Here is a 111,955-nt window from a genome sequence, read left to right on the forward strand (position 1 = left end):
ACCGCCGTCATGGTGCCTCCCAGCAGATCGGCCACCGGCAGGTTCGACAGGGCCGGCCCCGCGGCGTTGCCGATCTGGTCGGCCACGCCGGCCAGCGCCGCGTAGTTCAGGTCGTGTCCCGGCGTGTCGCGCAACGGCCCGGTCTGGCCGAAGCCGCTGATGCTGCAGTAGACGATGCGCGGGTTGACGGCCGCCACCGCTTCGTAGCCCACTCCCAGCCGCTGCATCACGCCGGGCCGGAAGCCTTCCACCAGCACGTCGGCATCGCGGCACAGGCGCAGCAGCGTGGCCACGCCATCGGCGTGCTTGAGGTCGATGCGGATCGCGCGCTTGTTGCGGTTGACGAGCGCGCGCACGGCGGGGCTGGCGTAGTCGCCGGCGCCGGTGTCCTCGATCTTGACGACGTCGGCGCCGAGGTCGGCGAGGTGCATCGCGCCGAGCGGGCCCGGCAGCAGCCGGGTCAGGTCCAGCACGCGCACGCCTGCCAGCGGTGCGCCGCCGGGTGCGCGCGCCGGGGATTCAGGGGAAGAGCTCATGAGGTCTGCAATCTAAACGGCGCGCAACACCCCGGCAATGGCGGCACCGGTCGCGTCGATTGGCGAAAAGCGTCAGGAGCGGCTATCTCCTGGCAGGCTTCTTCGCGCCTCGGCGCACCGAGCGTTGCCGCACGGTTGAGCCCGAGCCGCGCAACGCACGTGCCGGGGCCACATCGTGCTGGCTGGCCCGCAGCTTGAAATCGCAGGTCTCGACGGCCAACTCGACAATGCGCGCCAGTGCAGGGCTGGCATCGTCGCTTCGATAGACCGCGCTGTAGACCAGCGGCGGCGGCATGGGGTCGCTCTTGACGACGCGCAGCAAGCCGCTCTTGATGTCCGGCCGCACATAGTCGAGCGCCTGTTGGCTGATGCCGAAGCCGCTGATGGTCAGTTCGCGCAAGACGGTCGTGCTGTTGGTCAGCAGAACCTTGCCGAAGCGGAAGCCGTGCTCCGCGCGCCAGGCCTCATAGAACTTGTTCTTCGAGGCGCCGGCGGGCTGCTCGATCACGGGGTAGTCGGCAAACTCGTGCGGCTTCAGGGCCCGGTTCGGGATGCCGAGTCGCGGACTCGCGATCCAGGCCTGGTCGACCTGCCCGACCTTGATCGTCTCGAAGGCCTGGCCCCAGAAGGTTCCGGGCATGATGGACAGATCGAGCTTGTTGGCTTCGAGGCGTTCGAACAGCGTCAGGCCCGCATCCACCACCGGCTCGAGCGTCACATGGGGATGCAGCTTCTGAAGAAGCTGGATCAGGCGCGTGAGCCATGTCATCGCGATCAGCTCCGTCACGCCCACGCGGAAGGTGCCGCGCAGCGTCTTGTCCACGCTGATGTCATGTTGAATGCGCTGCCACAGGCGCTGGGCTTCTTCCGCGAGCGGCAGCAACTCCCGGCCGGCCTGGGCCAGCTCCAGCCCGTGGGAGGTGCGGTGCAGCAAGGGCCCGCCCAGCGACGCCTCGAGTTCCGCCAACCTCTTGGAGATGGCCGACTGCGTGGTGTACAGCTTCACCGCCGCGGCGCTGAAGCTCTGAAGCTTGGCGCTGAAGAGAAAGGCCTCCAGCTGCTTGAAGGTGAAGTTCATTCCAGCGGAATGTACGCCCAAGGTCCATCGCAGGAATAAAAGGAATAGCCGGATCCTCCGATTTCTCGTTTGTCCTGCGGCGCAGGGCCTTTGATACTGCGTCCATGCTCCACATCGCGCCACGCCTGAATCGAATCAAGCCGTCTCCCAGTTCCATGGCCGGCCAGAGAGCGCGCGAGCTGCGCGCGATGGGCCGGGACATCCTGGGCTTGACTGCGGGCGAACCCGATTTCGAGACACCCCAGCACATCAAGGAGGCGGCCATCCGTGCCATGGCTGCCGGCCAGACCCGCTATACGGATGTGGGCGGCACCCCGGCGCTGAAGGAGGCGATCGCCGGCAAGTTCCGAAACGAGAACAGGCTGGCTTACGCGCCGAGCGAGATCATCGTCGGCAGCGGCGCCAAGCAGGTGATCTTCAACGCCCTCATGTGCACGGTGGCGGCGGGCGACGAGGTCATCGTGCCGGCGCCCTACTGGGTGTCGTACCCGGACATCGCGCTGCTGGCCGGTGGCGTTCCGGTGTTCGTCGACTGTTCGGCCGAAAACGGCTTCAAGCTCCGGCCCGCGGATCTCGAGCGTGCCATCACCGACCAGACACGGTGGCTGATGCTCAACTCGCCGAACAATCCGAGCGGAGCGACCTACACGCGCGCCGAGCTTCAGGCGCTGGCCGAGGTGCTCCGGCGCCATCCCCACGTCTGGATACTGACCGACGACATCTACGAGCACCTCATCTTTGGCGATGTCGAGTTCGCCACCATGGCCCAGGCGGCGCCCGATCTCAAGGACCGCACCCTCACGGTGAATGGCGTTTCCAAGGCCTATGCGATGACGGGTTGGCGCATCGGCTACGGCGCCGGGCCTTCGGAGCTGATCAAGGCGATGGTCAAGCTCCAGTCGCAGAGCACCTCCGGGCCGAACTCGATCGCCCAGGCTGCGGCCGTTGCAGCACTCACGGGACCGCAGGACATCGTGGCCGCGAATCGGCGCGAATATCAGAAGCGACGCGACACGGTGGTGGCGGCGCTCAACGCCATCGACGGCATCCATTGCGAAGTGCCCGGTGGCGCGTTCTACGTCTTCGCTTCATGCAGCGCGCTGTTCGGCCTTCGCACGCGCAAGGGGGCAGCGATCGACAGCAGCGACGACTGGGTGATGCACCTGCTCGATTCGCAGGATCTGGCGGCGCTGCAAGGCAGCGCCTACGGCGTGCCGACGCACTTCCGCCTCTCCTTTGCCGCCAGCACCGAACAGCTGCTGGAGGGTTGCCGGCGCATTGCACGGGCGCGCGACGAACTCTCGGGCTAAGCCATCACCTCATCCTTGCCTCCATGTCGATTTGAACCAGGAACCGCCATGAAACTCCGATCGCTTCTGAAGCTCTTGCCGGCCCTCGCCGCAAGCATCGCCTGGCTGGGCGCCACCCAGGCGTGGGCGACCGATCCTTTCCCGTCGAAGCCGGTGAAGATCCTGGTCGGCTTCTCGCCCGGCGGCTCCAACGACGTCGTCGCACGCCTGATCGCGCCGAAGCTGGCGGAAGGGCTCGGCGCGCAAGTCGTGGTCGACAACCGGCCCGGCGCCGGCGGCAACATCGCGGCATCGGCGATGCTCGCCGCACCCGCGGACGGACACACGCTGCTGATGTGCACCACGGGGACCTTGTCGATCCAGCCGCATGTGCTCAAGAGCATGCCCTTCGATCCAGAGAAGGACATCGTGCCGGTCACGCAGGTCACCAACGCGCCCTACATGCTGATGGTCAACGCGACCCTGCCCGTGAAGAGCGTCAAGGAACTCGTCGCCTACGCCAAGCAGAAGCCCGGCGAAATCAACTTCGCTTCTTCGGGAACGGCAACCGGGGGCCACTTGGCAGGCGAGATGCTGAAGACGCGCGCAGGCATCGACATCGTCCACGTGGCCTACAAAGGCACCGGCCAGGCGATGACGGATCTGCTGGCAGGCCAGGTCTCGATGATCTTCGACCAGCCCGTCAGCTCGATGCAGTACGCGCGCTCGGGCAAGCTCCGCGCCTTGGCGGTGGCCAGTGCGCGCCGGTTGACGGCCTTCCCTGACATTCCGACCGTGATGGAAGCCGGCGTTCCGGACTTCGAACCCGTGACGTGGGCAGGCATTTGCGCGGCCAGGAACACGCCGCCCGCCATCGTCGAGCGCATCCAGCGCGAAGTCGCCAAGGTGCTCGCGATGCCCGAGATCGCCAAGCGGCTCGCCGCCGACGGCCTGGAACCGGTTGGGAGCGCCCCCGAGCAGTTTCGTGCGTTCCTGGTTGCCGACAAGCGCAAATGGGGCCGCGTGGTGAAGGACGCCGACGTCAAGGCCGAGTGAGAACAAGACGATGAGCCATCTCCCCGATATCGTTCGCGACTTCCAGCGCGTTCCGCCTGATCTGGTCCAGCAGGCTTCGGCCTTCCAGCCCGCCATCCTGGCCGACGTTGCAGGCCGCCGAGGTGCCCTGCACGGCCGCATCCAGGCCTTGCGTCACCGGATGAAGCTGGCCGGCAGCGCGCTCACGGTGGAGGTGCGGCCGGGCGACAACCTGATGATCCACGCCGCCATCGCGCTGGCCAAGCCCGGCGACGTGCTGGTGATCGACGGCAAGGGCGACCAGAGCGCTGCCCTGATGGGCACCATCATGATGAACGCCTGCAGGCAGGTCGGCATCGCCGGCGTGGTGATCGACGGCGCGGTGCGCGACAGCGTCGAGATCGACGAGATGGACTTTCCCGTTTTCTCGGTCGGCACCAATCCCAATGGCCCGACGAAGCTGGCGTCGGGGCGGATCGGACATCCAGTGTCCGTCGGCGGCGTGGCCGTCCGTCCGGGTGATCTTGTTGTTGGCGATGCCGACGGCGTGGTCGTGGTCGAGCGGGAGAAGGTAGAGGCGCTTCTTCAGGCGGCAAGAAGGAAAGTTGCGGACGAAGCCGCGCGCATCGATGCCATCAAGAAAGGAGATACGGCTGCCAAGTGGCTGGACTCCGCGCTGCGCAACGCGGGTGTGCTCAAGGAAAACGAGAAGCTGTAGGTCGAGCGCCTGCAGTCTGTTCCGCATCCATCAACCAGGCGGCTTCGTGCAGCAGCCCGCGCAGCCAGACCACTCCCGGGTCGTGGGTGCGGTACTTGTGCCATTGCATCGCCTGCTCCATCCTGGGCATCGGTACGGGCAACGCATGCAGCTTCAAGGGCTGAGCGGACCGCGCCGGTCAGCTTCGGGACGATCGGCAGTTCCGTCTCGCGCGGCAGGATCGACTCGGGATGCACCTCCAGCACGCCTGCCTTGCGCAAGGCTTGCAAGAACCCGACGCATCGAGAAAACGACTGCTGACTCAGATCAGCCAGCTCGCTCGCGTTCAATTCGCACCGCGAAAGCAGGCTCGCCATCCGAACATTGCCGGAGTCGTTGCCCAGCAGCGCGGCTGGAGGCCAGCGGCGAAGCATGAAGCGGACCGAATCGGAGACTTCCATCTCCATTGCAGTCTGCTCATCCGTGGTCGGGAGCGCCGGTTGCGCTGCGAGCAGCTCACGTTCGGTGTTCTTCAACCATTGCCCGCCGCACCGCTGCGCTACAGCGGTTCAGCCCGCAGCATGCCGCCGGCACGCACGAAGTTGCCTCCGCCGAGGTGATGGATGGTCTGCAAGTCGGCGTTGTCCTCGCGAAACAACCAATGGCCGCCGGCGAAGATGCGCGCGTCGGCCGCCGCGGCGACCACCTCGCCGAAGCAGGTGTCGTAGGCATCTTCGGTATGCGGCTCGCGGATCAGCCGGCATTCCAGCCAGGCGGCGCAGCCCGCCTCGAGCAGGGGCATGCCCAGCACGGGCCCGCGGCTCGCCGCGATGCCGTGGCGCTCGAACTTGTCGAGCGTGCGGCCGCTCGTGTTGCCGAGCGCGTAGGTGAGGTCGACCAGCGCCGTGCCGGGCAGGCAGATGCCGAACGCGCCACTGGCGGCGACGAGCTCGCGCGTGTAGGTCCGCTTGTCGATCACCACCGCGATACGCGGCGGCGTGAACTCTACCGGCATCGACCAGGCGGCGGCCATGACGTTGCGGCGGGCGCCGTCGGCACTCGTCACCAGCACGGTCGGGCCATGGTTGACGAGGCGGCTCGCGTGTTCGAGCGCGACAGGCTGAAAATGATTCATGACAGGCATCCAGTTACTTGCGGGCCCCGGCGCTCGTCAGCGTGAACTCTTCCGCGGGCTTGTCGTTCGGGATCGCCCAGACAGCCTTCGTCGCCTCCGATGCCGGCAAGTTGACGATCGCGCCGGCAGGGGGAATGGGCTTCATGAACCACTTGTCGTAGAGCTGCGCGATCTCGCCGGACTTCATCATCCCCCGCAGCGTGTTGTCGATGCTTTGCTTGAAGGCAGGGTCGTCCTTGCGAAGCATGATGGCGATCGGCTCCACGCCAAGAACCTCGCCCACGATCTTGTAGTCCGCAGGATTGCGCGCCTTGGCGATATTGCCGGCCAGTACCTGGCTGTCCATCACAAAGGCGTCCGCCCGGCCCGAGTCGAGGTTGAGCATGCTGTCGGTGTGGTCCTTGCCGAAGATTTCCTGGAAGTCGACTCCCGCGGCCTTCTCATGCTTGCGCAGCAATTGCACACTCGTCGTTCCGGTCGTTGTTGCCACTCCGCGGCCACGCAGCTGGTTGATCGACTGGATGCCCGAGCTGGCCTTGACTGCCATGCGGACTTCTTCGACGAATGTCGTGAGGGCGAACGCCACCTGCTGCTGCCGCGCGGCATTGTTCGTCGTCGAGCCACACTCGATATCGATCGTGCCGTTCTGCAGCAGCGGGATGCGATTCGAAGACGACACCGGCGCGTACTTGATATCGAGCTGGGGCAGACCCAGCTGCTTCTGAATGTCGGCCAAGGCACGCTGGCACAGGTCGATATGGAAGCCGACGTACTTTCCGTAGCCGGTCGTGTACGACAGCGCACCCGACGACTCGCGAACGCCCATCCTGACAACCCCCGTCTCCCTGCTCTTCTGCAACGTATCGGCCTGGGCTGCGCAGGCGCATGCGGCGGCAACGATGGCGAGTATCGCTTTCTTCATTTGGCGAAGAGCATTTCGATGTTGGCGAAGGCCTTGAGCTCCAGCGCATTGCCGGAGGGATCGAGGAAGAACATCGTGGCCTGCTCGCCGGGCTCGCCCTTGAAGCGGATGTACGGCTCGATCACGAACTCGACGCCCTGCGCCCTCAGGCGAGCCGCCATCGCTTCCCATTCGGACATCGGCAGCACGATGCCGAAGTGGCGTACCGGCACGCCATGGCCGTCGACTGCGTTGCGCTGCGCCACACCCGTCTCGTCGGGCGCCAGGTGGGCGACGATCTGGTGGCCGTAGAAGTTGAAGTCGACCCAGTCGTCCGCGCTGCGGCCTTCGGGGCAGCCCAGCAGCTCGCCGTAGAACTTGCGGGCCAGCGCGATGTCGTGCACCGGAAAGGCCAGGTGGAAGGGGGACATCATGGCGGGGTTGGTGGTCGGAGTCAGCATGGTGTGGGGCTCGGTGTGGATGAGGATGCGTGATCCTAGGGTCGGATGAGAAAAAGAAAAATCAATATATATTTGACAGATGCATCAATGGAATTTGTGAATGATCCGCGAGCTGAAGACCTTCGTCGCCGTGGCCCGGGAAGGCACCTTCGCCGCTGCCGGCCAGAAGATCGGCCTGACGCAAGCGGCGGTCAGTGCGCAGATGCAGCGGCTGGAGGCCGAACTTGGTTTCGCGCTTTTCGACCGCACCGGCCGTTCGGCCCGCCTGAACGCCATGGGCCAGGAGACCCTGGAGCAGGCCACGGAGCTGATTCGCCTCTACGCCAATCTGGGTTCGCGCCATGCCGGCCCGCGCGCGACGGTGCCCGTCAGCATCGGCGCGATCGCGTCGGCGCAGCGCCTGCTGTTGGCCGAGGCGCTGACCAGCCTCCACAAGCAGTCGCCGGACTGCCGCACGCGCGTGATTCCCGGCCTGTCGATGGCGCTGCTGAACCTGGTCGATGCAGGCGAGATCGACATGGCCATCGTCATCCGTCCACCGTTCGCCCTGCAAAGCGACCTGCGCTGGACCACGCTGGCGCATGAACCATTCCGCCTGCTGGTGCCGCGACATGTCGAGGGGAGCGACTGGGCGGAACTGCTGTCCAGCCAGCCCTTCGTGCGCTACGACCGCGCTTCTTTCGGCGGTCGGCAGGTCGACCGCTTTCTGCGCGCCGCGCACTTGAGCGTGCAGGAGATCTGCGAGCTCGATGAGTTGGACGCGATCGTGCGGCTGGTGGCCAACGGCCTGGGGGTGGCCTTGGTGCCGCAGACCGCCACGCACCGGCGCTGGCCTGCCGCGGTACGCGCCATCGATCTCGGCCGCCACACATTCCACCGCGACATCGGGCTGGTGCATCGCTCGAGCCGCAATCTGACCGGGTCCGCGAGCCTGCTGGCGCAGTTGGTCTGCGCGGCCTACAGCGGCAGCCTGTAGCTCACCGCTAACCCGTTGCACCAAACGAAACGGCCCCCTCGGGGCCGTTGTCCGTGAGAGCCGCGGCGCCGCCGCGGGGCACTTACTTCTTGGTCTTCTTGGTAGGTGCAGCTTTCTTGGCGACCGGCTTCGCTGCAGCCTTGTCAGCCTTCCGTTTTGCTGCCTTGGGGTCGATGGCGGCTTTGAACGCGGAGCCGGGAACGAACTTCGGAAGCTTTGCCGCAGCAATCTTGATTTTTTCGCCGGTGCTGGGATTCAAGCCCGTGCGGGCTGCACGAGCGACTTGCTTGAACGTTCCAAAACCAACGAGTTGGACGGGATCACCCTTCTTGACAGCCGCGACGATGGAGCCAGTGACGGTCTCAAGAATGCGCGCAGCCTCGGCCTTGCTGACGGTGTGTGCGGTCGCGATTTTCTCGACCAGTTCAATACGATTCACAGATTTCCTTGGAGTAGTTCGCCTTGTTGCCAAAGGCGGCGCAGCCAACCAGACTGGCTGCAAGCGGCGCGGAGTGTAGCCGAGGTCTGCAAACCCTTGGTCAGCCGGCCTTCGATGCGCTCGTGGCAACCGATACGCCCCATAGGCGCGGCTTGCCTTCCCAGACCGAGAAGCCGCTGATGCGCTTGCGCACCGCCCAGGCGTCGAGGCCGTTGTACAGCATGATCAGCGGCACCTGCCGGATCATCTGCGCGTGGATCTGATCGAACAGCGCCTGGCGCTTCTTCGGGTCGGCTTCGGCAAAGCTCTCGTCGATCAGCTTCAGCGCCTGCGGATCTTCCCAGACCTTGCGCGACTGCTTGTCCTTGGGGCCCGCGAACTGCTCGTAGCTCAGCGCCGGATCGAGGCGCGACGAGTACGTGAACGAGCTGATCTGGTAGTTGCCACTGTTGTAGCGGTCGAGCTGCGTGGCCCACTCCAGCACCTCGATCTGCGCGTTGATGCCGACGGACTGCATCATGGCCTGCGCGAGCACTGCCACGGTGTAGCTCGGCACGTGAGCGCGCTTGTTGGTCTGGATGGTGATCTTCTCGCCCTTGTAGCCCGCTTCGCGCAGCAGCTTCGCCGCCAGCGCCGGGTCGTAGCGGTAGCCCTTCTTCTGCGCCGCGCCGTAAAAGGCCGACCCCTTGTGGATCGCCGAGTTGTTGACCGAGCCGAGGCCCTCGGAAGCCGCCGCCGCGATCTGCTCCATGTCGAAGGAGGCGGCGATGGCCTGGCGCAGTTTCTCGTTCTTCAGCAGCGGGTCGCGGGTCTGGATCAGCAGCACGTTCTTGGTGGCCTGGCCGGGCGTCTGCACGGCGAGCTTGCTGTCGGTCTTGAGTTCCTGCACGTCGCTCGCGGTGATCTGGCCCGCATCGATGGCGCCGGACTTCAAACCTGCGGTGGCAGTGGACCCATCGGGCACGACGAGGAAGCGCACCGTGTCCACCAGCGGCGCCTTCAGGCCCACGTAGCCGTCGGCCTTGCTGCCGGGAGGCGAGGTGTAGCCCTTGAAGGCCGTGACGGTGACGTACTCGCCGCGTTTCCATTCGCCGAACTTGAAGGGGCCGGTGCCCACCGGCTTGTCCCAGCTGCCGTCGGCCTTGACCGAGCTGCGATGAAGAATGGCCGTCATGCCGCAATCGGTGCGCGACAGCGTGTCGAGAAAGATCGCCGAGGGCTTGTTGATCTTCATGACGAAGGTGGCGGCGTCGGGTGTCGAGGTTTCGACCACTTTGAGGCCACCGCGGCCGTCGAACTCGCTGAGGCAGCGCCAGTCGGTCTTCGGGTCCATGTAGCGCTTCCAGCTCCAGTCCACGTCGGCCGAGGTGAGCGGCGCGTCGTTGTGGAACTTCACGCCCTTGCGCAGGCGAAAGGTGTAGGTCAGGCCGTCCTTCGACATCTCCACCGACTGCGCGAGCAGCGGGCCCACGCTGCCGTCCTGGCGGTAGCCCACCAGCCCCTCGACCATGTGCAGCACGATGCCGTCGGTGGTGTTGTCGCGGTTGACGCCGGGGTTGGTGGAGCGGATGTCGGCCGGCTGCGCGACCGTCACGGAGGTCTGGGCGAAGGCGGTGGCGCAGGCGATGGATGCGCCGCCGATGGCAGCGAGACGGATGAGAAGACGGGGCATGGTGGCGTACTCCTGCGAAGTCAGTATGGGAAAAAGGCTCTCAGGCCGCAACGGCGGCGCCGAAGCGCCAGCGCAGCCGCACGCCGCCGCTGTCGGTGGACTCGAGTGCCGGAATGGCCGAGAGCAGCTTGCGCGTGTAGTCCTGCTGCGGATGGTCGAACACCGCGTCGCGCGTGCCCTGCTCGACGATGCGTCCGTCCTGCATCACGATCACCCGGTCGGCCACCTGCTCCACCACGCCGAGGTCGTGGCTGATGAAGAGGCACGAGAAGCCGTGGCGCTTCTGCAGTTCGGCGAACAGTGCGAGCACCTGCGCGCGCACCGTCACGTCGAGCGCCGAGACCGGCTCGTCGGCGATCACGAATTCGGGCCGGCGCACGACCGCGCGCGCGATCGCCACGCGCTGCCGCTGGCCACCCGAGAGCTCGTGCGCGTGGCGCGGCGCGAAGCCCGATCCGAGGCCCACCTCGTCGAGCACTTCCTGCACGCGCCGCCCCTTGTCGGCGGCAGACATGTTCCGCAGCAACCGCAGGCCTTCGCCCACCAGTTGGCCGATCGTCATGCGCGGGTCGAGCGAGGCGTACGGGTCCTGGAAAACCATCTGGCACTGCAGCCGGTAGTCGAACCAGCCGGGGTCCGAGCGCGCGATCTGCCGGCCGCGGAACAGGATCTCGCCGCCGCTGGGCCGCAGCAGCCCGGCGATGGCGCGCCCCAGCGTGGTCTTGCCCGAGCCCGAGCCGCCGACGACCGCCACCACCTCGCGCGGGCGCACCGCCAGGTCGATGCCGTGCAGCGCGCGCTTGGGTACCGCCTTGGCGAAGAGCCGGCGATGACCGGGATAGTCGACGACGAGGTTGCGCACCTCGACCACCGGCGCTTCCTCCGCCACCGGCCGCGCGGGTAGGCGCCGCGGCATGGCCTCGAGCAGCTCGCGCGTGTAGGGGTGGTGCGGGCGCGCAAGCAGGTCGTCGGTGTTGCCGATCTCCTTCACCTCGCCGTGCCGCATCACGACCACGCGCTGGGTGAAGCGGGCCACCATCGGCAGGTCGTGGCTGATCATCAGCACGGCGGTGCGGTGCTCGCGCGTGAGGCCGACCATCAGCTCCAGCACGTCGCGCTGCACCACGGCGTCGAGCGCGGTGGTGGGCTCGTCGGCGATCAGCAGCGCGGGCTGCAGCAGCATCACCGAGGCCAGCATCATCCGCTGTCGCATGCCGCCCGAGAACTCGTGCGGCCACGCACCGAGCGCGGCCTGCGGATCGCGAATGCCGACGCGCGCGAGCATGTCGAGGATCAGCGCGCGGCGCGCATCCGGCGGCAGCTCGCGCCGGTGCAGCGCCAGCGCCTCGCCGAGCTGGCGGCCGATGGTCATCGACGGGTTGAGCGAGGTCATGGGCTCCTGGAACACCATGCCGACCCGCAGGCCGCGCAGCTCGCGCAACCGCTGCGGCCTTGCCTGCGCAAGGTCTTCGCCCTCGAAGAGGATGCGGCCTGCGGTGCGCACCAGCGGCGGCGGCGTGAGGCCCATGATGGCGCGCGCGGCCTGCGTCTTGCCGCTGCCGGATTCGCCGACGATGCCGACCATCTCGCCGGGCGCGATGTCGAACGAGACCTTGCGCACGATCTCGCGGCCGCCCGCGCCGACGGCGAGCGTGAGGCCCTCCACGCTGACCAGGGGTGTCGTCGTCATTGCACGCCTTTCATGCGCGGATCGAGCCAGTCGCGCACCGCATCGCCTAGCAGGTTGATGCCGAGCAGCGTCAGCGCGATGCACAGGCCCGGAAGAATCGAAAGATGGCCGGCCTGCGCCATGAAGGGCCGCGCCGAGGAGAGCATGTTGCCCCATGTGGGCGCCGGCGGCGGCACGCCGAGGCCCAGGAACGAGAGAGCGCTCTCGGCCAGGATCACCCAGCCGAACATCGAGGTGGCCAGCACCGTCAGCGGCGCGGTGCAGTTGGGCAGCACGTGCCGGAACATGGTGTAGAGCTCGGAGTTGCCGAGCACGCGCGAGGATTCGATGTACTCCTTCTCGCGCAGCGACAGCACCGTGCCGCGCACGATGCGGGTGACCGAGGGCGTGTAGGCCAGGCCCAGCGCGAGGATGATGCCGTACTGGTTGGCGCCGACCACCGCGAGCAGGCCCAGCGCCAGCAGCAGGCCGGGGAAGGCCAGCAGCGCATTGTTGAAGGCCATCACGATGCGGTCGGTCCAGCCGCGCAGGAAGCCGGTCAGCACGCCGACGATGCTGCCCGCGACGATGGAGAAGCTCACCGTCAGCAGGCTGATCCAGACGCTCGTCGAGGCGCCGGCCATGAGGCGCGAGAATTCGTCGCGGCCGAATTCGTCGGTGCCCAGCAGGTAGCTGCCGCCCGGCGGCCTGAGGCGGGAACCGAAGTTGATTCGCAGCGGATCGTGCGGCGTCCAGAACTGACTCAATACCGCCGCGAGTGCGACGGCGCCGACGATCAGGATGCCCACCAGGGCATTGAGGGGAATGCGTTGCTTGCGGAATTTCATTCGACAGCCACCCGTGGGTCGAAGATCGGATAGCAAAGGTCGATGACGAGGTTCACCGCCACGTAGACCGCGGCCACGAACAGCAGGCAGCCCTGGATCACCGGGTAGTCGCGCGCGAAGATCGCGTCCACCAGCAGCCGGCCGAGGCCGGGAATGGTGAACACCGTCTCGACCACCGCGATGCCGCCGAGCAGGTTGCCGAGCACGAGCCCGATCAGTGTCCAGGTCGGGCCGAATGCGTTCTTGAAGGCATGGCGCATCAGCACCGCACGCTCCGACAGGCCCTTGGCGCGCGCGTGGGTGATGTAGTCGAGGCGCAGCACCTCGAGCGTGCTGGCGCGCGCCATGCGCATCAGCACGCCGATCTCATGCAGGAAAAGCGTGAGCACTGGCAGCACCAGGTAAAGCAGGCCGGCCCTCCAGTCTTCGGCGAGCGACACGTAGCCGACCACCGGCAGCCAGCCCAGCTTGAGGCCGAACAGCAGCAACAGCAGCAGGCCGAGCCAGAACGTCGGGATCGACACCAGCAGCGTGGCCGAGCCCACGAGCAGCAGGTCGGGTGCGCGGTTCTGCTTCCAGGCGGCGATCATGCCGGCGGGCACCGCCACCAGCGCGGCCAGCGCCACCGCAGCCAGTACGATGCGGCCGCTGATGAGGAAGCGCTCGGCCACCAGCGGCAGCACGTCCTGGCCGCTGTTGATCGAGGTGCCGAGGTCGCCCTGCAGCACGCGGCCGAACCAGATGCCGAACTGGGCCGGCACCGAGCGGTCCAGACCCAGACGGGCGCGCAGGTCCGCAAGGCTGGCGGGCGTGGCCAGGTCGCCGAGCAGCAATTGCGCGGGGTCGCCGGGAATGAGCCGTATCAGGATGAAGACCGACACTGCCACGATGAGCAGTGTGGGAATCGCCATCGCGATGCGGGCCGCAGCGAAACGGAACATGGGCCTGTCTCCTTGCGCGTTCTCAGCCCGGGATCGACGATGGCGACGGGGACGGCGTGGCGCGAAGCTCGCGCAGCACGCGGGCGAGGAAGTCCTGCACCCGCCCGACGCAGGCCAGGCCGTTGTGCGGCACGTTGTCCAGCAGGTCGAAGACGACCTGCACGCCGGCCGCTTCGAAGGAGCGGCGCAGGGTTTGCAGCCGCTCGGGTCGCGTGGGGCCCGCGTCGTTGGCGCCCGGCATGAAGTGCTTTCCGCCGGGCCTGTGGGTGATCTCCCAGGTCTCGATGTCGGCCTTGCCGGCCACCATGTGGACCGGCACGCGGCGCAGCGCCTCGAGGTCGAGCGGCTTGCCGAAGCGGGTGTCGAAATCCTGCGTGCCGACCCACCAGCCCTGCTGCGGATCGATCTGCGTCACCGAACCGGGTGCGCCGATGGACACGGCCCACAGGCGCTCCGGGTGCAGCAGCGCGAAGCGGTTGGCGAACTGCCCGCCGCCCGAGTAGCCGAAGAGCGCGAAGCGGTTGAAGTCGCAATCGAACTTCTCGCCCACCTCGGCCACCATGTCGAGCAGGATCCGGTCGTAGCGGATGTCGGCCTCGATCAGCTGCTTGAAGCCGTCGCGGTTGCCGTCGCCGCGCACGCCGACCGGAAACAGCGGGCACAGCACGATGCAGTCGTTCCACTTGGCGAAGCCGCTGAAGGCCTCCCGGTAGTTGACGAAGGCGCGGCCGGTGCCGTGCATCACGACGATCAGTTGCATGGGCCGCGTGCCGGCGCTGCCGATGTGGTGCGGCACGTAGGTGCAGTACGAGAAGCGCGGATCTCTGCGCGAGGCGTAGATGGTGCTGGGACCCAGGTCGTAGATGGCGCGTGCGCGCTGTTCGGCCTGAACGGAAGAAGCCTCGGGGGTTTCGAGCATGGCGGTGTGTAGGTGCGTATGAAAGGGTATGCGCCGGCGGCGGGCTACAACGTGTATTCCTGGAAGTTGCGTGCCTCGTAGGGCTTGCGCGCGATCCACATCGTCTTGTTGCCGGCGTCGATCAGGGTGGTCGCCACGGTGGCGGAGATGCTGGCGAAGCTCGCGGGTTTGGGCGAGCGCAGCACGCCGTCGGGCTTGCCGAATTCATCGGCGAGGATCGCCTTCACATGGTCCCAGCCGATCGGGCCCGAGACGCGGCGCAGCGCGTTCTCGACCCGGTGCTGGCGGTAGAGGCTGTCGACCCGCTCGCCCATGTACGGGTCGCGCAGCTTGACGCGCGCGGCCGGGCAGAGCCAGTGGTTGGTATGCACCAGCAGGTCGTCCTCGGGCATGACCCAGAAGATCTCGCCCGGCGAGGTTTCGAGGCTCATGCCTGCGCCGTCGCCGGCACCGGCCTGCGCCAGGATCATGTTGTTGGCGCAATAGCGCCGCGAGTCCCAGATCGCCCGCATGGCCTGCGCCAGGTTGGCGGCTTCGAGCACGCGACGGCGCAGCAGCACCAGCGGCACGCCGGCGCCCTTGCGGAAGTCTTCGTCGCTGGAGAGGGAGTTGCCGGTCAGCGAGACGCCATTGGCATTGAAGCCATGGCGCGCAAGCGCGCCGGCCTCGGTGAAGCTCAGGATGTCGGGACCCTCTTCTCGGCGGATGCGCAACACGATGCCGGTGTCCACGCATTCTTCGCGCCAGTCCCAGTTATGGGCATGCATGAGGCGGCCGGTGTCTGAGCGGCCGGGCAGCACGAGCAGGCCGGTGCAGTCGCCGTCTTCCGACGACGGGGCCTTGGCCGGTGCTTCGAGCGACTGCTGGAGGTCGGCATGGCCGAACATCATCTCGGTGCGGCAGTTGATCGTGATGACGTCCTCCAGCGTCGCACCCGCGCCTTCGGCGATGCCGCGCAGTTCCTCGAGATAGGTGGCGTCATAGGCCTCGATGACCTGGGCCATCGATTGCGCGAGGCGCCGCAGCGTGGCCTCGTCGACGCCGCGTTTGCCGAGCTGCGACTTGTAGAGCGCGATGCTGCGCGCCACGCGCTCAGGCACGGCGCGGCCATGCTGCACGCCACGCGCATGCGGCGTGCCGGAAACATCGACAAGGGGAAAGTATCGGGGGGTTGTCATGTTGCTTGAGCCACTTTGTCATTCGCTTGTCGCCGCGAGCGGGTAGCGATGGGGTGGATTGTTTTGCAAGAACAGAAAAAGATAAATTTAAAAATCATTTAGCATCAATAAAGAAATTGTTTATCTTGAAGCTGTCTTCATCCGTGCCTCGGCCATGAGCACCATCCGCTTTCTTCGCACCTTCGTGGCCGCAGCGCGAGGCGGTTCCTTTGCCGCGGCAGCCGATCAGGTCGCGTTGACGCAGGCGGCCGTCGGCCAGCAGATGCGCGCGCTGGAGGCGGAGCTAAAGAAAACGCTCTTCGACAAGACCGGCCGCACCATGACGCTGAGCCCTGCGGGCCATCTGCTGCTGCCACGGGCCGAGGCACTGCTCGCGCACTACGAGGCGATGCGGCAGGACCTGCAGGACCAGCGGCAGATCGCCGGAACCATCAAGCTCGGCTCGCTGATCTCGGCCATGGGATTGCTCTCGAGCACGCTGGCAACGCTCAAATCGCTCCATCCCAACCTCGAGGTCGAGCTCAGAGTTCGGGAGCAGTCGCGACTGGCGGAGGACGTGATGAGTGGAGAACTCGATGCCGCGGTGGTCGTTGAGCGCCCATGGCCGGACAAGCCCGGCTTGCTGTGGACGCCCTGCTACGAAGAGACGCTCACTGTGATCGCGAATTCGAGCATCGCCGCGCTCGACACCCCCATTGCGGGCTTGTTCGCAAACCATCCCTTCATCCGCTTCGACCGGCGCACGCCGACGGGTGCACGCATCGACCGGATCCTGCGCCGGCTGCAGTTGGTTCCCAGGGAGTTCCTGGAGCTCAATTCGCTGCTCTCGATCGTCGAACTGGTGCGAAAGAACGTGGGCTTCACCATGGCGCCGCTGCTCAATAACTTCGATTGGGAAAGCGACCCCGGACTGCGCGTGCTGCAGCTGCCCGGCCGGCCGATTGCCCGTCGCCTAGGCATGCTGGAGAGCGGCCGGCGCAGCCACATCACGGGCGTGGTTCGCGAGGAGCTATTGGCGCACCTCCGCCGGGCGAAGCCCGGCGGCCGATCCATCGCCAGCGTCTCATCGTGAAAGCACCGTCAAGAACTTTCAAGCGCGGGGCAACACGAGCCGAAAGGCACTGCCGCGCCCCAGTGCGCTGTCGAGCAGCGCCTTGCCGCCGTGCCGCTGAGCCACGGTCTTGACAAAGGCCAACCCGAGCCCGGCCCCGTCGATGTTTGCTGTGGCGCTGCCTCGAACGAAGGGCTCGAACACCTGCGTCCGGAGTTCTTCGGCGATGCCGGGTCCTTCGTCCTTCACCAGCACGGCCCATGCACGCGGAAGCGATTCGACCGCGCAGGTGATCGACGAGCCCGCCGGCGAACAAGGCGAGATCGAACTCCTTCTGCGTCAGCGCAACAGGCCTGCCGTCGATCTCCAGTTGCCGGGTCGCAAGCACGAAGCGGTAGCGTCCCCAGACCTGCTCTTCGGGCTGCGTGTCCAGGTAGGCGCGCCGCAGCAGCGCGCGCACGCGAGCGGCCAGCTCGCCTACCCGCATGGGTTTGACCATGAAGTCGTCCGCCCCCGCTGCATCGTCCGCCCCCGCTGCATCGTCCGCCCCCGCTGCATCGTCCGCCCCCGCTGCATCGGCTTGAACCACAAAAAGCGGTGAGCCTAGGCCCGGTCAAAAGATCACTTGCGTGCTCCCCAAATCGTCCACGATCACGCTGAAATCGCGTCCACGATCAGCCTGAAACGCCGTCCACGATGCCCTCAAATACGCAGTCCCCGCGAGCCGCGCAGAACCATGGAGCCTTGAGCGGCCCGGCCTTGCCTTCGGGAGGCAGATCACTTCGCCTAGGTCCGCTAAGGGCGCTGAGGGCATCTTCGATCGGGGTCAGGGACTTGGTGGCACTGCACACTCAGGATCGAACGACTTAGGAAGCGCGGCGAGCTTTCCTTCCATCAAACGAAGGCGCCGGCTTACGGCAAGGGCAATGCACACGCCCAGCATTGCTTGCATGAGCCGCTTCCGCTTTCTTGTATCGATGGTTGAAGCACTCCGGTCTGGAGCGTTCGAATGGGTGCTGTTCGAATCCTTCGATGACGTGCCTGGCTTTGAGCCCTTGGCACGCTCAGATCTCAGCTTCCCAACATACAAGAGCGCCTGGGAAGCCGGGTGCGTGGCACTTCAATCCCGCATGGACGATCCAAAACTGGACCTACTCGACGACGAGGACTGAGCAGCGGCTGACCAGCTCAGTTGCCTTGGGACGAAGCGCCAGATTGCTGTTCTCGGATCAGGAACTCGTCGATCCAGGCGCGCGCCTTGGCCGCAAGCAGCTTCCTTGCTTTTGCCTCTTCGGATACGCCGCCAACTCCGATTCGGAACATCACTTTCCCGGCCCGCTTTACATCGGCAAAAAAATAATTGCCTTCGCCTACGGGCTCAGATCCAAACTCGATCGTCCAGTCTGGCGGAGCAGCAGGCGGATCGGCGTGGTCGCGCGCCGGGGAAATGTTCATCGGTGGTCAATGGTGAGACTTCTGCAGCCCAGTATGCGCCACTCCTGCTCGGACGCAACGGGGGCAATGTCATGGGTTTGACGGCTGATCCCGCAGCAGAAGACAGCCCCCCAGTCGGGCGCCTCCTCCCCCACTGGGGGCGCGGCGAGTTCAAACTAAGCTGCAAAAAATTCAGGGCTAAAGTTGAAACCGCCGACTGTTGAACGCCAGCCACTGGAGATTGAGCACCAAGACGGCTTAAGTCATTGATCCGAAAGGGCGCACCGGGGAACTGCGCCGTTGATCGTTCAGCTCATGCGCCGCTAGACATTCGATCCTGTGGTCTTCACGCCTCCGAACATTGAATTTTTCGCTCCGGCCCGGAGCCATAGGGGCAGAATTTAGCGGCTACGTGCTTGCCGACGAATCAGTTCTTCGGCGGCTTGAATGCACGTACCTGTCCCAATCTAGGAGAACCAAGATGGTCAGCAAGAACACGATTTGTCTCTGGTACGACGGCACCGCGTTGGACGCCGCGAAGTTCTACGCCGAGACGTTCCCGGACAGCGCGGTGGGAGCTGTCCATCGCGCGCCTGGCGACTATCCCGCGGGCAAGCAGGGCGATGTCTTGACGGTCGAGTTCACGGTGATGGGCATCCCTTGTCTCGGACTGAACGGGGGCCCGGCGTTCAAGCACAACGAGGCTTTCTCGTTCCAGGTTGCGACCGACAACCAGGCCGAAACGGACCGCTTGTGGAACGCGATTGTCGGAAACGGCGGCCAGGAAAGCGCATGCGGCTGGTGCAAGGACAAGTGGGGACTGTCGTGGCAGATCACGCCACGCGCCCTGACGGCCGCGATCGCCGATCCTGATCGAGCGGCGGCCAAGCGCACGTTCGAAGCCATGATGGGGATGAGAAAGATCGACATCGCTGCGATCGAAGCGGCTCGGCGCGGCTGACGCTCCCGATGCCTGCCCAGCCCCCGTCGCCGCGACAGCCACGCACGCGGAACGCCACGATTTTTTTTGCTAGAACTCCGCCGCATCAAGGGGCGGTGCGCCCTCCCCCCTCTCAGTGTTGGCCTAGGTTGGCCCTCGAAAGGTGTGCCGCCAGCGTGTGTGCAGTTCGCGCGAGCTGTCGACGTGCGACAAGGGCTGCACACGGCCGCCATACAAATCAACGCCTGGCGCGCAGATTCACCACTCTACGTTGAACCGGATGTTCAACATAGTTTGAATTTTCCGGTGGAGTTTTCACCATACATTGAATTTCCGCTCTGTTCCATCCCTGGCCCACCACTCCCGTCGACTCTGCCGATGGGCCCGCGAGGGGGTCGGGCGTCGTCCATGATCGGGCCGTGGACAGCCGTTCTGGGCCCAGTGCGGGCCTTCAGCATCAACAGAAGACCTTCGTCAAAGTTACTGAACGGCCAGTTCCTGCCGCTCGCCACGGGCAGCTGCCTGGCATCTCACCTGGCCGCCCTCGCATCGCTCGCGACAAGTCGAAGCACCGCATGCCGGCGAGGTACAACAACCAGACGTTCACCGAAGTGGGCGGCCTGATCGCCCATGGGCCGACACGCGACGAAATCTGACGGCTCGGCGCGACAAGATCCTCAAGGGCGCGGGGCCCGCCGACTTTCCATCGAGCGACCCGCCAGGTTCAAGTTCGAAGTGAACCTCAGGACGGCACGCGACACCGGTGTCGAAGTCCTCCAGTCGATCCTCTTGCGTGCCGAGCGGTTGATCAAATAATCGCGTCGCCGCCCCGGGTTCTTCAGCGCTCTCTGCCGCGATGCGAGCGCCAGATCGAGGCGATGATCCAGACGCTGTTGACGAACGCCATTAGAAAGCCGAACGATCCGAGCACCGTGAATATCGGGATGCCGAACAGTTGCGGGCCGGAGGTGACCGTCATAGCAATCGATGAGCCGATGACGACCGACGCGGTCATGATGCCGATGGTGATGCGATCGATCGTGCTATCGAGCTTACGGCCGAAGTTGTCGAGCCGCTTCAGATCGAGATCGATGCGCAGGCGGCCGCGGCGCGCGTCTTTCAGCAGCCGCGCGAGGTCGCGCGGCATCGAGCCGAGCAGGCCGATGAACCGGCCGAGGTTCGCGCCGCCACGGCGCCCCACCTCGGCAGGCGCGTAGCGCGCCGCGAGCGCACGGTCGACGAACGGCTTGAGCCGATCAACCAGGCGGAAGTCCGGATCGTATTTGCGCGCCGACCCTTCGAGGGTGATCAACGCCTTGAACATCAGCGTCAGGTCGGCCGGCAACACGATGCCGTGTTCGCGCACGATCGCCGTGAGGTGCGCGATGAGGCTGCCGACCTGAATGTCCTTCAGCGGCAGGTCGGCGAAATCGGTCACGAGTTCGTCGACATCAGCGGCCAGCAGCTCCTCGTCGATCGCGTCCTCGCCGGCCCAGTCGAGCAGCACTTCGAGGATGGGCTCGTGGTCGCGGTGTGCGATGCCTGACACCAGATCGATGACCTGGTTTCGACGTGTCGTCGACAGCCGTCCGACCATGCCCAAGTCGATCAACGCGAGCCGGTTGCCGGGCAGGTAGATGACGTTGCCCGGGTGCGGATCGGCTTGAAAGAATCCGTCTACCAGGATCATCTTGAGCACTGCTTCGGCGCCCCGATGCGCGAGCTGTTTCGCGTCGAGCCCCGCACGCTCGATCGCCGCATGGTCTTCGCCGCAGGTGCCGTCGATGTGCTCCTGGACGTTCATCAGGCTGCTCGTCCACAGCATGAAGACCTGCGGAATCAGGATGTGAGGCTCGTCCCGGAAGTTGCGCGCAAAACGCTCGATGTTGCGCGCCTCGAGCGCAAGATCGAGCTCGCGCATCAGCGAGCGGCGAAATTCTTCGACCACGCGGGTCGGCTGGTAACGGCGCGCCTCGGGGACTTCGCTTTCGATGACGCGCGCGAGGTGCGCAAGCAGGCGCACATCGGCCTCGATCTTGGCTTCGATGCCCGGACGGCGAACCTTCAGCACGACCTCGCGGCCGTCGCGCAGCCGCGCACGGTGCACCTGGGCGATCGATGCGGAACCCGAAGGTTCGCGTTCAAGGTCGACGAATACCTCGGAGGGCGGCCGGCCGAGCGCTCGTTCGATGACCGGCAGGATCTCTTCGAACGGCACGGGCGCGACGCTGGTGTGCAGGCGCGTTAGTTCTTCGGTCCACTCGGGTGGCAGCAGATCCTCGCGCGTCGCCAGCATCTGGCCGAGCTTGATGAAGGTGGGGCCGAGCTCCTCGAAGGCCAGTCGCAGGCGCTGCTGCGTCTCGAGCTGAGTGCCGCGGGCCACCTCACCCCAATGAAACATGGCGCCTGTGCGTTCGAGGAACGAGGCGATTCCGAGCCGGCGCACGAGGTCGCCGAGCCCGTGCCGGATGAACACCAGGGTGATCTCGTGTAGGCGCGGCAGATCTCGCACTACGCTCACCGGCGTCTCACGCACGGGTGGGCCTATTTCGCTTTCTTGGATTCCGCCTGCTGGCGCAACGCGTCGGCGAAACCGGCAAGCAGCCCGCTGGTGAATAGCGTCATGTTCGCGCCGTACTCGCGCACTGTCTCGAAGCCCGGGACCGTCCGCGCGCGATATGAGTCGCTCATGCGGTTGGCGAACTCGCTCATCATCTGCGCGATGCCAACGCTCGCGTCAGCGCCGACCCGCTGCGCGTGCAGCGCGAGATCGACGAGATCGCGTCGGATGTTCCCAGTGGTGGCATCGGCGATATGGTTGGCGGCGGCGACGAAGTCGCCCTGCAACTTCTGCAGGGCGGCGAAGGCGTTCTTCAGGTCGTTCTCGGAAAAGTCCTTGCCGCGTGAGGCGAGCGCCGCCAGCGCCTCGTGCGCCGCTTGCGAAGACGTCTGCAGCGCCTGGTCGAGGCCGCGCAGCGCCTCAGCGAAAGCCTCGCGCGCCTGCGTGCTGTCCAGTGGCGGCTTGATGGCGCCGCCGCTCATCGCGCGCACGATTTCCTTGACACCTTCTGTGTCGAGCTTCCCGCCTGCAAGCACCTGGGCGGTCAGTTCGCGCACCCGCTCCCGGATCGCCTGCTCTTCGGCCGGCATGGAGGAATCTGCATTCCCCACCGGCGGTGTCGGATCGGTCATCTCACGACTCCCGTGTGTCGATGTGGGGGCAGGATAACCCGATTCGTGGACCTACTGTGCTCGAGCGAGCCGCTCGGGGAACTCGATCACCGCGAGCACTGCCGGAAGCTCGCCGCGCCGGTGTGGCGTGAGCATCGTGGTGGTCACGGCCCCAGCGGTCCATCCTAGGAGGATGCGTTTGAGCCTCGCTCGAGGTGACCGCGAACGCCCTTGCACTGCGGCGCGACGCGCATGGTGATGTCGCCGCTGAGTTCATGCAGCGGCTGGCCGCGCTGTTGCCGCGGCGCCCGGGCCGCTCTGCCCACACGCTGTTCGCAAGTCGCTCGGGCGAACGACTGCTTCTATGGGCGACCAACTCAGGGCAGTGAATGTCGCTGAAGGGTCGAGAGCGGCGTCGAGCAGCTGCTTTTGGCATCCACAGTGAATGGCTGGTGATGGCCGAGGGCGGCCGGTCAAAGGCTACGGCTGGAATCTACCAAGCGCAGGCCCGCCCGCCGCCACTTCCGAGGCCGCTGTCGCTCTCACTCGACATGCCGCTCAGCTACATCCGTGCGGTCCTGCGGAACGCCCCTGAACCTTAGCGGTTAAAAAGGTCGATCGGTCGATCAGCATCCAGGACAGACTCCCGAGGTGTTGCGCATCAAGGCCATAGGGGAAGATCCACCAGGCTATGGCTCAGCTCCGAAGCCGACCTTCAGTTGGGGGTGCTGCGCACGTTGAAGGTCGGTGACATTGCGACAGCCGCCGGCATCGAGGAACCGACCATCACGGTCCGGGCGCCGAAGCATCCTCTACCAGCGCCGATCGACTGTCACCCCCAAGCATGAGGCTTCAGGGTTACGCCAGTATTAAGGGATCTAGAGAGGCGCTCCGCGGGTGGCTCGCTCTTGCACGCGCCAGGAAAACCCCTGCCCGATTGGCCGCGCGAGGATCGGCGGATTCGACCGCTTTGTCCGGTCGGCGCCCTCCAGGTCCTGAAGCTGGCTGACGACTTCCTTGCAGAGATCATCGTCCCGCCCGTATTTGGCCTGCAGCTTCGTGGCAAGGACTTCAAGGCTTTGCGAATAGCGGCTCATGCGTGCGACCTCCTCGGTTTCGCCAGCCTACAAGGTTTTGGAAGTCGACAGAGCGGCATCGGCAACCGACTGTAAGGCCAGCGCCAAGAGCGGTTCGCCCGGATCGGCGCCGCACTCGCAGCGCCATGAGCAGAACGATTGCTAACCAAATCTCATCGCCCGGCGCATTCTGCGTCCGATCGGCTCTGGATCTTCGTCTTCGTTCTCGCCGATCAGCCTCGGCCCGATGGTGCGATCGGCGACCAAGCTCTTCAGGGTTGCGACCCCACCGTCGAGCGCGTCCTCCCAACTGCCGAATATCTCCGCGCTGCCAAAGAGCACCGTGAAGCCGGTGGGATCGTCAATGCTCTCGATCAGGAGCCAGTGGAAGACGCCGCGCTCGGATTCCTCCACGGTCACGGCAATCGTTCTGAGATGGTCTGTCATGGCAAGGAACCCTGCGATCTAGCGCACCTGGCGTTCCGTGAGGTTAGATTGCGCACATGACAACTTCCACCGCGCACCCCCAGCGCTGCTGCGCCCCTCGCGGACATCCGCGTCAGGCCCCGGCCGGTGAGGCGGACAGGACCGGTAACACTCGGCGCGCCGGCACCCGGCTGTCGACCGGCGGCCGTAGCCACCACCGCAAGTCGCGTTCACGAAAGTCCAGTGTCGTCGTTCCGCAGCAGGTCCAGGGCCGCCGCCACCACCGCCGCGAGTTCCAACTAGCCTGCAAAAAATTCCAGGTAAGTTGAAAACCGACAGCATGGCTTCTGTCGACGTGCGACAAGGGCTGCACCCGGGTACCATACAAATCAACGACTTGCGCGCAGATTCACCACGCTACGTTGAACCGGATATTCAACATAGTTTGAATTTCCCGGAGGAGTTTTCACCATACATTGAATTTTCAGGTCTGTTCCGTCCATAACCCCCACTCCCGTCGACTCTGCCGATGGACCCGCGAGGGGGTCTGGCGTCGGTCGTGATCGGGCCGTGAACAGCCATTCTGGGCCCCAGGCGGCATAGCTGGTGCTCAGAAGCCGCTGCGTTTTCCTCACTTACCCGCACCGCTGTCAAGCATTGACCATTGCTGCCCCCGCAAGAGACATGATGGAAACCATGTCTTAAAGGCCTGCTTTACACCGCCCAATGCCCCGCTCAAGAATGCCGGGATGAAACATGCTGCAAGCGGTCGCTTCAATCGCGGCCCATCCGAGCGGCATCAACGAGGGCGCATGGTCTCCGTCATTCTCGCGATCGGCGCCGCGGCTTTGCTCGGCTGGCTGGCGGTGCAGCTCTACGTCAGCGTGGTGACGTTGGACTGAAGCGCCAATCAGTGCTCGTGCCGATGATGCGCATCCGGCACATGGGGATGCGCGTGGTCCAACGGTTGATGCACATGCCGGTGGCTGTGCGAGCCGCCCGGCATCGGATCGTGCGTGTGGTTGTGGTGGCCGTCGTCGTGCCGGTGCGGCATGCTCGTGCTCCAGCGCCTCTTTCACCCTACTTGGAATTCTTCCCTCGGTTCAGGCGCCTTCGGGCATTACTGAGAAGCGTCGATGCGTACGAACGAGCCCGTGCGCGCATCGAAGATGCCAACATTCAACACAACGCCGGGTCGCCGCTGGTCGTAAACCGTCACGTCCACATACTCCGGCTGTCGGTCCGGGCGCCGCATGAGCCATGCGCCGGCCGGTACGCTGCGGCTAAGCCTGCTGCATCTGCCAGGCGGAGGCTGGTGCCCTGCTGGCCGGCCCGGATACCAGATTCGACACTCTCCGGGCGGGGGTAGATGACCGTCAGGGATGCCAAGGTTGGAATAGCCGTGTTCATGAAACCAGGAGCCTCGGCGGCCATCGTGGCCTCTGCCTTGGTAGCCTCTGCCTTGGTATTCACCCCGGCCTTCTCGCCCGCCGCGCCTGTCCTCGTACTCGCCGCGGCGCTCCTTGTGCTCGTAGCGGCCCTCGTCCTTGTATTCGAACTTGCGGCCACCCTCCTTCCACTCGTACTTTCGCTCGCCGTCCTTGAACTCGCCCTTGTGTTCACCGCGCCCCTCGTATCCCCGACCCTCGCGGCGCTCCTTGCCCCTGGACTCGTCTTTGTCGGGGTCTGTATGGGCGAGCGAAGACCCACAGAGAAGGACCAGGGCGCTCGCGAAAGCTGTTACGACGGCTGGAATGTTCATGGCTGGCTCCCTGGGGTTCGGACTTCGTACGCCTGGAAGTTTCGCATGTCGGCCCAAACGGCATAGAAGGACAAGGTGCCAACCATGCGACGGAAGCGTTCCCTCTCTGTCCCTCGGTCCAAAAGCTAAGTGGCGCACGAAGGTTCAGTGTCGTGCCGCAACGGGCCGCCGCGCGTTCGCGGCCGCGAGAGTTCTTGCGGAGCGCCACGAATTTTTAGCGGCTAAAAATTTCCGCATGCATGTGCAGCGCCAACTTGCACGAGGTCGGCGCCGTGCTAGCTTCGCGCGACGCGCCACTGGAGCTTGAAAATTTCCGATATCTCGCCAGCGGAGATCCGGCATCCTGGCCTGATTGCCTTCAGGCCCTCGCCCCGAAAACCGCTCGGAAAACCGCGTCCCAGTGTTCGCGCGCTGAGCAGTCAAGATGCAGGTCCGGTTTAGCATCTGCTTCTCACAACGAGGAGCAGAGATGGAGCCGGCAGAGCTATACGCGCGGTTGAAGGCAGTGGTGAAGGATATGCCCGAACTGGAGGGGTTTCTTCCGATCACTCCAGAAGTCAATGCACGGCTCGGACGCGCTTATGCCTTGGTGAAGATCGCGAGCAACGGTGCGGACGAAATCTTGTTTGGCACTGCTGCGCAGCATCTAAATGGCGTCTTGCGCGACAGCCAGGCGCAGACGATCAAGGCAGTGCTATATCGGGCGCTCGCGCACGCGGAGCTCCAGTTGCCCGCGGATGAGCAGGGCGCGTTCGTGGCAGTGAAGAGCAAGTTCGAGATCATCGCTGTGCTCTCTGGGGTGCTTCGAGACGCGAAGCACAGCGTTTTGATCGTCGATCCCTATATTGATGCTGTAGCGGTCACAGACTTTGCCGGCCTAGTCCCGGAAGGCGTGCCTGTATTGCTGTTGGGTGATCAGCGAAACCTACAGCCCAATCTAGCTCCGGCCATCGCTCGGTGGAAGGCTGACTATCCAAAGCGCCCGATCGAAGCGCGGATGGCTCCAGAGCGTGCGCTTCATGACCGATTGGTCATAGTCGATCAGGTAGGAGTCTGGAACTTGTCGCAATCGATCAAAGACTTTGCCGGCCGATCCCCCGCGTCGATTGAGCACAGCAAGCCCGAAATCGCTGAACTCAAGGTCGCGGCGTACTGGGAACGGTGGGACCAAGCGACGCCCCTGGTGTGACTCTTTCTGCGCCGGACGAAAACTAGGAGACGCCGTGGGAACCATCAACTACCAATGCTGGTAGTACGCCTGAACCGCCCCTGGGAGTACAAGCTGGCAATGAAGCACCTGCCCTCTCCCTCTGTCAATCTCCCGATCTCATGTCATCGAAGCGATTCGGATCCGAATCGCGGTTGTGACGCGCTTCAACGAACCCGGGTACGGGCCTTGTTGTACGCGCTCCAGGTCATCGAGCCATCGATCAGGCCAGCTGCCGGGACTACGACAGCATCCCTCGCCGCTTCGACTGCCCGAGCGGCGAATGTGTTGCCAGAGGCGCGGTCGGCCTCGGCTACCAACGCTGCGTTGGTGTTCATCTCCATGACATAGCCTCGCATCATGCGGATCTCCTCCGGGGTCGCTGTCGAGTGGTCACCCAGCTGCGCAGGCGTGATGGCTTCGGGCTTACATGCCCCCTTCTTCCAGAGTGGCCCATAAGAGATCGTGTCGTAGCAGATCAGTGACAACCGCGACCGAGCAACGGTCAGCTTGAACTCGCTTTGGTCGGCAGCTCGCGGGCGATCGGCTTCTGCCTTGCGCTGCGCTTCCTCGGCTGTGGGAACCCCTATTCCGGTGGGCGGTGTCCAGCCGGGTTGGTTCCATAGGCTTCCAGACGCATTCGATGTGGACTGTTGTCCAAGATACCAGCCGCGTGCGTTCATGCATGCGCCAAATAGACCTGAGTTGGTTTCTACTGTGTCGATGGCGGCGCCGCCGAACCTATTCACCTGGGCACGCCCCTGACGCTGCTGAGACTCTTGCAGGCAGACATACTTGTCCTCTGCGAATTCGCTCTGCGTTCCGCCTGGCTTCGTCCACACCAAGGGAGCACAGCCAGCAAGGGCTGCTGCGAGCACCACGAGTGCGGCCGCCCCGCCCAAGTTGGCCGCAAAACTGTTTGGTTCGAACCCATAAAGCATCTTCGCCCCTCCATCTGGTACCGCCGCCAGCTGTTTCGATCGTAGCCAAATGTATCCAGAGCTGGCGCCTCTGCAAAATTCTGCTGGTGAAAAAACGGCGAATCGTGACGAAGGTCGGCCCTGCGTCGGCAGCACTGGCGTGCCGGTCGCGCAACGCCACCAAGCGCGGCAGCCCATCTGGGCAACCAGGGAGGACGCCCATCGAAAGATGCGGGTCGGCCAATAGCCGCGTAAGACCGGCCGTGGGGACCGGCAACACTCGGCGCGCGCCGACGCCCTGCTCGCCACCGGCCGTGGTCACAAACGCAAGTTCAGTGGCGCGTTCACGTGCGGAACGCCGCTGGTCTTTGCCCTGGCGCGCGCAGCCTCCCTCAGAAATCAGACGGGTGAGTAGCCGCACTTTGCCTCGGTGAGGCGCCGGACCTTGCCTTTTGCAGCTTTTTGAGTCGCGGAACGTTGCCTTTTGCAGCGCGCGACAACGGAGGGTCGAGCTGCGAGACTGGCGCCGCTGGGAGCTTCGCGCGCGCCGCGCACGTACGTCAGTTTTGGGCTTGATGCGAAGGTCTCTTGTGGGCCCGTAACCGACCTTCACCTCTTCAAGCTGAACGTCCGCTTCCCTAGCTGCACCGAACTTTCGGTTGAGCCAAAAAGTTGGCCTCGCCAATCGAGTGCAAAGGGAGGCGAGGCTGAACCCGCCGTACCGTCACTTGCCACCTATGCTGAAAAGCTGCATTCAGCCGATAGACAGTCCGGTGTTCAATGAGAGGCCGCCGCATTGAGACGCTCGGGCTGTTGATCAGGCTCGCCGTTCACCTGTTCGACTGGATGCCTGCGCCTCATAGCCATTCTCGAATGCTGTCGGCCATCGCGCTCGTGGAAATGCCATAGCGTTCGTGAAGCGTGGGCAGGGCGCCGGCGTCGAGGAAGGCATCGGGCAGCGCGACCTGGCGGAACGTTCGGGCCACCCCATTGCGCATGAGCAGGCTCGCCACCGCTTCGCCAAGGCCACCGATCACCGAATGGTTTTCCGCGACAACGACCAGGCGGTCGAGTCGCTTCACCTCTGCGAGGATGGTCGCGTCGTCCAGCGGCTTGATCGTCGGGACGTGCAGCACGGCGACATCCACATTGTCTGCGCGCAACTTGTCGGCCACCTCGAGGGAGCGCATGGTCATGAAGCCGCTCGAGATGACGAGCACGTCGCGCCCGTCGCGCAGGAGCTTGGCCTTGCCGAGTTCGAACTTGTAGTCGTACTCGTCCAGCACCAGAGGTACCTGGCCGCGCGGCAGCCGCATGTAGACCGGGCCCTGGTGCGCCGCGATCTGCGGCACCGCCTGCTCGATGTCGAGTGCATCGCAAGGGTCGACGATCGTCATGCCCGGAATGCCGCGCATCAGCGCCAGGTCCTCGGTCGCCTGATGGCTCGGTCCGTAGCCGGTGGTGAGCCCTGGCAATGCGCAGCACAGCTTCACGTTGAGGTTTTCTTCCGCGATCACCTGGTGCACGAAATCGAAGGCGCGGCGCGTGCCGAACACCGCGTAGGTGGTGGCAAAGGGCACGAAGCCTTCCTTGGCAAATCCGCCGGCCGCCGCCATGAGCAGTTGCTCTGCCATGCCCATCTGGAAGAAGCGTTCCGGGTAGGCTTGCGCGAAGAGATGCAGGTCGGTGTACTTGGCCAGGTCGGCCGTGAGGCCGACGATCTCGGGCCGGGACGCCGCCAGCTCGACCAGCGCCTTGCCGAACGGCGCCGCCTTCACGCGCTTCCCTTCGGATGCGATGGAGGCGATCATCGCCGAGGTCTTCAGGCGCGGCTTCTTCGCGGTGTCGGGGGTCGTGTGGACGGTGTTCATGCTGCGGCTCCTTGCACTTGGTCGAGGTGATCGATGGCCTGTTGCCATTCGGGCGGATCGACGCGTATGAAATGGTTCTTCTCGCGTTGCTCGAGGAAGGGAACGCCCTTGCCCATCAGCGTGTCGCAGAGGATCACGCGCGGCTTCGCTTCGGGCAGCGCTCGTGCCGTGTCGAAGGCGGCCTTGACGGCCTGCAGGTCGTTGCCGTCGACGCGCTGCACATGCCAGCCGAAGGCTACCCATTTGTCGGCGAGCGGCTCGAAGGCCATGACCTTGGACGACGGGCCGTCGGCCTGCTGGTTGTTGATGTCGACCAGGCAGATCAGGTTGGCAAGGCCATGGTGGCTGGCGGACATCACGGCTTCCCATGTCGAGCCTTCGTCCAGCTCGCCGTCGGACATCGAGTTGTAGACGAAGGCCGGGTTGCGCTTGAGCCGCAGGGCCAGCGCCATGCCGACCGCGATCGGCAAGCCCTGGCCCAGCGAGCCTCCGGACATCTCCATGCCGGGCGTGTAGGTCGCCATGCCAGACATCGGAAGCCGGCTGTCGTCGCTGCCGTAGGTTTCCAGTTCCTCTTCGGGGATGATGCCGGCCTCGATCAGCGCCGCGTAGAACGCGATGGCGTAGTGCCCGTGCGAAAGCAGGAAGCGATCGCGCGATTCCCACAGCGGGTCATCGGGCCGGTACGTCATCGCGTGGCCGTATGCGATGGCCAGAACGTCGGCATAGCCGAGTGCCTGGCCGACATAGCCTTGGCCTTGCACCTCGCCCATGCGCAGGGCGTAGCGCCGAATGCGATAGGCGCGCTCGGAAAGAGTGGTTTGATCAGACATGAGTGGTCCTTCTTGAGAGATGGAAGAGGGGGAGAGCGCTTCAGCGGATCGTGAGCCAGGGCAGGTACGCAAAGCCCAGCAGCAGTCCGATCGCCACGAGGTAGAACGGGATCAATTCCTTCACCACGTCCCCGATGCGCACCTTGGCGATCGTGCTGGTGATGAACAGCGTGGTGCCTATGGGGGGGTGATAAAGGCCGATCGACAGGTTGATGATCATCATGATCCCGAGCTGCACGGAATCCATGCCGACTGCTGCCGCGAGCGGCACGAACATGGGCGTGAGCAGCAGCACGGCGGCCGGCAGGTCGATGAACATGCCGACGGCCAGCATGATCAGGTTCATCGCCAGGATGATCAGCCAGGGTGACTGCAGCGTTTCCTTCGCGAAGCGGGTGAACTCGGCAGGCAACTGCTCGTAGGTCACGATCCAGCCGACGACGCTCGAGGCCATGATGATCAGGAGCACCACGCCGGTGGAGATGCCCGCTTCGATCGCGGCCGTCTTGACCTTCGCCAGTGTGAGGTCCTTGTAGACCAGGCCCGAGACGACCAGCGCGTACAGCGTGGACATCACGCTCACCTCCGTCGGCGTCGCGATGCCGAAACGCAGGAAGACGATGATCAGCACCGGCATCATCAGCGCGGGGGCCGCCTGTGCGAGCAGCCGCCAGAACGCAGGCCACTCGAACGGTGTCGTGTCGCGTGGGAAGTTCCTGCGACGGCCCTGCACGTAGCACACCGTCATGAAGCCTGCGCACATCAGCAGACCGGGCAGGATGCCCGCCACGAACAGCGCGCCGATCGACGCCCCCGAGACCAGGGCATACACGATCATCGGGATGGAGGGCGGAATCAGGATGTCGATCGTCGCTGCCGCAGCCAGCGTGCCGGCGGCGAACGGTGCCGGATAGCCCAGCTTCTTGAGCCAGGGGATCAGCATCGAGCCGATCGCCGAGGCGTCGGCCACGGCCGAGCCCGAGACGCCGCCGAAGATGGTCGACGACAGCACCCCGACCTGGGCCGGGCCGCCGTGGACGCGGCCGATCATCATGGACAGCAGGCTGACCAGGCTCTGGCCGAGCCGGCCGCTGACCATCAGCGCGCCCGTCATCATGAAGAAGGGAATGGCAATCAGCGGAAAGCTCTGCGTCTGCGAGATCATCTGCTCGACCGCCAGGTGCACGGGCACCTTGTCGATGATCAGAAGCCCGCCGACCGAGGCCAGGACCAGCGCATGCGCAATCGGGATCGAGAGCAGTGCGGTGACGATGAAGAGTCCGATGATGAGTGCTGTCATGATCAGGCTCCGTGCGCGAGGGCTTCGGCGTCGGGTTCCTGTGCCTCGGCGCTGCTCCAGAGTGCAGGCAGCTTGGACAAGGTCACCACGCTCAGCAGCCCGAAGCCCAGCATCAGGGCCCAAACGCTGACCGAGCCGGGAACCTGCAGCATGGGACTGCGTTCGTCGGCAGCGATCTCCATCAGCGGCCAGGCGGCCACCGCCAGTGACGCATAGAGCGCTGCGACGGAAAGCGATCCGCCCGCCAGAACCCAGCGTCGCGAAGCGCGCAGCTTCTGGGTGAACATGACGACCGCGATGTGCGAGCCGTGCTGCGCCGCCAGCACGACGCCGGCCATGATCATCCAGGGGAACATCAGCTCCGGCAGCTCGGATGCCGATGCGAGACTGGTTCCCGCGACATAGCGCAGGCCCACGTTGATGCTCAGGATCAGGAACACGACGGTCAGCGTGACGTAGAGCACACCGCGACACGCTGCGCCTATGCATCGGTCAAGGAAAAGAAGGAATGGCATATCGATACCCCTCGAAGAAGGACGCGCGCTGTGGCGCAGTCATGAACTCGGGACGACAGACGCCACCGCAGTGCGTCGAAGCGCTGCGTTGCTCGCCTGTCTACGGGTGCGCTACTGCGCCTGCTGGACGACGCGCTTGACGAAGTCGCCGGCCGGGCTTGCGGCCCATTTCGTGTAGACGGACTTCGTCGCTTCGACGAAGGCCTTGCGGTCCACCGTGTCGATCTGCACGCCCTTGGCTTTCAGTTCGGTGGTCAGCTTTTCGTCGGCTTCCTTGGAGAGCTTTCGCTGCATCCGCGTTGCCTCGGCCGCCGATTCGGTGAAGACCTTCTGATCGGCGGGGCTCAGGCGCTCCCATGAACGCTTGCTCATCACGAAGGGGTTGGCTTCGTATTTGTGACCGGTCAGCGAGAGGTACTTCTGCACTTCATAGAGCTTGGCCGACGCGATATTGGTCAGCGGGTTCTCCTGGCCGTCGACCACGCCCTGCTGGAGCGCCACGTACAGCTCCGAGAACTTGATCTGCTGCGCATCGGCGCCGAGCGCCTGCATGATGTCCATGGTCATCGTGTCGGGCGGGGTGCGGATCTTCAATCCCTTGATGTCCGCCGGCGTCTTGATCGGCCGCTTGTTGTTGGTGACGTGGCGGATGCCGTTGTCCCAGTAGCCCAGCACGACCATGCCCTTGGCGGCCGTCCGCTTCGCCAGCTCTTCACCGACAGGCCCATCGAGCAGTTGCCAAGCCTTCTGGATATCGGTGAACAGGAAAGGCAGGCCCAGCGCCGCGTACTCCGGAACCACGTTGGCCATCGCGCCCTGGCTGTTGGCGGAAATGTCCAGCGTGCCCGAGCGCAGCGCGGTGATCATCGCGGCGTCGTCGCCGAGCTGCGCGGAGTGCGCCACCTGGATCTCGAAGCGTCCGCTGGTCTTCGCCTTCACTGTCTCGGCGAACTTCACGGCCGCCTCATGCCGCGGATTGCCCGGCGCGGCGCCGTGGCCGAAGGTGAGCTTGGTGGGCGCCTGTGCAAAGGCAAGGCTGCCCGTGGTGATCAACGTGCCGATGATGACGGCGATGTTTCTGCGTTTCATGGTTTGTCTCCGGTGTAGTGATGGGGTGAATCAGTGAATCAACATGCCGCCGTTCACGTCGAGCGTGATACCGGTGCAATAGCTCGAGAGGTCGCTGGCGAGAAACAGGCAGGCGCCGGCGACGTCATCGGGCGCGCCAATCCGTCCGAGCGGGATCTCGCCGGCGATCTGCGCCTTGCGCTCTTCGGTCAACTTGCCCTTGCTGATGTCGGTGCCGATCAGCCCCGGCGTGATCGAGTTGACGCGGATGCCGTCGGTGCCGAGTTCGCGTGCCATCGCCCGCGCGAGACCCAGAACGCCGGCCTTGGCGGCCGAATAGTGCGGACCGCCGAGAATCCCCCCGCCGCGCTGCGCAGAGACCGACGAGATGCAGATGATCGAGCCGCTGCCCTGGCGCTGCATCGCGGGGATGGCGGCCTGCGAGAAGAGCAGCGTGCCGCGCAGGCTGACATCGAGTACGGCGTCGTAGTCGGCGCCGGAGATGTCCACCGTCTTGCGTGGCTGCGTGATGCCGGCGTTGTTGACGAGGATGTCGAGCCTGCCGAACTTCTCGAGCACGTGCGCCACGGCGGACTCGACTTCGGACTTGTTGGTGACGTCGGCAACCAGCCCCAGGTGGCCGTCGCCGAGGGTGGCGGCCACTTGCGCGGGGGCGGCGGCTTCGAGGTCGGTGATGACGACGTGAGCGCCTTGCGATGCCAGCAGGCGCGCAGTGGCGAATCCGAGGCCGTTGAGGCCGGCGCCTCCGGTGATGAGGGCGACGCGATCGGTGAGCAACATGGACTGTCTCCGGAGTAGTGGTGAGCGGGGTGTGTGGGGGTAACTATCAATGGAGTGATGCATGAAGACAAACGACACTTCGTCAGCGATGAGTGAATCGCGTTCATAAAGGGTTTACCCGATGCGATCGTCGTTTCCCCCGCTGAGCTGCCTGCTTGCCTTCGAGGCTGCGGCGCGCCGCGCAAGCTTCAGCGCGGCCGCCATCGAGCTGCACCTGACGCCGTCGGCGGTGAGCCACCAGATCGCCAAGCTGGAGGAGCTCCTCGGCGTGCGGCTGTTCGAGCGTTCGGCGCGCAGCATCGAGCTGACCGAAGCCGGCCGCGAATACATGAGCCGCGTCTCCGGCGCGCTCGACGCGATCAGCTCAGCGACCGACAACGCGCGCAAGGGCGTTCGCAACGCGCTGTATGTCCACGCGGCGCCGAGCTTCGCGAGCCTGTGGCTCATGCCGCGACTGGCCGATTTCGCGCGGACGCATCCTGGCATCGCGCTGTCTCTGTCGTCGTCCGTTGTTCACTCCGACTTTGCGAGCGGACAGGTCGACATCGACATCCGATACGGCGTACCGAACTGGCCGCATCTGAACGTGCAACCCGTGTTCGAGGAGCGGATTCAGCCGATGGCGAGCCCGGCGTTCATCGAGAGGCATCGCATCGAGAACCCTGCAGACCTGCTGAACCTTCCTTTGATCCAGTCCGTCGTCAACGTCGTGCAATGGGTCGACTGGTTCCGCAGTCGCAAGGTCGCGTTCTCGAGCGGACAGTTCGCGTTCCGCTTCGATCGAACATCCATGGCCCTCGATGCCGCGGTGCAAGGCCTGGGCGTTGCCCTGGACAGCTCATCGGTGGCAGCGGGCCACCTTCACCAGGGCCGGTTGAGGAAGGTCTTCGACGAGGGCTGGTGCCTGAAGGTCCATGCCCATTTCCTGGTCTGCCCTCAGCGTCACTTGCAGCGCAGCGAAGTGACCAATTTCATCGATTGGATGCGGGAACAGGCGGTCGAGCCGGAGAGGGCTGTGGCGTCGACTTGACCTGCGGCTGCCGAGGCTACTCTTTTCTGCACTCCGTGCTCTCAGCCCGATCTACTGCCTGCGAACGTCAGCTTGCGGCTTCGGAGCAGACCTCGTGGGCATTCCACGAACTTCCGCTGGCCGTTACCGGCTGTGGCGGCATTCTGCCCTGCCCGCCTCAGATGCGGAGGCACCGTGGCCCCTACCAGGCAATGTCTGCCTGGCTCCCCGTGAGCCCAGCAAAGTTGAGTGGCGCGCTGACGAAGTCCCGTGGCGTTCCGCACGAAGGTTCAGCGGCCCCTCGTTGCCAAAGCAACGTCCAGTGACGCAAAAGGCAACGTCCGGTGACGTTCCGCATCACGAAAGTCCAGTGTCGTTCCGCAGTTCCGCAGCAGCAGTTCCAACTAGCCTGCAAAAAATTCCAGGTAAGTTGAAAACTGTCGATCGGCGCCCATGATGGTTCCGCCGACCGTTTGCGCATCAAGGTGTTAGGCGCCGGTTCCGCACGCTACCTTGAACCCGCTGTTCACCACACTTTGAATTTTCGGGCGGGTTTTTCACCATAGATTGAATTTTCCGGTTGCCAGGCCGCACGACCTGGTCGCGGGTGACTGGCGCTGCCAACGACCGCTTTCCGGCAATCATGATGTCCCCTGGCGGGCTGGAATGGGCCCGGTGCGGTCCTTCAGCATCAAGAGAAGATGCTATGTGGGACTCCCCGAGGTAGACCCGTTGAGTTAGAACGGAACTTCCCAACCTCTTTGTGCGAAGGAGACGGAAATGTCGACAACCCAGGCAGTCCCACAACGTGAGGATACGGCGATCCAGGGCGAGCTGTACATGAGCTTCGAGCTCGGCGACAAGTCCTGGAAGGTGACGGCGAGCGATGGCCACCGCGGCCCGAGCCGGTACAACGTGGATGCGGGCGACACGGCCGCAGTTGCGCACTGCATAGGCAAGGTCTTGGAGCGCTGCAAGCTCGAGCCGCAGGCCAAGGTGCACTCCTGCTATGAAGCCGGCCGCGACGGCTGGTGGCTGCACCGCTGGCTGATCGAGCAGGGCATCGACAACATCGTGGTCGACTCCTCCAGCATCGAGGTGAACCGACATGCCAGGCGGGCCAAGACCGACCGGATCGATGGCGACAAGCTGTTGGCGATGCTGCTGCGCCATCATCGCGGCGAGCGTGTGTGGTCGGTGGTGCATGAGCCCACGCCCGAGGACGAGGACGCGCGCCGCACGCACCGCGAGCTCGCCCGACTGACGCAGGAGCGCACCTCACACATGAACCGCATCGGCTCGCTGCTCGTGCTGCACAACCTGCGCCCGCACGTCATCATCGGCGGACGCGACTGGGCGCGCTGGTGGGAACGCCATGGCGAGCAGGTGCCGCCTGTCTTGCGCGCCGAGATCGAGCGGGAGAGCGCGCGGCTGACTCTGGTCAAGCAGCAAGTGAAGGCGCTGGAGGCTGCGCGGCGCTTGGAACTGGCCGACGGCAAGCAACCGCTGGTGGCGCAACTGGCGCAGCTGCGCGCCATCGGACCCAAGGGCGCCTGGGTGTTGGTCAAGGAGTTGTTCGGCTGGCGGCGCTTCGCCAACCGGCGCGAGCTGGCCGGCTGCCTGGGGCTGACTCCCACGCCCTACGCCAGCGGCGACAGCCAGATCGAGCAAGGCATCAGCAAGGCAGGCAACAAGCGAGCGCGCACGATGCTGATCGAACTCGCCTGGAGCTGGCTGCGCCTGCAGCCCGAAAGCGCATTGACCCAGTGGTTCAACCGGCGCTTCGCTGGCGCAGGCAAGCGCATGCGACGCGTTGGCATCGTGGCCATGGCCAGAAAACTGGTGATCGTCTTGTGGCGCTATCTGCAGAACGGCGAGATTCCGGCCGGGGCGACGCTCAAGCCAGCCACCGCTTGAGGCCCTGCCAGCCCTCACACTGAAGCACGGCTTGCCAAGGAACGCATCATCATGATCAAAGGTCGACGCGCCCGCAAGGTCAGCGGGTCACTGCACAGAAGTGACCGATGCGAAAGAAGGGGCGCGTCGGTAACCGGGGTTTGCCAGTGCGCTTCGCGCGCATGCAGCATGAGGTGCAGGGCTTGCACGCCCTGCACGGATAGAAGTTCGTCCGGGCACTGGCTCGAACGCTCGCCATACCCCGACCTCGGATCAGGTGGACGCATCACCCATGCCACGCCACTGTCTCATCCGCTCAGCAACACCCGGGGCCGCCATGAAATAACGCTTCCTATCGATGCGATGCTAAAAAAGACTTGACTAAAGAGTCCCCATAGAAGCTGACCTTCGTCAAAGCCACTGAACGGCCATTTCCAGTCATTCACGACGGTCCGCATTGGGCATCCACGCATCGACGGGTGTAGGGCTCGCCGCGACGCTGAGATCGCACCGATCTTTTCGCCGAGCATGTCGCTCTCCTTCTCAACGATGCGTTGAGAAACGAACTCAAATGACCTGAACGCAAGCCGAGACCCTTCGCTCGCAAGCCCCGTCCGCCTTCGGGCCGTCGCATGACTGGCTCAAAGGCGCTCGCTTGCCCTTTCTGCACACGGGCGCCAGCAAGGCCAAGCCACGTCGGCCAAACGTAGTGCAGCGTCGACGCAAGTACAACGCGAAAGTTCGGATTGCAGCGCGGTCTATTCGTACTGGCCCGCAATGCCGGATCGGTCGTCCGGTGATGCCACGGCCTTGTCGATCGCCAGCGCAAGGCGTGCCGCGAGGTCGCGGTCCATGCCCAGCAGCCGCGCGTGGTCGGCCCGCGCCTTCGCCATGTCGCCCATCTGCGTGAAGAGGACGCCGCGATACATGTAGGCCTGCGCCAGCGCCGGCTTGAGTTCGATGGCCCGGTTGTAATGACGCAGTGCGCGCTCGAAGTGTTGTGCTCCCTGCATGCGCACGCTGTAGGCGAGGTTGTTGTGCGCCTCGGCGAACTTCTCGTCGAGTGCCAATGCCTGTTCGAAAAGCTTCTGGGCCTCGGCATGGCGCCGCTCGAGCAACACTTTCACGCCCTCGTTGTAGACGCGCACCGCGCGCTCGCGCGGCGTGCCCTGAGGAACAGGCAGCGGGTCGCTCTCGACCGCGAGCGCGTGGCTCCAGGCGAGAAGCGGCGCCGCCCCCGCTGCGCAAAGCAGCAGCCTTCGCCCTGACTCAACCGCGGCCGAGCACTTTCCGTGCATGAATCACCTCGGGTCGTGGGCTATCGGCAGTCTCCGTCAGTTCGAGCACCTTCGTGTAGTGCGAGCGTGCCTTCGCCGCGTCGCCCAGGCGTTCGGCAGACCGCGCCGCGCCGAGGGTGGCCCGCAGCCGGTTCGGTTCGCGTTTCAGCACTGTTTCGTACTCACGCAATGCGTCGGCCGGCTTGTTCAGGTCGAGCAGCGCATTCGCCAGCACCTCGCGTGCCGGGACGATCGGCCCGGGCGTAACGACGTGCTTCTCCGTCGCATCCTCGCGCGTCGCGGCCTTGCGCAAGATGTCGAGCCCCTCGTCGGCACCGCCATCGACCAATGTCGCGAGACCGCGCACGACCTCGGACTGGATGTCGATCTGGTCGGCCCAGTAGGCGATCTTCAGTGCTGTGGCCGCGTCGCGCAGCTGCTGCAGGCGCTTGAACTCGACCTGCACGCGTGCGGAGTCCTTCAGCATCGCCGCGCCGACCCCGCGCGCGAAGGCGTTGACCGCCTCCGCTTGCGGGTACTTCTGCCAGGGGTACGCGCTGGCCGAAGGTGTCAACTCCAGACCGGCGGCCTCGGACCAGAGGCCGCCTTCGAGTGCAAGGCGGGCCGGGATGGCGCCATAGGCGTAGGCCGATGCAAAGCTGTCGGCGCGATTGGGCAGCGCCTGCGCCTCGGCCATCACCTGGCGTGCGGCGCGATCCTGGTTGAGCTGCAGGTGCGCATAGACCATGTAGTCGAACGCGTGCATCGATTGGGCGGACTTGCCGGCATCCGATCGCGCCGAGGCCCGGTTCGATTCCACCGAGTCGCGCCAGGCGCCGAGCCGCGTGAAGATGTGCGACGGCATGTGCTGCGCGTGCGCGGCATCGGGGGCGATCTTGCTGTAGCGACGCGCCGCCTCGAGGCCTTGGTGGGCGATCGGCGGGTAGTCGTAGCTGTGGATCAGGTAGTGAGCCACGCCCGGGTGATCGGGCAGAGCCTTGAACAGCGGCTCGAGCTGGCGCGCGGCCCGCAACTGGTTGGCGTAGGTCTTGTCGGTCGGATCGAAGTTGGCCGACAGCACCAGCGAATGCAGGATCAACGCCTCGCGGTCGTCGGGATAGCGCTGCGCCACCTTCTCCAACTCGCTTTCCAGCGCCTTCGCGCGGGTGCGGTGGTTGAGCTTCTCGTGGTCGCGGTAGAAGGCCGACAGCGCCGCGACGTAGTCGCGCTCCCGCTCGCTCTTGAGGCCTGTTGCGCGTGCGGCGTCGAGGGCTGCGCTGCCGTCGGCCAGCACTTTCGCCGACACGTTGCCGGGCCAGCCGAAGGGGTTGTCCAGCAGCGAGAGAGCCCGCACGAAGTGCGCCATGCCGCAGCCGGCGTCGGCCTTCAACGCCCGGTCGAGCGGATCCTTCACGTACGACCAGGCGAAGGAGTGGTAGTAGGCCATCGCGAGGTCGATCTCCTTCTGCGCGGCCGCATTGCATTCGACCTTGAAGTGCACGGTGCCGAGGCGATCGGGCTTGCCTGCGGTGTCTTGCGCGGCCACTGGAAACGCTGCGCCGGCCATCGCGAGCAGACAGGCCACTGCGCGTGCGGTGAGAATGAAGTGATGCATGCTGTGCCCTCCTGGGACGCCGCCGGGATGGCGGCAATGCGTCGCGCCCGAAATCGACTCTAGTGCGTGATCTCCGGGTTTACAAGGCTCCGATCGAACCGTGGGGGATGCACCTTCATTCGATCACGCGATCGGCGCGATGCAGGACCGATCGCGGGATCGTGACGCCGAGGGCACGCGCGGTCTTCTGATTGACGACCAGCTCGAACCGGGTGGGCTGCTCGACCGGAAGTTCCCCTGGATTCGCGCCCTTGAGGATCCTGTCCACGTAGTACGCGGCGCGGAAATGGGTCTGAGTCAGGCTTTCGCCATAGCTCATCAGGCCGCCGTCGTCGACGGCCTCGCGCAGGCCGAAGAACGAAGGCAAGCCGTGCTTGGCTGCCATCTCGATAAAGCGTCGGCGATGTTGGATCACGAACGGATCGTCGGGCAGCACCAACACCGACGCGACGCCCTGACGGGCCATGCCTTCGAAAGCCGCCGGAATGTCGGCCGGCGCGCCGATCGGCACCGGCAACACGCGTGCGCCGAGGGGGCTTGCCGCTGCCTCCATCTCCTTGAGGAAAAGCTTGTGCACCGGATTTCTGGGAAGGAACAGCACCGCCACCGGCGATGCCTTGGGCATGGCAGCGCAACCAGCGCTGCGAGGCGAATGAGGGTTGCCCGTTTCGGAAGACGATCCATGGTGGCCTCCGTCTTGGCGTCGACGATCGCGCTCGATCACCAAGCCGGGCGCGCTTCGAAAAAGTCTACGTCTCGACGAGGCGGCGCCAAGGAATTCTTTCGCCGCAATGGTGTGCCCCATTCACAGCTTGCGAGCTTGAAATCTCAGCCGGCCCGGCGTTCGACGTCGCCGCGCACCCCGGCGGGCAAGCGCGCCAGCAACCAGCGGATCGCCAGCGGCACGATCACCAGGTCGTCCACGACGCCGAGCAGCGGGATCGCCTCGGGCAGCAGGTCTGTCTCTCCAATCTAGACAACCGTCACTGAAGCGCAAGCTCCGGACACGCTGTACAAGCCGAGCTCGCGCGCGTTCCCGCTGTGTTGTGGTTGACGCCAGCGCCCAGCGAACGCCTCCAGCGGCGACTGCGGCGGTCTGCTTTGGAGAGCTTGCGCAGCAGCGATCTGCGCGTCATCGGTATGCGCGCGACAAGGCATGTCGCGTTGAATGAATGAGTGGGTGAAATCGCATCGCGGCCCTTGCGATCGACAAAGGTCCTCTCCGGAGCATGCGAGGTGGCTTATGTGGCCCATCAAGCGCTTCGCGGGAATCGCAGGATGCCGATTGATGCCCGGTAGCACCGCGTACCGCCTCAAGGACGGCACTCTCAACGCTCAAATGTTGTCGCAGCTGCGCCTACACCGCGAATCATCCTCTGCGCCCGATCCGCGCGATGGTCAATGAAGCGCTGCTCAAGATGGACAACCTGTTCGCCGGCATGTATGAGGCCGACATCAAGGGCGGGCGTCCCAGCATCGCACCAGAGAAGCTGCTGCGCGCGATGCTCTTGCAGATCTTCTTCAGCGTCCGCTCGGAGCGTCAACTCATGGAGCAGACCCAGTACAACCTCTTGTATCGCTGGTTCATTGGCTTGGCCATGGACGATGCGGTCTGGGTGCCCAGCGTCTTCACCAAGAACCGCGAACGGCTGATCGCGCACGACGCGATCATCGAACTGTTCAACCACATCGTCGAAACCGCGGATCGCAAGGGCTGGCTGTCGGGCGAGCACTTCAGCGTCGATGGCACCCTTATTCAGGCGTGGGCCAGCCACAGGAGCTTTGTGCGCAAGGACGGCGGCGACGATGATGCGGGCAACAACACAACGGGTAGCACCAGCTTCAAAGGCCAGAGCCGCAGCAACGACACTCACGCCTCGCGCACCGATGGCGATGCGCGTCTGTACCGCAAGGGCAAGACCGCCAGCGAGTTGCGCTACTCAGGCGGCGACTGCCTCGACGATCGAGATGCCGCTAGCTGTCGGAATCGCCCGTTGCAAGCTGAAACCCGCCGGCTCGAACAGGCGACGGTACTCGTCGAGCGTGCGCTGGCGGCCTCCCACCACGGCGAGCATGTGGATGTCGATCGTCTTGGTCCACTGCGGGCCAGGGTCGTCGGTCAGGAGCCACTCGACGATCAGCAGCCGTGCAGCCGGCGGCGCCTCGCGGCGGATTGCGCGGAATATTGCGAGGCTCTCCTCGTCGCCCCAGTCGTGGATCACCTCCATCAGCAGGTAGGCGTCGCAGGCCGGCACCGGATCCTTGAAGAAGTCTCCCGGGTGCAGCGAGAGGCGTTCGGACTGCTGGACGTCGCGCAGCACCTGCGGAAGGTCGAACAGCACGCCTGTGGCCCGCGGCGCGGCGTCGAGCACGGCGCGCAGTAGATGGCCTCGGCCGCCTCCGATGTCGCCGATCAAGGCGAACCGTGTGAAGTCGTATGCGCCAACGACGGCGGGCACCTGAACTTGGGAGCGCGCCTGCATCGCGGCATCGAAGATCACGCCCTCGTCCGGGTGCCGGGCCAGGTGCGCCCACAGGCCGCCCTCGGCGACCTGCTCGATCGCCGGCCGGCCGGTGCGCAGCGCGTGGTCGAACCGGCCATAGCTGGACCAGTGCACCGCCAGACCCATCATCCGCGCCAGCGGGCGCATTGAGCGCGGATGGTCGGTGCGCAGCAAGCGCGACATCGGTGTATGCAGGACCTCATCGCCGCGCAGCTCGAAAAGGCCCTGGGCGGCCAGCAGGCGCAGCACGCGGTGCAGGGCGTCCACGTCTGCACCGACCGCGACGGCGAGTTGACCAACGCTGCGTGGCGCGTCGTCCAGCGCGTCGGCGACGCCCAGCTCAGCCACCGTGTGCAGGCAGCGCGGCAGGATGTGTCCCGCCGCCATCTCGCGCAGCACCTGAGCGGGATTGCGATCGGCCATGATGCACCTCCTTCACTGGTACAGCCGGCCACCTTAAGCATTCGATCCCACCGTGTCGATCCCTGGGATTGGAACCGCGCGAAGAGGCACGTCGCCGACCTTAGCCACCACGTTCCAATATGGTGCTCCAAACGGCGAGTGCCGTTCAAGGTGGGATCACCCGGACGGATACGCCCGACAGCAAGGCGCAGCTATAGCTGGCAGCGATGAGCGGATCTCCGTTCTGGAAGGTGGACCTTCTTGGGTAGGCGCAAATTGGCTGGATGATCGTCTTGTCAAAGTTGCTCAGTTCGACACGATCAGGAGCAACGCCCTGCTCGACCCACGCCGTCAGCAATTGATGGAGCTGCTCTGCGGCCGGAAGCGGCGGATTGGCCGCATTCTGCCCCCCTGCCGGCCGCGCCAGCCAGCGTCGCTGCCCAGTCCCCCGACTACCTCCCCTCACCTGGCGTGGCCTTCCCAGCAGCTGCAGGCGGGCCGCCGCCCGCCACGGGTCGCTGCTGCAGGCGGCGAGCGGGGCGGCGGCGAATTCAAACTAAGTTGCAAAAAATTCAAGGTAAGTTGAAAACCGACAAAAACCGACACTGAGCATGGCTTCCTTCTCGACTCTCCTTGGACCGCCGGGCCTTGAAACCCCGCCAAATGCCCTTATGATTAGCACTCGCTGAAGAGGAGTGCTAACAACCCCCCGCTTCCAGTGGCTGGGCAGCCGGCAACCATGCCGGCGCCCGAACCAAACCCCGTTTCTTATCCAGGAGATGCAATGAAACTTCGTCCTTTGCACGATCGCGTGATCGTCAAGCGCATTGAAAGCGAAACCAAGACCGCCTCGGGCATCGTGATCCCCGACAACGCCGCCGAGAAGCCCGACCAGGGCGAAGTGCTGGCCGTCGGCCCTGGCAAGAAGAACGACAAGGGCGAACTCGGCGCGATGAGCGTCAAGGTCGGCGACCGCGTCCTGTTCGGCAAGTACAGCGGCCAGACCGTCAAGGTCGATGGCGACGAGCTGCTGGTCATGAAGGAAGACGACCTGTTCGCGGTCGTCGAGAAGTAATCAACCCCTCTATCTGAATTCGGAGAAATCTCATGGCAGCAAAAGACGTAGTCTTCGGCGGTGAAGCCCGCGCACGCATGGTCGAGGGTGTCAACATCCTGGCCAACGCAGTCAAAGTGACCCTGGGCCCCAAGGGCCGCAACGTGGTGCTCGAGCGCTCCTTCGGCGCCCCGACCGTGACCAAGGACGGCGTGTCCGTGGCCAAGGAAATCGAACTCAAGGACAAGCTCCAGAACATGGGCGCCCAGCTCGTGAAGGAAGTGGCCTCCAAGACTTCGGACAACGCCGGCGACGGCACCACCACCGCGACCGTGCTGGCCCAGGCCATCGTTCGCGAAGGCTTCAAGTACGTGGCCGCCGGCATCAACCCGATGGACCTGAAGCGCGGCATCGACAAGGCGGTCACTGCCCTGGTCGAAGAGCTGAAGAAGGCTTCCAAGGCCACCACCACCTCGAAGGAAATCGCGCAAGTCGGCTCGATCTCGGCCAACAGCGACGACACCATCGGCAAGCTCATCGCCGACGCGATGGACAAGGTCGGCAAGGAAGGCGTTATCACCGTCGAAGACGGCAAGTCGCTCGACAGCGAACTCGACGTCGTCGAAGGCATGCAGTTCGACCGCGGCTACCTGTCGCCCTACTTCATCAACAACCCCGAGAAGCAATCGGCGTTGCTGGAAAACCCCTTCGTGCTGCTGTTCGACAAGAAGATCAGCAACATCCGCGACCTGCTGCCCACGCTGGAGCAAGTCGCCAAGGCCGGCCGTCCGCTTTTGATCATTGCCGAAGAAGTCGAGGGTGAAGCCCTGGCGACGCTGGTGGTCAACACCATCCGCGGCATCCTGAAGGTCGTGGCCGTCAAGGCACCGGGCTTCGGCGACCGCCGCAAGGCCATGCTGGAAGACATCGCCATCCTGACGGGCGGCAAGGTCATCGCCGAAGAAGTGGGCCTGACGCTCGAGAAGGTGACGCTGGCCGACCTGGGCCAGGCCAAGCGCATCGAAGTGGGCAAGGAAAACACCATCATCATCGACGGCGCCGGCGCTCCCGCCGACATCGAAGCCCGCGTGAAGCAAGTGCGCGTGCAGATCGAGGAAGCCACCAGCGACTACGACCGCGAGAAGCTGCAAGAGCGCGTGGCCAAGCTGGCCGGCGGCGTGGCCGTGATCAAGGTCGGCGCTGCCACCGAAGTCGAAATGAAGGAAAAGAAGGCTCGCGTCGAAGACGCCCTGCACGCCACCCGCGCTGCAGTGGAAGAAGGCGTGGTGGCCGGCGGCGGCGTGGCGCTGCTGCGTGCCAAGCAAGCCGTGGGCGACAAGCTCAAGGGCGACAACGCCGACCAGGACGCCGGCATCAAGCTGGTGCTGCGCGCCATCGAAGCGCCGCTGCGCGAGATCGTCAACAACGCCGGCGGCGAAGCCAGCGTGGTGGTGAACGCCGTGTTGGCCGGCAAGGGCAACTACGGCTTCAATGCCCAGAACGACACCTACGGCGACATGCTCGAGCTGGGCATCCTGGACCCGACCAAGGTGACCCGCACCGCGCTGCAGAACGCAGCCTCGGTCGCTTCCCTGCTGCTGACGACCGAAGCGATGGTCGCCGACGCACCGAAGGACGAGTCCGGCGCCGGCGGCGGCATGCCCGACATGGGCGGCATGGGTGGCATGGGCGGCATGGGCATGTAATGTCTGCCCGGCCTCCGGCCAAATAGAAAAACCCCGCAGCGCAAGCCGCGGGGTTTTTTTTACGTTTGCGAGGCCGGACTCAGGCAGCGGCGAGCGGCGGCGCGCCGTACTCGTTGCCCTCGGGCTGGCTGGGCTGGACCATGAAGTACAGCAGCACCAGGCCCACCAGCGGGATCAGGCCGATCAGCAGCCACCAGCCGCTCTTGCCGATGTCGTGCAGGCGGCGCGCGCCGGCCGACAGCAGCGGCAGCAGGAAGGCCAGGATGACGACGAGATAGACGATCTCGTGAATGAAGCCTGCCACGACGGCCACGATGACGTAGGCGAGCACGAACCACCAGTACTCGGAGCGTGATCCGCGACCCGAAAAGTCGACGTACTTGCTGAAGCAGGTCTGAATGGCTTGTTGAAAATTCATCGAACAACTCCTCTCGATAGTTCCCCGGGAAAACTCCCGCGGCCATCATAAAGGGCGGTTCGCCGGCTTTGGTGACCTTCTTCGCTAGCGCAGGCGGGCGAGCAAGCCGGCCGTGGAGGCGTCCAGACCCTGCGTGTCGCCCGAGGCCAGGCGGAGTTCAATGTCCCGCGCCAGCACCTTGCCGAGCTCGACGCCCCATTGGTCGAAGCTGTTGATGCCCCAAAGCGCGCCGCTGGTGAACACCCGGTGCTCGTAGAGTGCGAGGAAGGCGCCGAGTGCCTCGGGCGCGAGCTGGTCGAAGACGAAGAAGCTGCTCGGCCGATTGCCCGGGAAATTGCGATGCCCGCCCTCGTCGCGCTGCCCGACCATAAGCGCCTGCGCCTGCGCCAGTGCATTGGCCAGCAGCTTGGGATGATGGCCCTCGAGCTCGTGCGCCGCATCGCGCACGGCGATGAATTCCAGCGGGATCACGTCCGTGCCCTGGTGCAGCATCTGGAAATAGGCGTGCTGCCCGTTGGTGCCGGGCTCGCCCCACAGCACGGGCGAGGTGCCGAAGGGCAACGCCTGGCCGCCGGCATCGACACGCTTGCCGTTGCTTTCCATCTCGAGCTGCTGCAGGTAGGCCGGCAGCCGCTGCAGCGCGCTGTGGTAGGGGGGCGATGCTGCGGCTTGCGAAGCGGTGGAAGTTGCGGTACCAGACATCGAGCAGGCCGAGACGCACCGGCAGGTTCTGCGCCAGCGGGGCGGTGCGGAAATGCTCGTCCATCGCGTGGGCCCCGGCCAGCAGGCGGCGGAAGCCGTCGGCGCCGATCGCCAGCGCGATCGGCAGCCCGATGGCCGACCACAGCGAATAGCGCCCGCCGACCCAGTCCCAGAAGCCGAAAGTCGTCTCGATGCCGAAGGCGCGCGCGGCCTCGACGTTGGTGGTGAGCGCCGCGAAATGACGCGCGATGTCGACGCTGCCCGACTGCTCGAACCAGCGCTTGGCCGACTGCGCGTTGGCCATGGTCTCGGCCGTGGTGAAGGTCTTCGAGGCGACGAGGAACAGCGTGTGCTCGGGCGCCAGGTCGCGCAGCACGCGCGCGAGTTCGTGGCCGTCCACGTTGGAGACGAAATGGAAGCGCTTGCCCGGCGCCACGAACTGGTCGAGGGCGCGCACCGCCATCTGCGGGCCGAGATCGGAGCCGCCGATGCCGATGTTGACCACGTCGGTGATCGTGTGGTCGGCGCGGACCGCTTCGGCGTAGGCCAGCATCGCGGCCAGCGTGGCATGGACATCGGCCAGCGCGCTGGCGAGCTGCTCGGGCGCCGGTGCGGAGGCGGGACTTCTCAGCAGGGTGTGGAGTACGGCGCGGTCTTCGGTCGCATTGATGTGCGCACCGGCGAACATCGCGTCGCGGTGCGCTTCCAATCCAGCCTCCTGCGCAAGTGCCAGCAGCAGTTCTTCGGTCTTCGCGTCGATCAGGTTCTTCGACAGGTCGGCGAAGAGATGGGGCGCCGATTGGCTGAACGCGCCAAAACGCTGCGGGTCGGCGGCAAAAGCCTGCCGCAGGTCGAAGTCGCGGCCGCCAGCGTCGTAATGCGCCTGCAACCGGCCCCAGGCCGCCGTGCGATCGCAACGCGTCTTCATCGTCATGCGACCTCCTCCATCAGTTTCTCCAGCTTCACCGCATCGGCCGCGAAGGCGCGAATGCCTTCGGCCAGCTTCTCGGTGGCCATGGCGTCCTCGTTGAGGGCGAAGCGGAAGGCCGGCTCGTCGAGCCTGAGCTGGGGAATGTCGAGCGCCTTCGCGGCCTCGGCGTCGAGCGCATGCGCGAGCGGCGCTTCGCTGGCCGCGAGCTCGGCCAGCAACTCGGGGCTGATGGTCAGGAGGTCGCAGCCTGCGAGTGCGGCGATCTGCCCCACGTTGCGGAAGCTCGCGCCCATCACCTCGGTCGCGATGCCGTGCTTCTTGTAGTAGTCGAAGATCTGGCGCACCGATTGCACGCCCGGATCGTTGGCACCCGAACGCGCCGCTTCGTCCCAGCTGCCTCCGGCCGCTTTCTTGTGCCAGTCGTAGATGCGCCCGACGAAGGGCGAGATCAGCTTGACGCCCGCTGCGCCGCAGGCCACCGCCTGGGCGAACGAGAACAGCAAGGTCAGGTTGGTGTGGATGCCCTTCGCTTCGAGCCGGCGCGCAGCTTCGATGCCTTCCCAGGTGGCGGCGATCTTGATCAGCACGCGCTTCTCGACCTCGACGTCCTCGGCCCGGTAGAGCGCCACGATGCGCTCAGCGCGCTCGATGGTGGCGGCCGTGTCGAAGCTCAGGCGCGCATCGACCTCGGTCGAGACGCGGCCCGGGATGAGGGAGAGGATCTCGGTGCCGAAGCGCACCAGCATCCGGTCGATCACCTCGTCGACGGGCAGGCTGCCGTGCTTCTTCACCGCTTCGTCGAGCAGCGGCCGGTACTCGGCCTTCTGCACGGCCTTGAGGATCAGCGAGGGGTTGGTGGTGGCGTCCTGGGGCTTGAACTGCGCCAGCTGGCGGAAATCGCCGGTGTCGGCCACCACGGTGGTCCATTGACGGAGGGCATCGAGTTGGTTCATGCAGCCATTATCCCGCCGCAAAACTACAGTCCGTGTGGTCCTCGGCTGACGGGGCCGGGCGAGGGCCGCGACTAGCCTTCGCTGATCGCCTCCGGAGGAATTCCCATGCCTTTTCGCAGACACCACCGTGCGTCGCCATCAGCCGCTGCGTTCGATGACCGCGCGCACAGCGCGTCGATCGGCACGCTGGCCACGGCCTTTTGCGTGGGCGGTGTGCTGACCCTGCTTGCGCTCGCGACCGCCCGGGCGACGCGCACCGAACGCGTGGGCGGCCCCGCCGATGGCGCGCCGCTGATGCGCGCGCCGCTCCAGGTGGTAGCGCCGGTCGACCTGCAGCGTTACGCCGGCTTGTGGCACGAACAGGCCCGCCTGCCCAACCGCTTCCAGAAGCAGAGCGCGGGCCCGGCCACGGCCGAGTACACGCTGCTGGGTGATGGCCAGATGGAGGTTCGCAACCGCTGCATCCTGGACGACGGCAGCTTCGACGAAGCGGTCGGCGTGGCGCGCGTGGCACCGGTTGCCGGCCAGCCGGGCGCAGGCCGCCTCGAAGTGCGCTTTGCGCCCGAATGGCTCGGCTGGCTGCCCGCCGTGTGGGGCGACTACTGGATCCTGAAGCTCGACCGCGACTACCAGGTGGCGCTGGTCGGCACGCCGGACCGCAAGTACCTCTGGGTGCTGTCGCGTGCGCCGAGGCTGGACGACGCCGCGCTCGATGCCGAGCTCGACTACGCGCGCTCGCTGGGCTTCGACGTCGACAAGGTCGAGCTGACCGGCAGGTAGGCCGCGAGCTGCGCCGGCAAGGCGCTGGGCCTTTCGCAATGGATGGCCTGCCAGCCGAGTTCGCGCGCAGCCACCACATTGGCCAGCGAGTCGTCGATGAACAGGGTGTCCGAAGCAGCCAACCGGTAGCGCGCGGCCAGCAATTCGTAGATCTCGCGCTGCGGCTTGATGATGCGCACGTCGCCCGAAAAGATGCCGCCGTCGAACCACCGGAAAAAGGCGTGGCGCTCTTCGAGCACGCGCGCATAGGGCGCCGGCATGTTGGAGAGGTAGTAGAGCCGCAGGTCCTCGCCCGCATCGCGGCGCGCGCGCAGCCCGTCGAGCACATCGATGGTGACGGCGATCGGCTCCAGGCGCTCGCCCATGGGCGCCAGCGCCTCGTTGAGCCGGTCGACTGGCAGCGAAAGGCGCAGCGCCATGCGACCGATAGCATCGTCGAGGCTGTGCGTGCCGCGATCGAAACCCAGCCAGTCCTCGTGATGGAACATCTCGCGCGCGAGCGCATGGGCGGCTTCGGCCGTGGGCGCCAGGTGCGCGAACTCCGCATGCACCAGCGATACCGGCTCCCAGCTCAGCAGCACCGCGCCGAGATCGAACACCACATTCTTCATACCGTCGAGTCCAAGAAAAAATGGCCCCGGGGGCCGGCTCGGAGCGTACCCGAAGTCGTAGAGCCCCGAGCGGTCCATTACCATTCGCAGGCAGACGCTCCTGCTCGGCATTTCATGACAACACGGATTTATCCATGAGTTTCGATCTTGTCCTCTTCGGCGGTACCGGCGACCTCGCGTGGCGCAAGCTGATGCCGGCGTTGTTCCAGGCCTTCCGGCACGGCAGCCTGCCCGAAGACGGCCGCATCATCGGCGTCGCGCGCGACGATCTTTCCGACGACGGCTATCGCGAGCTGATCCAGTCGCGCTTCGAGGCGGTCGAGGGTGCCAAGCGGCCGACGCCCGAGGAGTTCAAGAAGTTCGCCTCGATGCTGTACTACCTGCGCATGGACCTGTCGAAGGCCGAGGACTACGCCAAGCTCGCCGACCTGCTCAAGACCCGCGACGCCACCACCGTCGTGATGTACCTCGCGACGGCACCGGCGCTCTTCACGCAGGTGGTGCAACAGATCGCCGCGGCCGGGCTCAACGGCCCGCAGACGCGCGTCGTTCTCGAAAAGCCGCTGGGCCACGACCTGGCGTCGAACCGGGCCATCAACAAGGCGGTGTGCAAGGTGCTGGACGAGCACCAGGTGTTCCGCATCGACCACTACCTGGGCAAGCCCTCGGTGCAGAACCTGTTCGCGATGCGCTTCGGCAACGCGCTGTTCGAGCCGATCTGGCGCCGCGAGCACATCGCCAACATCCAGATCACGATCGCCGAAGACCTGGGCGTCGAGAAGCGCGGCGCCTTCTACGACCAGACCGGGGCGCTGCGCGACATGGTGCAGAACCACGCGCTGCAGCTGGTCTGCGCGATCGGCATGGAGCCGCCGATCAATGCGCATGCCGACGCGATCCGCGACGAAAAACTGAAGGTGCTGCGCGCGCTGAAGCCGTGGACTGCGGAGTCGATCGGCCTGCACGCGATCCGCGGGCAATACACCTCGGGCACGGCCTACGGCGAGCGCGTGCCGGGCTACCGCGACGAGCCTGGCGTGGACGCCGAGAGCCGCACCGAGACCTTCGTCGCGCTGCGCACCGAGATCGCCAACTGGCGCTGGGCCGGCGTGCCGCTCTACATCCGCACCGGCAAGCGGCTGGCCTCGCGCGATGCGCGCATCGAGGTCAACTTCAGGCCGACGCCGCATGCGATCTTTCGCGCGCCGCCCAGCGCGGTCAACAAGCTCGTGATCAACCTCCAGCCCAAGGACGGCCTGGAGCTGCACATGCTCGCGCAGGCGCAGGACAACCGCCAGCGCAACGGCAACCGCCGTGCCGGCCCGCAGCTCGCACCGGTGCAGCTGGACCTCGACTTCGACAAGCGCTTCGGCGCCGAGCGCGTGGGTGCCTACGAACGCCTGCTGCTCGACGTGATCGACGGCCGGCTCAACCTGTTCGTGCGCAGCGACGAGCAGGAAGAGGCGTGGCGCTGGGTCGAGCCGCTGATCGACAGCTGGGCCTCGGACGGCGTGCCGCGCCCTTACGCAGCGGGCACCTGGGGGCCGAGTGCATCGAGCGCGATGATCGCGCGCGACGGCTTCGCCTGGAGCGAAGAGCAGTAGCTGAGCACACCCCCAGGCTGCGCGCACTTCGTGTCGCTTCGCCAACCCCCTTGCAGGGGGCAACACCAGCGGCCCGGCGCAGCCGGTTCCGCGGTGTTTCTGGAATGGGGCGCTAGATCCGGCCTTCTTCGACGGCGTGGCAGGCCACCTGCACGCCGCGCAGCATCTGCAGCGGCGGCCGTTCGGCCTTGCAGCGCGCGTTGGCATGCGGACAGCGCGGATGGAAGGTGCAGCCGGTGGGCGGATTGAGCGGGTTCGGCACCTCGCCCTGCACCGGCGTGCGCCGCTCGCCGGCGTGCTTCATCTTCGGAATCGCCTCCAGCAGCATGCGCGTGTAGGGGTGCTGCGGGTCGCTGAAGAGCTTGGCCTTGTCCGCCACCTCGACCAGCCGGCCCAGGTACATCACGCCGACCTGGTCGGCCACGTGGCGCACCACCGCGAGGTTATGCGAGATGAAGAGGTAGGTCAGGCCGCGCTCGCGCTGCAGGTCCTTCATGATGTTGAGCACCTGGGCCTGCACGCTCACGTCCAGCGCCGAGGTGGGCTCGTCGCACACCAGGAATTCGGGCTGGGTGGCGAGCGCCCGCGCGATCGAGATGCGCTGGCGCTGGCCGCCGGAGAACTGGTGCGGGTACTTCACCATGTCCAGCGGGCTCAGGCCGACCGATTGCAGCAGCTCGCCCACGCGCGCCTTGAGCGCCGGGCCTTCCTTGAGGATCTCGTGCTCGCGCAGCGGCTCGCCGACGATGTCCTCGACGATCCAGCGCGGGTTGAGGCTCGCGTAGGGATCCTGGAAGATCATCTGGATGCGCCGGCGCAGCTTGCGCCCCTCGGCGGTCTTGAAGGCGGCATGCGCGTCCTGGCCGTCGAAGTGCATGCCGCCGCGGGTGGGCTCGTACAGGCCCACCAGCAGGCGCGCGACGGTGCTCTTGCCGCAGCCCGATTCGCCCACCAGCGCGAGCGTCTTGCCGCGCTCGATGGAGAAGCTCACGCCGTCGACGGCATTGAGCAGCACCCGCGGCTTGCGTTCGAGCACGCGGTTGAGCCAGGGCGGCGAGACGTCGAAGCTCTTGGCGAGATCGTTCGCCTGGACCAGTGCGCTCATCGGGGCGCTCATGCCGCAATCCCGTCGATCGGCGCCGCGCTGCGCGCAGCGTGCAGCCAGCAGGCAGCGCGGTTCGCGCCCGCGTTGAGCAGGTCGGGCCGCTCTTGCAGGCAGCGGTCGAAGACGCGGGGGCAACGCGGGTTGTAGGCGCATCCGCGCGGGATGGCATTGAGGCGGGGCATGGCGCCGTCGATCTGGTTGAGGCGTTCGCGGTCCATCGTCATGTCGGGGATGGCGGCCATGAGGCCCGAGGTGTAGGGATGCGCGGGCTGGTGGATCACCTCCTGCACCGGTCCTATCTCGGCCACGCGGCCGGCGTACATCACCGCCACGCGATCGCAGGTCTCGGCGATCACGCCCATGTCGTGGGTGATCAGCATGACGGCGGCGCCGCGGTCCTTGCAGATCTTCTTGAGCAACTGGATGATCTGCGCCTGGATCGACACGTCCAGCGCGGTGGTGGGCTCGTCGGCGACGATCAGCTTCGGCTCGGCCGCCAGCGCGAGCGCAATCACCACGCGCTGGCGCATGCCGCCGGAGAACTGGTGCGGATAGTGGTCGATGCGCTGCTCGGCACCCGGGATGCCGGTGTCCTGCAAGAGGCCGATGGCGCGCCGACGCGCTTCTTCCTGGCTCACGGGCAGGTGGGTGCGGATGGTCTCCGTCAATTGCCGCCCGATGGTGTAGAGCGGGTTCAGCGAGGTCAGCGGGTCCTGGAAGATGGCGCCGATCTTGCGGCCGCGGATGTGGCGCATGGCCTCGTGGCCCAGGTTGTCGATGCGCTGCCCTTCGAGGCGGATCTCGCCGCTGGCGACGCGCCCCGGCGGCTCGAGCAGACCGATGATGGCCGCGCCGGTGAGCGATTTTCCGGCGCCGGATTCGCCGACCACGCCGAGGATTTCGCCGGGTGCGATCTCGAAGGAGATGTCGTCCAGCGCGCGCAGCGTGCCGCGCCGGTGCGGGAATTCGACGACCAGATGGTTGACTTGCAGAAGGCTCATGTGCGGTGCTCCACCTTCTTCAGCGCAAGCGTGGGTTGAGGGCGTCGCGCAACCAGTCGCCCAGCAGGTTCACGCTGAGCGCGATCAGGACCAGCATCGCGCCCGGGAACACGGTGATCCACCATTCGCCCGAGAACAGGTAGTCGTTGCCGACGCGGATCAGCGTGCCCAGCGAGGGCGAAGTCGGCGGTACGCCGACGCCCAGGAAGGACAGCGTGGCCTCGGTGATGATGGCCGTGGCGACCTGGATGGTCGCCAGCACCAGCACCGGGCCCATCACGTTCGGCAGCACGTGGCGCACCATGATGCGCCAGGGGGACACGCCGGTCACGCGGGCCGCCTGCACGTATTCCTTGTTGCGCTCGACCAGCGTGGAACCGCGCACGGTGCGCGCGTACTGCACCCAGCCGGTGAGCGAGATCGAAATGATCAGGACGCCGAAGGCCACCGAGTCGTGCGCATTCGGAAACAAGGCACGGCCGACGCCGGCGATCAGCAAGGCGACCAGGATCGGCGGGAAGGACAGCATCACGTCGCACACCCGCATCAGGAAGGCGTCGAGCCAGCCGCCCCAGAAGCCGGCCAGGAGTCCGAACAGCACGCCGACGATGACCGAGAGCATCACCGACACGAGGCCGACGACCAGCGAGATGCGCGCACCGTAGATCAGCGCAGAAAGGATGTCGCGGCCCTGGTCGTCGGTGCCGAGCAGGTACTTGCGTGTGCCCTCGGACTCCCAGGCGGGCGGCAGGCGCGCATCGCCGAGCTCGAGCGCGGCCAGGTCGAAGGGGTTGTGCGGCGACACCCAGCCGGCGAACACCGAGCAGAAGATGCAGACGAAGGCGATCGCGGCGGCCAGCATCGCGACCGGCGAGCTGCGAAAGCTGTGGCCGACATCACTGTCCAGCCAGCGGGCTAAGGTTTTTTTCATCGGGTTGTGGGAGCGAATTCCGCGGGGCGCAGACTAGGCCGCCGCCGGGCCGCCCCAAGGCGGCCGAGCCTCCCCCTCGGGCGGTGGCGAAGCACACGAAGTGGCAAGCCGGGGGGCCGTCATTTTTTCAGGGCTTGATGCTCATCCACTTGAAGAACATGAAGTTGTCGGCCAGCTGGGTGAGCTCGACCTTCTTGCTCACGCCCCAGGCGAGCGACTGCTGGTGCAGCGGAAGGTGGCCAATGTCGTCCGAATGGATCTTGAAAGCCTCCTTGATCAGTTCGTTGCGCTTGGCCTTGTCGGTCTCGGACTGGATCTTCTTGGTGACCTCGTCGAGCTTCGGATTGCAGTAGGCGCCGAGGTTGAACTGCCCGGTGCCCTTGTCGTCGGGACAGGCCGTCAACGAACTCAAGGCGTTGTGGGCATCGTAGGTGGTCGGCGTCCAGCCCAGCAGGTAGAAGCTGGTGTCGCGGCGCAGGATCTTGGGGAAGTAGGTGCCCTTGGTTTCGGTGGCGAGGTTGATCTTGACGCCGATGCGCGCCAGGCTCGCAGCCACGCTCTGGCAGATCTGGCCGTCGTTCACGTAGCGGTCGTTCGGGCAGTTCATCGTGACCTCGAAGCCGTTCGGGTAGCCGGCATCGGCCAGGAGCTTCTTGGCTGCCTCTGTGTCGTAGGGCAGGCGCTTGTCCTGCTCGGCGGTCCAGCCGTTGACGCCGGGGCCGACCATCAGCCCGGTGGGACGCGAAGCGCCGCGCATCACGGTGCGCTGGATGCCATTGATGTCGATGGCCTCGTAGAAAGCCTGGCGCACGCGCTTGTCCTTGAACGGGTTCTTGCCCTTGACGCTGGAGTACTGCAACTCGTCGCGCTTCTGGTCCATACCCAGGAAGATGGTGCGCAGTTCCGGGCCCGCGATCACGCGGGCACTGGGGCTGCTGTTGATGCGCGCCACGTCCTGAACCGGCACCGGCTCCATCACGTCGACCTCGCCCGAGACCAGCGCCGCAACGCGCGTTGCGGGGTTGGCGATGGGCGTGAAGACGATCTCCTGCGCGTTGCCGTCGATCTTGCCCCAGTAGCTTGCGTTGCGAACGAAGGCGGTGCGCACGTTCGGCTGGCGCTCGCGCACGCGGAACGGGCCGGTTCCGTTGGCCTTGAACGAGGCCGTGTTCTCGATGCCCTTGCGGCGATCGACCGGGTTGGTCGCCTGGTTGGTCTCGCACCACTTCTTGCTCATGATCATGATATTGGTGATCACGTCGGGCAGGATCGGAAACGCTCCCATGGTCTCGATCTCGATGGCGGAGTCGCCCGCCTTGCGGACTTCCTTGATCTCGCTCACGTGGGCCTTCATGTCGGAGCCTTCGCCCGCGGCGCGGCGGAAGCTGAACACCACGTCGTCGGCGGTGAACGGCGTGCCGTCGTGGAACTGCACGCCCTTGCGCAGCTCGAAACGCCAGACGGTCGGCGAGCTCTGCTTCCAGGACGTGGCCAGCAAGGGCGCCAGGCTCAGATCCTTGTTGCGTCCGACCAGGGTCTCGTAGACGTTGGAAGTGACGGAGAGCTGCAACGATTCGTTGAGCGAATGCGGATCGAGCGAGAGCGCGTCGCCTTGGTTCGCGATCCGGATGGTCTGTGCGCTGGCCACCAGGCTCAAGGCGCTCAGCACGGCCGCTGCGGCCAGTTGTTTCTTCAGATTCATGAGAAGCACTCCTCGGGTTGAAGGGATCAGGACGCCGTCGAGGCGACTTTGTTCTTGGTGGATTTGCCGGCAGCGGCCAGTGGCATGCCCTGCTCGATCAGGCCGGCATGCAATGCGGCACCGAGCGGCAGGATCTCGTCGTTGAAATCGTATTTGCTGTTGTGCAGGAAAGCGCCGCCGCGGGCGTCCTGCCCGATGCGCATGTAGGCGCCCGCCTTCTTCTGCAACATGAAGGAGAAATCTTCGGCGCCCATGCTGGGCTCCATGTTGCGCTCGACGTTGTGCGCGCCCACCAGCGATTGCGCGACGTCGCCGGCGAACATCGCTTCGGGCGCCGTGTTGATGGTGGCGGGATAGATGCGTTCGAACTTCACCTGCGCCGTGGCACCGAAGCCGGAAGCGACCGCGGCGCACAGCTCCACGAGCCTTTGCTCGACCTGCGCCTGCACCCGGGCGCTGAAGGTCCGCACGGTGCCCACCAGCACGGCCTTGCCCGGCACCACGCTCATGGCGCCGAGGTCGCCGGCCTGGACGGCGCAGATGCTGATCACTGCCGCGTCGATCGGGCGCACGTTGCGCGACACGATGCTCTGCACCGCGGTGATAATGTGTGCGGACACCAGCACCGGATCGACCGTGAGATAGGCATGCGCGCCGTGGCCGCCCTTGCCGGCGATTTCGATCGTGATGCGATCGGCGGCCGCCATCATCGCGCCGCGGTTGATGCCCACCGTGCCGGCCGGCAGGCCGGGCCAGTTGTGCATCGCATAGACCGACTGCACGGGGAAACGGTCGAACAGGCCCTCTTCGATCATTGCGCGCGCGCCGGCAAAGCCCTCCTCGCCCGGCTGGAAGATCAGGATCGCGGTGCCGTCGAAGTCGCGAGTTTCGGCGAGGTAGCGCGCTGCCCCGACCAGCATGGCGGTGTGGCCGTCATGCCCGCAGCCGTGCATCAAGCCCTGCTTGGCCGACGCCCAAGCGAAGTCGTTTTCCTCCCGCATCGGCAAGGCGTCCATGTCTGCGCGAAGGCCGATCATGCGGCGGCTGGCCGTGGACCGGCCGCGGATCACGCCGACCACGCCGGTCTTCCCGATGCCGGGATGGATCTCGTCGACGCCGCAGGCCCGAAGCGCTTCCTGGACGCGGCCGGCCGTGTAGACCTCCTCGAAGCCGAGTTCGGGATGCGCATGCAGGTCGCGCCGGAAGGCGGTGATCTCCGGATAGAAGCGCGCGATGTGCGCGAACGCCCTGCCGTTCGCCTGCAGACGTGCCTCGCTCATCAGTGGCCTCCCGCGCGGCCGATGCGCAGGCGCGGATCGACCACGAAATAGAGCAGGTCGACCACCAGGTTGATGACGACGAAAATCAGCGCGATCAGACACAGGTAGGCGGCCATCACCGGAATGTCGGCGAAGGTCACGGCCTGGATGAACAGCAGCCCCATACCGGGCCACTGGAAGACGGACTCGGTGATGATCGCGAAAGCGATCAGACCGCCCAGTTGGAGGCCCGTGATGGTCATCACCGGCACCAGTGTGTTCTTGAGCGCGTGGCCGAAATGGATGACCCGATCCGACAGGCCGCGGGCGCGTGCGAACTTGATGTAGTCGGTGCGCAGCACCTCGAGCATTTCGGCGCGCACCAGCCGCATGATCAGGGTGAGCTGGAAGATGGCGAGCGTGACCGCCGGCAGCACGATGTGGTGCCAGCCGTCGACTCGCAGAAGGCCTGTGCTCCACCAGCCGATCTGCACCGTTTCTCCGCGCCCGAAGCTCGGGAACCAGCCGAGCAGCACGGCAAAGACAAGAATCAGCAGGATGCCGATCAGGAAGGTGGGCAGCGAGACGCCAAGCAGGGAGATCGTCATGAACACCTGGCTCATGAAGGTGCCGCGGCGCAGCGCCGTATAGACCCCCATCGGGATACCGATCAGCAAGGCCAGGAAGGCCGCAGCCAGCGCCAGTTCGAGCGTGGCCGGGAAGCGTTCGCCGATCAGCCGCGAGACCTTGCTGCCTTGCCGCAGGCTCAACCCGAATTCGCCTTGCGCGGCATTGACGAGGAAATGCCAGAACTGCACGAAAAAGGGCTTGTCGAGCCCGAGGCCGATACGCAGTTCACGAACCTGCTCGGGCGTTGCGTCCTGACCGAGCAGGAACACCACGGGATCGCCCACGTACTGGAAAAGGAGGAAGGCGAAGAAGGCGACCGTGATCATGACGATCACGGCCTGGATCAGGCGGCGCAGTACGAAAGCAATCATTCAGCAAAGCATGTGTTCAACGATGCTAGCAGAGCAAGGTGCGTGCCCAAGAGGTGGTTCCCCGGGTTGCACCTTGCTCGAAGCCGAGCCAAAAACGAGGCGCGACGAGGCGCCTGCAGCAAACGCTTTGCAGCGCGTCAGTTCACCTTGATGACGCGCCAGTTGAGCCGGTTGTCGGCGCGATGGATCACGTCGATGTTCTTCTTCATGGCCCAGGGAATGATCTGGTTGTGCAGCGGAATGTGGGATACGTCGTCGTTCTGCAACTGCAGCGCCTCGGTCAGCAGGCGGTCGCGCACCGGGAGATCGGTTTCCGTCTTCACGCGATCGATGATCTGGTCCATCTTCGGATTGCTGTAGCGGCCGACGTTGTAGTTGCCGTCGCCCCCGCTGCCCACGCTGCGCGTGAGCGACTGCAGGCTGTAGAGCGCATCGAAGGTGGGCACGCCCCAGCCCAGCATGTAGATGCTGGCTTCATAGCGCTGGATCATCGGGAAATAGGTCACCAGCGGCAGCGTGCGAAGCTTCGCCTTGACGCCCACGCGCGCCCACATCGCGGTCACGGCCTGGCAGATTTCCTCATCGTTGATGTAGCGGTTGTTGGGGCAGGCGAAATCGACCTCGAAGCCGTTGGGGTAGCCCGCATCGGCCAGCAGCTTCTTGGCGGCCTCCACATCGTAGGGATGGCGCTTGTGCACACCTTCGCTCCAGCCGTTGACCTGCGGCGCCACCAGCCCACCGGTGGGCTGGCTCAGGCCCCGCATCGTCACGCGATTGAGGCTCGCGCTGTCGATAGCCTGGTAGAGCGCCTTGCGGACGCGCTGGTCTTTCAGTGGATTCTTGCCCTTCACGTTGGAGCCGGGCAACTCGTCGCGGAACTGGTCCATGCCGAAGAAGATGGTGCGGTTTTCGACGCCATCGATGACCTTTAGATTGCCGCTCTGGCGCAGGCGCCCCAGATCCTGCGGGCTCGGATCCAGTACGAAGTCGATCTCGCCCGAAAGCAGCGCCGCGACACGCGTGGCCTCGGACTTGATCGGGCTGTAGATCACCTCTGTCACGTTCGTATCGTTCTTGCCCCAGTAGTTGGGGTTCTGCACAAGAACCAGGCGCTGGTCCGGCTGCCATTCCTTGACCATGTACGGGCCGGTGCCCATGGCGTTGCGGTGGGCGTAGCTCTCCTCAGGCGTCTTGATGTCCTTCGGCTCGACCGACTTGTTCTTCTCCGCCCAGGCCTTGCTCATGATGCGGAGCTCCGTCAGCTGATTCAGCAGCACGGGATTGGGGCCCTTGAGGAGGACATCGACCGTATTCGCATCGATCTTGACCACCTTGTCGATGCCCTGGGCGTAGACCGCGTAGTTGGAAGTCTTGGCCATCGCGCGGGTCAGCGAATACACCACGTCCTCGGGCGTCAGCGTCGAGCCGTCGCTGAACTTGACGCCGCTGCGCAGGGTGAAGCGCATCTGGGTCGGTGTCACGAGCTTCCAGCTGGACGCGAGTTGGGGCTCAGGTTTGAATGTCTTGCTGTTGTAGTAGACCAGCGAGTCGTAGATGGCGGCATGGACGCCATTGCCCAGTGCGTTGTTCTGAGAATGGATGTCGAGCGTCGGAATGTCGCTCGCGCTCGTCCATTTGAAAGTCTTCGCATGCAGCGCGGGCGCCGCCAACACAAAGGCCGCGAGGGCGACAGGAATCAATACGCGCTTGGAATCCATGGTTAACCATCCGTCACAAAGTGCAAAACGCGGACTATGCAACAGCCGGGCCAGCTTCGGACACGGGAGAACGCCGACCCGAGGGATATCCCTGTTCGAGAAAGCCCGAGCAATCGGGATAGGGGCCGATCCCATCAGGATGTCGTGATTCACGCGGTCAAAGAATTTCTCCAAGTCCACGTCCACCACCACACCGTGCGTCCATCGACGCCGGCGCTCCCCTTGTTGGCTTTGACGCGTTTCCACGCCGCCGCCATGTTCTGCTGTGCCAGTGCCTGCCCCAGCAGGTCCTCTGGCCCCCAGTGCGTCTGGTCATGCCCCGACGGCTGTGCTTCATCACGCCTACGTTCAGACGCGGCTTCACCGCGCCCTTACGTCGGTCGCTCCGCTTGCGCGGACTTCTGATGCATTGCACTTCCGGTCGGCATACCTCGTCACTGTCCTTCTCGTTCGGCCCTTCGCCGGGAGACCCGACTACTACGACCTCTGCTGACTTCTCGCTCCGGGCAAGCCCGTCGCCCTTTCAGGCGTGAGGCGAGATCTCCCCAGGTAAGAACGCGATCCTTCGCCGCACAGTCGCCCCATTTACGCCGCCTCGCTTTGGCCACAAGAGCTTCGCGGTATCTTGCCCGCTCGCCCTGCTCGGCAGCGCCTCGTATGAGGTTCGTGTTCCTCGACTCGCGGTTTCGCTCCCCGCTTCCTCCCCACGCTCGGTCGCCCTCGCGCAGTTGCGGTTTGCTTCGCTCGCTATGGCCAGCTCGCGGGAGGACTTGCACCTCCAAGATCGCGCCCATGCTGGGCGCACAAGAAAAAAGCCACCCGACTTGCGTCGGGTGGCCTTTAAGACTTCCCATCAAAGCTGGCTTGCGCCAGCGTCAAATCAGAAAGCGTGACGAATACCGACGTCGTAGCCGGTCGAGGTCTTCGGCAGGAAGGCCTGACCCGGGAGCAGGGTCGTGGTGGTCACGAACGACGGGCCACCCAAGGTCAAAGCTGCGCCATCCTTGTTGCGGATGCGAGCCACCGTCGCGTACAGAGCCGTGCGCTTCGACAGGTTGTGCACGTAGCCGATGGCGAACTTGTTGGCCTTCGGGTCTTCGAGCGCCGAGAACGGCACGTTCAGGTCGTACTTGACAGCAGAGTAGGCCGCGCGGATGAGGCCAGCGCCCACCGGCACGGTCACGCCGATCAGGTAACCCTTGAGGTCGATGTCGTTGCCGATGGTGCCGGTCACGAACGGCGTATCGACGTCGATTTCGTTCTTGGCGCGCGACACTTCACCGAAGAGCTTCACGACGCCGAAGTCGTACGAAGCACCGAGGTTGAAGGTCTTCACCGAGGTGGTGGTGCCAACGTAGTAGTTGTCACCGATCGTGCTGTTGCCATACGAGGTAGCGACGTCCAGCGGGCCATTGGCATAGCCGACGCGGCCGCCGACGTAACGACCAGTGCGCGAGTTGTTCAGCGCGGTCGGGGTCACGGTACCCGGATCGAACTTGTTCTGCTCGTGGAAGCCGTACTGCACCTGGCCATAGAAGCCACCGAGGTTCGGGGGCAGGAAGTAGCCGATGGTGTTGCTGGCGCGAACGTAGTTGTTGCCGCCAACGTTGGGGACGCCGGCGACCACCGGGGGAGCAGCGCCATTGAAGGTGCCGAACGCGTCGTTGGCCGTCGAGACCAGGTTGGTACCCACGCCGTTGGTGCCGAACGGATCGAACACGGTGTCGTTCCAGAAGGTCGGGGTGTAGTCGCGACCCAGGCGGACTTCACCGAAACCACCCGACAGGCTCACGGTCGAACGACGACGGAACGTCGAGATACCGGTTTGGCCGTCGTCATTGCTGATCGGGGCTTCGAGCCAGAAGCTGGCAGCCAGGCCGCCGCCGAGGTCTTCCGTACCACGGAAGCCGATACGGCTGGAGTTGTAGCCCGAGTTCGTCAGCGCGGTGCGGCTGGCCTTGATGCTATCAACGAAGAAGGGATTGGCGAGGGTCGGGAAGCCGACGTTCTCCGACTTATTCGAATAGCCGCTGATGGCAGCGTCAACCACACCGAACAGCGTGACCGACGACTGAGCCGAGGCAACACCGGCAACAGCCAGGGCAGCCAGAGCAACTAGAGATTTTTTCATTGCAAGTTTCTCCAAGGTTAAACATAGGGCTCCGGTGCGAAGGGCTCACCGTGACTGGCACATTTGTGCTCCTACCGGACCCCGGGCCAACCTCCTTTTGGGAAGTTGTCGCTATTGCACCAGAGCCGCCTCACCAGGGCAAAACAAATCGCCCGAAATCGCGGCTGGGCTCGGCGTTTCGTTGCAGCAGTGCAACAAAGCTTTAGCAGTCATCACGACACCACCATGCGAAACAAGACCTGCCCTGCATGAGCTCTATTTCGGATCGGTTCCAATCGCCCCATGAATCCTTCGCTCGACTCCGCCCTGGCCGTCGCAGACGCGGCCTTGCGTACCTTGTTCGCCAAGCCGCATGCAACGCGGGCCGCCCCGCCACCAGCGGATCCCGCGGGCGAGCTCAGCGAGGCCGAGCGCCGGGAAGCGGGCGCGTTGATGCGCGTGAATCATGTCGGGGAAGTGTGCGCCCAGGCCTTGTATACAGCGCAGGCTGCCGTTGCGCGGGATCCGGTGCTGCGGGCGCATTTCGACGCGGCAGCGCGCGAAGAAACCGACCATCTCGCCTGGACGCGACAGCGCCTCGACGAATTGGGAGCCCACCCCTCGGTGCTGAATCCCGTCTGGTATCTGGGCGCATTCGGCCTGGGCCTCATTGCCGGCCGGCTCGGCGATCCGCTGAGCCTGGGCTTCGTGGCCGAAACCGAGCGCCAGGTGGAGGCGCACCTGGACGGGCACCTCGACCGCCTGCCGGCGGGCGACACCGCATCGCGGGCCGTGATCAACCAAATGAAGCTGGACGAAGCGCGCCACGCAGCGCAGGCATGGAGCGCCGGCGCCCAGGAATTGCCGGCACCGACCAAGGCCCTGATGCGCCTGGCCTCCCGGGTGATGACGACAGTTGCCCACCGCATCTGAGCGGGCGGGCCCGGGCTGCATTCAAGTTTCGATCAGATCGAAGCTGGTCGTGATCTCGGCGGTCTTGGCCAGCATGATGGTGGCCGAGCAATAGGTGTCGTGGCTCAGCGCGATCGCGCGTTCCACGGCGGCCGCCGGGATTCCCTTGCCCGCCACCGTGAAGTGCATGTGGATCCTGGTGAAAACCTTGGGGTCCTTTTCCGCCCTCTCGCTGGTCAGCTTGACGCTGCAGCGCTCGACCTGGTGCCGCCCGCGCTTCAGGATCAGCACCACGTCGTAGGCGGTGCAGCCGCCGGTGCCGGCGAGCACGGTTTCCATCGGCCGGGCTGCGAGGTTCTGTCCGCCGTTCTCCGGCTTGGCCGCATCCGGCGCCCCGTCCATCATCAGGACGTGGCCGCTACCGGTCTCGGCAACGAAGCCCATCGCCGATCGCGCACCCGCGTTGCCGGTCCAGCTCACTGTGCATTCCATTTTTTTGCAGACTCCAGGGTCACGACGGGGCAAAAAATCACGCCGGCGTGGATTTGTGTTGGAAAAGCGTCACCCGCTTGTTGCAATGCAACAAACAACCGATATACTTTATTTCATCGCACACGAAGGCGTGTGCACCGGTTGTCTCCTCCACCCTCCCAATTGGTGGATTTAGCCCCGGGCCGCAAGGCCCGGGGCTTTTTTCTTGGGGCTGCCTGGCGCGGTGCCCGCAGGCCTATGATCGCGGCCCTATGCCCAAGCCGACAGCGCCGCTCACCCCCGCCGATTACCTGAAGAAGATCCTCACCGCCCGCGTCTACGACGTCGCGGTCGAGTCCGCGCTCGAGCCGGCGCGCGCCTTGAGCGCGCGGCTGGGCAACACGGTGCTGCTCAAGCGCGAAGACCAGCAACCCGTCTTCAGCTTCAAGCTGCGCGGCGCCTACAACAAGCTGGCGCACTTGAGCGCCGAGCAGCTCGCCAAGGGCGTGATCTGCGCATCGGCCGGCAACCATGCCCAGGGCGTGGCGCTCGGCGCCCACAAGCTGGGCACGCGGGCCGTGGTGGTGATGCCGGTGACCACGCCTCAGCTCAAGATCGATGCGGTGCGCGCGCTCGGCGGCGAAGTGCAATTGCACGGCGACAGCTATTCCGATGCCTACGTGTACGCGCTCGAACAGCAGAAGATGCACGGGCTGACCTTCGTGCACCCCTTCGACGACCCCGACGTGATCGCCGGCCAGGGCACGATCGCGATGGAGATCCTGCGCCAGCACCAGGGCCCGCTCGATGCCGTGTTCGTCGCCATCGGCGGCGGCGGGTTGATCGCGGGCGTCGCCAACTACATCAAGGCCGTGCGGCCCGAGATCAAGGTGATCGGCGTCCAGATGAACGACTCGGACGCGATGATGCAATCGGTCGCGGCCCGTCAACGCGTGACGCTCCCCGACGTCGGCCTGTTTTCCGACGGCACCGCGGTCAAGCTGGTCGGCGAAGAAACCTTCCGGGTCGCCAGCGACCTGGTGGACGAGTTCATCACGGTCGACACCGATGCCGTATGCGCCGGCATCAAGGACGTGTTCATCGACACGCGCAGCATCGTCGAGCCTGCCGGCGCGCTCGCGGTAGCCGCGATCAAGCAGTATGTCGAGGCGCACGGCACGCGTGGCGAGACCTACGCGGCCATCCTCTGCGGCGCCAACATGAACTTCGACCGGCTGCGCTTCGTGGCCGAGCGCGCCGAGGTGGGCGAGGAGCGCGAAGCGCTGTTCGCGGTGACGATTCCCGAGGAACGCGGCAGCTTCCGCCGCTTCTGCGAATTGGTCGGCCAGCTGCCGGGCGCATCGCGCAGCGTGACCGAGTTCAACTACCGCATCAGCGACGCCAGGGAGGCGCACGTGTTCGTGGGACTGACCACGACGGCGCGCGGCGAATCGAAGACGATCGCCGACACCTTCGTTGCGCACGGTTTCGGCGCGATCGACCTCACGCACGACGAGCTCGCGAAGGAGCACATCCGCCACATGGTCGGCGGCCGCACCGGCCTGGCGCACGACGAGCGGCTGCTGCGCTTCGTGTTCCCCGAACGGCCCGGCGCGCTGCTGAAGTTCCTGAACCTCATGCGGCCGACCTGGAACATCAGCCTCTTCCACTACCGCAACCAGGGTGCCGATTACGGCCGCATCCTGGTCGGGCTGCAGGTGCCGGCGGCCGACCATGCCGCGTTCGACGAGTTCCTGCGGACGCTCGGCTATCCCTTCGTGGAAGAAACCGCCAACCCGGTCTATCGATTGTTCCTGCAGGCCTGAGGCCCGGCCGGCGCCTCAGCGCGGCGGGGGCGGCGCCACCACCGGCGGCGGTGCGCCGGGCACGGCAGGCGGCGGATTCGCGGCGAGCGGTCGCACCGGCAGCTGCAGCGTGAAGGCCGGCGCCGAGTCGAGGCTCGCGCCCAGCGATGCGGCGCGCGTGCTCACGGACTGCAGCACATAGCCGTCCGCCACCTTGGCCCCGACGCGGAACGGCCGCGCCGGCTTGCCGTCGACGGCAATCAGTGCTGCGCCCTGCTGCTCGGTGTCGGCCACCACCCCCTGCAGCACGAAGCGGCTTGCCGCATCGGGCGTTGCCGCGACCACGGCCTGGCTGGGCACCGCACCCAGCATTTGCGCCACCGCTGTCGAGTCCACGGTCGCGGTCGCGCCGCTGTTCACCGCGGGCGGCGCGACCGCGTCGGACGGCGACATCAGCCGCAGCCCCCAGAACACGATGCTCGCGGCCGCAAGCGCCCAAAGGCCGGTCGTCGCAGTGGCCGAGGGCCAGCGGGCGGGTGCGTAGGGAACTGACATGGGGCCGGATTATCATTCAGTGAATGCCGCAAGGCCGCTTCTTTTGATCTCCTCCCCACCTTTCATGCCCCTTTCCCACCGCCCTCTTGTGCGCGCCCTGCAACGCGGCTTCACGCTGATCGAGCTGATGGTCGTGCTGGTCATCATCGGCGTGCTGGCTGCCTTGATCGTGCCGAACGTGATCGAGCGTGCCGACGATGCACGCGTCACCGCCGCCAAGACCGACGTCAACAACCTGATGCAGGCGCTCAAGCTCTACCGGCTCGACAACCAGCGCTACCCCACGTCCGAGCAAGGCCTGCAGGCGCTGCTCGCCCGTCCCACCAGCGGCCCTGCCGCACCCAACTGGAAACCCTACGTCGAGAAGCTGCCGAACGACCCCTGGGGCCGGCCCTACCAGTACATGAACCCGGGCCTCAAGGGCGAGATCGACGTGCTTTCGCTCGGCGCCGACGGCCAGCCCGGCGGCGAAGGCAAAAATGCCGACATCGGCAGCTGGCAATAGGCGCAGCGGCCCCCGCTCCGATCGCGCCCGCCGCCGCACCGGCGGTTTCACGCTGCTCGAACTGCTGGTGGTGATCGCGATCATCGCGCTCGCCACGGCCGGCGTCGGGCTCGCGCTGCGCGATTCGGGCCAGGCCACGCTCGACCGCGAAGCCGAGCGGCTCGCGGCGCTCTTCGAATCGGCACGCGCGCAATCCCGTGCCAGCGGCATCGCGGTGCGCTGGCGTCCGACGCCGCAAGGCCCCGGGAACTTCATCTTCGACGGCCTGCAGCCCGGCACCTTGCCGATCGCCTGGCTTGCCGACGGCATCGCCGCGCAACCGCTGGCCGCCGACGGCTCCGCGATCCCGGCGCTGCAGCTGGGGCCCGAACCGATCATCGCGGCGCAGCAGGTGCTGCTCACCATGGATGGCCCGCCGGCGCGCAGCCTGCGCATCGGCACCGACGGGCTGCGGCCTTTCGCGGTGGTTGCGCCGTGAAGCAGGCAGGTTTCACGCTGATCGAAGTGCTGGTCGCGCTGGGCATCGTCGCGATCGCATTGATGGCCGGCTCGCAGGCCACGATGGCGCTCACGCGCAACGCGCAGCGCCAATCGGACATGCTGCTGGCGCAGCTCTGCGCCGAGAACGAACTGATCAAGGCCCGGCTCGCGCGTCAGTTGCCGGCGGTCGGCGATGCAGGCCTGGTCTGCACCCAGGCCAACGTGAGCTTCGCCGTCACCGTCTCGACCACGCCCACGCTGAACCCGAACTTCCGCCGCGTCGACGTCCAGGTGCGCGATGCGGCCGAGGCGCCGGTGCTGCGCTTGTCCACTGTCGTGGGACGCTATTGATGCGCAGATCCAGAGGCTTCACGCTGATCGAGCTGCTGGTCGCGATCGCGGTGATGGCGCTGCTCGCGCTGATGAGCTGGCGCGGCCTGGAGAGCATGGCGCAGGCGCAGGCCCTGAACCGCGAACGAGGCGATGCCATGCTCACGCTGCAGGCTGCGCTGTCGCAATGGAACGCGGATCTCGATGCCACGATGGCGCTGGCGCAGATCCGGCCCATGGACTGGGACGGCCGCGTGCTGCGCCTCACGCGGCGCAGCACCGACAGCGCCCAGTCGGTGGTCTATGTGGTCGCCTGGACCCTGCGCGCCGATGCCGCCGCGGGTGCGCGCTGGCAGCGTTGGCAATCGCCCGGCATCACCACCCGCGCCGAATGGCAACAAGCCTGGGACCGCGCCGCCGCATGGGGCCAGGACGGCAGCGCCAGCACGAGTTCCAGCAGCGAGTTGCGCGGCGCCGAGCTCGGGCTGATGCCGGTCGAGGCCTGGCAGCTCTACTACTTCCGCAACGACAGCTGGAGCCCGGCGGTCGGCGCCGAGGTGCTCGGCACAAGCACGCCCTTGCCCGACGGCGTGCGCCTGGTGCTGAGCCTGCCGCCCGGCCCGGCGCTCGCGGGGCTGCTGACCCGCGACTGGGTGCGGCCCACCGCAACGGCGCCCAAGTCATGAAGAAGACGCGATCGAAGTCCGCCAGAGACACGCGCGGTGCCGCACTGCTGGCCGCCATGCTGACCGTCACGCTGGTCGCCACCTTCGCTGCCGCGGCGCTCTGGCAGCAATGGCGCGCGGTCGAGGTCGAGGCGGCCGAGCGGGCGCGGGTGCAGTCGGCCTGGGTGCTGATCGGCGCGCTCGACTGGTCGCGCCTGATCCTGCGCGAGGACGCCCGGACCGGCGGCGGCACCGGCGCGGACCACCTGGCCGAGCCCTGGGCCGTGCCGCTGGAGGAAGCCAAGCTGACGAGCTTTCTCTCGGCCGAGAAGAACATCGCCAGCGATGTGCTCGAAGGCCTGCCCGATGCCTTTCTTTCGGGCCGCATCGTCGATGCCCAGTCCAAGCTCAACGTGCTGAACCTGGTGGAGGGCCGCAAGCCCGTGGCCGCATCGGTCGCCGCCTTCACCAAGCTGTTCGAGTTGCTGGGCCTGCCCGCGCAGGAACTGGCGGCGCTGACCGCCAACCTGCAACGCGCCCTGCCGGCCGCCGCGACGACCGGCACCGGCACCGGCACCGGCACCGGCACCGGCACCGGCACAGGCACAGGCACAGGCACAGGCACAGGAACTGGCACCACGCCCCCCGCCGTGACCCCCGACACCTCGGCCACCGGCCCGCTGATGCCGCAGCGCACTTCCCAGCTGGTCTGGCTCGGCCTCTCGCCCACCACGGTGGCCGCGCTGCAGCCCTACGTCACCGTGCTGCCGGCGGGCACGAAGCTCAACATCAACACCGCCAGCGCCGAAGCCTTGTTCGCCAGTGTTCCCGCGCTCGATCTGGCGGGTGCCAAGCGTCTGGTGGCGCAGCGCACACGCAGCCACTTCCGCTCCCTGAGCGACGCGAACCGTCTCTTGCAGGACAGCTCGACGCAGTTCGGCGAACAGCACAGCGTGGGGAGCAACTACTTCGAAGTGCATGGGCGGCTGCGGCTGGACCGCACCTGGGTCGAGGAGCAGTCGCTGCTGCGCCGCGACGGCATCGAGGTGCGCATCGTGTGGCGCGAACGTGGTGCGGGCGCCACGCCGGCGGCACCGAAGCCCTGAAGCGGAAACTTTTAGTCACGCTTATAGGATAAAAAGCACTCGAGCGCCCACGCCACGTGCGAAAGACGCTATCAAATCTGTAGCGGCGGATGTGAACCATCCTCCTACAATGACGACCCCTCATCGATTGCCATGGCCCTACTGCTCGTCACCGTCCCGCTCCCGCCCGTTCCCGCCGGCGGCGAATACGGTTGGGCGGTCTGGTCCAGCGACGGCCGCAAGCTGCGCTCTCAGGGAAGCGCGCCGCCGGCCCTGCTGCCGAGCGGGGACGAAGTGATCCTGGGCGTGCCCGCGGCCGCCCTCTCCTGGCACCAGGTCACGATGCCGCAGGGCAGCATGAGCGGCGCCGTGCGCGTGCGCTCGGTGCTCAACGGCCTGCTCGAAGACCGGCTGCTCGACGACCCGGAGCTGCTGCACTTCGCGCTGGAGCCCGGCGCCCGCGCCGGTGCGCCCGCGTGGGTGGCGGCCTGCAACCGGATCTGGCTGCGCAGCGCGGTGCAGGCCCTCGAAGCCGCGGGCCGTCGCGTCACGCGGATCATTCCCGAATTCGCGCCGCAGCCGGCCGGTGCCGCTCCGATGGTCCTCGCGATCGGCGAGCCGGACGCCGCGCAGCTCGTGATCTGCGACACCCAGGGTGTGACCGCACTCCCCCTCGACAGCGCCAGCATCGCGCTGCTCGGCACGCCGCCCGAAGGCACGACGATGCTGGCCGAGCCCGCAGTGGCCGAACTGGCGGAAAGCCTGCTCGGGCGCCGCGTGCCGATCGTCAAGCCGGCCGCGCGCTGGCTGCAAGCGAGCCGATCGCCCTGGGATCTTGCGCAGTTCGACCTCGCGTCCACCGGCCGCGCCCGCGCGAGCAAGAAGCTCGCGGCGATCTGGCGCGCCGTGTGGCACGGGCCCGAGTGGCGCGCCGCACGCTGGGGCGCGCTGATCCTGGTGCTGGCCCAGCTCATCGGCCTCAATGCCTGGGCCTGGAAGGAGCGCGGCGCGCTCGACAGCAAGCGAGCCGCGGTGAACAGCATCCTCAAGCAGACTTTTCCCTCGGTGCAACTGGTGGTCGATGCCCCGGTGCAGATGGCACGCGAAGTCGCCTCGCTGCAGCAGGCCACCGGCGGCGTCGCCGCGGCCGATTTCGAACCCATGCTGGGCGTGCTCGCAAGCAGCCTGCCGCCCGGCCGTCTGCCCAGCGCCATCGACTACAGCGCCGGCCAATTGCGGCTGCGCGGCCTGGGCTTGCAGCCCGCCGAGGCAGACAGCGTCGCGGCCACGCTGTCCGCGCGCGGCTACAGCGCGCGCAGCGAAGGCGATCTGTTGCTGGTTCAGGCGGAGACCGCGCGATGAACAACTGGCTCGAATCCCTCGAAGCACGCTGGCAGGCCTGGTGGCCCGAACTCGAACCGCGCGAGCAGCGCATGATCGTGATCGCCGCCGCGCTGGTGGTGCTGGCGCTGCTCTGGTGGGTGATGCTGGCGCCCGCGCTGCGCACGCTGTCGTCGGCGCCGGCCGAGCACGCCAGGCTCGATACGCAGCTGCAGCAAATGACCAGCCTGCAGACGCAAGCCAAGGCCCTGCAGTCCCAGCCACGCGCCAGCCGCGACGACGCCATGCGTGCACTCGAAGCCGCGGTGCGCCAGAGCCTCGGACCCAATGCCCAGATGCAACCCGCTGCTGCCGGCGAAGGCGTGACGATCGCCATGCGCGCCACTCCCGCCGACACGCTCGCCCAATGGCTGGCACAGGCGCGCAGCAATGCGCGCGCCGTGCCGCGCGAAGCGCATCTGACGCGTACCGCGCAAGGCGCGCCGGCCGCCTCTTCCCCCGCCGCCGCAGCCGCCAGAGGTGCCGAGCCTTCCGCCGTGCGCTGGGACGGCACGCTGGTCATGAGCCTGCCGGCACGTTGAGCACCGTCACCGCCATGGCCACCCGAAGCTCTCCTGTCCTCGGCACATCGACCGGCCGGCGCTGGGCCGCTCTTGGCGCGCTGATCGGCGCGGTGCTGGCGCTCTCGGTGTACGCGCCGGCACGCTGGCTGGCCGCCTGGCTGGCGCAGCAGAGCGATGGCCACCTGCAACTGGTCAATGCGCGCGGAACGGTCTGGAACGGCAGCGCGGGTGTCGTGTTCTCCAGCGGCGGGAGCGGTGCCGAATCGATTTCGCTGCCTGGCACACTGGGCTGGACATTGCGCCCGCGCTGGGACGGCATCGTCGCCGCGCTCGACATCCCTTGCTGCGCGCCGCAAGCGCTGCAGTTCAAGGCGCGCCCGCGGCCCAGCGGAATGCAGCTCGAATGGCGCGACGGCCAGTCCCGCTGGCCCGCCGCGCTGCTCAGCGGTTTCGGCGCGCCCTGGAACACGCTCAAGCCCGAAGGCGTGCTCGACATCTCCCTGCAGGCCTTCGCGATGCAATGGAACGGCCCGCAACTGGGGCTCGCCGGCCGCGCCACGCTCGACGCGACCGACATCTCGTCCAGCCTCTCGACGCTCAAGCCGATGGGCAGCTACCGCATCACGCTCGAGGGCGGGCCGACGCCGACCCTCCTGCTGACAACCCGCGAAGGCAGTCTCCAGCTCAGCGGCAGCGGCCGATGGAACGGAAGTGCGCTGCGCTTCGACGGCGAAGCCAGCGCCGCCCCGGGGCGCGAAGATGCGCTCTCGAATTTGTTGAATATCATTGGGCGACGCGAAGGCGCGCGCTCACTCATCACACTGGGTTGACCATGAAGCAACAGTCTTCGTACGCGACACGCATCGGCACCGTCGCCCTCGCGGCACAGATGCTGATCACCGCCTGCATTCCGGCCGCGTTCGCGCAGGAAGCCGCGGCGCCGCCGCGACGCGGCGAGCCGATCACGCTGAACTTCACCAATGCCGAGATCGAATCCGTCGCGCGCACCATGGCGGTCGTGACCGGTCGCGACGTGGTGGTCGACCCGCGCGTGAAGGGCACGATGAACCTGCAGACCGACCGTCCGATCTCCCCGGCCGCGGCCTTCAACCAGTTCGCCGCGGCGCTGCGCCTGCAGGGCTTCGCGGTCGTGCAGTCCGAAGGGCTCTACAAGGTGGTGCCGGAGGCCGACGCCAAGCTGCAGAGCAGCGCGGTCAGCACCTCGACGCCCGCCACCGCGACGCTGAGCGGCAACCAGATCGTGACCCAGGTCTTCAAGCTCAACTACGAGTCGGCCAACAACCTGCTGCCGGTGCTGCGCCCGCTGATCGCACCCAACAACACGATCAACGTGAACCCGGGCAACAACTCGCTGGTGATCACCGACTATGCCGAGAACATGCGGCGGCTGGCGCGCATCATTGCCGCGCTCGACGTGCCGAACGCCTCCGACATCGAGGTCATCCCGTTGAAGCACTCGGTCGCCACCGACCTGGTGCCGGTGCTCACGCGCCTGGTCGAAGGCGGATCCGCCACCGGGCCGGTGCCGGGCGCCGCGCCCGGCACCACCGACGCCTCGTTCCGCACCACGCTCCTGGCCGAGCCGCGCAGCAACGCCGTTATCCTGCGCGCGGCCAATCCGGCACGTTCGCAGCTGGTCCGCACGCTGATCGACCGCCTCGACCGCGCGCCGATCGACAGCGGCAATGGCGCGGCCGGCAATATCTACGTCGTCTACCTCAAGAACGCCGACGCGGTGCGGATGGCGGTCACCTTGCGCGCCGCGCTCGCGAGCTCGCAGCCGAGCACCACCGGCGCGCTGGGCGGCGCGGCCGGCGCCCTCAGTACCGCCGGAACCACGCCCGCCGCCCAGCAGCAGCAACAGCAGTTCAGCCAGCTCGGCGCGAGTGCGCAAGGCGGAATGAGCGCCGCCACGGCGCCGATCAGCGGGACGGCGCAGCCCTCCACCGGCGGACAGATCCAGGCCGACCCGGCGACCAACTCGCTGATCATCAGCGCGGCCGAGCCGCTCTACCGGCAGCTGCGCGCGGTGATCGACCGTCTCGACAGCCGCCGCGCGCAGGTGCTGATCGAAAGCCTGATCGTCGAGGTCAATGCCGACAAGGCGGCCGAGTTCGGCATCCAGTGGCAAGCCGGCATCGGCAGCAGCGGCGACCGCAACGTGGGCGTGCTCGGCACCAACTCGAGCCTGGGCGGCGCCAACATCATCGACCTGGCCGTCGGCCTGGCGACCGGCAACGCCGCGACGCGGCCCTCGACCGGCTTCAACTTCGGCATCGGCCACCGCTACGGCAGCGACGGCCAGTACGTGCTGGGCTTCCTGGCCCGCTTCCTGGCCAGCAACGGCGAGGGCAACGTGCTGTCCACCCCCAATCTGCTGACGCTCGACAACGAGGAAGCCAAGATCGTCGTGGGCCAGAACGTGCCCTTCGTCACCGGCCAGTACACCAGCGCCGGCGGCAATACCAACACCGTCAACCCGTTCCAGACCATCGAGCGCAAGGACGTCGGCCTGACGCTGCGCGTGCGCCCGCAGATCAGCGAGACCGGCACGGTCAAGATGCAGATCTTCCAGGAGGTCTCCAGCGTCGTCGCATCCACGGTGAACAACCTGAACGGCCCCACCACGAGCAAGCGATCGATCGAATCGAACGTGCTGGTCGACGACGGCAACATCATCGTGCTCGGCGGCCTGCTGTCCGACGAGTATTCGACCTCCGAGGAAAAAGTGCCCGGGCTCGGCGACATCCCGGTGCTCGGCAACCTGTTCAAGAGCGAGGTCCGCAGCCGCCGCAAGACCAACCTCATGGTGTTCCTGCGGCCGACCATCGTGCGCGACCAGCTCTCCGGCGACACGATCACGGCCGACCGTTACGATGCGCTGCGCGCGATGCAGCAGAACATTCAGCCTTCGACCGACAACCCGATGCTCAATTCGGTGCGTGGGGCGCCGGTGCTGCCACCGCTGAGCGACACCGTGCGCGGCGATCCGTCGCGCCGCATCGACGGCACGCGCCTGATCCCGCCGCCGCTGCCGCCGCAGCACGCGCCGCTGCCGCCGGGCCCGATGAAGGGCGCGCTGCCGCCGACCGCCGACCCGTCCACGGGGCGCGAACTGCCTTAAGGATCCTGCCGTGCGCTATCCCCTGCCCTACGCCTTCGCACGCAGCCAGCAACTGCTGCTCGAAGAAACGGACGAAGGCGCCTTCACGCTCTGGATGCCCCAGGTGCCGCCGCGCAGCGCGCTCGGCGAGGTGGCCCGCAAGTACCCGGTCAAGGCCTTCGAGGCGCTGGCACCCAATGAGCTGGCGCAGCGCATCAGCGCCGCCTATGCGCAAGGCGAATCGAACGCCGCCGCGGTCGTGAGCGAGGTCCAGGGCGACGCCGACCTCTCGCGCATGATGCAGGAGCTGCCGGCGGTCGAAGACCTGCTGGAAAGCGCCGGCGATGCGCCCATCATCCGCATGCTCAACGCGCTGCTCACGCAGGCCGCGCGCGACGGCGCCAGCGACATCCACATCGAGCCCTACGAGCGGACCTCCTCGGTGCGCTTTCGCATCGACGGCACGCTGCGCGAAGTGGTGCAGCCCAACCGGGCGCTGCATGCGGCGCTGATCTCGCGCCTGAAGATCATGGCCGACCTCGACATCGCCGAGAAGCGGCTGCCGCAGGACGGGCGCATCAGCCTGCGCATCGGCACGCGCGCGGTCGACGTGCGGGTCTCGACCCTGCCCTCGGCGCACGGCGAGCGCGCGGTGCTGCGCCTGCTCGACAAGTCCGAAAGCAAGCTCACGCTCGAATCCGTCGGCATGCAGGGCGACACGCTGGCGCGCTTCGAGCACCTCATCAGCCAGCCGCACGGCATCATCCTGGTCACCGGGCCGACCGGCTCGGGCAAGACCACCACGCTCTACGCCGCGCTCAGCCGGCTCGACGCCAGCAGCAGCAACATCATGACGGTCGAGGATCCGATCGAGTACGAGCTGCCGGGCGTCGGCCAGACCCAGGTCAACGCCAAGATCGAGCTGACCTTCGCGAAGGCGCTGCGCGCGATCCTGCGGCAGGACCCGGACGTGATCATGATCGGCGAGATCCGCGATTTCGAGACCGCGCAGATCGCGATCCAGGCCTCGCTCACCGGCCACCTGGTGCTGGCCACGCTGCACACCAACGATTCGGTCAGCGCCGTGACGCGCCTGACCGATATGGGCGTGGAGCCCTTCCTGCTGAGCTCCTCGCTGCTCGGCGTGCTGGCGCAGCGCCTGGTGCGCAGGCTCTGCCCGGTCTGCGCCGTGCCCTCGGCCGCCGGCGACGAGGCCGAGCCCGTGGGCTGCGACGCCTGCGGCCAGACCGGCTACCAGGGCCGCACCGGCATCTTCGAGCTGCTGGTGGCCGACGACACGGTGCAATCGCTGATCCACAACCGCGCACCCGAAAGCCAGCTCTTCGTGGCGGCCGAACGCGGCGGCCTGCGTTCGATGCGCGAGGACGGCGAGCGGCTGGTCAAGACCGGCGTGACCTCGCGGGCCGAGCTGCTGCGCGTGACGAGAGACTGATCGGCTAATCGGCCGCCGCCGGGCCGCCCCAAGGCGGCCAAGCCGCCCCCTCGGGGGGTGGAGTTACACGCAGCGAAGCGGAGTGAAACCGGGGGGTCAAGACAGTCAATCCATCACCACCAGGTTGCGCGTCTGCGGATCGGTCTCCACCTGGCGCACGCGGCCGGCATTGTCGAACAGCACCTGGAACTCGCTGAAGCTGCTGAGCCACATGCGCCAGATCGGTGCGTCGAGGTTCGGGTTCTCGCTGCTCATCGGATAGCCCACCGCCATCGCCACCTGCTCGCGCGTCATGCCCTTGGCGACGCGCGCCGACTTGATCGCGTCGCGGATCTTGGGTGGATAGCCGGCGATCTTGCGCGCCGGGTCTTCGCTGACCACATAGCGCTTGGCGAAAGTGCCGAGGTCGAGGTCGCGGCTGTAGTCGTTGCCGATGGCCTGCTTGCCGCCATTGAGTTCGACCAGCACGCGCATGCGGCCATAGCCCGTGACGCGGGTCGGCGTGCCGGCCGGGATGATCCGCTTACCGCTTTCGGCATAGTTGGCGTCGCTGATCCAGCTGCCGTCGGTGCGCATGTTGCAGCACAGAAAGCCGTCGAAAGTGGGCTGGGCCGCGGCGGGAAGAGACAGCGCGCCCAAGAGGGCGGCAACAGCAACAGCAGTGGTGCGAGCCGACATGAAGACTCCTCTGTGTGGTGTTGTGGAAGCCGCACGACGAAAAGGCAACGCCAAACGCCGACAATGCGGGCTCGCGCATTTTGTCGCCACTCCCCATGCCCGCCTATTCCTTTGAAGCCATAGACCAATCGGGCCAGCCTCGCAAGGGCGTGCTCGAAGCCGACACCGCGCGCAGCGCCCGCGGCCTGCTGCGTGCGCAAGCGCTGATTCCGCTGTCGGTGACCGCCGTCGGCAGCGTCGAGAGCGGCGCCGCCCCGGACCGGAGCTTGCGCCGCCTGCTCGGCGGCAAGCGCGTCTTCAATTCGACCACCCTCGCGGTCTGGACGCGGCAGATCGCCGGCCTCGTGTCCTCCGGCCTGCCGCTCGAACGCGCGCTCACTGCGCTGACCGACGAGGCCGAGACCGAGCAGCAGCGCAACCTCGTCGCATCCCTGCGCGCCGAGGTCAATGCGGGCTCGCCCTTCGGGCGTGCGCTGGCCCAGCATCCGCGCGAGTTCTCGCCCATCTACACCGCGGTGATCGGCGCCGGCGAGCAGAGCGGCAATCTTGGCCTGGTGCTCGAGCGCCTGGCCGACGACCTCGAACAGCGGCAAGCGCTGCAGCAGAAACTGGTCGGTGCGGCCCTGTACCCGGCGATCGTGACCCTGGTCGCGATCGTGATCGTGATCTTCCTCGTCAGCTACGTGGTGCCGCAGGTGGCCAACGTGTTCGCGGGCACGAAACGGGCGCTGCCCATCCTCACCGTGGCGATGCTGGGCTTAAGCGACTTCGTGCGCAACTACGGCTGGCTGATGCTCGGCGCCATCGTGCTGGCGACCCTCGGCGCGCGCATGGCGTTGGCACGTGCCGCCGTGCGCGAGCGCTTCGACGCCGCCTGGCTCGAATTGCCGCTGGTCGGCCGGCTGTCCCGCGGCTACAACGCGGCGCGCTTCGCGAGCACGCTCGCGATGCTGGCCACGGCCGGCGTGCCCATCCTGCGCGCGCTGCAGGCCGCGTCCGAAACGCTGAGCAACCGCGCCATGCGCGCCGACGCGCTCGATGCGCTGGTGCTGGTGCGCGAAGGCGCACCGCTCGCTTCCGCGCTGGCACAAAAGAAAAGATTCCCCGGCATCGTCGCGATGTTCGCGCGCCTCGGCGAACAGACCGGCACCCTGCCGCTGATGCTGCAGCGCGCGGCGTCCCAGCTGGGCGCCGAGGTGCAACGCCGCGCGATGCACCTGGCGACCATCCTAGAGCCTCTGCTGATCGTGGCGATGGGCGGCGTCGTCATGCTGATCGTGCTGGCGGTGCTGATGCCGATCATCCAACTCAATCAGTTCGTGAAGTAGCCGCCTATGCCCGTGTCCTTGGACGACAAGCTGGTAGTCGCCATCTCGTCCCGCGCCCTCTTCAACCTCGAAGAGGAAAACCGGATCTTCGAATCCGGCGACGACGCGGGCTACATGAAGCTCCAGCTCGAACGGCTCGACGTACCGGCCCAGCCCGGCATCGCCTACTCGCTGGTGCGCAAGCTGCTGCGCTTCAACGACGACGGCATGCAGCGCGTCGAGGTCGTGATCCTCTCGCGCAACGATCCGGTCTCGGGCATGCGCGTGTTCCGCTCGGGCGTGGCCAACGGCATCTCGCTGCAGCGCGGCGTGTTCACGCAGGGCCGCCCGCCCTTTGGCTATCTGCGGCCGCTGCGCGCGCACCTGTTCCTCTCGGTCAATGCCGAGGACGTGCGCGAAGCGCTCAACGCGGGCTTCCCGGCCGCGCGCGTGCTGGTCGAGTCGGTGCATGCGAGCGATGCCTATCCCAACGAGGTGCGCATCGCCTTCGACGGCGACGCGGTGCTCTTCAGCGACGAGGCCGAGCGCGTGTACCAGGCCGAGGGGCTCGACGCCTTCCAGCTGCACGAATCCAGCAAGGCCCAGCTGCCGCTGCCCGAGGGGCCGTTCAAGCCGCTGCTCACAGCACTGCATCGGCTTCAGCTCGCGAGCAATCCCAGCATGCGCATCCGTACCGCGCTGGTCACGGCACGCAGCGCGCCGGCGCACGAGCGCGCGATCCGCACGCTGATGAACTGGAACATCAAGGTCGACGAAGCGATGTTCCTCGGCGGCCTGCCCAAGGGCGAATTCCTGCGCGAATTCGAACCCGACTTCTTCTTCGACGACCAGACCGGCCACGTGGACGCGGCTGCACGCCATGTGCCTTCGGGTCACGTGGCGAGCGGCATCAGCAACCTGCGCTGATCGGGCGCTTCAGCGCCGTTTAAGAATGCGGCGCGCCCGGGCGCTACGATGAGCGCAAAGGCGCGGCTTCGCGCGCCAGCCAACCCACGCTCATCCCATGACCACTCCCATCGGTTCCACGAGCCTGCTCTCGACGCTGCGCCGCATCGGCGCGCTGGCAGCGCCCTACTTCCACTCCGAAGAAAAATGGAGGGCGCGCGGGCTTCTTGCGACGATCGTGGCGCTCAATCTCGGCACGGTCTACATGCTGGTGCTGAACAACCAGTGGTTCGCACGCTTCTACGACGCGCTGCAGAACAAGGACCAGGCGGTGTTCTGGAGGGAGATCGTCTTTTTCTGCTGGATCGCGGCCGGCTATATCGTGATCGCCATCTTCAAGTTCTATCTGACGCAGCTCCTGCAGCTGCGCTGGCGCGCCTGGATGACGCGCAGCTATCTCGCGCGCTGGATGGCCGACCGGACCTTCTACCGCCTCGAACTCGCGCGCTACGGGCAACAGGACGGCCAGACGCCCGACAACCCCGACCAGCGCATCCAGGAAGACATGCAGCTCTTCACCGACTACACGATGACGCTGTCGATGGGCCTGCTCAATGCGGTGGTGACCCTGGTGAGCTTCATCGGCATCCTCTGGGCGCTCAGCGGCGTGGTCAGCGTCCCGTTCTTCGGCAGCAGCTATACGGTGCCGGGCTCGATGGTCTGGATTGCGCTGGCCTACTGCGCAGCCGGTACCGTGATCACGCACTTCATCGGGCGCCCGCTGATCGGCCTGAACTTCCAGCAGCAGCGCTACGAGGCCGACTTCCGGCACCATCTGATGCGGGTTCGCGAATACAGCGAGGCCATTGCGCTCGACCGCGGCGAACAGGTCGAACACGGCCAGCTCCAGCTGCGCTTCGGCTCGGTGCTGAAGAACTACCTGAAGTTGATCGGCAAGCAGAAGAACCTGGTTGCCTTCACGGCCTCCTTTGGGCAAGCCTCGGTGATCTTCGCCTTCATCGTGCAGGCGCCGCGCTTCTTCAGCGGCGCCATCCAGCTCGGTCAGCTGATGCAGGTCAATTCGGCCTTCGGACGCGTGCAGGATTCGCTCAGCTGGTTCGTCGACAACTACGACCGCGTCGCCGTCTGGCGCGCCACCGCGGACCGGCTCACCTCCTTCGAGACCGCGATGCGAGCCCATGCCGGCGCGGCCAGCGCGGTGGAGCGCGCGCCCGCCGGCGGCGACGAAGGCTTGCGCGTCGACGACCTCACGGTTGCGCTGCCGGGCGGAACGTCGTTGATCCAGAATGCCGCGCTCATGGTCAAGCCCGGCGACAGCGTGCTCCTGCAAGGCCCCTCGGGCAGCGGCAAGTCGACGCTGTTCCGCGCCTTCGCCGGTATCTGGCCCTTTGCCCGCGGCCGCGTGTCGATGCCCGAGAACGCGATGTTCATCCCGCAGCGGCCTTATGTGCCCGACGGCCGCCTGCGCGACGCGCTGGCCTATCCGCAGCCGGCGAGCGAATACAGCGACGCGCAGCTGAAGCAGGCGCTCGAGGATGCCCTGCTGCCGGACCTGGCCGACCGCCTGGACGACAGCGATGCATGGACACAGAAGCTTTCCGGCGGCGAACAGCAACGCCTGGCGATCGCGCGCGTGCTGCTCAAGAAGCCGGCCTGGCTGTTTGCCGACGAGGCCACAAGCGCGCTCGATGCGCAGGCCGAGGAGACGCTCTACAAGCGCCTGGCAGAAGGCGTGCGCTCGGCGGGCGGGGCGATGGTGTCGATCGCGCACCGCGCCTCGGCGGCGGCTTTCCACGACAAGCGCTGGACCCTGGTGCCGGCGCCCGAAGGCGCAGGCGCGCGCTACCGGCTCGAGGCGGCGTAGCGCTCCCATCCGCGCGCGCGCAGCTCGCAGGCCGGGCAGCTGCCGCAGCCATAGCCCCAGGCATGGCGCTGCGTGCGGTCGCCGAGGTAGCAGGTGTGCGTGTCCTCGACGATCAGCTCGATAAGCGGCTCGCCGCCCAGCCGGTGCGCCATGGCCCAGGTCGCGGCCTTGTCGATCCACATCAACGGCGTCTCGATCACGAAACGCCGATCCATGCCGAGCGAGAGCGCGAGCTGCATCGCCTTCATGGTGTCGTCGCGGCAATCGGGATAGCCCGAGAAATCGGTCTCGCACACGCCGGTGACGATCACCTCCAGCCCGCGCCGGTAGGCCAGCGCGCCGGCCAGCGTGAGGAACAGCAGGTTGCGGCCGGGCACGAAGGTGTTGGGCAAGCCGTTGGCCTGCATCTCGAAGGCGATGTCCTGCGTGAGCGATGAACTGCTGACCTGGCCCAGCACGTCGACGCTCAACAGGTGGTCTTCACCCAGCCGCGGCGCCCAATGCGGGAAGCGCGCGCGCAGGTGCGCAAGCACGGTGGTGCGCGCCTCGAGCTCGACGCGGTGGCGCTGCCCGTAGTCGAAGCCGATGGTCTCGACGCGCTCGTATTTGGCCAGCGCCTCGGCCAGGCAGGTGGTGGAGTCCTGGCCGCCGGAGAAGAGGACTAGGGCGGTGGTGTGCATGGGGGTGGTCGGCGTGTCGGGCGAGGGTTCAAGTTTGTCAGGGCCGGCCTTCCAGCAAGTTCTTGACCTGGCGAGACGTCACGTGTGGCGTGTGGGACGGCAAGACGAAGATCCAGAAACCCGCCTTCTTTCGCATCAGCAAGTGCCGCCCATCATCAGAGACCGGTCCTGAAGCCCCGGGCGGCAGGGGGCGCGCACGCGTTCGGCTTATTGCTGCAGAAGGGGCATCGAACTTCATAGAAAACGCTCCAGCAACTTGCGCGACCCCCGGTCCAGCGCCCTCACATCGGGAATGCGGAACTGCACGCCGTGCGCGCTCGCGATCAGCAACGCACCGCCTTCGAGCCGGCGGATGTCTTCTTCGGCCTTGAGCACGAAACTGGTTTCGCCTCGGTCGGTGCTCACCTGCCAGGTGCTGGGCACGCCGAAGCTCGACACCTTGTGCAGCTTCCGCAAGGTGGGCGCGAAGTCGCGCGCGGCCAAGTCCTGCGCGAGCAAGGCACGTACTTCTTCGGGCAAGTCATCGACGCGGTCGATCCACAGCAGCTCGCGGCCGTCGCCGCCGACCAGCGACAGGCCATCGCCCGGCGCGCTGAGCGGGAAGGCGCGCACCGGCACCACGCCGGCATGGCGGACGCCCTCGGCGTCGACCACCACCAATCGGCCGAAGCCGTCACGTTCCAATTGGCAATCGTTCATGCCTCACCCGCCGGATGCGCCGCATGGCCGCCAAGCACCAGCGCGACCGAGGCGCGCTCGGCCGCGAAGCCTGGGCTTTCGTCGTCGGCCTGGCGCAGCTGCGCCTGGTAGAGCCGCCAGTAGGCGCCCTGCTTTTCCATCAGCGCGTCGTGCGGGCCGACCTCGACGATCTCGCCGCGGTCCATCACGACCAGCCGGTCGGCCTTGCGCAGCGTGGAAAGCCGGTGCGCGATGGCGATGGTGGTGCGGCCCTGCACCAGGTTGTCGAGCGCCTTCTGGATTTCCTTCTCGGTTTCGGTGTCGACCGCCGAGGTGGCCTCGTCGAGGATCAGGATGCGCGGGTCGATCAGCAAGGCGCGCGCAATGCTGATGCGCTGCCGCTCGCCGCCCGACAAACCCTGCCCGCGCTCGCCGACCAGCGAGTCGTAGCCGTGCGCGAGCCGCAGGATGAAGTCGTGCGCATGGGCGGCGCGCGCGGCGGCCACGATCTCCTCGCGCGTGGCTTCGGGCTTGCCGTAGGCGATGTTCTGGGCGATGGTGCCGAAGAACAGGAAGGGCTCCTGCAGCACCAGCCCGACGTGGCGCCGGTAGTCGGCCACCGCGAAGCGGCGGATGTCGGTGCCGTCGACCAGGATGGCGCCGTCGGTCACGTCGTAGAAGCGGCAGATCAGGTTGACCAGCGTGCTCTTGCCCGAGCCGCTGTGGCCGACGAGGCCGATCATCTCGCCCGGCTCGATCACGAGGTCGAGGTCGCGGATCACGGCCCGGCTGCCGTAGCGGAAGCCGACGTCGGCCATCTCGATGCGCCCCTGCACGCGCTCGACCTTCACCGGGTTCGCCGGCTCCGGCACGTTGCTCACATGGTCGAGGATGTCGAAGATGCGCTTGGCGCCAGCCGCCGCCTTCTGCGTGACCGAGACGATGCGGCTCATCGAATCGAGCCGCGTGTAGAAGCGCCCGATGTAGGCGATGAAGGCGGTGAGCACGCCGACCGTGATGCGGCCGCGTGCCACCTGCCAGATGCCGAAGCCCCAGACCACCAGCAGGCCGATTTCGGTGAGCAGCGACACGCTGGGCGTGAACAGCGACCAGGTCTTGTTGAGCTTGTCGTTGACCTGCAGGTTGTAGGCATTGGCGGCGTGGAAGCGGCTGGCCTCGCGCTTTTCCTGCGCGAAGGCCTTGACCACGCGGATGCCGGGGATGGTGTCGGCCAGCACGTTGGTCACCTCGCTCCAGACGCGGTCGATCTTCTCGAAGCCGGTGCGCAGCCGGTCGCGAACCACGTGGATCATCCAGGCGATGAAGGGCAGCGGCACCAGCGTGACCACGGCCAAGAGCGGATTGATCGAGACCAGGATCACGGCGGTCATGGCGATCATCAGCACGTCGGTCAGGAAGTCCAGCGCATGCAACGAGAGGAAAACGTTGATGCGATCGGTCTCCGAGCCGATGCGCGCCATCAGGTCGCCGGTGCGCTTGCCGCCGAAGTAATCGAGCGGCAAGGTGAGCAAGTGTTCGTAAGTGGTGGTGCGCAGGTCGGCGCCGATGCGCTCCGAAACCAGCGCCAGCAGGTAGGTGCGGGCCCAGCCCAGCGCCCAGCCGGCCAGCGCCGCGGCCAGCAGCGCGCCAAGGAACATCGCGACCTTGCCGAAGGCGATCTGCTGCCCGTTCTGGAACGGGATCAGGATGTCGTCCATCAGCGGAATGGTCAGGTACGGCGGCACCAGCGTGGCGGCGGTCGAGGCCAGGGTGAGCAGGAAGCCGGCGATCAGCTGCTTGCGGTAGGGCCTGGCGAAGCGGCCCAGCCGCAGCAGGACCCAGGTCGAGGGCGGGGTCTGGAGCTCGGGCTCGGCGAGCGCCGCCTCGTCCGCCTCGGCGGCCACCGCTGTCGCCTGCGCGACTCCGGCCGCCTGCTGGCCGAACAGCTTCTGCAGCCGCAGCGCGGCCGCCTGGTGGCGCAGGGTGTAGCGCCAGCGCGCCAGCCGCCCGCGGGCGTCCAGCAGGTCGAGGGTGCCGATGCCGGCATGGTCGGCCAGTTGCAGGTCCAGCCCCGGCGCGCCGAGCGGCCATTCGGCCCAGGCGCCTTCGGAATTGCGGGCCAGCAGGCGCCGATCGGTCAGCGCCAGCAGGCCGGAAGCAAACCGAAGTTCGCCATCGAGGTCAACCGGCACGGTCGCCAGAACGTTTTCCGCGGCTCTGAGCCGGCTTTTCAGAGCCTCTGAGGCCTCCTCTTCTTCGCCCCCCGGGGTGCTGACTGGATCGTGATGTTGCATTGTGTTTCTGTGTCTCTGGCCCGCGAAGGGGCCCTTCATGGCGCCTGCCGGGCGCCGATTCTGACCGATGACCATGGGCGCGCTTGAAGTCAGCCCCGTGCTCGGCCAAAGCACAACGAACGTTCTCATGACCCGTTTCGACGACATCCGCCTGCTGCGCGTCAACTATTTGCGCGGTCCCAACCTCTGGACCTACCGGCCCGTGCTGGAAGTCTGGCTCGACCTCGGCGCGCTCGAGGACTACCCCTCCAACAAGATCGACGGCTTCACCGACCGCCTGACCACGCTGCTGCCGGCCCTGATCGAGCACCACTGCGGCGTCGGCGAGCGCGGCGGCTTCATCCAGCGCCTGACCGAGGGCACCTGGTCGGGCCACGTGCTGGAGCACGTCGTGATCGAGCTGCTCAACCTGGCCGGCATGCCGACCGGTTTCGGCCAGACGCGCAGCACCTCCAAGTACGGCGTCTACCGCATGGTGTTCCGCGCCCGCGACGAGCAGGTCGCCCGCGTCGCCCTGGCCGAGGGCCACCGCCTCTTGATGGCGGCCATCAACAACGACCCCTTCGACGCCGCCGGCGTGCAGCGCGCGGTCGATGCGGTCAAGGCCAAGGTCGAGGACTGCTACCTCGGCCCGAGCACCGCCTGCATCGTCGGCGCCGCCACCGACCGCGGCATTCCGCACATGCGGCTCAACAGCGGCAACCTGGTGCAGCTCGGCTACGGCGCCAACCAGCAGCGCATCTGGACCGCCGAGACCGACTACACCAGCGCAATCGGCGAATCGATCGCCAGCGACAAGGAGCTCACCAAGTCGCTCCTGGCCGGCTGCGGCGTGCCGGTGCCCGAAGGCCAGGTGGTGGCCAACGCGCAGGAAGCCTGGGAAGCCGCCGAAGACATCGGCCTGCCGGTGGTGGTCAAGCCCTCGGACGCCAACCACGGCCGCGGCGTCTCGCTGGAGTTGAATACCCGCGAGGAAGTGCAAGCCGCCTTCGCCGTCGCCGAGCCCGAGGGCAGCGACGTGATGGTCGAGCGCTTCATCCGCGGCCACGAGCACCGCCTGCTGGTGGTCGGCGGCCAGGTGGTCGCTGCCGCGCGCGGCGAGATCATCACGGTGACCGGCGACGGCACGTCGACCGTGGCCCAGCTGATCGAGAGCCAGCTCAACAGCGATCCGCGGCGCGGCGCCGAAGAAGAATTCCCGCTCGACGTGATCGACATCGCGACCGACGCCAAGCTGCAGCTCGAACTCAGGCGCCAGGAGCTGGACGCGGCCGCCGTGCCCGCCGCTAGCCGAGTCGTCACGATCCAGCGCAACGGCAACATGGCCATCGACTGCACCGATCATGTGCATCCCGAAGTCGCGCATGCGGCCGTGCTGGCGGCCCGCGTGGTTGGCCTCGACATCGCCGGCGTCGACCTGGTGGCCCAGGACATCGGCCGCCCCCTGGCGCAGCAAGGCGGCGCCATCGTCGAAGTCAACGCCGGCCCCGGCCTGCTGATGCACCTGAAGCCGGCCGTCGGCTCGCCGCGGCCGGTGGGCCGCGCGATCTGCGACCACCTCTTTCCCGACGACGCGCCGGGCCGCATCCCCGTGGTCGGCGTGGCCGGCTCGCGCGGCACCGCCGTGCTCTCGCGCCTGATCGCCTGGCTCGTCGGGCTGGGCGGGCGCCACACCGGCCTGGCCTGCCGCGACGGCCTGTTCCTCGAGCGCCGCCGCGTCGATGCGCGCGACAGCGCCACCTGGGAAGCCGGCCGCCGCCTGCTGGTGAACCGCGCCGTGCAGGCAGTCGTGATCGAGAACGGCGCCCAGACCATCCTGCGCGACGGCCTGGCCTACGACCGCTGCGAGGTCGGCATCGTGACCGATCTCGATGGCGCCGAAGACCTGGCGGAGTTCGACATCACCGAGAGCGACCAGATGGTCAGGGTGCTGCGCACCCAGGTCGATGTGGTGCTGCCCGAAGGCACTGCGGTGCTGAATGCGGCGGACATGCGCGTCGCCGGCCTCGCGCCGCTGTGCGATGGCGATGTGATCCTCTATTCGGTCGACCCGCAAGCCGAGGCGCTGGCCAAGCACCAGAGCGCCGGCGGCAAGGCCGTGCTGGTGCGGCAGGACCGCGTGGTGCTGGCCAACGGCAGCAGCGAGTCCTTCCTGCCCGGCCTCGGCCGGCTGACCATCTGGCGCGCCACGCATGCGGGCGTCGGCCTCGAGAGCCTGCTGGCCGCGGTCGCCGCGGCCTGGGCCCTGGGCATTCCGCTGAGCCTGATCGGCGCCGGCGTCGAAGCCTTCGAAGCCGATCTGCAGGCGGCGCTCGCCTCGCTGCAGCTGTCCCAAACCCTGCCTTCGCCCGAACCCCAACTGGCCTGACCGGCGCAACCCTCAGGTCCGCCGGCACCCTACTGCATCACCGCCATGGAAGTCACCCGCATCCGCGCCCTGCGCGGGCCCAATCTCTGGAGCCGCCACACCTGCATCGAGGCAATCGTCACCTGCACGGGCGACGAGAACGCGATCAGGCGGCTGCCCGGCTTCGAAGCCCGGCTGCGCGCGCTGTTCCCGAACATCGGCGAACTGCACCCGATCGTGCTCGGCCAGCCGCTCGCGCTGGCGCATGTGCTCGAGAACGCGGCCGTGGCGCTGCAGGCGCAGGCGGGCTGTGCGGTGAACTTCGGCCACACCGCGCGCACGGTGGAGGAAGCCGTCTACCAGGTCACCTTCCAGTACAGCGAAGAACCGGTCGGCCGGCGCGCGCTCGAACTGGCCGAGCAGCTGATCGCGGCCGCACAGGCCGGCACCGAATTCGATGCGCACGCCGCCATCACCGAACTGCGCGACCTCGACGAATCCGAACGCCTGGGCCCGAGCACCGGCTCGATCGTCGACGCCGCCGTGGCGCGCGGCATCCCTTACCGCCGTCTCACCAGCGGCAGCCTGGTGCAGTTCGGCTGGGGTTCGAAGCAGCGCCGCATCCAGGCCGCCGAGGTCGACAGCACCAGCGGCGTGGCCGAATCGATCGCGCAGGACAAGGAGCTCACCAAGCAGCTGCTCAACGCCGCCGGCGTGCCGGTGCCGCTGGGCCGCCCGGTCAGCGATGCCGACGACGGCTGGGCCGCGGCCCACGAGATCGGCCTGCCGGTGGTCGTGAAGCCGCAGGACGGCAACCAGGGCAAGGGCGTCACGGTCAACATCACGACGCGCGAGCAGCTGCTCGCCGCCTACGACTCGGCTGCAGCCTACGGCGAAGTGATGGTCGAGAAATTCCTGCCGGGCTTCGACTTCCGCCTGCTGGTGGTGGGCGACAAGCTGGTGGCGGCGGCGCGGCGCGATCCGCCCCAGGTGATCGGCGACGGCAGACAGACCGTGCGCCAGCTGGTTGAGCTGGTGAACCAGGACCCGCGCCGGGGCGTTGGCCACGCGACCTCGCTCACCAAGATCCGGCTCGACGACATCGCCATCGGCCGCCTCGAATCGCAGGGCCTCGCGCCCGACAGCGTGCCCGCGCTCGGCCAGCGCGTGGTGCTGCGCAACAACGCCAACCTCTCGACCGGCGGCACCGCCACCGACGTGACCGACACCGTGCATCCCGAAGTGGCGGCGCGCGCGGTCGACGCGGCCCAGATGGTCGGCCTGCACATCTGCGGCGTCGACATGGTCTGCGAGAACGTGCTGCGCCCGCTCGAGGAGCAGCACGGCGGCGTGGTCGAGGTCAATGCCGCGCCGGGCCTGCGCATGCACATCTCGCCGTCCTTCGGCCGCGGCCGCGCGGTCGGCGAGGCAGTGATGGACACGCTGTTCGCGCACGGCGACGACGGCCGCATCCCGGTGGTGGCCGTGACCGGCACCAATGGCAAGACCACCACCGCGCGCCTGATCAATCACCTGCTCGCATCCAGCGGCCTGCGCACCGGCATGACCAACACCGACGGCGTCTACGTCGACGGCCGCCAGACCGACAGCGGCGACTGCAGCGGCCCCAAGAGCGCGCGCAATGTGCTGCTGCACCCGGACGTCGACGCGGCCGTGTTCGAAGTGGCGCGCGGCGGCGTGCTGCGCGAGGGCCTGGGCTTCGACCGCTGCCAGGTGGCGGTGGTCACCAACATCGGCAGCGGCGACCATCTGGGCCTCAACTACATCACCACGGTCGAAGACCTCGCGGTGCTCAAGCGCGTGATCGTGCGCAACGTGGCGCCCGGCGGCTATGCAGTGCTCAACGCGGCCGACCCCAACGTGGCCGCGATGGCCGCCACCTGCCCCGGAAGCGTGATCTTCTTCACCGCCGACCGCCAGCATCCGGTGATGGCCACGCACCGCGCGCAAGGCAAGCGCACCGTCTACGTCGACCAGGACACGCTGGTCGCCGCCGAGGGCTCGTGGCGCGAGCGCATTGCGCTGCGCGACGTGCAGATCACGCGCAACGGCACCATCGGCTTCCAGGTCGACAACGTGATGGCCTCGGTCGCGGCCGCCTGGGCCGTGGGCCTGGACTGGGACACCATCCGCAGCGGCCTCGCGAGCTTCAACAACGATGCCGCGGGCGTGCCGGGCCGCTTCAACGTGATGGACTACCGCGGCGCCACCGTGATCGCCGACTATGGCCACAACACCGACGCCATGCGCGCGCTGGTGGCCGCGGTCGACACCATGCCGGCGAAGAAGCGCTCGGTGGTGATCAGCGGCGCCGGCGACCGCCGCGACTGCGACATCCGCGACCAGACCGCGATCCTCGGCCAGGCCTTCGACGACGTGATCCTCTACCAGGACGCGGCCCAGCGCGGCCGCGCCGACGGCGAAGTCATGGCGCTGCTGCGGCAGGGGCTCGAAGGCGCGCAGCGCACCCGCACCATCGACGAGATCCGCGGCGAATTCATCGCCATCGACACCGCACTCGATCGGCTCCAGCCGGGCGACCTCTCGCTGATCCTGGTCGACCAGGTTGAGGAAGCGCTCGCTCACCTGGCGAAGCGCATCGCCGCTGGCTGAAAGCGCGGCGCCGCAGCCGCCGTGACAGACCTGTCCCACACGAAGCTGCGGCGCCTGCGCCAGATCGCGGCCTCGCTGTCCCACAGCCTGCGGCGCTGAGCGCCAACACACTGCCTGACCGGCAGCGCGAACTGCGCTGCCCGAAAGGAGTGATTCATGAAAACAGTCATTCGTTCGAGCCTTGCCATCCTGCTCGCCGCGGGCGGCCTGATCGGCGCCTCGTCGGCCATGGCCCAGGCAGCCGGCTCCGATGCCACCCTGATGCGCGAGCGCGCCGTCTGCGACGGCGTTCTGCAGGATCGCACCGCCTGTCTTCGAGAAGCCGGAGCGGCACGCTACGAGGCGCGGCGAGGCGGATTGACCAGCGCCGCGCCCATCAACTACGAACAGAACGCATTGGCACGCTGCAGCCTGCAGCCGCCGGCCGACCGGGCCGACTGCGAGGCGCGCGTGCTCGGCACCGGCAGGACCACCATGGAAGGCAGCGTGCTGGGTGGCGGCGTGATCCGCGAAACCGTGACGCCGATCGTGGCGCCGATGCCGATGACCGCGCCGCCGCCAGCGCCGATGACCCGGCCGGAGCCGATGACCGCGCCCGCGCCGATGACAGCGCCGGCACCGATGGCGCCACTCCCGCTTCGTTGAGACGAAGACCAAAGCCCTACATTGTCACGCGGCTGTCATAAAAGGCCCCGGGGGTGCTGGCTATAGTCGTGGGCCCGTCAACTCCGAAGCCCACCCCCATGAACGCCATCAAGGTCGCACGCCGATTCATCGAAACGGACCCGGCCAACGAGTCGGCCCAGATTCTGGCCCGGCTCGTCCTGGCTCTCGAATCGGAGCGCAGCTTCGAGCTGGTCACGCTCTACGACCTCGACTACAAGAGCTTCCAGCTGGCCATGGACATCCTGAAGGAATGGCGGCTCGACCGCTACTACGCCAGCAAGTCCAAGCTGTTCGACCTGTCGCTGCAGATCAGCGAGCTGCCGGGTTGACGCCCCCGCAGTGACCGAGTTCGAACTCAAGTTCCAGGTCGACGCCCAGCATCGGGCCGCCGTGGAAGCGGCCGTGGCGCGCGGCCGCTCTCGCCGCACCCAACTCCAAGCCCGCTATTTCGACACTGCCGACGGTGCGCTGGCCGCGCAGCGTCTCGTGCTGCGCGTGCGCAAGGAAGGCAAGAACTGGGTACAGACCGCCAAGGCCCCGGCAGATGGGCCCCTGCAGCGCCACGAGGACAACGTCGAATTGAGCACCGAGCGCGCGAGCGAGGTGCCCCTTCCGCGCATCGAGCGCCATGAAGGCACGCCCGTCGGCGAGCTGATCGCGAAGGCCTTGCGAGCGGCCGGGCATGAACCGGCCGATGCCGTGCTGGTGCCGCTCTACCTCACCGATATCCGCCGCACCACGCGCGAAATGCGCACCGGCGATGCGCTGGTCGAGCTCGCTTTCGACCGCGGCGAAGTGCGCGCCGGCGAGCATTCGCACGCGGTGTGCGAACTCGAGATCGAGCTGAAGAGCGGCAGCCCGCGGTCGATGCTGGAGCTCGCACGGCGCTGGCGCATGCGCTACGGCCTGTGGCTCGACACCGTCTCCAAATCGGCGCGCGGAGAGCGGCTGGCCAAGGGCATCGAATACGGCGAGCCGGTCAAGGCCGAAGCGCCGAAGCTGGGCGACGATCCGAGCGGTGTGCAGGTTTTTCGCGCGGTGCTGAACAGCTGCCTGGCGCAAATCCTGCCCAATGCCAGCGAGGTCGCGGCCGGCAGCACCGATGCCGAGCACGTGCATCAACTGCGCGTCGCCATCCGTCGCCTGCGGACCGCTTTGCGCGAGATGGCCGAGCTCGCGCCTTCGATCGACCCGGCATGGGAGCCCGCGCTGGTGGACGCATTCCGCGCCCTGGGCCGCCAGCGCGATCGCGAGCACCTGCAGCAGACCGTGCAGCCGCAGATCGAAGCCGTCGGCGGGCCGTCGGTGGATTGGCACGAGGGCGCGTCGGAGGGTTCATCGCCGGCTCCGGCCGAGGTGGTGCGTTCGGCGGCCTTCCAGCTCGTGCTGATGAGCCTGATCGAGGCCTCGCTGCCCGAAGAAGAGCCCTCCGGCGAGCAGCTGGAACCAGGCGTTCCGGCCCGCAAGCCGCTGCGCGCTCGTCTGTCCAAGCTGCACCGGCAAGTGGTTCGCGACGGCCGGCGCTTCGATGCGCTGGAGGTCGAGGAACAACACCGGGTCCGCAAGCGCCTCAAGCGGCTGCGCTACCTGGGCGAGTTCGTCGCGCCCTTGTTCGACCAGGGCGCAAAGCGCTACCTGAAGGAACTGCGCCCGGCGCAGGACGCGCTCGGCACGCACAACGATGCCGCCATGGCCATCGCCGCCTACCGCGACGCGGCCAACCGTGACGGACGGGCATGGTTCGCGGTCGGCTGGCTTTCCGCGCGCCAGCCCGCAAGCGCGCTGGAATGCCGCGACGCGCTCGGCAAGATCGCGGACGTGCACCCGTTCTGGAAGAAGCGCTCGAAGCGCTGAGCCGCGCCCTCAGCGGCCCCAGCGCAGCACGAGCGGATCGAGGCGCCGCGCCGTTTCGATCAGGCCGGCGCGCGTGTCGGGGTGCATCGCCGGCAAGGGATGGCGCGGGGCCTCGCAGTTGATCACCCCGCCCTCCTTCATCAGCGCCTTGCAGGCGAGCAGGCCGGCCTGCCGGTTCTCGTAGTTGATCAGCGGCAGCCATTGCTGGTAGCGCGCGAAGGCCGCCTCGCGGCGGCCGGCCAGGTGGTCCATGATGATCGGCCGCAAGCCGTCGGCGTAGGCGCCGCCCGTCATCGAGCCGGTGGCGCCGGCGTCGAGATCGGGCATCAAGGTGATCGCTTCCTCGCCATCCCACGGACCTTCGATTGCGTCGCCGCCCAGGCGGATGAGTTCGCGCAGCTTCGATGCGGCGCCCGCGGTCTCGATCTTGAAGTAGGCGACGTGCTCGATCTCCGTCGCCATGCAGGCGAGAAAGGGCGCCGACAGCACGGTGCCGCTGGCCGGCGCGTCCTGGACCATGATCGGGATGTCCACCGCGTCGGACAGCCGCGCATAGAAGTCGTAGATCTGCGACTCGGGCACGCGAAAGGTGGCGCCGTGGTAGGGCGGCATCACCATCAGCATCGCGGCGCCCATGTCCTGCGCACGACGGCTGCGCTCGGCGCAGACCTTGGTACTGAAATGGGTGGTGGTCACGATCACCGGCACGCGCCCGGCCACGTGTTCGAGGATGGTGCGGGTCAGGAGCTCGCGCTCGTCGTCCGCGAGCACGAACTGCTCGGAAAAATTCGCCAGGATGCAGATGCCGTCCGAGCCCGACTCGATCATGAAATCGATACAGCGCTTCTGGCTCGCGAGGTCCAGCTCGCCCGATTCGGTGAAGGTGGTGGGCGCTACCGGGAAGATGCCCTGGTAGCGGCGTTGCTTGGAAGAGGTCATGCGGGCTCCAGATTTCAATGGATCAATGCGAATGGCGCGGCACCGCGGCGCCGCGGCAGCCGACGAGGAAGTCGAAGTCGCAGCCCTCGTCCGCCTGCAGCACGTGCTCGACGTAAAGGCGCCGGTAGCCGCCGCCCTTCTCGGGCGCTTCCTGCACGGCGACGGCACGCAGGCGCTCGGCCAGCTCGGCATCGCTGATGTCCAGGTGCAGGCGGCCCTGCTCGCAGTCGAGCTCGATCCAGTCGCCGTCGCGCACGGCTGCCAGCGGGCCGCCGTCGGCGGCTTCCGGCGCCACGTGCAGCACCACGGTGCCGTAGGCGGTGCCGCTCATGCGCGCGTCGGAAATGCGCACCATGTCCTTGATGCCCTGGCGCAGCAACTTGGGCGGCAGGCCCATGTTGCCGACCTCGGCCATGCCGGGATAGCCCTTGGGGCCGCAGTTTTTCATCACCAGCACGGAGCTCGCGTCCACCTCCAGCGCCTCGTCGACGATGCGTTCCTTGTAGTGCTCCAGGTTCTCGAACACCACGGCGCGGCCGCGGTGCTTGAGCAGTTCCGGCGAGGCGGCCGAAGGCTTCAGCACCGCGCCGCGCGGCGACAGGTTGCCGCGCAGGATGCAGATGCCGCCGTCTTCGACCAGCGGCCGATCGAGCGGGCGGATCACCTCGTCGTCGTAGCCGGGCGCATCGCGCACGTTCTCCCACAGCGACTTGCCGTTGACCGTGAGCGCATCGGGATGCGGCAGCAGGCCGTTCTCGCCGAGCCGGCGCAGCACGGCCGGCAGGCCGCCCGCGTAGTAGAACTCCTCCATCAGGAAACGGCCCGAGGGCATCAGGTCGACCAGCGTCGGCGTGCCGCGGCCGATGCGCGTCCAGTCCTCGAGTTCGAGCGGCACGCCCATCCGCCCTGCGATGGCTTTCAGATGGATCACGGCATTGGTCGAGCCGCCGATCGCCGCGTTGGTGCGGATCGCGTTCTCGAAGGCCTCGCGCGTGAGGATCTTCGACAGCGTCAGGCCTTCGCGCGCCATCTCGACCGCCCGCATGCCCGACATCTGCGCCAGCACATAGCGGCGCGCGTCGACCGCGGGGATGGCGGCGTTGTGCGGCAGCGAAGTGCCGAGCGCTTCGGCCATACAGGCCATCGTGGACGCCGTGCCCATGGTGTTGCAGGTGCCGGCGGAGCGCGACATGCCGGCCTCGGCCGACAGGAACTGGTGCACGTCGATCTCGCCGGCCTTCATCGCCTCGTGCAGCCGCCATACGGCCGTGCCGGATCCGATGTCGCGGCCTTCCAGCTTGCCGTTGAGCATCGGCCCGCCCGTGACCACGATCGCCGGGATGTCGCAGCTCGCCGCGCCCATCAGCAGCGCGGGCGTGGTCTTGTCGCAGCCGGTGAGCAGCACCACCGCATCGATCGGGTTGCCGCGGATCGCCTCCTCCACGTCCATGCTCGCGAGGTTGCGCGTGAGCATCGCGGTCGGGCGCAGGTTCGACTCGCCGTTGGAGAACACCGGGAACTCGACCGGAAATCCGCCCGCTTCCGACACGCCGCGTTTCACGTGCTCGGCGATCTTGCGGAAGTGCGCGTTGCAGGGCGTCAGCTCCGACCAGGTGTTGCAGATGCCGATGATCGGCCGGCCGTCGAACTCGTGGTCCGGGATGCCCTGGTTCTTCATCCAGCTTCGGTACATGAAGCCGTTCTTGTCGGCCGAACCGAACCATTCGGTCGAGCGCAGTTTCTTGGGGGTCTGGGGCATGCGGGGGCTTTCGGGACTAGGGCCTGCGCGCGGCGAACAGGCGTTGCAGGAGACAGAAGACGAACAGGAGCGCGCCGACCACGATGCGCGTCCACCAGGAGCTCAGCGTGCCGTCGAAGGAGATGAGGGTCTGGATGATGCCCAGCATCAGCACGCCGAACAGCGTGCCGACGACGTAGCCGACGCCGCCGGTCAGCAGCGTGCCGCCGATCACCACCGCCGCGATGGCATCCAGCTCGAGCCCGACCGCGTGCAGACCGTAGCCCGACAGCATGTAGAACGTGAACACCACGCCGGCCAGCGCCGAGCAGAAGCCCGACAGCGTATAGACGCCGATCACCGTGGAGCGCACCGGCAGCCCCATCAGCAGGGCCGACTGCTCGTTGCCGCCGATCGCGTAGACGGTGCGGCCGAAGGGCGTGTAGTGCGCGACGAAGACCGCGAGCGCGACCACCGCCAGCGCGATCAGGGCGCTCGCCGAGATCGAGGCCTCGCCCCAGACCGGCATGCGCCACTGCGACACCTCGGAGTAGAACGCGTTGGTGATGCTGATCGAGTCGATGCTGATCAGGTAGCAGAGGCCGCGTGCGAGGAACATGCCGGCCAGCGTCACGATGAAAGGCTGGAGCCGGAAGCGCTCGATCAGCAGGCCCATGCCGGCACCGAACAGCGTGCCCATGACGAGCGCCAGCGGGATCACGACGCCCGGACTCCATCCATGCTTCTCGACCAGCGAGGCCGAGACCATGGTGGTCAGCGCGATCACCGATCCCACCGACAGGTCGATGCCGCCCGACAGGATCACGAAGGTCATGCCGACGGCGACGATGCACAGGAAGGCGTTGTCGATCAGCAGGTTCAGGAACACCTGCGGCGAGAAGAAGCCGTCGTAGAACACCGAGCCCAGCGTCGCCATCAGCATGAAGAGCGAGATGGTCGCGGCCAGCGGCAGGTACTTGGGGTTCAGGCGCGTGCGCGGGGGCCTGGGCACCGCCGCAGGCGCAGCGGCTTCGGGCGGGCGCGAGACGACGGCGCTCATCGCGCAACCTCGCCGCTCGGCGCGCGCCGCACCAGTTGCCGCATGCTGGCGCGGAATTCCGCCGACTGCAGCAGCATGACCGCGAACACCACCACCGCCTTCACCACCAGGTTGATCTCCGGCGGCACGCCCAGCGAATAGATGGCATAGGTCAGGGTCTGGATGATCAGCGCGCCGATCACGCTGCCGACCAGGCTGAAGCGGCCGCCCGTGAGCGCGGTGCCGCCGAGCGTGACCGCCAGGATCGCGTCGAGCTCCAGCAGCTGGCCCGCGTTGTTGCCATCGGCGCTCTTGACGTTGGAGCTGATAAGGAGCCCCGCGACACCCGCGCAGAAGCCGCAGAACATGTAGGCGCAGACGATGATGCGGCGGGCGCGCACGCCGGCCACGCGCGCCGCGCTCGGGTTGATGCCCACCGCCTGGATGAAGAGGCCCAGCGCGCTGCGCGTGATGCCGAAATAGACCACCGCCAGCACCAGCGCCGCGATGTACACCGAGAAGGGCAGCCCGAACAGGTAGCCGCTGCCGATGAAGAAGAAGGGGGCGTAGTAGATCGTGATGATCTGGCCACCCGTGATCAGCTGCGCGATGCCGCGCCCCGCCACCATGAGGATCAGCGTCGCGATGATCGGCTGCATGCCGACGCGCGCCACCAGGAGGCCGTTCCACAGCCCGCACGCCGCGGCCGCGCCGAGCGCCACGAGAATGGCCAGCCACATCGGGAAGCGGCTGACCTCCGCGGCGGCGCCGTTCGCGACCACCAGCGATCCGCCGATCAGCCAGGCCGCCAGCGCCGCTGCGATCGCCACGACCGCGCCGACCGAGATGTCGATGCCGCGCGTCGCGATCACCAGCGTCATGCCGAGCGACACCAGCACCAGCGGCGCCGCGCGGTTGAGGATGTCGATCAGGCTGCCGTAGAGATGGCCGTCGCGCCATTCCAGGTGCAGGAAGCTCGGATTGAAGGCCGCGTTGACGGCCAGCAGCAGAAGCAGCGTGACCACCGGCCATGCGAGGCGGTGACTGAACACCCGCCTCAAGGATTCGGGAAACGATGCGCTCATGATTCCGCCGCGATCAGTTCGTAGACCGCGTCCTCGCTGCTGCCCGCGGGCAGCTCGCCCACCTTGCGCCGCTCGCGCAGCACCGCGATGCGGTGCGACACGCGCACCACCTCGTTCATCTCGGAAGAGATGAACAGCACCGCCATCCCCTCGCGCGCGAGCCGCAGGATCTCGTCCATGATTTCCTGCTTGGCCGCGACGTCGATGCCGCGCGTCGGCTCGTCGAGGATCAGCAGGCGCGGCCGGGTCGCCAGCCAGCGCGCGAGCACCGCCTTCTGCTGGTTGCCGCCCGACAGCAGGCCGATCGGCGTGTCGATGCTCGCGGTCTTGATGCCCAGCGCCTTGACGAAGCGCTCCGCCAGCGCCGTCTGCTCGGCGCGCGAGAGCGTGCGGCGCAGCCCCATCCGCGCCTGCAGCGCCAGCGCGATGTTCTCGCGCAGCGAGAGCTCGGCCACGATGCCGTCGGTCTTGCGCTCCTCGGGGCACAGCGCGAGCCCGTGCTTCACCGCATCGGCCGGGCTCGTCAGGTCGACGGCGACGCCATCCACGCGCAGGCGGCCGCAATCCGGCTTCGCCAGGCCGAACAGCAGCCGCGCCAGCTCGGTACGGCCGGCGCCCAGCAGGCCGGCCAGCCCCACCACCTCGCCCGCACGCACGCTGAGGTCGACCGGCTGCAGCTGCCCGCGCTGGCCCAGGCCCTCGGCCTGCAGCACCGCGGGCGCGAACTCCTCGAGGGCGGGCAGCTCTGCATGGCCCGCGGCCTGCGCCGCGAACTCGCGCCCCACCATGGCGGAAATGAGCGCCTGCGGACCGAGCTCGCTCGCGCGCCACTCGCCCACCCAGCTGCCGTTGCGCAGCACGGTGATGCGGTCCGACACCGCATAGACCTGGTTCAGGAAATGCGTGATGAACAGGATGGCCAGGCCCTCGCTGCGCAGCCGTCGCAGCACCGCGAACAGGCTCTTCACTTCCTCGTCGTCGAGGCTCGAGGTCGGCTCGTCGAGGATCAGCACGCGGGACGAGAGGCCGAGGGCGCGCGCGATCGCCACCATCTGCTGCACCGCCACCGAGTAGCTCGACAGCAGCTGCGAGACATCGATGTCCACATCCAGCCGCGCCAGCAGCGCGCGCGCATCGCGGTTCACCTTCGCCCAGTCGATGCGAAAGCCCTGCGCCGCGCCGCAGCGCGGATAGCGCCCCGAGAACATGTTCTCGGCTACCGACAGGTTGGGGCAGAGATTGACTTCCTGGTAGACCGTGCTGATGCCCATGCGCTGTGCCTCGAGCGGCGAGCCCGGCCGGATCGGCTCCCCCGCGAGCCGCATCTCGCCGGCGTCGGCGGCATGCACGCCGGTCAGCACCTTGATGAGCGTCGACTTGCCCGCGCCGTTCTGCCCCATCAGCGCATGGATCTCGCCCGGCCGGAGCCGGAGCGCCACGCCGCGCAGCGCCGGCACGCCGTTGAACTGCTTGTCGATGCCGGTGAGCTCGAGCACCGGCATCTCGGACGATGCGGCGGGGTTCATTTGTTCTTGTTGTAGACGTCCACGAACACCGCGGCCAGCAGCACCAGGCCCTTGATCACCTGCTGGTAGTCGATGCCGATGCCGAGGATCGACATGCCGTTGTTCATCACGCCCATGACGAAGGCGCCGATGACCGCACCCATCACCTTGCCGACGCCGCCCGAGGCCGAAGCGCCGCCGATGAAGCAGGCCGCGATCACGTCGAGCTCGAAGCCGAGCCCCGCCTTCGGCGTGGCCGTGTTGAGCCGTGCCGCGAACACCAGCCCGGCCAGCGCCGCCAGCACGCCCATGTTGACGAAGGTCAGGAAGGCGAGCCGCTGCGTCTTGATGCCCGACAGCCGCGCCGCCTTCTCGTTGCCGCCCAGCGCGTAGATGCGGCGGCCGACCGTGGTGCGGCTGGTCACGAAGTCGTAGGCCACGATCAGCACCGCCATCACGATCAGCACGTTCGGCAGGCCCTTGTAGGTCGCCAGCAGGTAGCTCAGCAGCAGGATGACCGCGGCGAAGAACAGGTTCTTGACCAGGAAGAAGGCGTAGGGCTCCTGCTCCATGCCGTGCTGCGCCAGCTTGGCGCGGCCGCGCAGCTTGAAGAACACCAGCGCCGCGGCGGCCAGCGCGCCGAGCACGAGCGAGCTCAGGTGCAGGCTGCCGCCGCCCGCCAGGTCGGGCACGAAGCCCGAGCTCAGCTTCTGGAAGGCCTCGGGAAAGGGTCCCACCGACTGCCCCGCGAGTAGCGCCAGCGTCAGCCCCTTGAACACCAGCATGCCGGCCAGCGTGACGATGAAGGACGGAATCCGGAAGAAGGCCACGAACCAGCCCTGCGATGCGCCGATCAGTCCGCCGGCGAGCAGGCAGACGATGAAGGTGGGCACGAAATGCCATTCATATTCCACCATCAGCACCGCGGCCAGCGCGCCGATGAAGCCGCACACCGAGCCGACCGACAGATCGATGTGCCCGGCCACGATCACCAGCAGCATGCCGAGCGCCATGATCACGATGTAGCTGTTCTGCAGCAGCAGGTTGGTGAGGTTCAGCGGCCGCATCAGCGTGCCGTCGGTCAGCACCTGGAACAGCACCATGATCGCGACCAGCGAGATCAGCATGCCGTATTCGCGCAGGTTGTTCTTGAGGAAGCCCGCGTACTCCGCGAGCGGCGCGACGGGCTGCGCCGGCGTGACGGTATCGACTTCAGGCGGCATGGACGCTGCTCCCCGAGGCCACGATGGCCCGCATGATCTTTTCCTGCGAAGCCTCGGCGGCAGGAAACTCGGCGACGAATCGCCCTTCGTTCATCACATAGATGCGGTCGCACATGCCCAGCAGTTCGGGCAGTTCGGAAGAAATCATGAGAATGCCTTTGCCCTGGCTCGCGAGCTGGTCGATGATGGTGTAGATCTCATACTTGGCGCCGACGTCGATGCCGCGCGTGGGCTCGTCGAGGATCAGCAGTTCGGGCTTCGCGAACAGCCACTTGGCGAGCACCACCTTCTGCTGGTTGCCGCCCGAAAGGTTGAGCACCTGCTGGCCGACGCCGGCGCAGCGGATGCCGAGCGCGCGGCGGTACTCGTTCGCCACCTTGAATTCGCGCCCGTCGTCGATCACGCCGCGGTCCGAGACGGCGGCCAGGTTGGCCAGGCTCAGGTTCTTGCGGATGTCTTCTTCCAGCACCAAGCCCGCGCCCTTGCGGTCCTCGGTGACGTAGGCGATGCCGTGGTCGATCGCCCGGCCGATGGTGGAAACGTCCACTTCCTTGCCGTGCATGAAAACCGAGCCGCTGATGCGCTGGCCGTAGGCGCGCCCGAACACGCTCATCGCGAACTCGGTGCGGCCGGCGCCCATGAGCCCGGCGATGCCGACGATCTCGCCGCGCCGCACGTGCAGGTTGACGCCCTTGATCTGCTCGCGCTCGGCATGCAGCGCGTGGTGCACGCGCCAGTCGCGCACCTCGAACACGGTCTCGCCGATGCGCGGCGAGCGCTCGGGATAGCGGTGCGCCATGTCGCGCCCCACCATGCCGCGGATGATCCGGTCCTCGCTGATCGGCGCGGTGCGGCAGTCCATGGTCTCGACCGTGGCGCCGTCGCGCAGCACGGTGATCGAATCGGCCACCTTGGCGATCTCGTTGAGCTTGTGCGAGATGAGGATCGAGGAGATGCCCTGCTTCTTGAGCCCGAGCAAGAGCGCCAGCAGCGCATCGCTGTCGCTCTCGTTCAGGCTCGCCGTCGGCTCGTCGAGGATCAGCAGCTTGACCTCCTTCGAGAGCGCCTTCGCGATCTCGACCAGCTGCTGCTTGCCGACGCCGAGGTCGGTGATCAGGGCGGTCGGCGGCTCCTTGAGGCCGACCTTGGCCAGCAGCTCGCGCGTCTGGGCATAGGCCGCGAACCAGTCGATCACGCCGCCGCGCGCCGTCTCATTGCCGAGAAAGATGTTCTCGGCGATCGACAACAGCGGCACCAGCGCGAGCTCCTGGTGGATGATGATGATGCCGAGCTTCTCGCTGTCGGCAATGTCCCGGAAGCGGCGCAGCTCGCCCTCGAAGCGGATCTCGCCGGTGTAGGAGTCGCAGGGATAGACCCCGCTGAGCACCTTCATCAGCGTCGACTTGCCCGCGCCGTTCTCGCCCACCACTGCGTGGATCTCGCCCGCGCGCACCGCGAGGTTGACGTTGTCCAGCGCGTTCACCCCCGGAAAGGTCTTGGTGATGCCGCGCATCTCCAGAATCACATCGTTCACCCTGTCTCCTTCGAACCTCCGCCCCACCATCGCGACTACTTGATCTGGCTTTCCTTGTAGTAGCCGCTGTCGACCAGTGCCTGCTTCCAGTTCGATGCGTCGACGCTGATCGGCTTGAGCAGGTAGGAGGGCACGACCTTGACGCCGTTGTTGTAGGTCTTGGTGTCGTTCACTTCCGGCGTCTTGCCCGCGAGCATCGCGTCCACCATGTTCACCGTCACCTTGGCCAGCTCGCGCGTGTCCTTGAACACGGTCGCCGTCTGCTCCTTGCGCAGGATCGACTTGACCGAGGGCACTTCGGCATCCTGCCCCGTCACCACCGGCATCGGCTGCTGGGCCGAGCCGTAGCCCACGCCCTTGAGCGAGGAGATGATGCCGATCGACAGGCCGTCGTAGGGCGACAGCACCGCATCGACCCGGTCCTTGGTGTAGTAGGCCGACAGCAGGTTGTCCATGCGCGCCTGCGCCACCGCGCCGTCCCAGCGCAGCGTGGAGACCTTGTCCATGCCCAGCTGCTTGCTGCGCACCACCAGCTTGCCGCTGTCGATGTAGGGCTTCAGCACCGACATCGCGCCGTTGTAGAAGAAGAAGGCGTTGTTGTCGTCCGGCGAGCCGCCGAAGAGCTCGATGTTGTACGGGCCCTTGCCTTCCTTCAGCTTGAGCGCCTGCTCGATGTAGCCCGCCTGCAGCACGCCGACCTGGAAGTTGTCGAAGGTCGCGTAGTAGTCGACGTTCTTCGAGCCCTTGATGAGCCGGTCGTAGGCAATCACCTTGACGCCCTTGTCGGCCGCCTTCTGCAACACGTCCGACAAGGTGCTGCCGTCGATCGCGGCGATCACCAGCACCTTGGAGCCCTTGGTCACCATGTTCTCGATCTGCGCGAGCTGGTTCGGGATGTCGTCGTCGGCGTACTGGAGATCGGTCTTGTAGCCCTTCTCCTTGAAGTACTTGACCATGTTGGCGCCGTCGGCGATCCAGCGCGCCGACGACTTGGTCGGCATCGAGATCGCGATCGGGCCCTTGTCCTGCGCCTGGGCCAGCGAAGTGATGCCGATCAGGCCCATGGCGGCGCCGGCGAGCAGGGTCTTGAGAAAAATGCGTTTCATTGGGATATCTCCTTCGTTGTGCGCTCAGTATTTGCGCTTGGGGAATTCGGTCTTGGCTACTTCCATCGGGAAGATCCCCTCCTCGGTCACGATGCGCTTCGGAATCGTCTTGCCGGCCTTGATGTCCTTCACGGCCGTCATCAGTTGCGGACCCAGGAGCGGGCTGCATTCGACCGACACGTTGAGCTTGCCGGCCATCATGGCCTCGAAGGCGCCCTTGACCGCGTCGATCGAGATGATCGTGATGTCCTTGGCCGGCTTCAGGCCCGCTTCCTCGATGGCCTGGATCGCGCCGATCGCCATGTCGTCGTTGTGCGCATAGAGCACGTTGATCTTCTTGCCCTCGGCCTTGAGGAAGGCTTCCATCACTTCCTTGCCCTTGGCGCGCGTGAAGTCGCCGGTCTGCGAGCGGATGATCTTGAACTTCGGGTCGGCCTTGATGATTTCCTCGAACCCCTTCTTGCGGTCGATCGCCGGCGCCGAGCCCACGGTGCCCTGCAGCTCGACGATGTTGACCTCGCCCTTCTGGTCCTTCATCTTCTCGACCAGCCAGCGCCCGGCCTTGCGGCCTTCCTCGACGAAGTCGGAGCCCATGAAGGTGACGTAGAGCGAGTCGTCCTTGGTGTTGACGGAGCGGTCGGTCAGCACCACCGGGATCTTGGCGGCCTTGGCTTCGCGCAGCACCGTCTCCCAGCCCGACTCGACCACCGGCGAGAACGCGATGACGTCGACCTTCTGCGCGATGTAGGAGCGGATCGCCTTGATCTGGTTCTCCTGCTTCTGCTGCCCGTCGGAGAACTTGAGCTCGATGCCGGACTCCTTGGCGGCCGACTTGATCGACTCGGTGTTGGCGGTGCGCCACTCGCTTTCGGCGCCGACCTGGGCGAAGCCGAGAACGATCTTCTTCTGCGCCAGCGCCGTGCCCGGCAGCAGCGAAGCCAGCGACGCGGCTGCGAGAGCAAGGGTGGTGAGCGTGCGACGGTTCAGTTTCATGGTCTGTCTCCTGTGGTTGTCGTGGTGAAAAAACTTAAGGCCCCGGGGTGCGTGCGTCAGGCCATCACGTACCCCGTCTTGATCGTGGTGTAGAACTCGGCCGCGTAGCGCCCCTGCTCCCGCGGCCCGTAGCTCGAGGCCTTGCGGCCGCCGAAGGGCACGTGGTAGTCGACGCCGGCGGTCGGCAGGTTGACCATGGTCATGCCCACCTTGGCATGGCGCTTGAAATGCATGGCGCGCTGCAGCGAGCCGGTGCAGATGCCGGCGCAAAGGCCGAAGGGCGTGTCGTTGGCCAGCACCAGCGCATGCTCGTAGTCGTCGGCGCGCAGCACGCAGGCGACCGGCCCGAAGATCTCCTCGCGCGCCACGCGCTGATGGGGCCGGGCCAAGAAGAGCGCCGGGCTCATGTAGTGGCCGGCGGTCGGCCGCTCGAGCAGCTCGCCGCCCCACACGTGCTCGGCGCCCTCCTCGATCGCGGCCGCGATCGAGGCCATGTTCTGCCCGAGCTGGCGGCGGTCGACCACCGGACCGATGTCGATGCCGCGCTCCAGCGCATGCCCGACCTGGAGCGCGGCCATGCGGCGGCGCAGGCGCGCGACGAAGGCATCGTGCACCGGCGCTTCGACGATCAGCCGGCTCGACGCGGTGCAACGCTGCCCGGTCGAGAAATAGGCGCCCTGCACCGCGCAGTCGACGGCAAGCTCGAGGTCGGCGTCGGCCAGCACCACGAGCGGATTCTTGCCGCCCATCTCGAGCTGCACCTTGGCATGGCGCGCCGATGCGGCCCGCAGGATGCGCTCGCCGGTCTCGACCGAGCCGGTGAAGCTGATCGCATCGACCAGGGGGCTGTCGACGATCGTCTGGCCGACCTCGCGGCCGCTGCCCATCACGAGGTTGAAGGTGCCGGCCGGCAGCGCCGCGCGGCTGATGATCTCGCTCAAGGCCCAGCCGCAGGCCGGCACCAGTTCGGCCGGCTTGAACACCACGCTGTTGCCGCAGGCGAGTGCAGGCGCGATCTTCCAGGCGGGAATCGCGAGCGGAAAGTTCCAGGGCGCGATCAGCCCGACCACCCCCACGGGCTCGCGCGTGACGTCGACCTGCACGCCAGGCCGCATCGAGGACATCGTTTCGCCCCCGGCGCGCAGCGCCTCGCCGGCGAAGAACTTGAAGATCTGGCCCGCGCGCGTCGCTTCGGCGATGGCCTCGGCCAGGGTCTTGCCTTCCTCGCGCGCCAGCAGCACGCCGAGCTCTTCGCGGCGCGCCAGCAGCTCGCTGCCGATCTGGTCGAGCACGTCGGCGCGGCGCTGCGGCGTGGTCCGGCTCCAGTGCGGGAAGGCATCGACCGCCGCCCGGATCGCCGATTCGGTCTGGCTGCGGTCGGCGCGGGCGTACTCGGCGACCACCTCGCGCGTGTCGGACGGGTTTTCGCTCAGGCCGCTGGTCACGCCGGTCTCCCAGCGGCCGTTGATGTACTGCCTGGCGTTCTGTTGGAGGTGGCTGCGCTTCAAGGTGCGGCGAGTTTAGGAATCACACCAATATCTTTCCAATCAATATTTGGATTGAATCGATATCAGAAGAAGCATTCAGGAAAACCCCATGACCAACTACACGCACTGGTTCATCCGTGCGCGCCTCAAGACCCGCCAGCTGCTGTTGCTCGTGGCCCTGGCCGAGGAAGGCAACATCCATCGCGCCGCCCAGGTGCTCAACATGACGCAGCCCGCGGCCTCGAAGCTGCTCAAGGATCTGGAGGACGTGCTGGAGGTCTCGCTGTTCGAGCGCCTGCCGCGCGGCATGCGGCCGACCTGGTACGGCGAGACCATGATCCGCCACGCGCGCGAAGCGCTGGCGAGCCTCAACCAGGCGCACGACGAGCTCGTCGCGCTCAAGGCCGGCAGCTTCGGCCAGGTCGGCATCGGCGCGGTCACCTCGCCCGGCCTGGTTCTGCTGCCGCCGGCGATGGCGGCCGTGAAGCGCGAGCAGCCGAACCTGCGCATCTCGCTAGATATCGAGACCAGCCCGGTGCTGTTCGAACGGCTCGAGCAGGGCAAGCTCGACATCCTGGTCGCGCGCCTTTTCGCGGAGCACGACAAGTCGAACCTGCGCTACGAGGCGCTGGTCGAGGAGCCGGTGTGCGCACTCGTGCGCCCCGGGCATCCGCTGCTCGGCATGACCGGCCTCGGCCTGCGCGACCTGGTGTCCGCCGGCTGGATCGTGCCGCCCGCGGGCAGCGTGCTGCGCCACCGCTTCGACCTGATGTTCCAGGAGGAAGGCCTCGCGCCGCCGCTCAACGTGATCGAGACCGCGGCACTGCTCTTCATCACGCGCATGCTGCAGCAGAGCGACATGGTGGCCGTGCTCGCGACCGACGTGGCCCGCTACTACGCCGCGCACGGCATCGGGGCCGTGCTGCCGGTCGACATGCCCTGCCACATGGACGCCTTCGGCCTCATCTCGCGCACCGACCGGCTGCCCTCTCCGGCGGCCAAGGTGATGATGAAGGCGTTGAAGGCGCAATGCCTGGCGGTGTACGGGCGGCGGCTGGAGGCGGATTAGTCCGGGGGGCGGAGGCGGGCGGTATGCCCTGTGCCGGCCGACGTCACCGGCCCTTCGGGCTTCGCTGCTGCTCCTCGCGCAGGACGGGGTCCGCGCAAACTCGCTTCGCTAACACGCGCGGCCCTGATCCGTCCTGCGCTGCGGTGCTCGCCGGTGACTCAACGGCCGGCCCAGGGCACACCGCCCGCCGCCGTGGGACAGGCTCGGCGCCCCCCAACCCTCCCCCGGAGGGGGAGGGAGCAAGACAGGATGCAATGCCGCTCTTCCGCGCGCAGGCGGTATTGCTCCCTCCCCCACTGGGGGAGGGCGGGGGTGGGGGCACCGGGCCTTCGACGCGCACGCAACCATCGAACACCCACGAGCCCGGCCCGCACCGCATGCCGAGCGCCATCCAGGGGGCAAGCGCGGCAACTTAAACGACCCCTACACCCAGCCCGCGTCCACCTTGAACTCCTGCGCCGTGCACATCGCCGCATCGTCCGAGGCAAGGAACAGCACCATGCGCGCGATGTCCTGCGGCTGCAGCTTGTCGGGCAGGCACTGGTTGCGCTTGATCTCGCGCTCGCCCTCGGCGTCGAGCCAGAGCTTGATCTGGCGCTCGGTCATCACCCAACCCGGCGACACCGTGTTGATGCGGATGCGGTCCTCGCCCAGCGGCCTGGCGAGCCCGCGCGTGAGGCCGTTGACCGACGACTTCGCGATCGCATAGCAGGGGTAGGCGCCGCCCTTGCCCTGCCAGCCGGTCGAGCCGAGATTGACGATCGAGCCGAAGCCCAGGCGCCGCATGCCCGGCACCACCGACTGGATGGCGAAGAAGGCGGGCCGCTCGTTGATCGCCATGCGCTCCTCGTAGTAGGCCGGCGTCACAGATTCCAGCGTATGGCGATCGTCGCTCGCGACGTTGTTGACCAGCACCGCGAAATCGCCCAGCGCCGCCGCGGCCTCGGCGATGCACGACTGCAGCGCCGCCACGTCGCGCACGTCGCACACGCGCCACCACGGGGCGGCATGGCCCGCCTCCGCCAGTTGCCGCGCGAGCGCCTGGCTCGCGCCCTCGGCGATGTCGACGAAAGCCACGCGCGCGCCTTGTTCGACGAAGGCGCTCACCATTGCGGCGCCAATGCCGCTGCCGCCGCCGGTGACGAAAACCGGCCTTCCCTTCAGGCTCGGATAGGTGGAAAGTGCGGGGGCGGGATTCATCAGGTGTCTCCAAGATATGAGATTGCAATTTACGTATCAATCAATACGAAAATAATTGATTTCTAATATCAATATGCCTTGATACGATCCGCCGCGTCAAGGGACACCGCAGGAGACAAGCTTGACCAAGACATCCCCGCCCACGGTCCTCGAAGCCCCCCGCTGCGTCTGGCCGGCCGGCGCCACACTCGGCGAAGGCACGCTGTGGTCGGTGCGCGAACAGGCGCTCTACTGGGTCGACATCCTCGAGCGCCGGCTGCATCGCTTCGACCCCGCCGGCGGCGAGCGCAAGAGTTGGGATTTCGACGAGGAGATCTCGGCGCTGGCCGAGCGGGCCAACACGCCGGGCCTGATCGTCACGCTGCGCCGCGGCTTCGCGCTCTTCGATCCGGCGGCGAGCGAGGTGCCGCCCAAATACCTGCACCAGCCCGAGCCGGAACTGCCCGCCAACCGTTTCAACGATGGCAAATGCGATGCAGAAGGCCGCTTCTGGGGCGGCACCATGGACTTCGCCTGCGAGGCGCCGACCGGTGCGCTCTACCGCTTCGACCCCGACGGCCGCTGCAGCCGCCACGACCAGGGCTTCGCCGTGACCAACGGCCCGACCTGGTCGCAGGGCGGAGGGACGATGTACTTCAACGACACCGTCACCGGCCGCATCTACGCCTACGACTTCGACATGGCCGCCGGAACGCTCGCCAACAAGCGCCAGTGGCTGCGTTTCGCGCGCGGCGACGGCCTGCCCGACGGCATGACCACCGACGCCGCCGGCCGGCTCTGGATCGCGCACTGGGGCGGCGCCTGCGTGAGCTGCCACGACCCGCTCAGCGCCGAAGAACTCTGCCGCGTGAAGCTGCCCACCAGCCACATCACCAACTGCGCTTTCGGCGATGCGGACCTGTGCACGCTCTACATCACGAGCGCGACCAGCGGCCTGACACCCGCGCAGCGCGAAGCCGAGCCCGAGGCCGGCGCGCTGTTCGCGGTGCGCATCGACAGTCCCGGCCTGCCGGCGCCGCTGTTCGGCGGCTGATCAAAAGTCAGAAGTCGGGCAGCACGATGTCGCGCTGGCGCCGCGCCGCCCCCGGCGACACGCCGATGAAGCGCTTGAAGGAACGGCTGAAGGCCGCCTCGGACTGGTAGCCGAGCTGGCTCGCGAGTTCGACCGGCCGCGCGTTCTTCTCCTGCAGCAGGGTCAGCGCGACATGCATGCGCCAGCGCGCTACGTAATGCATCGCCGGCTCGCCGACCAGCGCCGTGAAGCGTGCCGCGAAGGCCGAGCGCGACATCGCGACCTCGGCCGCCAGCGAGGCCACCGTCCACGGCCGCGCGGGATCGCGGTGAATGAGCGAGATGGCGCGGCCGATCTGCCGGTCCTGCAGCGCGCCCAGCCATCCCGTGCGGGCCGCGGGATCGCGCGCCATCCACGAGCGGATCGCCTGGATCACGAGGATGTCGGCCAGCCGCGTGATGATGGTTTCGCCGCCCGGCTGCATGGCACGCGCTTCGGCGGCCATGAAACGCAGCGTGCTGCCGAGCCAGTCGGCCTCGGGCGACGCCGAAGCATCGATGCGGATCACGCTGGGCAGCAGCTTGGCCAGCCGGTGCGCGGCCGGGTGATCGAAGCGCACCGCGCCGCAGACCAGGCTGGTGGCCGCGCCGCCGCCGCCGTGCCGCAGCACCTCGTAGCGGTCGCTCTGCTGCTCGCGCGGAAGATCGAAAAGCCCGGGCGCCTCGGCGCCCGGTTCGCTCACCAGCCGATGACCCGCACCATGCGGCACCAGCGCGAAATCGCCTGGCTGCAGCAATTGCGGCTCGCTGCCCTCGACCTCGAGCCAGCAGGGGCCGGAGGTCACGGCATGGAACATCAGGCTGTCCGCCATCGGCGGCAGCGTCAAGCCCCAGGGCGCGGTGAACTCGGAGCGGCAATAGAAGATGCCGCTCATCCGCAGGAAGTGCAGCGCCTCGCCGAGCGGATCCACGGGCACCAGGACGTCTTTGAGCTTCATGCGGGCAGTATGCGAAGCCTGGATGCGATCGTCCAGCTCGCATGGACGAATGAGCACGAACAAGCGATCTTCGAGCATTGATAAGCCTGTTCTCGCCGACGATAGTAGACGCCATGTCAACCCCAACCCAAGGAGCAACGGACATGAGCAACACCATCCCCACCATCACCGTCATGGGCGCCACCGGCCACACCGGCGGCAAGATTGCCAGGCGTCTGCTGGCCGCCGGCGCCAAGGTGCGCGCCCTCGGGCGCAACCCGGCCAAGCTGGCCGCGCTCGAACGCGCCGGCGCCGAAGTGCTGGCGGGCGACACCTGCGACCCGGCTTTTCTCGCGCAGGCCTTTCGCGGTGCCGATGCCGTCTACACGCTGCTGGCCACCGATCGCCGCGCGCCCGACTACCGGGCCCGGCAGGACCAGGAAGGCGAGGCCATCGCCGAAGCCCTGCGCGCGAGCGGCGTGCGCCATGTCGTCGCGCTCAGCAGCCTGGGCGCGGACCAGGGCGAAGGCACGGGCGTGATCGCCGGCCTGCATGCGCAGGAAGAGCGGCTGAAGCGGATCGCCGGCGTCCACCTGCTGCTGCTGCGCCCGGTCTCCTTCTTCGAGAATTTTTACGACGCGCTGGGGCAGATCAAGGAAGCGGGCCTGATGGCGGACACCGTCGAGGCGGGCATCGCCGTGCCCATGATCGCAGCCGATGACATCGCCGCGGTCGCGGCCCAGGCGCTGCTGGCGCGCGACTGGAGCGGCGTCGCCGTGCGCGAGCTGCTCGGCCAGCGCGATCTGAGCCACACCGAGGTGGCACGCATCCTCGGCGAGCGCATTGGCAAGCGGGAGCTCGCCTATGTGCAGCTCTCCGAGGCCGACATGACCGGCGCCATGGTCGATGCCGGTCTGTCGCCGAGCTTTGCCGGGCTGTACATCGAGATGACGCGCGCCTTCAACGAAGGCCGGGTCGGCCCGAGCGCGGGGCGAAACGCCGCCAACACCACGGCCACACGCTTCGAGGACTTCGCCGAGGAGTTCGCCGGCGCCTACGCGGCAATGTAAGCCGGGCGCTTCTTCGTTGCGCTAGCGTCGCCAGGAAGACCACCAGATGTCTGCGCTGCGAATGGTGATTTCGCTGCAGCGGCTGCCTCCCGCCAGTTGCATCGCAAGGGCGCGCAGCCGCGGCATGTGGCGTTCGAGGGTGGCCGACAGGCTCTCTTCGTCGGGCGTTGCGCCGAGCGCGACCAAGGCTTCGTTGTTGACGCGAACCGTCACCTTTCCCTGCGAGTTCTCGATCACGAAGTGATGGCCGGGAAGCTTGAGATCGGAAGAGCTGACGGGCATCGCGCGTCTCCTGCAGAGTTTTCCCGAACTTCGCGAAGACCGCCACCAGCCGGCGTAGGAGCAGCACCCGCTCCTGTTCCCGAAAAGACTTACAGGGACCGACGAACGAGTTGCTGTCCGACACCCTGAAGCGCATGCGCCGCGCTTGCGCACGGCCCGGCCAGCACTTCAATGGCGGGCTGTGCATACCCAAAAGCAAAACCAATTCATCGGTCCACAAGACGGCTACCTGTTCGCGGAAGGCACCCACTCGCGGCTCTACGAGCGCCTCGGCTGCCACCTCCGGGCGACGGGAGGCGCGGACTTTGCGGTCTGGGCGCCGAACGCCGAATCCGTGAGCGTGATTGGGGACTGGAACGGCTGGTCGGCCGAAGTCGACCTGCTCGAGTCGCGCGGCGAACTCGGCATCTGGCAGGGCCACGCCCCCGATGCCGCGCCAGGTCAGGCCTACAAGTACCGCATCCGGTCACGCCATGGCGGCTGGCAGGTCGACAAGGCCGACCCCTTCGCCTTCTGCGCCGAGCTGCCGCCGGCCACGGCCTCCCGCATCTGGACACTCGACTACGCGTGGAGCGACCGCGAATGGATGTCCGCGCGTGCACCGAAGAATGCGCTGGATGCGCCGATGTCCGTCTACGAGTTGCACCTCGGCTCCTGGCGGCGCAAGGAGGGCCGCTTCTTCGGCTACCGCGAACTCGCGCACGAGCTGGCCGACTATGTGACCGAGATGGGCTTCACCCATGTCGAGCTCATGCCGGTGACCGAGCATCCGTTCTACGGCTCCTGGGGCTACCAGACCACCGGCTACTTCGCGCCCACCGCGCGCTTCGGCACGCCGCAGGATTTCATGTATTTCGTCGACCACCTGCACCAGCGCGGCATCGGTGTGCTGCTGGACTGGGTGCCCTCGCACTTCCCGACCGACGAGCACGGCCTCGGCTACTTCGACGGCACCCATCTCTACGAGCATGCCGATCCGCGACAGGGCTTCCATCCTGAATGGAACTCGAGCATCTTCAACTACGGCCGCAACGAGGTTCGCAGCTTCCTCATTTCGTCGGCCCTGTTCTGGCTCGACAAATACCACCTGGACGGCCTGCGCGTCGACGCGGTCGCTTCGATGCTCTACCTCGACTACGCGCGTCAGCACGGCGGCTGGATTCCCAACCGCTACGGCGGCCGCGAGAACCTGGAAGCCGTCGAGTTCCTGCAGACCCTGAACCGGGCCGTGTACCGCGAGCATCCCGACACGCTCACCATCGCCGAGGAATCGACCGCCTGGCCGCGCGTCTCGCGCCCGACCGACATGGACGGCCTGGGCTTCGGCATGAAATGGAACATGGGCTGGATGCACGACAGCCTGGCCTACATGAAGGAAGACGCGGTCCATCGCAAGTACCACCACCACAAGCTCACCTTCTCGCTGGTGTATGCCTTCAACGAGAACTTCGTGCTGCCGCTGTCGCACGACGAGGTGGTGCATGGCAAGGGCTCGCTGCTCAACAAGATGCCGGGCGATGCATGGCAGCAGTTCGCCAACCTGCGCGCGCTGCTCGGCTTCATGTGGGGGCATCCGGGCAAGAAGCTGCTGTTCATGGGCGGCGAGTTCGGCCAGCGGCGCGAATGGAACCATGACGACGAACTCGAATGGTGGGTCGCCGCGCTCGAGGGCCATGCAGGCCTGCAGCGTTTCGTGAAGGAACTCAACCGCGTCTACCGCGCCACGCCCGCGCTGCACCAGCTCGACTTCTCCGCCACCGGCTTCGAATGGGTCGCGGCCGACGACGCGGACCGCAGCGTGTTCGCCTTCCTGCGCAAGCCGCGCGACGGCGGCGCGCCGCTCCTGGTCGTCAGCAACATGACGCCGGTGCCGCGCACCAACTACCTGCTCGGCGTGCCGGCACCCGGCTTCTGGCGCGAGCTCGTCAACAGCGACGCCGGCGAGTTCGGCGGCGCGGGCTGGGGCAACCTCGGCGGCATCGAGTCGGCGCCGGTGCGCGCCCATGGCCGCATGCACTCCGTGTGCCTCACCTTGCCGCCG

General features: G+C 66.7%; 101 protein-coding genes and 2 pseudogenes (2 of these 103 cut by a window edge). 40 read left to right on the forward strand and 63 right to left on the reverse strand.

The window, feature by feature from the left end:
- Positions 1 to 536, reverse strand: the beginning of a protein-coding gene (locus ACSQ9I_RS24065) for a CaiB/BaiF CoA transferase family protein (RefSeq protein ID WP_436305271.1). 646 nt of this gene lie to the left of the window's left edge; the window shows 536 of its 1,182 coding nt (coding positions 1-536); its start codon is at positions 534 to 536; the stop codon falls past the left edge of the window.
- An 82-nt stretch (positions 537 to 618) separates the two neighbouring features.
- Positions 619 to 1,614 (reverse strand): LysR family transcriptional regulator, encoded by a 996-nt coding sequence (locus tag ACSQ9I_RS24070; RefSeq protein WP_436314720.1) that lies wholly within the window; start codon positions 1,612 to 1,614, stop codon positions 619 to 621.
- Positions 1,615 to 1,718: 104 nt separating this feature from the next.
- On the opposite strand from ACSQ9I_RS24070, the gene ACSQ9I_RS24075 reads away from it, so the two are divergent.
- From ACSQ9I_RS24075 to ACSQ9I_RS24085, 3 genes are read left to right on the forward strand one after another with little or no spacing between them, the layout of a single operon-like run.
- Positions 1,719 to 2,924, forward strand: coding sequence for a pyridoxal phosphate-dependent aminotransferase (locus ACSQ9I_RS24075; protein ID WP_436314721.1), 1,206 nt, complete (start codon positions 1,719 to 1,721; stop codon positions 2,922 to 2,924).
- Positions 2,925 to 2,972: 48 nt separating this feature from the next.
- A complete protein-coding gene (locus ACSQ9I_RS24080) occupies positions 2,973 to 3,959 on the forward strand; it encodes a Bug family tripartite tricarboxylate transporter substrate binding protein (protein ID WP_436314722.1) in 987 nt (328 codons plus the stop codon).
- A gap of 10 nt (positions 3,960 to 3,969) precedes the next feature.
- On the forward strand, positions 3,970 to 4,656 hold the full coding sequence (locus tag ACSQ9I_RS24085; RefSeq protein WP_436314723.1) for an RraA family protein: 687 nt from the start codon (positions 3,970 to 3,972) through the stop codon (positions 4,654 to 4,656).
- A gap of 538 nt (positions 4,657 to 5,194) precedes the next feature.
- Here the strand turns inward: ACSQ9I_RS24085 and ACSQ9I_RS24090 are convergent.
- From ACSQ9I_RS24090 to ACSQ9I_RS24100, 3 genes are read right to left on the reverse strand one after another with little or no spacing between them, the layout of a single operon-like run.
- Positions 5,195 to 5,770 (reverse strand): flavin reductase family protein, encoded by a 576-nt coding sequence (locus ACSQ9I_RS24090; protein ID WP_436314724.1) that lies wholly within the window; start codon positions 5,768 to 5,770, stop codon positions 5,195 to 5,197.
- A gap of 13 nt (positions 5,771 to 5,783) precedes the next feature.
- Positions 5,784 to 6,692: an amino acid ABC transporter substrate-binding protein gene (locus ACSQ9I_RS24095; protein ID WP_436314725.1), complete on the reverse strand. Its 909-nt coding sequence runs from the start codon at positions 6,690 to 6,692 to the stop codon at positions 5,784 to 5,786.
- Positions 6,689 to 7,132 carry a VOC family protein gene (locus ACSQ9I_RS24100; protein ID WP_093109622.1) on the reverse strand — a complete coding sequence of 148 codons (444 nt, stop codon included), beginning with the start codon at positions 7,130 to 7,132 and terminating at the stop codon, positions 6,689 to 6,691. The genes ACSQ9I_RS24095 and ACSQ9I_RS24100 overlap by 4 nt, the downstream gene beginning before the upstream one ends.
- Positions 7,133 to 7,232: 100 nt before the next feature.
- On the opposite strand from ACSQ9I_RS24100, the gene ACSQ9I_RS24105 reads away from it, so the two are divergent.
- On the forward strand, positions 7,233 to 8,108 hold the full coding sequence (locus ACSQ9I_RS24105; protein WP_093109623.1) for a LysR family transcriptional regulator: 876 nt from the start codon (positions 7,233 to 7,235) through the stop codon (positions 8,106 to 8,108).
- A gap of 82 nt (positions 8,109 to 8,190) precedes the next feature.
- On the opposite strand, the gene ACSQ9I_RS24110 is transcribed toward ACSQ9I_RS24105, so the two are convergent.
- The 7 genes from ACSQ9I_RS24110 to ACSQ9I_RS24140 form a co-directional block, all read right to left on the reverse strand.
- Positions 8,191 to 8,580 carry an HU family DNA-binding protein gene (locus ACSQ9I_RS24110; RefSeq protein WP_170855696.1) on the reverse strand — a complete coding sequence of 130 codons (390 nt, stop codon included), beginning with the start codon at positions 8,578 to 8,580 and terminating at the stop codon, positions 8,191 to 8,193.
- 67 nt (positions 8,581 to 8,647) lie between these two features.
- Entirely contained in the window at positions 8,648 to 10,219 is a 1,572-nt protein-coding gene (locus tag ACSQ9I_RS24115) for an ABC transporter substrate-binding protein (protein ID WP_436314726.1), read from the reverse strand.
- 40 nt (positions 10,220 to 10,259) lie between these two features.
- Complete coding sequence (locus ACSQ9I_RS24120; RefSeq protein ID WP_436314727.1) at positions 10,260 to 11,909, reverse strand: ABC transporter ATP-binding protein; 1,650 nt, start codon at positions 11,907 to 11,909, stop codon at positions 10,260 to 10,262.
- Entirely contained in the window at positions 11,906 to 12,736 is an 831-nt protein-coding gene (locus ACSQ9I_RS24125; protein WP_436314728.1) for an ABC transporter permease, read from the reverse strand. The genes ACSQ9I_RS24120 and ACSQ9I_RS24125 overlap by 4 nt, the downstream gene beginning before the upstream one ends.
- Positions 12,733 to 13,677 (reverse strand): ABC transporter permease, encoded by a 945-nt coding sequence (locus tag ACSQ9I_RS24130; RefSeq protein WP_093109628.1) that lies wholly within the window; start codon positions 13,675 to 13,677, stop codon positions 12,733 to 12,735. The genes ACSQ9I_RS24125 and ACSQ9I_RS24130 overlap by 4 nt, the downstream gene beginning before the upstream one ends.
- Before the next feature lie 22 nt (positions 13,678 to 13,699).
- Positions 13,700 to 14,596, reverse strand: a complete 897-nt coding sequence (locus ACSQ9I_RS24135) for a hydrolase (protein WP_436314729.1) — start codon at positions 14,594 to 14,596, stop codon at positions 13,700 to 13,702.
- Between the two features lie 44 nt (positions 14,597 to 14,640).
- Positions 14,641 to 15,774, reverse strand: coding sequence for a C45 family autoproteolytic acyltransferase/hydolase (locus ACSQ9I_RS24140; RefSeq protein ID WP_436314730.1), 1,134 nt, complete (start codon positions 15,772 to 15,774; stop codon positions 14,641 to 14,643).
- A 154-nt stretch (positions 15,775 to 15,928) separates the two neighbouring features.
- On the opposite strand from ACSQ9I_RS24140, the gene ACSQ9I_RS24145 reads away from it, so the two are divergent.
- Entirely contained in the window at positions 15,929 to 16,846 is a 918-nt protein-coding gene (locus ACSQ9I_RS24145) for a LysR substrate-binding domain-containing protein (RefSeq protein WP_093109631.1), read from the forward strand.
- Positions 16,847 to 16,864: 18 nt separating this feature from the next.
- Here the strand turns inward: ACSQ9I_RS24145 and ACSQ9I_RS24150 are convergent, their stop codons facing one another.
- Positions 16,865 to 17,080, reverse strand: coding sequence for a sensor histidine kinase (locus ACSQ9I_RS24150; protein WP_436305281.1), 216 nt, complete (start codon positions 17,078 to 17,080; stop codon positions 16,865 to 16,867).
- A 34-nt stretch (positions 17,081 to 17,114) separates the two neighbouring features.
- On the opposite strand from ACSQ9I_RS24150, the gene ACSQ9I_RS24155 reads away from it, so the two are divergent.
- Both ACSQ9I_RS24155 and ACSQ9I_RS24160 read left to right on the forward strand, forming a co-directional pair.
- A complete protein-coding gene (locus tag ACSQ9I_RS24155) occupies positions 17,115 to 17,426 on the forward strand; it encodes a hypothetical protein (protein ID WP_436314731.1) in 312 nt (103 codons plus the stop codon).
- Between the two features lie 349 nt (positions 17,427 to 17,775).
- The gene (locus ACSQ9I_RS24160; protein ID WP_139191734.1) at positions 17,776 to 17,997 is read left to right on the forward strand and encodes a hypothetical protein; all 222 of its coding nucleotides are present in this window, start codon (positions 17,776 to 17,778) and stop codon (positions 17,995 to 17,997) included.
- Between the two features lie 16 nt (positions 17,998 to 18,013).
- On the opposite strand, the gene ACSQ9I_RS24165 is transcribed toward ACSQ9I_RS24160, so the two are convergent.
- A complete protein-coding gene (locus ACSQ9I_RS24165; protein ID WP_139191735.1) occupies positions 18,014 to 18,280 on the reverse strand; it encodes a hypothetical protein in 267 nt (88 codons plus the stop codon).
- A gap of 460 nt (positions 18,281 to 18,740) precedes the next feature.
- Between ACSQ9I_RS24165 and ACSQ9I_RS24170 the strand changes: the two genes are divergently transcribed.
- A complete protein-coding gene (locus tag ACSQ9I_RS24170; protein ID WP_093109634.1) occupies positions 18,741 to 19,220 on the forward strand; it encodes a VOC family protein in 480 nt (159 codons plus the stop codon).
- An 817-nt stretch (positions 19,221 to 20,037) separates the two neighbouring features.
- On the opposite strand, the gene ACSQ9I_RS24175 is transcribed toward ACSQ9I_RS24170, so the two are convergent.
- From ACSQ9I_RS24175 to ACSQ9I_RS24200, 6 genes are all read right to left on the reverse strand, one after another.
- Entirely contained in the window at positions 20,038 to 21,720 is a 1,683-nt protein-coding gene (locus ACSQ9I_RS24175) for an ABC1 kinase family protein (RefSeq protein WP_436314732.1), read from the reverse strand.
- 23 nt (positions 21,721 to 21,743) lie between these two features.
- Positions 21,744 to 22,391: a DUF6781 family protein gene (locus tag ACSQ9I_RS24180; RefSeq protein ID WP_436314733.1), complete on the reverse strand. Its 648-nt coding sequence runs from the start codon at positions 22,389 to 22,391 to the stop codon at positions 21,744 to 21,746.
- Between the two features lie 857 nt (positions 22,392 to 23,248).
- Positions 23,249 to 23,467, reverse strand: a complete 219-nt coding sequence (locus tag ACSQ9I_RS24185) for a hypothetical protein (protein WP_436314734.1) — start codon at positions 23,465 to 23,467, stop codon at positions 23,249 to 23,251.
- Between the two features lie 141 nt (positions 23,468 to 23,608).
- Positions 23,609 to 23,893, reverse strand: a complete 285-nt coding sequence (locus ACSQ9I_RS24190) for a hypothetical protein (RefSeq protein WP_436314735.1) — start codon at positions 23,891 to 23,893, stop codon at positions 23,609 to 23,611.
- Positions 23,894 to 24,782: 889 nt separating this feature from the next.
- Positions 24,783 to 24,926, reverse strand: a complete 144-nt coding sequence (locus ACSQ9I_RS24195; protein WP_436314736.1) for a hypothetical protein — start codon at positions 24,924 to 24,926, stop codon at positions 24,783 to 24,785.
- Between the two features lie 66 nt (positions 24,927 to 24,992).
- Complete coding sequence (locus tag ACSQ9I_RS24200; protein WP_436314737.1) at positions 24,993 to 25,634, reverse strand: hypothetical protein; 642 nt, start codon at positions 25,632 to 25,634, stop codon at positions 24,993 to 24,995.
- Between the two features lie 469 nt (positions 25,635 to 26,103).
- Between ACSQ9I_RS24200 and ACSQ9I_RS24205 the strand changes: the two genes are divergently transcribed.
- Positions 26,104 to 26,823, forward strand: coding sequence for a hypothetical protein (locus ACSQ9I_RS24205; protein WP_436314738.1), 720 nt, complete (start codon positions 26,104 to 26,106; stop codon positions 26,821 to 26,823).
- Positions 26,824 to 27,008: 185 nt separating this feature from the next.
- On the opposite strand, the gene ACSQ9I_RS24210 is transcribed toward ACSQ9I_RS24205, so the two are convergent.
- The 7 genes from ACSQ9I_RS24210 to ACSQ9I_RS24240 form a co-directional block, all read right to left on the reverse strand.
- Positions 27,009 to 27,782, reverse strand: coding sequence for a hypothetical protein (locus ACSQ9I_RS24210; protein ID WP_436314739.1), 774 nt, complete (start codon positions 27,780 to 27,782; stop codon positions 27,009 to 27,011).
- Positions 27,783 to 28,618: 836 nt separating this feature from the next.
- A complete protein-coding gene (locus ACSQ9I_RS24215) occupies positions 28,619 to 29,632 on the reverse strand; it encodes a transketolase family protein (RefSeq protein WP_436314740.1) in 1,014 nt (337 codons plus the stop codon).
- Positions 29,629 to 30,465: a transketolase gene (locus ACSQ9I_RS24220; protein ID WP_436314741.1), complete on the reverse strand. Its 837-nt coding sequence runs from the start codon at positions 30,463 to 30,465 to the stop codon at positions 29,629 to 29,631. The genes ACSQ9I_RS24215 and ACSQ9I_RS24220 overlap by 4 nt, the downstream gene beginning before the upstream one ends.
- Positions 30,466 to 30,505: 40 nt before the next feature.
- On the reverse strand, positions 30,506 to 31,765 hold the full coding sequence (locus tag ACSQ9I_RS24225; protein WP_436314742.1) for a TRAP transporter large permease: 1,260 nt from the start codon (positions 31,763 to 31,765) through the stop codon (positions 30,506 to 30,508).
- A 2-nt stretch (positions 31,766 to 31,767) separates the two neighbouring features.
- Positions 31,768 to 32,229, reverse strand: a complete 462-nt coding sequence (locus tag ACSQ9I_RS24230; RefSeq protein WP_436314743.1) for a TRAP transporter small permease — start codon at positions 32,227 to 32,229, stop codon at positions 31,768 to 31,770.
- A 162-nt stretch (positions 32,230 to 32,391) separates the two neighbouring features.
- On the reverse strand, positions 32,392 to 33,369 hold the full coding sequence (locus tag ACSQ9I_RS24235) for a TRAP transporter substrate-binding protein (RefSeq protein WP_436314744.1): 978 nt from the start codon (positions 33,367 to 33,369) through the stop codon (positions 32,392 to 32,394).
- 30 nt (positions 33,370 to 33,399) lie between these two features.
- On the reverse strand, positions 33,400 to 34,149 hold the full coding sequence (locus tag ACSQ9I_RS24240; protein ID WP_436314746.1) for an SDR family NAD(P)-dependent oxidoreductase: 750 nt from the start codon (positions 34,147 to 34,149) through the stop codon (positions 33,400 to 33,402).
- Between the two features lie 121 nt (positions 34,150 to 34,270).
- Here ACSQ9I_RS24240 and ACSQ9I_RS24245 point away from each other — a divergent pair, with 121 nt between their 5' ends.
- Both ACSQ9I_RS24245 and ACSQ9I_RS24250 read left to right on the forward strand, forming a co-directional pair.
- Positions 34,271 to 35,179: a LysR substrate-binding domain-containing protein gene (locus ACSQ9I_RS24245; protein ID WP_436314747.1), complete on the forward strand. Its 909-nt coding sequence runs from the start codon at positions 34,271 to 34,273 to the stop codon at positions 35,177 to 35,179.
- Between the two features lie 759 nt (positions 35,180 to 35,938).
- A complete protein-coding gene (locus ACSQ9I_RS24250; RefSeq protein ID WP_436314748.1) occupies positions 35,939 to 37,075 on the forward strand; it encodes an IS110 family transposase in 1,137 nt (378 codons plus the stop codon).
- Between the two features lie 737 nt (positions 37,076 to 37,812).
- Here ACSQ9I_RS24250 and ACSQ9I_RS24255 read toward each other — a convergent pair.
- The 4 genes from ACSQ9I_RS24255 to ACSQ9I_RS24270 all read right to left on the reverse strand — a co-directional run bounded on the left by ACSQ9I_RS24255 (position 37,813) and on the right by ACSQ9I_RS24270 (position 40,918).
- The gene (locus ACSQ9I_RS24255; protein WP_436314749.1) at positions 37,813 to 38,352 is read right to left on the reverse strand and encodes a tetratricopeptide repeat protein; all 540 of its coding nucleotides are present in this window, start codon (positions 38,350 to 38,352) and stop codon (positions 37,813 to 37,815) included.
- Entirely contained in the window at positions 38,324 to 39,946 is a 1,623-nt protein-coding gene (locus ACSQ9I_RS24260; RefSeq protein WP_436294971.1) for a tetratricopeptide repeat protein, read from the reverse strand. The genes ACSQ9I_RS24255 and ACSQ9I_RS24260 overlap by 29 nt, the downstream gene beginning before the upstream one ends.
- Before the next feature lie 115 nt (positions 39,947 to 40,061).
- Complete coding sequence (locus ACSQ9I_RS24265; RefSeq protein WP_436294970.1) at positions 40,062 to 40,571, reverse strand: ABC transporter substrate-binding protein; 510 nt, start codon at positions 40,569 to 40,571, stop codon at positions 40,062 to 40,064.
- A 203-nt stretch (positions 40,572 to 40,774) separates the two neighbouring features.
- The gene (locus tag ACSQ9I_RS24270; protein WP_093112166.1) at positions 40,775 to 40,918 is read right to left on the reverse strand and encodes a DUF1232 domain-containing protein; all 144 of its coding nucleotides are present in this window, start codon (positions 40,916 to 40,918) and stop codon (positions 40,775 to 40,777) included.
- A 392-nt stretch (positions 40,919 to 41,310) separates the two neighbouring features.
- On the opposite strand from ACSQ9I_RS24270, the pseudogene ACSQ9I_RS24275 reads away from it, so the two are divergent.
- Positions 41,311 to 41,913 (forward strand): annotated as a pseudogene (locus ACSQ9I_RS24275) (IS5 family transposase); the annotation flags it as partial.
- On the opposite strand, the gene ACSQ9I_RS24280 reads toward ACSQ9I_RS24275, so the two are convergent.
- Positions 41,887 to 42,873, reverse strand: coding sequence for a methyltransferase (locus ACSQ9I_RS24280; protein WP_436314750.1), 987 nt, complete (start codon positions 42,871 to 42,873; stop codon positions 41,887 to 41,889). The pseudogene ACSQ9I_RS24275 and the gene ACSQ9I_RS24280 overlap by 27 nt on opposite strands.
- Before the next feature lie 763 nt (positions 42,874 to 43,636).
- Between ACSQ9I_RS24280 and groES the strand changes: the two genes are divergently transcribed.
- On the forward strand, positions 43,637 to 43,927 hold the full coding sequence (groES, locus tag ACSQ9I_RS24285) for a co-chaperone GroES (RefSeq protein WP_093109638.1): 291 nt from the start codon (positions 43,637 to 43,639) through the stop codon (positions 43,925 to 43,927).
- Positions 43,928 to 43,959: 32 nt separating this feature from the next.
- Positions 43,960 to 45,612 (forward strand): chaperonin GroEL, encoded by a 1,653-nt coding sequence (groL, locus tag ACSQ9I_RS24290; RefSeq protein WP_093109639.1) that lies wholly within the window; start codon positions 43,960 to 43,962, stop codon positions 45,610 to 45,612.
- Between the two features lie 79 nt (positions 45,613 to 45,691).
- On the opposite strand, the gene ACSQ9I_RS24295 is transcribed toward groL, so the two are convergent.
- The 3 genes and pseudogenes from ACSQ9I_RS24295 to tal form a co-directional block, all read right to left on the reverse strand.
- Positions 45,692 to 46,030: a DUF805 domain-containing protein gene (locus ACSQ9I_RS24295; protein WP_093109640.1), complete on the reverse strand. Its 339-nt coding sequence runs from the start codon at positions 46,028 to 46,030 to the stop codon at positions 45,692 to 45,694.
- Positions 46,031 to 46,114: 84 nt separating this feature from the next.
- A pseudogene (gene pgi, locus ACSQ9I_RS24300) lies at positions 46,115 to 47,666 on the reverse strand (glucose-6-phosphate isomerase).
- Positions 47,663 to 48,616 carry a transaldolase gene (tal, locus tag ACSQ9I_RS24305; RefSeq protein WP_436305284.1) on the reverse strand — a complete coding sequence of 318 codons (954 nt, stop codon included), beginning with the start codon at positions 48,614 to 48,616 and terminating at the stop codon, positions 47,663 to 47,665. The pseudogene pgi and the gene tal overlap by 4 nt, the downstream one beginning before the upstream one ends.
- A 105-nt stretch (positions 48,617 to 48,721) precedes the next feature.
- Between tal and ACSQ9I_RS24310 the strand changes: the two genes are divergently transcribed.
- Positions 48,722 to 49,396: a lipocalin family protein gene (locus ACSQ9I_RS24310; RefSeq protein WP_436314751.1), complete on the forward strand. Its 675-nt coding sequence runs from the start codon at positions 48,722 to 48,724 to the stop codon at positions 49,394 to 49,396.
- Here ACSQ9I_RS24310 and ACSQ9I_RS24315 read toward each other — a convergent pair.
- Entirely contained in the window at positions 49,342 to 50,007 is a 666-nt protein-coding gene (locus ACSQ9I_RS24315; protein WP_436314752.1) for an HAD family hydrolase, read from the reverse strand. The genes ACSQ9I_RS24310 and ACSQ9I_RS24315 overlap by 55 nt on opposite strands.
- Positions 50,008 to 50,141: 134 nt before the next feature.
- Between ACSQ9I_RS24315 and zwf the strand changes: the two genes are divergently transcribed.
- Positions 50,142 to 51,611 carry a glucose-6-phosphate dehydrogenase gene (gene zwf, locus ACSQ9I_RS24320; protein WP_436314753.1) on the forward strand — a complete coding sequence of 490 codons (1,470 nt, stop codon included), beginning with the start codon at positions 50,142 to 50,144 and terminating at the stop codon, positions 51,609 to 51,611.
- A gap of 112 nt (positions 51,612 to 51,723) precedes the next feature.
- Here the strand turns inward: zwf and ACSQ9I_RS24325 are convergent, their stop codons facing one another.
- From ACSQ9I_RS24325 to ACSQ9I_RS24360, 8 genes are all read right to left on the reverse strand, one after another.
- Positions 51,724 to 52,716, reverse strand: coding sequence for an ABC transporter ATP-binding protein (locus tag ACSQ9I_RS24325; protein ID WP_436305288.1), 993 nt, complete (start codon positions 52,714 to 52,716; stop codon positions 51,724 to 51,726).
- 8 nt (positions 52,717 to 52,724) lie between these two features.
- Positions 52,725 to 53,717: an ABC transporter ATP-binding protein gene (locus tag ACSQ9I_RS24330; protein WP_436314754.1), complete on the reverse strand. Its 993-nt coding sequence runs from the start codon at positions 53,715 to 53,717 to the stop codon at positions 52,725 to 52,727.
- A gap of 19 nt (positions 53,718 to 53,736) precedes the next feature.
- Positions 53,737 to 54,648 (reverse strand): ABC transporter permease, encoded by a 912-nt coding sequence (locus ACSQ9I_RS24335; protein WP_093109651.1) that lies wholly within the window; start codon positions 54,646 to 54,648, stop codon positions 53,737 to 53,739.
- A gap of 127 nt (positions 54,649 to 54,775) precedes the next feature.
- Positions 54,776 to 56,350: an ABC transporter substrate-binding protein gene (locus ACSQ9I_RS24340; RefSeq protein WP_436314755.1), complete on the reverse strand. Its 1,575-nt coding sequence runs from the start codon at positions 56,348 to 56,350 to the stop codon at positions 54,776 to 54,778.
- Between the two features lie 26 nt (positions 56,351 to 56,376).
- Entirely contained in the window at positions 56,377 to 57,630 is a 1,254-nt protein-coding gene (locus tag ACSQ9I_RS24345; RefSeq protein ID WP_436314756.1) for a M20 aminoacylase family protein, read from the reverse strand.
- Complete coding sequence (locus tag ACSQ9I_RS24350; RefSeq protein ID WP_093109654.1) at positions 57,630 to 58,610, reverse strand: ABC transporter permease; 981 nt, start codon at positions 58,608 to 58,610, stop codon at positions 57,630 to 57,632. The genes ACSQ9I_RS24345 and ACSQ9I_RS24350 overlap by 1 nt, the downstream gene beginning before the upstream one ends.
- 137 nt (positions 58,611 to 58,747) lie before the next feature.
- The gene (locus ACSQ9I_RS24355) at positions 58,748 to 60,328 is read right to left on the reverse strand and encodes an ABC transporter substrate-binding protein (RefSeq protein ID WP_436314757.1); all 1,581 of its coding nucleotides are present in this window, start codon (positions 60,326 to 60,328) and stop codon (positions 58,748 to 58,750) included.
- Between the two features lie 880 nt (positions 60,329 to 61,208).
- The gene (locus tag ACSQ9I_RS24360) at positions 61,209 to 62,459 is read right to left on the reverse strand and encodes a porin (RefSeq protein ID WP_436305291.1); all 1,251 of its coding nucleotides are present in this window, start codon (positions 62,457 to 62,459) and stop codon (positions 61,209 to 61,211) included.
- Between the two features lie 282 nt (positions 62,460 to 62,741).
- On the opposite strand from ACSQ9I_RS24360, the gene coq7 reads away from it, so the two are divergent.
- Positions 62,742 to 63,371, forward strand: a complete 630-nt coding sequence (coq7, locus tag ACSQ9I_RS24365; RefSeq protein ID WP_436296535.1) for a 2-polyprenyl-3-methyl-6-methoxy-1,4-benzoquinone monooxygenase — start codon at positions 62,742 to 62,744, stop codon at positions 63,369 to 63,371.
- Between the two features lie 21 nt (positions 63,372 to 63,392).
- Here the strand turns inward: coq7 and ACSQ9I_RS24370 are convergent, their stop codons facing one another.
- Positions 63,393 to 63,842: an OsmC family protein gene (locus ACSQ9I_RS24370; RefSeq protein ID WP_093109658.1), complete on the reverse strand. Its 450-nt coding sequence runs from the start codon at positions 63,840 to 63,842 to the stop codon at positions 63,393 to 63,395.
- 251 nt (positions 63,843 to 64,093) lie between these two features.
- On the opposite strand from ACSQ9I_RS24370, the gene ilvA reads away from it, so the two are divergent.
- Entirely contained in the window at positions 64,094 to 65,647 is a 1,554-nt protein-coding gene (gene ilvA / locus ACSQ9I_RS24375) for a threonine ammonia-lyase, biosynthetic (RefSeq protein ID WP_436314758.1), read from the forward strand.
- A gap of 15 nt (positions 65,648 to 65,662) precedes the next feature.
- On the opposite strand, the gene ACSQ9I_RS24380 is transcribed toward ilvA, so the two are convergent.
- Positions 65,663 to 66,181: a type II secretion system protein N gene (locus ACSQ9I_RS24380; RefSeq protein ID WP_436314759.1), complete on the reverse strand. Its 519-nt coding sequence runs from the start codon at positions 66,179 to 66,181 to the stop codon at positions 65,663 to 65,665.
- 64 nt (positions 66,182 to 66,245) lie between these two features.
- Here ACSQ9I_RS24380 and gspG point away from each other — a divergent pair, with 64 nt between their 5' ends.
- The 10 genes from gspG (at position 66,246) to gspE (ending at position 75,727) form a co-directional block, all read left to right on the forward strand.
- Positions 66,246 to 66,686 carry a type II secretion system major pseudopilin GspG gene (gene gspG, locus ACSQ9I_RS24385; protein WP_093109661.1) on the forward strand — a complete coding sequence of 147 codons (441 nt, stop codon included), beginning with the start codon at positions 66,246 to 66,248 and terminating at the stop codon, positions 66,684 to 66,686.
- The gene (locus ACSQ9I_RS24390) at positions 66,661 to 67,164 is read left to right on the forward strand and encodes a prepilin-type N-terminal cleavage/methylation domain-containing protein (RefSeq protein WP_436314760.1); all 504 of its coding nucleotides are present in this window, start codon (positions 66,661 to 66,663) and stop codon (positions 67,162 to 67,164) included. Before gspG ends, ACSQ9I_RS24390 begins: the two co-directional genes overlap by 26 nt.
- Positions 67,161 to 67,517, forward strand: a complete 357-nt coding sequence (gene gspI, locus ACSQ9I_RS24395) for a type II secretion system minor pseudopilin GspI (protein WP_244503975.1) — start codon at positions 67,161 to 67,163, stop codon at positions 67,515 to 67,517. The genes ACSQ9I_RS24390 and gspI overlap by 4 nt, the downstream gene beginning before the upstream one ends.
- Entirely contained in the window at positions 67,517 to 68,182 is a 666-nt protein-coding gene (locus ACSQ9I_RS24400) for a PulJ/GspJ family protein (RefSeq protein WP_436314761.1), read from the forward strand. Before gspI ends, ACSQ9I_RS24400 begins: the two co-directional genes overlap by 1 nt.
- Complete coding sequence (gene gspK, locus ACSQ9I_RS24405) at positions 68,179 to 69,267, forward strand: type II secretion system minor pseudopilin GspK (RefSeq protein ID WP_436314762.1); 1,089 nt, start codon at positions 68,179 to 68,181, stop codon at positions 69,265 to 69,267. The genes ACSQ9I_RS24400 and gspK overlap by 4 nt, the downstream gene beginning before the upstream one ends.
- A 132-nt stretch (positions 69,268 to 69,399) precedes the next feature.
- On the forward strand, positions 69,400 to 70,608 hold the full coding sequence (gspL, locus tag ACSQ9I_RS24410) for a type II secretion system protein GspL (protein ID WP_436314763.1): 1,209 nt from the start codon (positions 69,400 to 69,402) through the stop codon (positions 70,606 to 70,608).
- Positions 70,605 to 71,168 carry a type II secretion system protein GspM gene (gene gspM, locus ACSQ9I_RS24415; protein ID WP_436305297.1) on the forward strand — a complete coding sequence of 188 codons (564 nt, stop codon included), beginning with the start codon at positions 70,605 to 70,607 and terminating at the stop codon, positions 71,166 to 71,168. Before gspL ends, gspM begins: the two co-directional genes overlap by 4 nt.
- A gap of 14 nt (positions 71,169 to 71,182) precedes the next feature.
- Positions 71,183 to 71,980 carry a type II secretion system protein N gene (gene gspN, locus ACSQ9I_RS24420; RefSeq protein ID WP_436306347.1) on the forward strand — a complete coding sequence of 266 codons (798 nt, stop codon included), beginning with the start codon at positions 71,183 to 71,185 and terminating at the stop codon, positions 71,978 to 71,980.
- A gap of 2 nt (positions 71,981 to 71,982) precedes the next feature.
- Positions 71,983 to 74,295, forward strand: coding sequence for a type II secretion system secretin GspD (gene gspD / locus ACSQ9I_RS24425; RefSeq protein WP_436314764.1), 2,313 nt, complete (start codon positions 71,983 to 71,985; stop codon positions 74,293 to 74,295).
- 10 nt (positions 74,296 to 74,305) lie between these two features.
- Positions 74,306 to 75,727 carry a type II secretion system ATPase GspE gene (gspE, locus tag ACSQ9I_RS24430; protein WP_436305300.1) on the forward strand — a complete coding sequence of 474 codons (1,422 nt, stop codon included), beginning with the start codon at positions 74,306 to 74,308 and terminating at the stop codon, positions 75,725 to 75,727.
- A gap of 105 nt (positions 75,728 to 75,832) precedes the next feature.
- Here gspE and ACSQ9I_RS24435 read toward each other — a convergent pair whose 3' ends face one another.
- The gene (locus ACSQ9I_RS24435; protein WP_436305301.1) at positions 75,833 to 76,405 is read right to left on the reverse strand and encodes a hypothetical protein; all 573 of its coding nucleotides are present in this window, start codon (positions 76,403 to 76,405) and stop codon (positions 75,833 to 75,835) included.
- Positions 76,406 to 76,500: 95 nt separating this feature from the next.
- Between ACSQ9I_RS24435 and gspF the strand changes: the two genes are divergently transcribed.
- The 3 genes from gspF to ACSQ9I_RS24450 all read left to right on the forward strand — a co-directional run bounded on the left by gspF (position 76,501) and on the right by ACSQ9I_RS24450 (position 80,503).
- Positions 76,501 to 77,733 (forward strand): type II secretion system inner membrane protein GspF, encoded by a 1,233-nt coding sequence (gene gspF / locus ACSQ9I_RS24440; RefSeq protein WP_436293509.1) that lies wholly within the window; start codon positions 76,501 to 76,503, stop codon positions 77,731 to 77,733.
- A 6-nt stretch (positions 77,734 to 77,739) separates the two neighbouring features.
- Positions 77,740 to 78,639, forward strand: a complete 900-nt coding sequence (locus ACSQ9I_RS24445; protein ID WP_093109670.1) for a 5'-nucleotidase — start codon at positions 77,740 to 77,742, stop codon at positions 78,637 to 78,639.
- A 97-nt stretch (positions 78,640 to 78,736) separates the two neighbouring features.
- On the forward strand, positions 78,737 to 80,503 hold the full coding sequence (locus tag ACSQ9I_RS24450) for an ABC transporter ATP-binding protein/permease (protein ID WP_436314765.1): 1,767 nt from the start codon (positions 78,737 to 78,739) through the stop codon (positions 80,501 to 80,503).
- Here the strand turns inward: ACSQ9I_RS24450 and queC are convergent.
- The 3 genes from queC to ACSQ9I_RS24465 form a co-directional block, all read right to left on the reverse strand.
- Complete coding sequence (queC, locus tag ACSQ9I_RS24455; RefSeq protein WP_436314766.1) at positions 80,482 to 81,183, reverse strand: 7-cyano-7-deazaguanine synthase QueC; 702 nt, start codon at positions 81,181 to 81,183, stop codon at positions 80,482 to 80,484. The two genes, ACSQ9I_RS24450 and queC, sit on opposite strands and share 22 nt — an antisense overlap.
- Positions 81,184 to 81,417: 234 nt before the next feature.
- Complete coding sequence (locus ACSQ9I_RS24460; protein WP_436305305.1) at positions 81,418 to 81,882, reverse strand: DUF1854 domain-containing protein; 465 nt, start codon at positions 81,880 to 81,882, stop codon at positions 81,418 to 81,420.
- Positions 81,879 to 84,155, reverse strand: coding sequence for an ABC transporter ATP-binding protein (locus tag ACSQ9I_RS24465; protein ID WP_436314768.1), 2,277 nt, complete (start codon positions 84,153 to 84,155; stop codon positions 81,879 to 81,881). Before ACSQ9I_RS24465 ends, ACSQ9I_RS24460 begins: the two co-directional genes overlap by 4 nt.
- Positions 84,156 to 84,282: 127 nt before the next feature.
- Here ACSQ9I_RS24465 and ACSQ9I_RS24470 point away from each other — a divergent pair, with 127 nt between their 5' ends.
- From ACSQ9I_RS24470 to ACSQ9I_RS24490, 5 genes are all read left to right on the forward strand, one after another.
- The gene (locus ACSQ9I_RS24470) at positions 84,283 to 86,523 is read left to right on the forward strand and encodes a cyanophycin synthetase (RefSeq protein WP_436314769.1); all 2,241 of its coding nucleotides are present in this window, start codon (positions 84,283 to 84,285) and stop codon (positions 86,521 to 86,523) included.
- Positions 86,524 to 86,568: 45 nt separating this feature from the next.
- The gene (cphA, locus tag ACSQ9I_RS24475) at positions 86,569 to 89,136 is read left to right on the forward strand and encodes a cyanophycin synthetase (RefSeq protein WP_436314770.1); all 2,568 of its coding nucleotides are present in this window, start codon (positions 86,569 to 86,571) and stop codon (positions 89,134 to 89,136) included.
- A 156-nt stretch (positions 89,137 to 89,292) separates the two neighbouring features.
- A complete protein-coding gene (locus tag ACSQ9I_RS24480; RefSeq protein WP_436305312.1) occupies positions 89,293 to 89,781 on the forward strand; it encodes a hypothetical protein in 489 nt (162 codons plus the stop codon).
- 98 nt (positions 89,782 to 89,879) lie between these two features.
- Positions 89,880 to 90,131, forward strand: a complete 252-nt coding sequence (locus ACSQ9I_RS24485; protein WP_126837645.1) for a hypothetical protein — start codon at positions 89,880 to 89,882, stop codon at positions 90,129 to 90,131.
- Between the two features lie 10 nt (positions 90,132 to 90,141).
- Positions 90,142 to 91,656 (forward strand): CHAD domain-containing protein, encoded by a 1,515-nt coding sequence (locus tag ACSQ9I_RS24490; protein ID WP_436314771.1) that lies wholly within the window; start codon positions 90,142 to 90,144, stop codon positions 91,654 to 91,656.
- Between the two features lie 9 nt (positions 91,657 to 91,665).
- On the opposite strand, the gene ACSQ9I_RS24495 is transcribed toward ACSQ9I_RS24490, so the two are convergent.
- The 10 genes from ACSQ9I_RS24495 to ACSQ9I_RS24540 are packed head-to-tail and all read right to left on the reverse strand — an operon-like array spanning position 91,666 to position 104,326.
- Positions 91,666 to 92,595 carry a dihydrodipicolinate synthase family protein gene (locus ACSQ9I_RS24495; RefSeq protein ID WP_436305314.1) on the reverse strand — a complete coding sequence of 310 codons (930 nt, stop codon included), beginning with the start codon at positions 92,593 to 92,595 and terminating at the stop codon, positions 91,666 to 91,668.
- Between the two features lie 22 nt (positions 92,596 to 92,617).
- On the reverse strand, positions 92,618 to 94,354 hold the full coding sequence (locus ACSQ9I_RS24500; RefSeq protein WP_436293499.1) for an IlvD/Edd family dehydratase: 1,737 nt from the start codon (positions 94,352 to 94,354) through the stop codon (positions 92,618 to 92,620).
- A 16-nt stretch (positions 94,355 to 94,370) separates the two neighbouring features.
- Positions 94,371 to 95,393: a galactofuranose ABC transporter, permease protein YjfF gene (gene yjfF, locus ACSQ9I_RS24505; RefSeq protein WP_436314772.1), complete on the reverse strand. Its 1,023-nt coding sequence runs from the start codon at positions 95,391 to 95,393 to the stop codon at positions 94,371 to 94,373.
- A complete protein-coding gene (locus ACSQ9I_RS24510; protein WP_436305317.1) occupies positions 95,390 to 96,457 on the reverse strand; it encodes an ABC transporter permease in 1,068 nt (355 codons plus the stop codon). The genes yjfF and ACSQ9I_RS24510 overlap by 4 nt, the downstream gene beginning before the upstream one ends.
- Positions 96,454 to 97,983: a sugar ABC transporter ATP-binding protein gene (locus ACSQ9I_RS24515; RefSeq protein WP_436314773.1), complete on the reverse strand. Its 1,530-nt coding sequence runs from the start codon at positions 97,981 to 97,983 to the stop codon at positions 96,454 to 96,456. The genes ACSQ9I_RS24510 and ACSQ9I_RS24515 overlap by 4 nt, the downstream gene beginning before the upstream one ends.
- Positions 97,980 to 99,185, reverse strand: a complete 1,206-nt coding sequence (gene mmsB / locus ACSQ9I_RS24520) for a multiple monosaccharide ABC transporter permease (protein WP_436293495.1) — start codon at positions 99,183 to 99,185, stop codon at positions 97,980 to 97,982. The genes ACSQ9I_RS24515 and mmsB overlap by 4 nt, the downstream gene beginning before the upstream one ends.
- Positions 99,175 to 100,698: a multiple monosaccharide ABC transporter ATP-binding protein gene (mmsA, locus tag ACSQ9I_RS24525; protein ID WP_436306348.1), complete on the reverse strand. Its 1,524-nt coding sequence runs from the start codon at positions 100,696 to 100,698 to the stop codon at positions 99,175 to 99,177. Before mmsA ends, mmsB begins: the two co-directional genes overlap by 11 nt.
- Positions 100,699 to 100,754: 56 nt before the next feature.
- Positions 100,755 to 101,825, reverse strand: coding sequence for a multiple monosaccharide ABC transporter substrate-binding protein (gene chvE, locus ACSQ9I_RS24530; protein ID WP_093109687.1), 1,071 nt, complete (start codon positions 101,823 to 101,825; stop codon positions 100,755 to 100,757).
- Positions 101,826 to 101,849: 24 nt separating this feature from the next.
- The gene (locus ACSQ9I_RS24535; RefSeq protein WP_436293494.1) at positions 101,850 to 102,818 is read right to left on the reverse strand and encodes an ABC transporter substrate-binding protein; all 969 of its coding nucleotides are present in this window, start codon (positions 102,816 to 102,818) and stop codon (positions 101,850 to 101,852) included.
- 56 nt (positions 102,819 to 102,874) lie between these two features.
- Positions 102,875 to 104,326, reverse strand: a complete 1,452-nt coding sequence (locus ACSQ9I_RS24540) for an aldehyde dehydrogenase family protein (RefSeq protein WP_436314774.1) — start codon at positions 104,324 to 104,326, stop codon at positions 102,875 to 102,877.
- Positions 104,327 to 104,414: 88 nt separating this feature from the next.
- Here ACSQ9I_RS24540 and ACSQ9I_RS24545 point away from each other — a divergent pair, with 88 nt between their 5' ends.
- Entirely contained in the window at positions 104,415 to 105,374 is a 960-nt protein-coding gene (locus ACSQ9I_RS24545; RefSeq protein WP_436314775.1) for a LysR family transcriptional regulator, read from the forward strand.
- Positions 105,375 to 105,797: 423 nt separating this feature from the next.
- Here the strand turns inward: ACSQ9I_RS24545 and ACSQ9I_RS24550 are convergent, their stop codons facing one another.
- On the reverse strand, positions 105,798 to 106,574 hold the full coding sequence (locus ACSQ9I_RS24550; protein ID WP_093109691.1) for an SDR family NAD(P)-dependent oxidoreductase: 777 nt from the start codon (positions 106,572 to 106,574) through the stop codon (positions 105,798 to 105,800).
- Between the two features lie 121 nt (positions 106,575 to 106,695).
- Here ACSQ9I_RS24550 and ACSQ9I_RS24555 point away from each other — a divergent pair, with 121 nt between their 5' ends.
- Positions 106,696 to 107,607, forward strand: a complete 912-nt coding sequence (locus ACSQ9I_RS24555) for an SMP-30/gluconolactonase/LRE family protein (protein ID WP_436314776.1) — start codon at positions 106,696 to 106,698, stop codon at positions 107,605 to 107,607.
- 7 nt (positions 107,608 to 107,614) lie between these two features.
- On the opposite strand, the gene ACSQ9I_RS24560 is transcribed toward ACSQ9I_RS24555, so the two are convergent.
- Positions 107,615 to 108,583 (reverse strand): AraC family transcriptional regulator, encoded by a 969-nt coding sequence (locus tag ACSQ9I_RS24560; RefSeq protein WP_436314777.1) that lies wholly within the window; start codon positions 108,581 to 108,583, stop codon positions 107,615 to 107,617.
- 143 nt (positions 108,584 to 108,726) lie between these two features.
- Here ACSQ9I_RS24560 and ACSQ9I_RS24565 point away from each other — a divergent pair, with 143 nt between their 5' ends.
- The gene (locus ACSQ9I_RS24565; RefSeq protein WP_436314778.1) at positions 108,727 to 109,632 is read left to right on the forward strand and encodes an NmrA family NAD(P)-binding protein; all 906 of its coding nucleotides are present in this window, start codon (positions 108,727 to 108,729) and stop codon (positions 109,630 to 109,632) included.
- Positions 109,633 to 109,653: 21 nt separating this feature from the next.
- Here ACSQ9I_RS24565 and ACSQ9I_RS24570 read toward each other — a convergent pair whose 3' ends face one another.
- Positions 109,654 to 109,914, reverse strand: coding sequence for a hypothetical protein (locus tag ACSQ9I_RS24570; protein WP_436314779.1), 261 nt, complete (start codon positions 109,912 to 109,914; stop codon positions 109,654 to 109,656).
- A gap of 181 nt (positions 109,915 to 110,095) precedes the next feature.
- Between ACSQ9I_RS24570 and glgB the strand changes: the two genes are divergently transcribed.
- A protein-coding gene (gene glgB, locus ACSQ9I_RS24575) for a 1,4-alpha-glucan branching protein GlgB (RefSeq protein ID WP_436314780.1) crosses the window boundary here: on the forward strand, positions 110,096 to 111,955 show its 5' portion. It continues 39 nt past the right edge of the window; only the first 1,860 of its 1,899 coding nucleotides appear in the window; it begins with the start codon at positions 110,096 to 110,098; the stop codon falls past the right edge of the window.

This window comes from Variovorax sp. LjRoot84 (assembly GCF_964254305.1).
In the GTDB taxonomy this organism is placed as follows: Bacteria; Pseudomonadota; Gammaproteobacteria; order Burkholderiales; family Burkholderiaceae_C; genus Variovorax.

Excerpts from the sequence above, each read along its gene's own strand:
- ACSQ9I_RS24100 (WP_093109622.1), bottom strand. The coding sequence starts at position 7,132 with ATGCTGACTCCGACCACCAACCCCGCCATGATGTCCCCCTTCCACCTG.
- ACSQ9I_RS24335 (WP_093109651.1), bottom strand. The coding sequence starts at position 54,648 with ATGAAAAAAACCTTAGCCCGCTGGCTGGACAGTGATGTCGGCCACAGC.
- ACSQ9I_RS24080 (WP_436314722.1), top strand. The coding sequence starts at position 2,973 with ATGAAACTCCGATCGCTTCTGAAGCTCTTGCCGGCCCTCGCCGCAAGC.
- ACSQ9I_RS24250 (WP_436314748.1), top strand. The coding sequence starts at position 35,939 with ATGTCGACAACCCAGGCAGTCCCACAACGTGAGGATACGGCGATCCAG.
- gspK (WP_436314762.1), top strand. The coding sequence starts at position 68,179 with ATGAAGAAGACGCGATCGAAGTCCGCCAGAGACACGCGCGGTGCCGCA.
- ACSQ9I_RS24145 (WP_093109631.1), top strand. The coding sequence starts at position 15,929 with ATGAGCACCATCCGCTTTCTTCGCACCTTCGTGGCCGCAGCGCGAGGC.
- ACSQ9I_RS24255 (WP_436314749.1), bottom strand. The coding sequence starts at position 38,352 with ATGCACGGAAAGTGCTCGGCCGCGGTTGAGTCAGGGCGAAGGCTGCTG.
- ACSQ9I_RS24235 (WP_436314744.1), bottom strand. The coding sequence starts at position 33,369 with ATGAAACGCAGAAACATCGCCGTCATCATCGGCACGTTGATCACCACG.
- ACSQ9I_RS24190 (WP_436314735.1), bottom strand. The coding sequence starts at position 23,893 with ATGACAGACCATCTCAGAACGATTGCCGTGACCGTGGAGGAATCCGAG.
- groL (WP_093109639.1), top strand. The coding sequence starts at position 43,960 with ATGGCAGCAAAAGACGTAGTCTTCGGCGGTGAAGCCCGCGCACGCATG.
- ACSQ9I_RS24070 (WP_436314720.1), bottom strand. The coding sequence starts at position 1,614 with ATGAACTTCACCTTCAAGCAGCTGGAGGCCTTTCTCTTCAGCGCCAAG.
- ACSQ9I_RS24195 (WP_436314736.1), bottom strand. The coding sequence starts at position 24,926 with ATGCCGCACCGGCACGACGACGGCCACCACAACCACACGCACGATCCG.
- ACSQ9I_RS24565 (WP_436314778.1), top strand. The coding sequence starts at position 108,727 with ATGAGCAACACCATCCCCACCATCACCGTCATGGGCGCCACCGGCCAC.
- ACSQ9I_RS24125 (WP_436314728.1), bottom strand. The coding sequence starts at position 12,736 with ATGAAATTCCGCAAGCAACGCATTCCCCTCAATGCCCTGGTGGGCATC.
- ACSQ9I_RS24390 (WP_436314760.1), top strand. The coding sequence starts at position 66,661 with ATGCCGACATCGGCAGCTGGCAATAGGCGCAGCGGCCCCCGCTCCGAT.
- ACSQ9I_RS24140 (WP_436314730.1), bottom strand. The coding sequence starts at position 15,774 with ATGACAACCCCCCGATACTTTCCCCTTGTCGATGTTTCCGGCACGCCG.
- ACSQ9I_RS24240 (WP_436314746.1), bottom strand. The coding sequence starts at position 34,149 with ATGTTGCTCACCGATCGCGTCGCCCTCATCACCGGAGGCGCCGGCCTC.
- ACSQ9I_RS24120 (WP_436314727.1), bottom strand. The coding sequence starts at position 11,909 with ATGACGACGACACCCCTGGTCAGCGTGGAGGGCCTCACGCTCGCCGTC.
- ACSQ9I_RS24560 (WP_436314777.1), bottom strand. The coding sequence starts at position 108,583 with ATGAAGCTCAAAGACGTCCTGGTGCCCGTGGATCCGCTCGGCGAGGCG.
- mmsA (WP_436306348.1), bottom strand. The coding sequence starts at position 100,698 with ATGCGCGGCATCACCAAGACCTTTCCGGGGGTGAACGCGCTGGACAAC.
- ACSQ9I_RS24220 (WP_436314741.1), bottom strand. The coding sequence starts at position 30,465 with ATGTCTGATCAAACCACTCTTTCCGAGCGCGCCTATCGCATTCGGCGC.
- ACSQ9I_RS24535 (WP_436293494.1), bottom strand. The coding sequence starts at position 102,818 with ATGAAACTGAACCGTCGCACGCTCACCACCCTTGCTCTCGCAGCCGCG.
- ACSQ9I_RS24075 (WP_436314721.1), top strand. The coding sequence starts at position 1,719 with ATGCTCCACATCGCGCCACGCCTGAATCGAATCAAGCCGTCTCCCAGT.
- ACSQ9I_RS24200 (WP_436314737.1), bottom strand. The coding sequence starts at position 25,634 with ATGAACATTCCAGCCGTCGTAACAGCTTTCGCGAGCGCCCTGGTCCTT.
- groES (WP_093109638.1), top strand. The coding sequence starts at position 43,637 with ATGAAACTTCGTCCTTTGCACGATCGCGTGATCGTCAAGCGCATTGAA.
- mmsB (WP_436293495.1), bottom strand. The coding sequence starts at position 99,185 with ATGCCGCCTGAAGTCGATACCGTCACGCCGGCGCAGCCCGTCGCGCCG.
- ACSQ9I_RS24170 (WP_093109634.1), top strand. The coding sequence starts at position 18,741 with ATGGTCAGCAAGAACACGATTTGTCTCTGGTACGACGGCACCGCGTTG.
- gspM (WP_436305297.1), top strand. The coding sequence starts at position 70,605 with ATGAACAACTGGCTCGAATCCCTCGAAGCACGCTGGCAGGCCTGGTGG.
- zwf (WP_436314753.1), top strand. The coding sequence starts at position 50,142 with ATGAGTTTCGATCTTGTCCTCTTCGGCGGTACCGGCGACCTCGCGTGG.
- gspG (WP_093109661.1), top strand. The coding sequence starts at position 66,246 with ATGCCCCTTTCCCACCGCCCTCTTGTGCGCGCCCTGCAACGCGGCTTC.
- ACSQ9I_RS24360 (WP_436305291.1), bottom strand. The coding sequence starts at position 62,459 with ATGAAAAAATCTCTAGTTGCTCTGGCTGCCCTGGCTGTTGCCGGTGTT.
- gspL (WP_436314763.1), top strand. The coding sequence starts at position 69,400 with ATGGCCCTACTGCTCGTCACCGTCCCGCTCCCGCCCGTTCCCGCCGGC.
- ACSQ9I_RS24210 (WP_436314739.1), bottom strand. The coding sequence starts at position 27,782 with ATGCTTTATGGGTTCGAACCAAACAGTTTTGCGGCCAACTTGGGCGGG.
- ACSQ9I_RS24130 (WP_093109628.1), bottom strand. The coding sequence starts at position 13,677 with ATGTTCCGTTTCGCTGCGGCCCGCATCGCGATGGCGATTCCCACACTG.
- gspD (WP_436314764.1), top strand. The coding sequence starts at position 71,983 with ATGAAGCAACAGTCTTCGTACGCGACACGCATCGGCACCGTCGCCCTC.
- ACSQ9I_RS24245 (WP_436314747.1), top strand. The coding sequence starts at position 34,271 with ATGCGATCGTCGTTTCCCCCGCTGAGCTGCCTGCTTGCCTTCGAGGCT.
- ilvA (WP_436314758.1), top strand. The coding sequence starts at position 64,094 with ATGCCCAAGCCGACAGCGCCGCTCACCCCCGCCGATTACCTGAAGAAG.
- coq7 (WP_436296535.1), top strand. The coding sequence starts at position 62,742 with ATGAATCCTTCGCTCGACTCCGCCCTGGCCGTCGCAGACGCGGCCTTG.
- ACSQ9I_RS24280 (WP_436314750.1), bottom strand. The coding sequence starts at position 42,873 with ATGGCCGATCGCAATCCCGCTCAGGTGCTGCGCGAGATGGCGGCGGGA.
- ACSQ9I_RS24295 (WP_093109640.1), bottom strand. The coding sequence starts at position 46,030 with ATGAATTTTCAACAAGCCATTCAGACCTGCTTCAGCAAGTACGTCGAC.
- ACSQ9I_RS24545 (WP_436314775.1), top strand. The coding sequence starts at position 104,415 with ATGACCAACTACACGCACTGGTTCATCCGTGCGCGCCTCAAGACCCGC.
- yjfF (WP_436314772.1), bottom strand. The coding sequence starts at position 95,393 with ATGAGCGCCGTCGTCTCGCGCCCGCCCGAAGCCGCTGCGCCTGCGGCG.
- ACSQ9I_RS24340 (WP_436314755.1), bottom strand. The coding sequence starts at position 56,350 with ATGAATCTGAAGAAACAACTGGCCGCAGCGGCCGTGCTGAGCGCCTTG.
- ACSQ9I_RS24550 (WP_093109691.1), bottom strand. The coding sequence starts at position 106,574 with ATGAATCCCGCCCCCGCACTTTCCACCTATCCGAGCCTGAAGGGAAGG.
- ACSQ9I_RS24450 (WP_436314765.1), top strand. The coding sequence starts at position 78,737 with ATGACCACTCCCATCGGTTCCACGAGCCTGCTCTCGACGCTGCGCCGC.
- gspN (WP_436306347.1), top strand. The coding sequence starts at position 71,183 with ATGGCCACCCGAAGCTCTCCTGTCCTCGGCACATCGACCGGCCGGCGC.
- ACSQ9I_RS24180 (WP_436314733.1), bottom strand. The coding sequence starts at position 22,391 with ATGACCGATCCGACACCGCCGGTGGGGAATGCAGATTCCTCCATGCCG.
- ACSQ9I_RS24400 (WP_436314761.1), top strand. The coding sequence starts at position 67,517 with ATGCGCAGATCCAGAGGCTTCACGCTGATCGAGCTGCTGGTCGCGATC.
- ACSQ9I_RS24310 (WP_436314751.1), top strand. The coding sequence starts at position 48,722 with ATGCCTTTTCGCAGACACCACCGTGCGTCGCCATCAGCCGCTGCGTTC.
- ACSQ9I_RS24345 (WP_436314756.1), bottom strand. The coding sequence starts at position 57,630 with ATGAGCGAGGCACGTCTGCAGGCGAACGGCAGGGCGTTCGCGCACATC.
- ACSQ9I_RS24370 (WP_093109658.1), bottom strand. The coding sequence starts at position 63,842 with ATGGAATGCACAGTGAGCTGGACCGGCAACGCGGGTGCGCGATCGGCG.
- chvE (WP_093109687.1), bottom strand. The coding sequence starts at position 101,825 with ATGAAACGCATTTTTCTCAAGACCCTGCTCGCCGGCGCCGCCATGGGC.
- ACSQ9I_RS24435 (WP_436305301.1), bottom strand. The coding sequence starts at position 76,405 with ATGTCGGCTCGCACCACTGCTGTTGCTGTTGCCGCCCTCTTGGGCGCG.
- ACSQ9I_RS24160 (WP_139191734.1), top strand. The coding sequence starts at position 17,776 with ATGAGCCGCTTCCGCTTTCTTGTATCGATGGTTGAAGCACTCCGGTCT.
- ACSQ9I_RS24465 (WP_436314768.1), bottom strand. The coding sequence starts at position 84,155 with ATGCAACATCACGATCCAGTCAGCACCCCGGGGGGCGAAGAAGAGGAG.
- ACSQ9I_RS24480 (WP_436305312.1), top strand. The coding sequence starts at position 89,293 with ATGAAAACAGTCATTCGTTCGAGCCTTGCCATCCTGCTCGCCGCGGGC.
- ACSQ9I_RS24515 (WP_436314773.1), bottom strand. The coding sequence starts at position 97,983 with ATGAACCCCGCCGCATCGTCCGAGATGCCGGTGCTCGAGCTCACCGGC.
- ACSQ9I_RS24115 (WP_436314726.1), bottom strand. The coding sequence starts at position 10,219 with ATGCCCCGTCTTCTCATCCGTCTCGCTGCCATCGGCGGCGCATCCATC.
- queC (WP_436314766.1), bottom strand. The coding sequence starts at position 81,183 with ATGCACACCACCGCCCTAGTCCTCTTCTCCGGCGGCCAGGACTCCACC.
- ACSQ9I_RS24495 (WP_436305314.1), bottom strand. The coding sequence starts at position 92,595 with ATGACCTCTTCCAAGCAACGCCGCTACCAGGGCATCTTCCCGGTAGCG.
- ACSQ9I_RS24135 (WP_436314729.1), bottom strand. The coding sequence starts at position 14,596 with ATGCTCGAAACCCCCGAGGCTTCTTCCGTTCAGGCCGAACAGCGCGCA.
- cphA (WP_436314770.1), top strand. The coding sequence starts at position 86,569 with ATGGAAGTCACCCGCATCCGCGCCCTGCGCGGGCCCAATCTCTGGAGC.
- ACSQ9I_RS24090 (WP_436314724.1), bottom strand. The coding sequence starts at position 5,770 with ATGAATCATTTTCAGCCTGTCGCGCTCGAACACGCGAGCCGCCTCGTC.
- ACSQ9I_RS24225 (WP_436314742.1), bottom strand. The coding sequence starts at position 31,765 with ATGACAGCACTCATCATCGGACTCTTCATCGTCACCGCACTGCTCTCG.
- ACSQ9I_RS24265 (WP_436294970.1), bottom strand. The coding sequence starts at position 40,571 with ATGCCCAAGGCATCGCCGGTGGCGGTGCTGTTCCTTCCCAGAAATCCG.
- ACSQ9I_RS24215 (WP_436314740.1), bottom strand. The coding sequence starts at position 29,632 with ATGAACACCGTCCACACGACCCCCGACACCGCGAAGAAGCCGCGCCTG.
- ACSQ9I_RS24570 (WP_436314779.1), bottom strand. The coding sequence starts at position 109,914 with ATGCCCGTCAGCTCTTCCGATCTCAAGCTTCCCGGCCATCACTTCGTG.
- ACSQ9I_RS24350 (WP_093109654.1), bottom strand. The coding sequence starts at position 58,610 with ATGATTGCTTTCGTACTGCGCCGCCTGATCCAGGCCGTGATCGTCATG.
- ACSQ9I_RS24260 (WP_436294971.1), bottom strand. The coding sequence starts at position 39,946 with ATGCATCACTTCATTCTCACCGCACGCGCAGTGGCCTGTCTGCTCGCG.
- ACSQ9I_RS24485 (WP_126837645.1), top strand. The coding sequence starts at position 89,880 with ATGAACGCCATCAAGGTCGCACGCCGATTCATCGAAACGGACCCGGCC.
- ACSQ9I_RS24085 (WP_436314723.1), top strand. The coding sequence starts at position 3,970 with ATGAGCCATCTCCCCGATATCGTTCGCGACTTCCAGCGCGTTCCGCCT.
- ACSQ9I_RS24325 (WP_436305288.1), bottom strand. The coding sequence starts at position 52,716 with ATGAGCGCACTGGTCCAGGCGAACGATCTCGCCAAGAGCTTCGACGTC.
- ACSQ9I_RS24205 (WP_436314738.1), top strand. The coding sequence starts at position 26,104 with ATGGAGCCGGCAGAGCTATACGCGCGGTTGAAGGCAGTGGTGAAGGAT.
- gspF (WP_436293509.1), top strand. The coding sequence starts at position 76,501 with ATGCCCGCCTATTCCTTTGAAGCCATAGACCAATCGGGCCAGCCTCGC.
- ACSQ9I_RS24510 (WP_436305317.1), bottom strand. The coding sequence starts at position 96,457 with ATGAGCGCATCGTTTCCCGAATCCTTGAGGCGGGTGTTCAGTCACCGC.
- ACSQ9I_RS24185 (WP_436314734.1), bottom strand. The coding sequence starts at position 23,467 with ATGAGCCGCTATTCGCAAAGCCTTGAAGTCCTTGCCACGAAGCTGCAG.
- ACSQ9I_RS24500 (WP_436293499.1), bottom strand. The coding sequence starts at position 94,354 with ATGCCCCAGACCCCCAAGAAACTGCGCTCGACCGAATGGTTCGGTTCG.
- ACSQ9I_RS24445 (WP_093109670.1), top strand. The coding sequence starts at position 77,740 with ATGCCCGTGTCCTTGGACGACAAGCTGGTAGTCGCCATCTCGTCCCGC.
- tal (WP_436305284.1), bottom strand. The coding sequence starts at position 48,616 with ATGAACCAACTCGATGCCCTCCGTCAATGGACCACCGTGGTGGCCGAC.
- ACSQ9I_RS24165 (WP_139191735.1), bottom strand. The coding sequence starts at position 18,280 with ATGAACATTTCCCCGGCGCGCGACCACGCCGATCCGCCTGCTGCTCCG.
- ACSQ9I_RS24460 (WP_436305305.1), bottom strand. The coding sequence starts at position 81,882 with ATGAACGATTGCCAATTGGAACGTGACGGCTTCGGCCGATTGGTGGTG.
- ACSQ9I_RS24330 (WP_436314754.1), bottom strand. The coding sequence starts at position 53,717 with ATGAGCCTTCTGCAAGTCAACCATCTGGTCGTCGAATTCCCGCACCGG.
- ACSQ9I_RS24105 (WP_093109623.1), top strand. The coding sequence starts at position 7,233 with ATGATCCGCGAGCTGAAGACCTTCGTCGCCGTGGCCCGGGAAGGCACC.
- ACSQ9I_RS24470 (WP_436314769.1), top strand. The coding sequence starts at position 84,283 with ATGACCCGTTTCGACGACATCCGCCTGCTGCGCGTCAACTATTTGCGC.
- ACSQ9I_RS24315 (WP_436314752.1), bottom strand. The coding sequence starts at position 50,007 with ATGAAGAATGTGGTGTTCGATCTCGGCGCGGTGCTGCTGAGCTGGGAG.
- ACSQ9I_RS24355 (WP_436314757.1), bottom strand. The coding sequence starts at position 60,328 with ATGGATTCCAAGCGCGTATTGATTCCTGTCGCCCTCGCGGCCTTTGTG.
- ACSQ9I_RS24380 (WP_436314759.1), bottom strand. The coding sequence starts at position 66,181 with ATGTCAGTTCCCTACGCACCCGCCCGCTGGCCCTCGGCCACTGCGACG.
- ACSQ9I_RS24095 (WP_436314725.1), bottom strand. The coding sequence starts at position 6,692 with ATGAAGAAAGCGATACTCGCCATCGTTGCCGCCGCATGCGCCTGCGCA.